The sequence below is a fragment of the Qipengyuania aurantiaca genome, assembly GCF_019711375.1.
In the GTDB taxonomy this organism is placed as follows: domain Bacteria; phylum Pseudomonadota; class Alphaproteobacteria; order Sphingomonadales; family Sphingomonadaceae; genus Qipengyuania; species Qipengyuania aurantiaca.
Genome location: NZ_CP081295.1, coordinates 1,348,970 through 1,461,476 on the forward strand (window position 1 = coordinate 1,348,970; position 112,507 = coordinate 1,461,476).

The 112,507-nt window shown below is 64.3% G+C and carries 107 protein-coding genes, 2 tRNA genes and 4 pseudogenes (1 of these 113 only partly in view); 67 read left to right on the forward strand and 46 right to left on the reverse strand.

The window, feature by feature from the left end; all coding sequences use genetic code 11:
• Nucleotides 1-166: 166 nt before the first annotated feature.
• Both K3148_RS06590 and K3148_RS06595 read left to right on the forward strand, forming a co-directional pair.
• Nucleotides 167-241: transfer RNA gene (locus K3148_RS06590), tRNA-Gly, on the forward strand.
• A gap of 118 nt (nt 242-359) precedes the next feature.
• The gene (locus K3148_RS06595) at nt 360-2,552 is read left to right on the forward strand and encodes a TonB-dependent receptor (RefSeq protein WP_221426503.1); all 2,193 of its coding nucleotides are present in this window, start codon (nt 360-362) and stop codon (nt 2,550-2,552) included.
• A 7-nt stretch (nt 2,553-2,559) separates the two neighbouring features.
• On the opposite strand, the gene K3148_RS06600 is transcribed toward K3148_RS06595, so the two are convergent.
• The 9 genes from K3148_RS06600 to K3148_RS06640 all read right to left on the reverse strand — a co-directional run bounded on the left by K3148_RS06600 (nt 2,560) and on the right by K3148_RS06640 (nt 10,456).
• Nucleotides 2,560-3,735, reverse strand: coding sequence for a saccharopine dehydrogenase family protein (locus tag K3148_RS06600; RefSeq protein ID WP_221426504.1), 1,176 nt, complete (start codon nt 3,733-3,735; stop codon nt 2,560-2,562).
• A gap of 82 nt (nt 3,736-3,817) precedes the next feature.
• Nucleotides 3,818-4,372: a dCTP deaminase gene (gene dcd, locus K3148_RS06605; RefSeq protein ID WP_006832597.1), complete on the reverse strand. Its 555-nt coding sequence runs from the start codon at nt 4,370-4,372 to the stop codon at nt 3,818-3,820.
• Between the two features lie 66 nt (nt 4,373-4,438).
• Nucleotides 4,439-5,065 (reverse strand): hypothetical protein, encoded by a 627-nt coding sequence (locus K3148_RS06610; RefSeq protein ID WP_221426505.1) that lies wholly within the window; start codon nt 5,063-5,065, stop codon nt 4,439-4,441.
• Between the two features lie 77 nt (nt 5,066-5,142).
• Nucleotides 5,143-5,940 (reverse strand): DUF1295 domain-containing protein, encoded by a 798-nt coding sequence (locus tag K3148_RS06615; protein WP_221426506.1) that lies wholly within the window; start codon nt 5,938-5,940, stop codon nt 5,143-5,145.
• Nucleotides 5,937-6,563 (reverse strand): lysophospholipid acyltransferase family protein, encoded by a 627-nt coding sequence (locus K3148_RS06620; RefSeq protein WP_221426507.1) that lies wholly within the window; start codon nt 6,561-6,563, stop codon nt 5,937-5,939. Before K3148_RS06620 ends, K3148_RS06615 begins: the two co-directional genes overlap by 4 nt.
• A gap of 58 nt (nt 6,564-6,621) precedes the next feature.
• A complete protein-coding gene (locus K3148_RS06625; RefSeq protein WP_221426508.1) occupies nt 6,622-7,290 on the reverse strand; it encodes a hypothetical protein in 669 nt (222 codons plus the stop codon).
• Nucleotides 7,291-7,366: 76 nt separating this feature from the next.
• Nucleotides 7,367-8,977: a carboxyl transferase domain-containing protein gene (locus tag K3148_RS06630; protein ID WP_221426509.1), complete on the reverse strand. Its 1,611-nt coding sequence runs from the start codon at nt 8,975-8,977 to the stop codon at nt 7,367-7,369.
• 10 nt (nt 8,978-8,987) lie between these two features.
• Nucleotides 8,988-9,293: an alkylphosphonate utilization protein gene (locus K3148_RS06635; protein WP_221426510.1), complete on the reverse strand. Its 306-nt coding sequence runs from the start codon at nt 9,291-9,293 to the stop codon at nt 8,988-8,990.
• On the reverse strand, nt 9,290-10,456 hold the full coding sequence (locus tag K3148_RS06640; protein WP_221426511.1) for an isovaleryl-CoA dehydrogenase: 1,167 nt from the start codon (nt 10,454-10,456) through the stop codon (nt 9,290-9,292). The genes K3148_RS06635 and K3148_RS06640 overlap by 4 nt, the downstream gene beginning before the upstream one ends.
• A 150-nt stretch (nt 10,457-10,606) precedes the next feature.
• Between K3148_RS06640 and K3148_RS06645 the strand changes: the two genes are divergently transcribed.
• From K3148_RS06645 to K3148_RS06660, 4 genes are all read left to right on the forward strand, one after another.
• A complete protein-coding gene (locus K3148_RS06645) occupies nt 10,607-12,136 on the forward strand; it encodes a sensor histidine kinase (RefSeq protein WP_247711663.1) in 1,530 nt (509 codons plus the stop codon).
• A gap of 87 nt (nt 12,137-12,223) precedes the next feature.
• Nucleotides 12,224-12,682, forward strand: coding sequence for a hypothetical protein (locus K3148_RS06650; RefSeq protein ID WP_221426512.1), 459 nt, complete (start codon nt 12,224-12,226; stop codon nt 12,680-12,682).
• The gene (locus K3148_RS06655) at nt 12,679-13,446 is read left to right on the forward strand and encodes an ATP-binding cassette domain-containing protein (protein ID WP_221426513.1); all 768 of its coding nucleotides are present in this window, start codon (nt 12,679-12,681) and stop codon (nt 13,444-13,446) included. The genes K3148_RS06650 and K3148_RS06655 overlap by 4 nt, the downstream gene beginning before the upstream one ends.
• Nucleotides 13,443-14,981, forward strand: coding sequence for an ABC transporter permease/substrate-binding protein (locus K3148_RS06660; protein ID WP_221426514.1), 1,539 nt, complete (start codon nt 13,443-13,445; stop codon nt 14,979-14,981). The genes K3148_RS06655 and K3148_RS06660 overlap by 4 nt, the downstream gene beginning before the upstream one ends.
• 1 nt (nt 14,982) lies before the next feature.
• Here K3148_RS06660 and K3148_RS06665 read toward each other — a convergent pair whose 3' ends face one another.
• From K3148_RS06665 to lgt, 3 genes are read right to left on the reverse strand one after another with little or no spacing between them, the layout of a single operon-like run.
• On the reverse strand, nt 14,983-15,396 hold the full coding sequence (locus K3148_RS06665) for a DUF2147 domain-containing protein (RefSeq protein WP_221426515.1): 414 nt from the start codon (nt 15,394-15,396) through the stop codon (nt 14,983-14,985).
• Nucleotides 15,397-15,456: 60 nt separating this feature from the next.
• Nucleotides 15,457-16,512, reverse strand: coding sequence for a class I SAM-dependent methyltransferase (locus tag K3148_RS06670; protein ID WP_221426516.1), 1,056 nt, complete (start codon nt 16,510-16,512; stop codon nt 15,457-15,459).
• Nucleotides 16,509-17,387, reverse strand: a complete 879-nt coding sequence (gene lgt / locus K3148_RS06675; protein WP_221426517.1) for a prolipoprotein diacylglyceryl transferase — start codon at nt 17,385-17,387, stop codon at nt 16,509-16,511. Before lgt ends, K3148_RS06670 begins: the two co-directional genes overlap by 4 nt.
• A gap of 171 nt (nt 17,388-17,558) precedes the next feature.
• Between lgt and K3148_RS06680 the strand changes: the two genes are divergently transcribed.
• From K3148_RS06680 to K3148_RS06690, 3 genes are all read left to right on the forward strand, one after another.
• Nucleotides 17,559-19,259 carry a class I adenylate-forming enzyme family protein gene (locus tag K3148_RS06680; protein WP_221426518.1) on the forward strand — a complete coding sequence of 567 codons (1,701 nt, stop codon included), beginning with the start codon at nt 17,559-17,561 and terminating at the stop codon, nt 19,257-19,259.
• Nucleotides 19,256-22,015, forward strand: coding sequence for a [protein-PII] uridylyltransferase (locus K3148_RS06685; RefSeq protein ID WP_221426519.1), 2,760 nt, complete (start codon nt 19,256-19,258; stop codon nt 22,013-22,015). The genes K3148_RS06680 and K3148_RS06685 overlap by 4 nt, the downstream gene beginning before the upstream one ends.
• A gap of 87 nt (nt 22,016-22,102) precedes the next feature.
• Nucleotides 22,103-24,829: a TonB-dependent receptor gene (locus K3148_RS06690; RefSeq protein ID WP_425594652.1), complete on the forward strand. Its 2,727-nt coding sequence runs from the start codon at nt 22,103-22,105 to the stop codon at nt 24,827-24,829.
• Nucleotides 24,830-24,916: 87 nt separating this feature from the next.
• On the opposite strand, the gene K3148_RS06695 is transcribed toward K3148_RS06690, so the two are convergent.
• Nucleotides 24,917-25,582 (reverse strand): YggS family pyridoxal phosphate-dependent enzyme, encoded by a 666-nt coding sequence (locus tag K3148_RS06695; protein WP_221426520.1) that lies wholly within the window; start codon nt 25,580-25,582, stop codon nt 24,917-24,919.
• Here K3148_RS06695 and K3148_RS06700 point away from each other — a divergent pair.
• The 5 genes from K3148_RS06700 (at nt 25,581) to K3148_RS06720 (ending at nt 33,121) form a co-directional block, all read left to right on the forward strand.
• Nucleotides 25,581-26,132, forward strand: coding sequence for a thiamine phosphate synthase (locus K3148_RS06700; protein WP_221426521.1), 552 nt, complete (start codon nt 25,581-25,583; stop codon nt 26,130-26,132). The genes K3148_RS06695 and K3148_RS06700 overlap by 2 nt on opposite strands.
• A gap of 56 nt (nt 26,133-26,188) precedes the next feature.
• A complete protein-coding gene (locus K3148_RS06705; protein ID WP_221426522.1) occupies nt 26,189-28,531 on the forward strand; it encodes an FtsK/SpoIIIE family DNA translocase in 2,343 nt (780 codons plus the stop codon).
• A 9-nt stretch (nt 28,532-28,540) separates the two neighbouring features.
• Complete coding sequence (locus tag K3148_RS06710) at nt 28,541-30,094, forward strand: TIGR00341 family protein (RefSeq protein ID WP_221426523.1); 1,554 nt, start codon at nt 28,541-28,543, stop codon at nt 30,092-30,094.
• A 79-nt stretch (nt 30,095-30,173) separates the two neighbouring features.
• Entirely contained in the window at nt 30,174-31,292 is a 1,119-nt protein-coding gene (ald, locus tag K3148_RS06715; protein WP_221426524.1) for an alanine dehydrogenase, read from the forward strand.
• 113 nt (nt 31,293-31,405) lie between these two features.
• Nucleotides 31,406-33,121: a sensor domain-containing diguanylate cyclase gene (locus K3148_RS06720; RefSeq protein ID WP_221426525.1), complete on the forward strand. Its 1,716-nt coding sequence runs from the start codon at nt 31,406-31,408 to the stop codon at nt 33,119-33,121.
• On the opposite strand, the gene K3148_RS06725 is transcribed toward K3148_RS06720, so the two are convergent.
• Entirely contained in the window at nt 33,118-33,513 is a 396-nt protein-coding gene (locus K3148_RS06725; RefSeq protein ID WP_221426526.1) for an acyl-CoA thioesterase, read from the reverse strand. The two genes, K3148_RS06720 and K3148_RS06725, sit on opposite strands and share 4 nt — an antisense overlap.
• Nucleotides 33,510-35,684: a S9 family peptidase gene (locus K3148_RS06730; RefSeq protein ID WP_221426527.1), complete on the reverse strand. Its 2,175-nt coding sequence runs from the start codon at nt 35,682-35,684 to the stop codon at nt 33,510-33,512. Before K3148_RS06730 ends, K3148_RS06725 begins: the two co-directional genes overlap by 4 nt.
• 121 nt (nt 35,685-35,805) lie before the next feature.
• On the opposite strand from K3148_RS06730, the gene K3148_RS06735 reads away from it, so the two are divergent.
• The 5 genes from K3148_RS06735 to K3148_RS06755 all read left to right on the forward strand — a co-directional run bounded on the left by K3148_RS06735 (nt 35,806) and on the right by K3148_RS06755 (nt 41,179).
• Entirely contained in the window at nt 35,806-37,611 is a 1,806-nt protein-coding gene (locus K3148_RS06735; RefSeq protein WP_221426528.1) for an aminopeptidase P family protein, read from the forward strand.
• A 73-nt stretch (nt 37,612-37,684) separates the two neighbouring features.
• Nucleotides 37,685-38,080: a VOC family protein gene (locus tag K3148_RS06740; protein WP_221426529.1), complete on the forward strand. Its 396-nt coding sequence runs from the start codon at nt 37,685-37,687 to the stop codon at nt 38,078-38,080.
• A gap of 193 nt (nt 38,081-38,273) precedes the next feature.
• Entirely contained in the window at nt 38,274-38,969 is a 696-nt protein-coding gene (locus K3148_RS06745) for an EF-hand domain-containing protein (protein ID WP_221426643.1), read from the forward strand.
• A gap of 45 nt (nt 38,970-39,014) precedes the next feature.
• Nucleotides 39,015-39,749, forward strand: coding sequence for a response regulator (locus K3148_RS06750; RefSeq protein ID WP_221426530.1), 735 nt, complete (start codon nt 39,015-39,017; stop codon nt 39,747-39,749).
• Nucleotides 39,746-41,179 carry a sensor histidine kinase gene (locus tag K3148_RS06755; protein ID WP_221426531.1) on the forward strand — a complete coding sequence of 478 codons (1,434 nt, stop codon included), beginning with the start codon at nt 39,746-39,748 and terminating at the stop codon, nt 41,177-41,179. Before K3148_RS06750 ends, K3148_RS06755 begins: the two co-directional genes overlap by 4 nt.
• Here the strand turns inward: K3148_RS06755 and K3148_RS06760 are convergent.
• Nucleotides 41,176-42,717: pseudogene (locus K3148_RS06760) on the reverse strand (helicase HerA-like domain-containing protein); the annotation flags it as partial. The gene K3148_RS06755 and the pseudogene K3148_RS06760 overlap by 4 nt on opposite strands.
• 104 nt (nt 42,718-42,821) lie before the next feature.
• Here K3148_RS06760 and pabB point away from each other — a divergent pair.
• The 8 genes from pabB (at nt 42,822) to K3148_RS06800 (ending at nt 49,490) form a co-directional block, all read left to right on the forward strand.
• Complete coding sequence (gene pabB, locus K3148_RS06765) at nt 42,822-44,630, forward strand: aminodeoxychorismate synthase component I (protein WP_221426533.1); 1,809 nt, start codon at nt 42,822-42,824, stop codon at nt 44,628-44,630.
• 113 nt (nt 44,631-44,743) lie between these two features.
• Nucleotides 44,744-45,400 (forward strand): RluA family pseudouridine synthase, encoded by a 657-nt coding sequence (locus tag K3148_RS06770; RefSeq protein ID WP_221426534.1) that lies wholly within the window; start codon nt 44,744-44,746, stop codon nt 45,398-45,400.
• On the forward strand, nt 45,393-45,797 hold the full coding sequence (gene arfB / locus K3148_RS06775) for an alternative ribosome rescue aminoacyl-tRNA hydrolase ArfB (protein WP_221426535.1): 405 nt from the start codon (nt 45,393-45,395) through the stop codon (nt 45,795-45,797). Before K3148_RS06770 ends, arfB begins: the two co-directional genes overlap by 8 nt.
• Before the next feature lie 145 nt (nt 45,798-45,942).
• Complete coding sequence (gene rpmG, locus K3148_RS06780; protein WP_006832561.1) at nt 45,943-46,110, forward strand: 50S ribosomal protein L33; 168 nt, start codon at nt 45,943-45,945, stop codon at nt 46,108-46,110.
• 100 nt (nt 46,111-46,210) lie between these two features.
• The gene (locus tag K3148_RS06785; RefSeq protein ID WP_221426536.1) at nt 46,211-46,873 is read left to right on the forward strand and encodes a LolA family protein; all 663 of its coding nucleotides are present in this window, start codon (nt 46,211-46,213) and stop codon (nt 46,871-46,873) included.
• A 264-nt stretch (nt 46,874-47,137) separates the two neighbouring features.
• Nucleotides 47,138-47,929 (forward strand): exodeoxyribonuclease III, encoded by a 792-nt coding sequence (gene xth / locus K3148_RS06790; protein WP_221426537.1) that lies wholly within the window; start codon nt 47,138-47,140, stop codon nt 47,927-47,929.
• A gap of 41 nt (nt 47,930-47,970) precedes the next feature.
• Entirely contained in the window at nt 47,971-48,993 is a 1,023-nt protein-coding gene (gene ribA, locus K3148_RS06795; protein ID WP_221426538.1) for a GTP cyclohydrolase II, read from the forward strand.
• Nucleotides 48,990-49,490: a GNAT family N-acetyltransferase gene (locus K3148_RS06800; protein ID WP_221426539.1), complete on the forward strand. Its 501-nt coding sequence runs from the start codon at nt 48,990-48,992 to the stop codon at nt 49,488-49,490. Before ribA ends, K3148_RS06800 begins: the two co-directional genes overlap by 4 nt.
• On the opposite strand, the gene asd is transcribed toward K3148_RS06800, so the two are convergent.
• The 4 genes and pseudogenes from asd to K3148_RS06820 all read right to left on the reverse strand — a co-directional run bounded on the left by asd (nt 49,469) and on the right by K3148_RS06820 (nt 51,793).
• Nucleotides 49,469-50,329, reverse strand: coding sequence for an archaetidylserine decarboxylase (gene asd, locus K3148_RS06805; protein ID WP_221426540.1), 861 nt, complete (start codon nt 50,327-50,329; stop codon nt 49,469-49,471). The genes K3148_RS06800 and asd overlap by 22 nt on opposite strands.
• Nucleotides 50,330-50,357: 28 nt before the next feature.
• A complete protein-coding gene (locus K3148_RS06810) occupies nt 50,358-50,621 on the reverse strand; it encodes a DksA/TraR family C4-type zinc finger protein (RefSeq protein WP_221426541.1) in 264 nt (87 codons plus the stop codon).
• A 61-nt stretch (nt 50,622-50,682) separates the two neighbouring features.
• Nucleotides 50,683-50,886 (reverse strand): annotated as a pseudogene (locus tag K3148_RS06815) (type II toxin-antitoxin system antitoxin); the annotation flags it as partial.
• Nucleotides 50,887-50,902: 16 nt separating this feature from the next.
• On the reverse strand, nt 50,903-51,793 hold the full coding sequence (locus K3148_RS06820) for an SPFH domain-containing protein (protein WP_221426543.1): 891 nt from the start codon (nt 51,791-51,793) through the stop codon (nt 50,903-50,905).
• A 157-nt stretch (nt 51,794-51,950) separates the two neighbouring features.
• On the opposite strand from K3148_RS06820, the gene K3148_RS06825 reads away from it, so the two are divergent.
• Both K3148_RS06825 and K3148_RS06830 read left to right on the forward strand, forming a co-directional pair.
• On the forward strand, nt 51,951-53,423 hold the full coding sequence (locus tag K3148_RS06825) for a VIT domain-containing protein (RefSeq protein WP_221426544.1): 1,473 nt from the start codon (nt 51,951-51,953) through the stop codon (nt 53,421-53,423).
• 54 nt (nt 53,424-53,477) lie between these two features.
• Nucleotides 53,478-54,839: a hypothetical protein gene (locus K3148_RS06830; protein WP_221426545.1), complete on the forward strand. Its 1,362-nt coding sequence runs from the start codon at nt 53,478-53,480 to the stop codon at nt 54,837-54,839.
• Nucleotides 54,840-54,857: 18 nt separating this feature from the next.
• Here the strand turns inward: K3148_RS06830 and recQ are convergent, their stop codons facing one another.
• The gene (recQ, locus tag K3148_RS06835; protein ID WP_221426546.1) at nt 54,858-56,633 is read right to left on the reverse strand and encodes a DNA helicase RecQ; all 1,776 of its coding nucleotides are present in this window, start codon (nt 56,631-56,633) and stop codon (nt 54,858-54,860) included.
• A gap of 117 nt (nt 56,634-56,750) precedes the next feature.
• Here recQ and K3148_RS06840 point away from each other — a divergent pair, with 117 nt between their 5' ends.
• From K3148_RS06840 to K3148_RS06860, 5 genes are all read left to right on the forward strand, one after another.
• Nucleotides 56,751-57,038, forward strand: a complete 288-nt coding sequence (locus K3148_RS06840) for a hypothetical protein (protein ID WP_221426547.1) — start codon at nt 56,751-56,753, stop codon at nt 57,036-57,038.
• A gap of 100 nt (nt 57,039-57,138) precedes the next feature.
• Nucleotides 57,139-57,351, forward strand: coding sequence for a hypothetical protein (locus K3148_RS06845; RefSeq protein ID WP_221426548.1), 213 nt, complete (start codon nt 57,139-57,141; stop codon nt 57,349-57,351).
• Nucleotides 57,352-57,368: 17 nt separating this feature from the next.
• The gene (locus tag K3148_RS06850) at nt 57,369-58,529 is read left to right on the forward strand and encodes an acyl-CoA dehydrogenase family protein (protein WP_221426644.1); all 1,161 of its coding nucleotides are present in this window, start codon (nt 57,369-57,371) and stop codon (nt 58,527-58,529) included.
• 3 nt (nt 58,530-58,532) lie between these two features.
• Nucleotides 58,533-59,756 (forward strand): CoA transferase, encoded by a 1,224-nt coding sequence (locus tag K3148_RS06855; protein ID WP_221426549.1) that lies wholly within the window; start codon nt 58,533-58,535, stop codon nt 59,754-59,756.
• 18 nt (nt 59,757-59,774) lie between these two features.
• Nucleotides 59,775-61,007 carry an acetyl-CoA C-acetyltransferase gene (locus tag K3148_RS06860; RefSeq protein WP_221426550.1) on the forward strand — a complete coding sequence of 411 codons (1,233 nt, stop codon included), beginning with the start codon at nt 59,775-59,777 and terminating at the stop codon, nt 61,005-61,007.
• On the opposite strand, the gene ppk2 is transcribed toward K3148_RS06860, so the two are convergent.
• Nucleotides 61,004-61,783, reverse strand: a complete 780-nt coding sequence (gene ppk2, locus K3148_RS06865) for a polyphosphate kinase 2 (protein ID WP_221426551.1) — start codon at nt 61,781-61,783, stop codon at nt 61,004-61,006. The two genes, K3148_RS06860 and ppk2, sit on opposite strands and share 4 nt — an antisense overlap.
• A gap of 43 nt (nt 61,784-61,826) precedes the next feature.
• On the opposite strand from ppk2, the gene phhA reads away from it, so the two are divergent.
• A complete protein-coding gene (gene phhA, locus K3148_RS06870; RefSeq protein WP_247711665.1) occupies nt 61,827-62,768 on the forward strand; it encodes a phenylalanine 4-monooxygenase in 942 nt (313 codons plus the stop codon).
• Nucleotides 62,769-62,832: 64 nt separating this feature from the next.
• Here the strand turns inward: phhA and K3148_RS06875 are convergent, their stop codons facing one another.
• The 5 genes from K3148_RS06875 to K3148_RS06895 form a co-directional block, all read right to left on the reverse strand.
• On the reverse strand, nt 62,833-63,081 hold the full coding sequence (locus K3148_RS06875) for a YckD family protein (protein WP_221426552.1): 249 nt from the start codon (nt 63,079-63,081) through the stop codon (nt 62,833-62,835).
• 76 nt (nt 63,082-63,157) lie between these two features.
• The gene (locus tag K3148_RS06880; RefSeq protein ID WP_221426553.1) at nt 63,158-63,412 is read right to left on the reverse strand and encodes a GlsB/YeaQ/YmgE family stress response membrane protein; all 255 of its coding nucleotides are present in this window, start codon (nt 63,410-63,412) and stop codon (nt 63,158-63,160) included.
• A gap of 92 nt (nt 63,413-63,504) precedes the next feature.
• A complete protein-coding gene (locus K3148_RS06885; RefSeq protein WP_221426554.1) occupies nt 63,505-64,299 on the reverse strand; it encodes an undecaprenyl-diphosphate phosphatase in 795 nt (264 codons plus the stop codon).
• 230 nt (nt 64,300-64,529) lie between these two features.
• Nucleotides 64,530-66,662, reverse strand: a complete 2,133-nt coding sequence (locus K3148_RS06890; protein WP_221424136.1) for a M13 family metallopeptidase — start codon at nt 66,660-66,662, stop codon at nt 64,530-64,532.
• A 131-nt stretch (nt 66,663-66,793) separates the two neighbouring features.
• Nucleotides 66,794-68,605 (reverse strand): ABC transporter transmembrane domain-containing protein, encoded by a 1,812-nt coding sequence (locus tag K3148_RS06895; RefSeq protein ID WP_221424137.1) that lies wholly within the window; start codon nt 68,603-68,605, stop codon nt 66,794-66,796.
• 190 nt (nt 68,606-68,795) lie between these two features.
• Here K3148_RS06895 and K3148_RS06900 point away from each other — a divergent pair, with 190 nt between their 5' ends.
• Nucleotides 68,796-70,016 carry a polyhydroxyalkanoate depolymerase gene (locus tag K3148_RS06900; RefSeq protein ID WP_221424138.1) on the forward strand — a complete coding sequence of 407 codons (1,221 nt, stop codon included), beginning with the start codon at nt 68,796-68,798 and terminating at the stop codon, nt 70,014-70,016.
• A gap of 6 nt (nt 70,017-70,022) precedes the next feature.
• Nucleotides 70,023-70,547 (forward strand): hypothetical protein, encoded by a 525-nt coding sequence (locus K3148_RS06905; RefSeq protein WP_221424139.1) that lies wholly within the window; start codon nt 70,023-70,025, stop codon nt 70,545-70,547.
• Nucleotides 70,548-70,633: 86 nt separating this feature from the next.
• On the opposite strand, the gene fghA is transcribed toward K3148_RS06905, so the two are convergent.
• From fghA to K3148_RS06925, 4 genes are read right to left on the reverse strand one after another with little or no spacing between them, the layout of a single operon-like run.
• The gene (gene fghA / locus K3148_RS06910) at nt 70,634-71,473 is read right to left on the reverse strand and encodes an S-formylglutathione hydrolase (RefSeq protein ID WP_221424140.1); all 840 of its coding nucleotides are present in this window, start codon (nt 71,471-71,473) and stop codon (nt 70,634-70,636) included.
• Nucleotides 71,470-71,979: a prolyl-tRNA synthetase associated domain-containing protein gene (locus K3148_RS06915; protein ID WP_221424141.1), complete on the reverse strand. Its 510-nt coding sequence runs from the start codon at nt 71,977-71,979 to the stop codon at nt 71,470-71,472. Before K3148_RS06915 ends, fghA begins: the two co-directional genes overlap by 4 nt.
• Nucleotides 71,980-71,982: 3 nt before the next feature.
• Nucleotides 71,983-72,363: a VOC family protein gene (locus K3148_RS06920; RefSeq protein ID WP_221424142.1), complete on the reverse strand. Its 381-nt coding sequence runs from the start codon at nt 72,361-72,363 to the stop codon at nt 71,983-71,985.
• A gap of 24 nt (nt 72,364-72,387) precedes the next feature.
• On the reverse strand, nt 72,388-73,497 hold the full coding sequence (locus K3148_RS06925) for an S-(hydroxymethyl)glutathione dehydrogenase/class III alcohol dehydrogenase (RefSeq protein ID WP_221424143.1): 1,110 nt from the start codon (nt 73,495-73,497) through the stop codon (nt 72,388-72,390).
• 95 nt (nt 73,498-73,592) lie between these two features.
• Between K3148_RS06925 and K3148_RS06930 the strand changes: the two genes are divergently transcribed.
• From K3148_RS06930 to K3148_RS06940, 3 genes are all read left to right on the forward strand, one after another.
• Nucleotides 73,593-73,961, forward strand: a complete 369-nt coding sequence (locus tag K3148_RS06930; RefSeq protein ID WP_221424144.1) for a hypothetical protein — start codon at nt 73,593-73,595, stop codon at nt 73,959-73,961.
• A gap of 73 nt (nt 73,962-74,034) precedes the next feature.
• Nucleotides 74,035-74,487: a hypothetical protein gene (locus K3148_RS06935; RefSeq protein ID WP_221424145.1), complete on the forward strand. Its 453-nt coding sequence runs from the start codon at nt 74,035-74,037 to the stop codon at nt 74,485-74,487.
• 79 nt (nt 74,488-74,566) lie between these two features.
• Nucleotides 74,567-75,238, forward strand: a complete 672-nt coding sequence (locus K3148_RS06940) for a glutathione S-transferase family protein (protein WP_221424146.1) — start codon at nt 74,567-74,569, stop codon at nt 75,236-75,238.
• A 19-nt stretch (nt 75,239-75,257) separates the two neighbouring features.
• Here the strand turns inward: K3148_RS06940 and K3148_RS06945 are convergent, their stop codons facing one another.
• Both K3148_RS06945 and mutM read right to left on the reverse strand, forming a co-directional pair.
• The gene (locus K3148_RS06945) at nt 75,258-75,680 is read right to left on the reverse strand and encodes an Imm8 family immunity protein (protein ID WP_221424147.1); all 423 of its coding nucleotides are present in this window, start codon (nt 75,678-75,680) and stop codon (nt 75,258-75,260) included.
• Between the two features lie 60 nt (nt 75,681-75,740).
• The gene (gene mutM / locus K3148_RS06950) at nt 75,741-76,556 is read right to left on the reverse strand and encodes a bifunctional DNA-formamidopyrimidine glycosylase/DNA-(apurinic or apyrimidinic site) lyase (RefSeq protein WP_221424148.1); all 816 of its coding nucleotides are present in this window, start codon (nt 76,554-76,556) and stop codon (nt 75,741-75,743) included.
• Between the two features lie 56 nt (nt 76,557-76,612).
• On the opposite strand from mutM, the gene K3148_RS06955 reads away from it, so the two are divergent.
• Nucleotides 76,613-77,344 (forward strand): class I SAM-dependent methyltransferase, encoded by a 732-nt coding sequence (locus K3148_RS06955; RefSeq protein WP_221424149.1) that lies wholly within the window; start codon nt 76,613-76,615, stop codon nt 77,342-77,344.
• A 3-nt stretch (nt 77,345-77,347) separates the two neighbouring features.
• On the forward strand, nt 77,348-78,904 hold the full coding sequence (gene ubiB / locus K3148_RS06960) for a 2-polyprenylphenol 6-hydroxylase (RefSeq protein ID WP_221424150.1): 1,557 nt from the start codon (nt 77,348-77,350) through the stop codon (nt 78,902-78,904).
• Here the strand turns inward: ubiB and K3148_RS06965 are convergent.
• Entirely contained in the window at nt 78,882-79,280 is a 399-nt protein-coding gene (locus tag K3148_RS06965) for a hypothetical protein (protein WP_221424151.1), read from the reverse strand. The two genes, ubiB and K3148_RS06965, sit on opposite strands and share 23 nt — an antisense overlap.
• A 143-nt stretch (nt 79,281-79,423) precedes the next feature.
• Here K3148_RS06965 and K3148_RS06970 point away from each other — a divergent pair, with 143 nt between their 5' ends.
• Nucleotides 79,424-81,214 carry a bifunctional phosphopantothenoylcysteine decarboxylase/phosphopantothenate synthase gene (locus K3148_RS06970; protein ID WP_345719518.1) on the forward strand — a complete coding sequence of 597 codons (1,791 nt, stop codon included), beginning with the start codon at nt 79,424-79,426 and terminating at the stop codon, nt 81,212-81,214.
• Nucleotides 81,207-81,677, forward strand: a complete 471-nt coding sequence (gene dut / locus K3148_RS06975; RefSeq protein ID WP_221424153.1) for a dUTP diphosphatase — start codon at nt 81,207-81,209, stop codon at nt 81,675-81,677. The genes K3148_RS06970 and dut overlap by 8 nt, the downstream gene beginning before the upstream one ends.
• Before the next feature lie 9 nt (nt 81,678-81,686).
• Here dut and K3148_RS06980 read toward each other — a convergent pair whose 3' ends face one another.
• Nucleotides 81,687-81,974 (reverse strand): hypothetical protein, encoded by a 288-nt coding sequence (locus K3148_RS06980; RefSeq protein ID WP_221424154.1) that lies wholly within the window; start codon nt 81,972-81,974, stop codon nt 81,687-81,689.
• Between the two features lie 124 nt (nt 81,975-82,098).
• Nucleotides 82,099-82,842, reverse strand: a complete 744-nt coding sequence (locus tag K3148_RS06985) for a DUF4136 domain-containing protein (RefSeq protein WP_247711506.1) — start codon at nt 82,840-82,842, stop codon at nt 82,099-82,101.
• Nucleotides 82,843-83,107: 265 nt separating this feature from the next.
• Here K3148_RS06985 and K3148_RS06990 point away from each other — a divergent pair, with 265 nt between their 5' ends.
• From K3148_RS06990 to K3148_RS07005, 4 genes are all read left to right on the forward strand, one after another.
• Entirely contained in the window at nt 83,108-83,851 is a 744-nt protein-coding gene (locus tag K3148_RS06990; RefSeq protein ID WP_221424155.1) for a YebC/PmpR family DNA-binding transcriptional regulator, read from the forward strand.
• Nucleotides 83,851-84,201, forward strand: a complete 351-nt coding sequence (locus K3148_RS06995; protein WP_221426647.1) for a DUF3147 family protein — start codon at nt 83,851-83,853, stop codon at nt 84,199-84,201. Before K3148_RS06990 ends, K3148_RS06995 begins: the two co-directional genes overlap by 1 nt.
• 10 nt (nt 84,202-84,211) lie before the next feature.
• Nucleotides 84,212-84,694: a crossover junction endodeoxyribonuclease RuvC gene (ruvC, locus tag K3148_RS07000; RefSeq protein WP_221424156.1), complete on the forward strand. Its 483-nt coding sequence runs from the start codon at nt 84,212-84,214 to the stop codon at nt 84,692-84,694.
• 119 nt (nt 84,695-84,813) lie between these two features.
• Complete coding sequence (locus K3148_RS07005; protein WP_221424157.1) at nt 84,814-85,161, forward strand: ArsC family reductase; 348 nt, start codon at nt 84,814-84,816, stop codon at nt 85,159-85,161.
• On the opposite strand, the gene K3148_RS07010 is transcribed toward K3148_RS07005, so the two are convergent.
• Nucleotides 85,155-85,322: a hypothetical protein gene (locus K3148_RS07010; protein WP_221424158.1), complete on the reverse strand. Its 168-nt coding sequence runs from the start codon at nt 85,320-85,322 to the stop codon at nt 85,155-85,157. The genes K3148_RS07005 and K3148_RS07010 overlap by 7 nt on opposite strands.
• Nucleotides 85,323-85,341: 19 nt before the next feature.
• Here K3148_RS07010 and K3148_RS07015 point away from each other — a divergent pair, with 19 nt between their 5' ends.
• A complete protein-coding gene (locus tag K3148_RS07015) occupies nt 85,342-86,376 on the forward strand; it encodes a glycerophosphodiester phosphodiesterase family protein (protein WP_221424159.1) in 1,035 nt (344 codons plus the stop codon).
• Here the strand turns inward: K3148_RS07015 and ubiG are convergent.
• Nucleotides 86,357-87,115: a bifunctional 2-polyprenyl-6-hydroxyphenol methylase/3-demethylubiquinol 3-O-methyltransferase UbiG gene (gene ubiG, locus K3148_RS07020; RefSeq protein WP_221424160.1), complete on the reverse strand. Its 759-nt coding sequence runs from the start codon at nt 87,113-87,115 to the stop codon at nt 86,357-86,359. The two genes, K3148_RS07015 and ubiG, sit on opposite strands and share 20 nt — an antisense overlap.
• A gap of 53 nt (nt 87,116-87,168) precedes the next feature.
• On the opposite strand from ubiG, the gene K3148_RS07025 reads away from it, so the two are divergent.
• Nucleotides 87,169-88,449: an aspartate kinase gene (locus K3148_RS07025; protein WP_425594626.1), complete on the forward strand. Its 1,281-nt coding sequence runs from the start codon at nt 87,169-87,171 to the stop codon at nt 88,447-88,449.
• Here K3148_RS07025 and K3148_RS07030 read toward each other — a convergent pair.
• Entirely contained in the window at nt 88,446-89,420 is a 975-nt protein-coding gene (locus tag K3148_RS07030) for a sensor domain-containing diguanylate cyclase (protein ID WP_221424161.1), read from the reverse strand. The two genes, K3148_RS07025 and K3148_RS07030, sit on opposite strands and share 4 nt — an antisense overlap.
• A 125-nt stretch (nt 89,421-89,545) precedes the next feature.
• Between K3148_RS07030 and purT the strand changes: the two genes are divergently transcribed.
• A complete protein-coding gene (gene purT, locus K3148_RS07035; protein WP_221424162.1) occupies nt 89,546-90,709 on the forward strand; it encodes a formate-dependent phosphoribosylglycinamide formyltransferase in 1,164 nt (387 codons plus the stop codon).
• On the opposite strand, the gene K3148_RS07040 is transcribed toward purT, so the two are convergent.
• Nucleotides 90,706-92,520: an SLC13 family permease gene (locus K3148_RS07040; protein ID WP_221424163.1), complete on the reverse strand. Its 1,815-nt coding sequence runs from the start codon at nt 92,518-92,520 to the stop codon at nt 90,706-90,708. The genes purT and K3148_RS07040 overlap by 4 nt on opposite strands.
• Before the next feature lie 64 nt (nt 92,521-92,584).
• On the opposite strand from K3148_RS07040, the pseudogene K3148_RS07045 reads away from it, so the two are divergent.
• The 3 genes and pseudogenes from K3148_RS07045 to purU form a co-directional block, all read left to right on the forward strand.
• Nucleotides 92,585-92,917 (forward strand): annotated as a pseudogene (locus K3148_RS07045) (2-nitropropane dioxygenase); the annotation flags it as partial.
• Between the two features lie 2 nt (nt 92,918-92,919).
• Entirely contained in the window at nt 92,920-93,246 is a 327-nt protein-coding gene (locus K3148_RS07050) for a hypothetical protein (RefSeq protein ID WP_221424164.1), read from the forward strand.
• 74 nt (nt 93,247-93,320) lie between these two features.
• Nucleotides 93,321-94,175 (forward strand): formyltetrahydrofolate deformylase, encoded by an 855-nt coding sequence (gene purU, locus K3148_RS07055; protein WP_221424165.1) that lies wholly within the window; start codon nt 93,321-93,323, stop codon nt 94,173-94,175.
• Here the strand turns inward: purU and K3148_RS07060 are convergent, their stop codons facing one another.
• Nucleotides 94,176-96,317, reverse strand: a complete 2,142-nt coding sequence (locus K3148_RS07060; protein WP_221424166.1) for a PQQ-dependent dehydrogenase, methanol/ethanol family — start codon at nt 96,315-96,317, stop codon at nt 94,176-94,178. It lies immediately after the preceding gene.
• A gap of 120 nt (nt 96,318-96,437) precedes the next feature.
• Here K3148_RS07060 and K3148_RS07065 point away from each other — a divergent pair, with 120 nt between their 5' ends.
• From K3148_RS07065 to K3148_RS07075, 3 genes are all read left to right on the forward strand, one after another.
• Nucleotides 96,438-97,304, forward strand: a complete 867-nt coding sequence (locus tag K3148_RS07065) for a dienelactone hydrolase family protein (protein WP_221424167.1) — start codon at nt 96,438-96,440, stop codon at nt 97,302-97,304.
• A gap of 82 nt (nt 97,305-97,386) precedes the next feature.
• Nucleotides 97,387-98,415: an SPFH domain-containing protein gene (locus K3148_RS07070; RefSeq protein ID WP_425594627.1), complete on the forward strand. Its 1,029-nt coding sequence runs from the start codon at nt 97,387-97,389 to the stop codon at nt 98,413-98,415.
• Nucleotides 98,415-98,858, forward strand: coding sequence for an NfeD family protein (locus K3148_RS07075; RefSeq protein WP_221424169.1), 444 nt, complete (start codon nt 98,415-98,417; stop codon nt 98,856-98,858). Before K3148_RS07070 ends, K3148_RS07075 begins: the two co-directional genes overlap by 1 nt.
• Before the next feature lie 13 nt (nt 98,859-98,871).
• On the opposite strand, the gene K3148_RS07080 is transcribed toward K3148_RS07075, so the two are convergent.
• Nucleotides 98,872-99,804 (reverse strand): complex I NDUFA9 subunit family protein, encoded by a 933-nt coding sequence (locus tag K3148_RS07080; RefSeq protein ID WP_345719519.1) that lies wholly within the window; start codon nt 99,802-99,804, stop codon nt 98,872-98,874.
• Between the two features lie 203 nt (nt 99,805-100,007).
• Between K3148_RS07080 and K3148_RS07085 the strand changes: the two genes are divergently transcribed.
• The 5 genes and pseudogenes from K3148_RS07085 to K3148_RS07100 all read left to right on the forward strand — a co-directional run bounded on the left by K3148_RS07085 (nt 100,008) and on the right by K3148_RS07100 (nt 104,384).
• Nucleotides 100,008-100,094 (forward strand) — tRNA-Leu (locus tag K3148_RS07085).
• A gap of 111 nt (nt 100,095-100,205) precedes the next feature.
• A pseudogene (locus tag K3148_RS14020) lies at nt 100,206-100,322 on the forward strand (DUF6538 domain-containing protein); the annotation flags it as partial.
• A gap of 204 nt (nt 100,323-100,526) precedes the next feature.
• Nucleotides 100,527-101,837: a site-specific integrase gene (locus K3148_RS07090; RefSeq protein ID WP_221424171.1), complete on the forward strand. Its 1,311-nt coding sequence runs from the start codon at nt 100,527-100,529 to the stop codon at nt 101,835-101,837.
• 550 nt (nt 101,838-102,387) lie between these two features.
• Nucleotides 102,388-102,984, forward strand: coding sequence for a hypothetical protein (locus K3148_RS07095; protein WP_221424172.1), 597 nt, complete (start codon nt 102,388-102,390; stop codon nt 102,982-102,984).
• Nucleotides 102,985-103,697: 713 nt separating this feature from the next.
• The gene (locus K3148_RS07100; RefSeq protein ID WP_221424173.1) at nt 103,698-104,384 is read left to right on the forward strand and encodes a recombinase family protein; all 687 of its coding nucleotides are present in this window, start codon (nt 103,698-103,700) and stop codon (nt 104,382-104,384) included.
• A gap of 60 nt (nt 104,385-104,444) precedes the next feature.
• Here the strand turns inward: K3148_RS07100 and K3148_RS07105 are convergent, their stop codons facing one another.
• Nucleotides 104,445-104,990 carry a hypothetical protein gene (locus tag K3148_RS07105; RefSeq protein ID WP_221424174.1) on the reverse strand — a complete coding sequence of 182 codons (546 nt, stop codon included), beginning with the start codon at nt 104,988-104,990 and terminating at the stop codon, nt 104,445-104,447.
• Between the two features lie 336 nt (nt 104,991-105,326).
• Between K3148_RS07105 and K3148_RS07110 the strand changes: the two genes are divergently transcribed.
• Nucleotides 105,327-106,550, forward strand: coding sequence for a tyrosine-type recombinase/integrase (locus K3148_RS07110; RefSeq protein ID WP_221424175.1), 1,224 nt, complete (start codon nt 105,327-105,329; stop codon nt 106,548-106,550).
• A gap of 136 nt (nt 106,551-106,686) precedes the next feature.
• Here K3148_RS07110 and K3148_RS14025 read toward each other — a convergent pair whose 3' ends face one another.
• The 3 genes from K3148_RS14025 to K3148_RS07120 all read right to left on the reverse strand — a co-directional run bounded on the left by K3148_RS14025 (nt 106,687) and on the right by K3148_RS07120 (nt 108,072).
• A complete protein-coding gene (locus tag K3148_RS14025) occupies nt 106,687-106,881 on the reverse strand; it encodes a DUF6961 family protein (protein ID WP_050601784.1) in 195 nt (64 codons plus the stop codon).
• Complete coding sequence (locus K3148_RS07115) at nt 106,872-107,423, reverse strand: thermonuclease family protein (protein WP_187335490.1); 552 nt, start codon at nt 107,421-107,423, stop codon at nt 106,872-106,874. The genes K3148_RS14025 and K3148_RS07115 overlap by 10 nt, the downstream gene beginning before the upstream one ends.
• Before the next feature lie 64 nt (nt 107,424-107,487).
• Complete coding sequence (locus tag K3148_RS07120) at nt 107,488-108,072, reverse strand: lytic transglycosylase domain-containing protein (protein ID WP_221424176.1); 585 nt, start codon at nt 108,070-108,072, stop codon at nt 107,488-107,490.
• Between the two features lie 138 nt (nt 108,073-108,210).
• Here K3148_RS07120 and K3148_RS07125 point away from each other — a divergent pair, with 138 nt between their 5' ends.
• The 4 genes from K3148_RS07125 to K3148_RS07140 form a co-directional block, all read left to right on the forward strand.
• Nucleotides 108,211-109,119: a DUF7146 domain-containing protein gene (locus K3148_RS07125; protein WP_282099538.1), complete on the forward strand. Its 909-nt coding sequence runs from the start codon at nt 108,211-108,213 to the stop codon at nt 109,117-109,119.
• Nucleotides 109,120-109,193: 74 nt separating this feature from the next.
• Entirely contained in the window at nt 109,194-111,167 is a 1,974-nt protein-coding gene (locus tag K3148_RS07130; protein ID WP_221424178.1) for a ParB/RepB/Spo0J family partition protein, read from the forward strand.
• A 300-nt stretch (nt 111,168-111,467) separates the two neighbouring features.
• On the forward strand, nt 111,468-112,373 hold the full coding sequence (locus K3148_RS07135; RefSeq protein ID WP_038283498.1) for an alpha/beta fold hydrolase: 906 nt from the start codon (nt 111,468-111,470) through the stop codon (nt 112,371-112,373).
• On the forward strand, nt 112,370-112,507 hold the 5' end (the start) of the coding sequence (locus K3148_RS07140) for a hotdog fold thioesterase (protein WP_083440145.1). 357 nt of this gene lie beyond the right edge of the window; 138 of the gene's 495 nt are visible here — the first part of the coding sequence; the start codon lies at nt 112,370-112,372; its stop codon lies beyond the right edge, outside the window. The genes K3148_RS07135 and K3148_RS07140 overlap by 4 nt, the downstream gene beginning before the upstream one ends.

The following is a 112,507-nucleotide window of genomic DNA, read 5'->3' on the forward strand; positions in this document are numbered from 1 at the left end:
TGTAACTCTCGGGCTTCCATGTGGGTTTCGCCCGACGAATGTGAAGGGGCCTAGGCGCGGAAACGCGGCGGGTCAAAAAAGTGCATTTTTTCGCTTGCGAGACTCAAAAGGCGTTGCTAGTTGCGCGCCTCCCCACCGGGCCACACGGTTCGGCGAGCGTCAGTGAGCGGGCGTAGCTCAGGGGTAGAGCACAACCTTGCCAAGGTTGGGGTCGGGCGTTCGAATCGCCTCGCCCGCTCCATTTCTCCCATATGAGAACGACAGATGCATGGTCCCAAGGGCCATGCCATTCGTCGTGCCTAACTGCTGTTTGTCGCGGCTGTGCTTGCAAAAGGGCGAAGAGCCCCTAATCAGGGGTTATGTTGTATCACTCTGCGGCCATCCGGCACACGCTCAAGGCATCCCTCTCCCTCCTCGCCCTTGCCCAAGCCGGCAGCGCCATCGCCCAGCAGGCCGATCCGGTCGAGCCGGGCGACACCATCGTGGTGGAAGAAACCGGCGAAGACGATCTCCACAACCGCCGCATCGACGCTAGCGGAACGATCATCGTAACCGCCGAGGGCCTGCGGCAGTTCGACCTGCTCGCCGGCACCAGCGTGATCGAGAGCGACACGCTCGACGCCAATATGGACGGCCAGCTGGGTGAGGTTCTGGCCAGCGTCCCCGGCGTGACTGCCAGCGGTTTCGCGCCCGGCGCGTCGCGCCCCGTCCTTCGCGGTTTCTCCGGCGAGCGCGTGAAGGTGCTGGTGGATGGCATCGGCGCGATCGACGTCTCCAACACCTCGGCCGACCACGCGGTATCGATCGACCCGCTGACCGCCGAAAGCATCGAGGTCCTGCGCGGTCCCGCCGTGCTGCTCTACGGCAGCCAGGCCATCGGTGGCGCGGTCAATGTGATCGACAAGCGCATCCCGCGCCGCGTGCCCAATGAGGATGTCCACGTCGATGCGCTGCTGCGCGCCGACACGGTGAGCGATTTGCGCGAAGGCGGGGCCAGCGTCGATGTGCCGGCGGGCGGGGGCTTCGTCTTCCATGTGGACGGCAGCTATCGCGACACCGACGACCTCGAAGTGCCGGGCTATCTCGTGGCTCCCGAATTGCGCGCAGAGCTGCTCGCCGAGGCCGAGGAGGAAGCGGCCGAGGGCCACGCCGAGGAAGCGGCCGAATTGCGCGAACTGGCGCTGGCCCAAGGCGTGCTCGCCAACAGCGGGACCGAGACCTGGACCGCCAACGCCGGCATGGCGTTCTTCCGCGGCGATTCGAGCCTCGGCGTGTCGGTTGGTGTCTACGACACCTTCTACGGTATCCCGATCCGCCCCGGCGCCGGCCATGCGCATGGCGAGGAAGAAGGCGGCGAGGTCGGCATCGAGGAGGAAGGCCCCGAGACAGTCAACATCGGACTGCGGCAATACCGCGCCGATATGCGCGGCGACGTCATGCTTGGCGACGGGTTCTTCGAGCGCTTGAAGCTGCGCGTCGGCTATTCCGATTACACCCACACCGAGTTCGAGGGGGTGGAAGTCGGCACCGTGTTCGATGTCCAGGGCATCGAGGCGCGCGCCGAACTGGTCCAGAACACCGCCCGCGTGCTTCGCGGTTCGCTGGGGCTGCAATATTACTTTCGCGATTTCTTCGCCGAAGGGGCGGAAGCCTATATCGCGCCGAACCGCACCGAGCAGATCGCCCTTTTCGCGCTCCAGGAATACGGCAATGGACCGGTCCAGGTCGAAGGCACACTACGATACGAAGACACGCGCGTCGATTCGGTCCCGCTCGGCCTCGAGCGCACTTTCGGCGCCTTCTCGGGCGCGCTCGGACTTGCCTATGATGTCACTCCCGCCATCCGCAGCGGCGTGAACCTGTCACGCGTTGCCCGCGCCCCGAGCGCGGAGGAGTTGTTTTCAGGCGGACCCCACATCGCGACCCAGGCTTTCGAGATCGGCGATGCCGACCTCTCGATCGAACGCGCCTGGGGGGCTGAAGCCTTCATTCGCGGTATCCGCCAACCGTTCGAATTCAGCCTTGCCGCCTATCGCAACTGGTTCGACAACTACATTTATCTCGATGAAACCGGCACGGAAGAGGATGGCCTGCCGGTGTTCGTCTATCTCCAGCAGGACGCGACCTATTCGGGCGTCGAAGGCGAGTTCGTCTGGCATTTCATCGACAGCGAAGGGCTCGACATGAGCGCCGACTTGCGCGGTGAATATGTGAAGGCGGAACTGGCTGACGGCACTCCGGTCCCGCGCATCCCGCCGCTGAGCCTGCTGGGCGCGCTGCAGGCTGAGACCACCAATGTCACGCTGCGCGGCGAAGTCGAATGGTTCGACGCCCAGCGCGATATCGCGCCTTTCGAGACCGAAACCGAGAGCTTCACCCTGGTCAACGCCACCGCGACGTGGCGTCCCTTGCGCGGCGAGACCTCGGTGACGCTCATCGCCAAAGCCGAGAACATCTTCGATGTTACCGGCCGCCGCCACGCGAGCTTCACGAAGGACTTCGTGCCGCTGCCGGGGCGCAATTTCAGTCTCGCGCTCCGGATGAGCTACTAAACGGGGCCTAGCTCTCGACTTCGAAGGTCAGGTGCGCATGGTCGCGCAGCCGCTCGACCAGCGCTTCGCCGAGGAAGGAGCCGGGCGTGCCCACGCCGCCTTCCGCATCGCTTTCGAGCAGCGCCATGCCGGTTTCGCCGATCATGCGGCTGGTCGATCCGTAACCGGGGTCGAACTTGCCCTTCACCGCGTATTTGATCTGTTTGCCGTCGGGCCATTCGCCGATGAAGAGCACGTCGTAAAAGCCGTTCTCGCGCTCTTCCTTGGTCGGACCTTCGCCCGGCTTGGGCGGTTTCGCGCCGAAGGGATTCTTCATCAGCTCGACCGCCGCGTTGGCTGCGGCCTTGCCCGCATCGCCGGGGCTGGTCAGCACCATCTCGTCATAGCGGAAGTCCTCGCCATAGGGGTGACCGCGCAGGAAATTGGTGCGGTGGACGTTCTTGGTGTTGATCGGCGCCATGACGAAGGGAGCGGCCCATTTGCCCACCTCGTCCTCGTAGCGCGGGACCATACCCGAAGGCTGGTCGGGCCCTTCGAAGCCGGGCGTGAGCGCGAAAGGATCGCGCAGCTGGGCGATGATTTTCGGGTTCTTCATCGCCGCCTTCATCGTCGCGCCCAGGCTGGCGGCGGTGCCGCCCGAGAAGGTGCCCTGCATCTTGCGCACGCGGCCCTTGACCCGAGGGGCGGGCGAGCCGTGGAGCGCCGTGGCCTCCTGCTGCAGCATCAGCACGCCGAGATCAAAGGGGATCGAATCGAAACCGGAAGAAAAGCAGATGCGCGCGCCGCTCGCTTTTGCGGCCTCGTGATGCTGTTCGATCTTCTCGGCCATCCACGCCGGTTCGCCGCACAGATCGGCATAATCGGTGCCGGTCTTCACGCAGGCTTCCACCAGCGCATCGCCATAGAGCTGGTAGGGCCCGACCGTGGTCAGCACGACCTTCGTGCGCTTGCACATGGCCTCGAGGCTGGCGGGATCCCCGGCATCGGCCACGATCATCGGCGTGGTCGAAGGCGCGCCGATTTCCTCGCGCACGGCGGCAAGCTTGTCCTCGCTCCGCCCGGCCATGGCCCATTTCGGACCATCGTCCCGGCTACCGTATTCGCGCACGAAATGCTCGGCGACGAGGCGGCCGGTGTAGCCGGTCGCGCCGTAGATGATAATGTCGAATTCTTTGTCGGCCATGCACGCTCTCCCAAGGGTGAGCGGGAGGTGTGCGCGCAAGGACGCCGAGAGTCAAAGACGCTGCGTCACCGCAGCCTCGTAATCAGAGGCGCGGCAGTGTGACCCCGCGTTGGCCCATGTATTTGCCCGCTCGGTCGGCATAACTCGTCTCGCAGCGTTCGTTGCCCTGCAGGAAGAGGAACTGGCACGCGCCTTCGTTGGCGTAGATCTTGGCCGGCAGCGGCGTAGTGTTCGAAAACTCCAGCGTCACATGGCCTTCCCAGCCCGGCTCCAGCGGGGTGACGTTCACGATGATTCCGCAGCGCGCGTAGGTGCTCTTGCCTAGGCAGATCACCAGCACATCTTCCGGCACACGGAAATATTCGACGGTGCGGGCGAGCGCGAAGCTGTTGGGCGGGATCACGCAGACATCGGTCTGGCGGTCGACGAAGCTAGTGGCGGCGAAATCCTTGGGGTCCACCACCGCGTTGTCGACATTGGTGAAGATCTTGAATTCGTCCGCCACGCGCGCGTCATAGCCGTAGGAGGAGAGGCCATAGCTGATGGTCCCGTCGCGCCGCTGGCTTTCGACGAAGGGTTCGATCATGCCGCGCTCTGTAGCTGCGGAGCGGATCCATTTGTCGGAGAGAATCGCCATGCCCCGCAGGATTGAACAAGCGGGCGCGCGCGGCAAGCGGGAGGGGCATTTAATCCCCTCTTCTCGTCACATGCCGTGGAACTGGCTGGTCCCCCGCGCGCCGCCATCGTTCGCATCTAGCCCGTCGAAGATCGCGTCGACGATATGCGCCAGCTTGTCTTCGGACAGGCGCTCCCCAATCATCGCGATCAGGTAGGGCTGGATGTAGCACAGCACCATTTGGTTGATGACCGAACGGGCGAAGTCCACGTCCATCCCGGCAAGGTGTCCGTCCGCCTGCGCTTCGGCGATCAGCTCGCACAGGTAATGGTCGCCAAGGTCGATATAGCTCTGGGCGTATTCGAAATAGCGTTCGCCCATCTCGACATAGAGGCGAAAGGTCGCAGGATCCTCTTCGAAATTGCGGCGCAGCAGCACGAAGCGGCGAGCGATGAATTCGTACATCTTGCGGCGCGGCGGAAGGCCACTCGCCATCACCTCGTCCATCACCGCGATCTTGGGCGCGAACCATTCAGCGGTAATTGCCTCGAGCAGATCGCTTTCCTCGGGAAACACGGCATCGAGCCTTGCGCGGGCGATCTTGAGTTCGGCCGCGAGCCGGGTCCGGGTGACTTCTTCTCCGGTCCGATCCATCAGCGCCATCGCCTCGCGGGCGAAGCGGCTGCGCATTTGCTCGATGTCCTTCTCGCTCACCCGTCCCGCTCCGTTCGCCGCTGGCTTTGTCCCATGTAGCCTATCGGGGGCATGGTTAAACCCCGGGGGGCGGAAATTCAGACGCTTTTCTTCGGTGGCAGCGGAATGAAGGCCGAGGTGCGCTGCTTGTAATCCTCATATCCGGGGCGTGTGTGCTTCATGCCCTTCTCGAGCAGCGCCGCACCCGACCATTTGACCAGCGTGAAGGTCAGGAAGATCGGCCCGGCGACGGTCCACAGCGCGACCTCCCAGCTGACGCTGGCGACCACCAGCCAGATCCCCCACCAGGCACAGGCATCGCCGAAATAATTGGGATGGCGGGTGTAGCGCCATAGGCCCTTGTCCATCACCTCGCCCTTGTTGGCGGGGTCGTTCTTGAATTGCGCCAACTGCCAGTCGCCGAGCCATTCGAAGGTGATGCCGAGGAGGTAGAGGGCGAGACCTGCCAGCGTCAACGCAGCGATCTCCTGCTTCGGGTCGCTCGCGAGGATCCCAGCCTGCGCGGGCGAGCTGACGAGAAATAGCAGCAAGGCCTGCCCGAGCCAGATCTTGGTCAGCGCGGCAAAAGCGAAGCGGCCGTTTTCTCGGTCCTTTCGGAGCATGCGTTCGTAGCGCTTGTCCTCGCCTTCCTCACGCCAGCGGCGCAGGAGGTAGATTCCCAGCCGCAGGCCCCATGCCGCAGTCATGGCGAGGATCAGATGGGCGAGCGCCCCGCGCCCGGATAGCTGGAGCCAGCTGGTGAAGGCCATGAGCGCCATGCCCACTCCCCAGAAGCTGTCGATGAAAGAGACATCGTCGATCCGGACCGAGATGCCCCAAAGCCCCAAGACCACCGCGAGCAGAATGCCTGCATTAACCAGCAGCGCCTCGATCATCCCTGTCCCCCCTCTGCAAGGAGCCTGTCAGCCTGCGCGTCCAAGACCCTGTAGCGCTCGTAATCCGGGCGTTTCGAAAGCAGGAAATCGGCAATCTTCTTGAGGTCGCGACCATAGTCCCCGCTCGGCCAGATCGGTTCGCTGAAGCCGAGCACGCGGCGCTTCCAGCTCACCCAGGCCACCACCACAGGCACCTCGGCCGCCTGAGCAATGTGGTAGAAACCGCTCTTCCATTCGCCGTTGGAGCTGCGCGTGCCTTCCGCCGCGATGACCAGCGTCAGTCGGTCGGCCTTGGCAAAGGCCTCGGCGACCTGTTCGACGTAATTTGCGCGCCTGGTCCGGTCGACCGGTACGCCGCCCATGTCGTACATGAAGTTCTTCATCCACCCCTTGAACAGCGTGTGCTTGCCCATGAAGCTCGGCTCGACGCCTTCTTCGGCCGTCGCGCCGGTGAAGAACACGAAGTCCCAGTTCGAGGTGTGCGGCGCGCCCGCGATCACGAATTTGTCGAGCCGCGGCAAGGGCGATTCGATGCGCCAGCCCTGCAGCTTGTAGATCCACCAGATGATACGCCGCACGATGCGGCTCAGCAGCGATGGCTTGCGGTTATCCGGTCTTGGCATTCTCTCTCCTCCCGCCCGGTTAGCACGTCCGGGCGGGAAAGCGAGGGGATTGGCGAGTTTAGACCCGGTCGCGTTCGTTCAGCGTGGGATCGGCCGCAGGGCGCACGGGAGCGCTTTCTGCGCGATCGTCGACACCGTCATGGTCGGCATCGACATGCGGGTCGACGCTGTCGGGAACGCCATCGCCATCCCGGTCGGCAACGTCGCTGGTCATTTCGCCAAACAGCGCTTCATAGTGGTTGATCGCGCGGCGCAGTTCCTCGGTGGTCGCCTCGCTCGATCGGTCGGCGATTTCGTGGCCGGTGAGGTAGTGCTTGGCGACATCGCCATGGTCAACGGTAAGGTCGGCGTGGCGCATCTCGAAATCGGCCATGGGGTAGCCGCGCGTGTTCATGATGTCGGTCAGCAAGCGGTCGGCCTTGGCGACGGCTTCGACGGGGCTATCGACGAACAGCGCCTTGGTGTCTTTCCAGTCTGCGGCGTAGCGGTCGTGCTCGGCGCGGGTCAGCGGACGGATGTCGAGCTTCTTCACCCGCTCCTCGCGCTCGATCAGGTCGGCTTCGGCATCGCGCCGGCCACCGCGCGCATCGACCGTGCGATCATATTCGTCGCCGAACTTGTCGCGCAATTCCTGCGTGCGTTTGCGCTGGACGAACAGCCAGGCGAGCAGCGCGCCGACAACGACGACAATGAGCACGATGGCGATGGTGACTTCTTGGCCTTCCACGGGAATTCTCCTCAGCCCGGTCCAACCCCCACGGTATGTTTCCGCAATGGTTGGAGGGGCTTGGAGGTTCCCCGGACTACATCCGGAACACGCCGAATTGCGGCTTTTCGGGTATCGGCGCTTCCAGCGTCGCGGCGAAGGCTAGGCCCAGCACGTCGCGGGTCTGGGCGGGGTCGATCACGCCGTCGTCCCACAGGCGGGCGGTGGCGTAATAGGGGTTGCCTTCGTCCTCGTATTTCTGGCGGATCGGGGCCTTGAATTCCTCGGCCTGTTCTTCGGTCCAGCTGTCGGCGTCGCGGTGGACGGTGGCGAGGACCGATGCGGCCTGCTCGCCGCCCATCACCGAGATGCGCGCGTTGGGCCAGGTGAAGAGGAAGCGCGGCGAATAGGCGCGGCCGCACATGCCGTAATTGCCGGCGCCGAAGCTGCCGCCGATGACCACGGTGACCTTGGGCACGGTGGCGGTGGCGACAGCGGTCACCAGTTTTGCGCCATGCTTGGCGATGCCCTCGGCCTCGTATTTCCCGCCGACCATGAAGCCCGAGATATTCTGGAGGAACAGCAGCGGGATGCGGCGCTGGCAGGCCAGCTCGATGAAATGCGCACCCTTCTGCGCGCTTTCGGAAAACAGCACACCGTTGTTGGCGAGGATGGCCACAGGCATGCCCCAGATATGCGCAAAGCCGCAAACGAGCGTGCTGCCGTAATGCTGCTTGAACTCGTGGAATTCGCTACCGTCGACGAGACGCGCGATGATTTCCTTCACGTCGTAGGGCGCGCGCACATCGTCGGGCACGATTGCGTAGAGGTCATCGGCGTCGAATTTCGGCGCGCGCGGTTCCTTCAGTTCGACGCCCTGCGCGGCGGCATAATTCCCACCAAGGTGGCTGACGATATCGCGCACGATGGTGAGCGCGTGCTCGTCGTTCTCGGCGAGGTGGTCGACCACGCCCGATTTCTTCGCGTGGAGATCACCTCCGCCCAAATCCTCGGCGCTGATTTCCTCACCCGTCGCGGCCTTTACCAGCGGCGGTCCGGCGAGGAAAATCGTGCCCTGGTTGCGCACGATGACCGTCTCGTCCGACATGGCGGGCACATAGGCCCCGCCTGCGGTGCAGCTGCCCATGACGCACGCGATTTGCGGGATGCCGAGCGCCGACATGTTCGCCTGGTTGAAGAAGATGCGCCCGAAATGGTCGCGGTCGGGGAAGACCTCGGCCTGATGCGGCAGGTTCGCCCCGCCGCTGTCGACGAGGTAGATGCATGGCAGCCGGTTCTCCTGCGCGATCTCCTGCGCGCGAAGATGCTTCTTCACCGTCATCGGATAATAAGTGCCGCCCTTCACCGTCGCGTCGTTGCACACGATCATCACCTGACGGCCCGAGACTCGGCCGATCCCGGCGATCATGCCAGCGCCGTTGATCTCGTCCTTGCCGTACATGCCATTGGCGGCAAGCTGGCCGATTTCGAGGAACGGGCTGCCCGGATCGAGCAACCGCTCCACCCGCTCGCGCGGCAAAAGCTTGCCCCGCCCGACATGGCGCTCACGGCTGCCTTCAGAGCCACCCAGAGCGGCAGCGGCGACGGTGGAGCGCAGGTCGGCAGCGAGCGATTTGTTGTGCTCGAAACGCGCCTTTGCGTCAGGCGCTTCACGGTCGAGTGTGGATGTGAGAACGGGTGCGGTCATAATGTCGGCCCTAGCGTTTCTTCACGAACTCGGCACGCAGGACCAGACCCTTGATGCCGGGGTATTTGCAATCGATTTCCTGGGCGTCGCCGGTAAGCCGGATCGATTTGATCAGCGTACCCTGCTTGAGCGTCTGCCCTGCGCCCTTGACCTCGAGGTCCTTGATCAGCGTCACCTGGTCGCCATCTTCGAGAAGGTTGCCGACCGCATCGCGAACTTCGACGCGTTCGGCAGCCGCCTGCTTCGCCGCCAGTTCGGAAGCGGGCATCCATTCGCCGCTTTCCTCGTCGTAGACGTAGTCTTCGTCGCTGCTCACCCGGCAGCCCCGATCAATTCGCGTCCGATCAGCATGCGGCGGATTTCGTTGGTGCCCGCGCCGATATCGAGCAGCTTGGCGTCGCGCATGTAGCGCTCAACCGGCCAGTCGAGCGTATAGCCAGCACCGCCCAGCGCCTGGACGCTCTCGGCGGCCACGCGGAAGGCATTCTCGCTCGCCAGCAGGATCGCGCCGGCTGCGTCGAAACGGGTGGTCTTGTTCGCATCGCAGCTTTTGGCGACGGCATAGGTGTAGGCGCGGGCCGATTGGAGGGCGACGTACATGTCGGCGACCTTGGCCTGCATCAGCTGGAAGCTGCCAATGGGCTTTCCGAATTGCTTGCGTTCGCGAAGGTAGGGAATGACCGTGTCGAGGCAAGCCTGCATCACGCCCAGCTGGAGGCCGGCGAGGACCACGCGCTCGTAGTCGAGGCCGCTCATCAATACGCCGACGCCGCCGTTTTCGGGGCCCATCACGTTTTCTTCGGGCACGAAGCAGTCGTCGAACACCAGCTCCGCCGTGGGCGAGCCGCGCATGCCGACCTTCTGGATCTTCTGGCCGATCGAGAAGCCGTCGAAATCCTTTTCGATCAGGAAGGTGGTGATGCCGCGGCTGGCAGCTTCGGGATTGGTCTTGGCGTAGACCACCAGCGTGTCGGCATAGGGCGCGTTGGTGATCCAGAATTTCGTGCCGTTGAGGACATAGCCGCCATCGACCTTGTCGGCCTTGGCCTTCATCGAGACAACGTCCGAGCCCGCTCCCGCTTCGCTCATCGCAAGGCTGCCGACGTGCTCGCCGCTGATAAGTTTCGGCAGGTATTTCGCTTTCTGATCGTCATTGCCCCAGCGTGCGATCTGGTTGACGCAGAGATTGGAATGCGCGCCGTAGGAGAGGCCCACGGAGGCGCTCGCGCGGCTGACTTCCTCGACCGCAATGACGTGTTCGAGATAGCCGAGGCCGAGGCCGCCATCCTCTTCCGCAACGGTAATGCCGTGGAGACCAAGCTCGCCCATCGGCTCCCACAGTTCGCGCGGAAACCAGTCCTCGCGATCGACCTTGTCGGCGAGCGGCTGGATCTGTTCGTCGGCGAAGCGGCCGACGCTTTCACGGATCATCTCGGCGCTTTCGCCAAGCTGGAAATCGAAATCGGGTGTAGCGCGCATGGTCTCTCCAAAGGCGTCGCGAAAATTCGTATGCGCGGTGGCCCGTAGCCGAGCCTTGCGCGCGGGGCAAACCTCATAAGGACAGCTTGCAAAAACGGAAGGTTAAACCCTTTGTTTTGCCGACCTTATCGCTTAAGGGGCAAAACCATCGTGCTGTACGAAAAAGAGAACATCCTCTGGCCCGAAGGTCGCGCTCCGGACCCTGCATATTGCAGCGAGGACGAACGCCTTTCCGTCCTTGCCGCCTACGGCACCGATGCGTTGTCCGACGACGACGAGCTTCAGCAAATCGCCGATTTCGCCGCGAAACTTTGCGATGTGCCCTACGCTTCGGTCACTGTGGTTGAGCGCACACGGCAGAATTTCCTAGCCGAACATGGACTGGACCGCGACGGCACTCCTCGCTCGGACAGTTTTTGCGCGCACGCCATGCTGCGTCCGGAGCCGATGGTCGTCGAAAACGCGACCAAGGATCCGCTTTTTGCCGACAATGGCCTTGTCACGGGCGAGATGGGGCTGCGCTTTTACGCCGGCGTGCCGTTGGTTTCGACCGAGGGTGCGCCTCTGGGGGCGCTCTGCGTTATCGATACGACGCCAAGGCCCGGCGGACTGAGCGATTTTCAGATGGAAGGCCTCAGGGTTCTCGCGCGCGCCGTCATGCGGCGAATGTCGCAGATGCGTCTGGGCCAGAGCGCGGTCGAGGCGGTTGAGCGGCGCGAAGCCGACTTGCGCGACATGATCGACAGCGTTCCCGGTATCGCCTGGATGGGTGATCCCAGCGGCAATTTCACCTATGTCAACGCCCGCTGGGGCGAAACGACCGGTCTTCCCGTGCCGACCCGCACCGAGGAATGGCGCGAGGCGATCCATCCCGAAGACTGGGACGCCTCCGTCGCCAAGTTTCGCGAATGCGTGGCGAAGGAAGAAACCTTCGAGGACGAGTGGCGTATCCGCATGGCCGATGGCTCCTATCGCTGGGTGCAGTCGCGCGCGGTACCGGTGGCGAGAGAAGGGAACGAAACGCGCTGGTTCGGCACGGTCATCGACATCGACACCATGCGCCGCCTGTCGGAATCGCGCGACCTTCTGGCGCGCGAACTCTCGCACCGGATCAAGAATATCTTCGCCGTCATTTCCGGCCTCATCGCGATCCGCTCGCGCGGGAAGGACGAGGTGAAGGACTTCGCGCGCGACCTGTCCGAAACGGTCCGCGCGCTGGGCACGGCGCATGATTACGTCCGGCCGCTGGGCGGGCGTCAGGGCGAGACGCTCTCCGGCCTGCTGTCCGACCTGCTCGCGCCCTATGAAAGCGCTGAGGCGGAGCGGCTCGTCGTCACCGGCCCCGGCGTGAAGATCGGCCAGCGTGCGGCCACGCCGCTGGCACTGGTCTATCACGAGCTCGCCACCAATTCGGCCAAATACGGCGCGCTATCCTGTCCCGAAGGACAGGTCCGCGTGACGGTGGAGGACGATTGCGAGGGCGAGGGCACGGTCTGCATCGTCTGGGAAGAGCGCGCGATCCCCTGCGGCTACACGCCGCCCGAAGAGAACGAGGGCTTTGGCTCGCGCCTGCTGCGCATGGCGGTCGAAGGGCAGCTCGGCGGGTCGATCGAACGCAGCTACAGCGAAACCGGACTGGAAGTCCGCATCGTCTTCCCGCGCAAGAATATCCTCGACTAGCCACACGACCCGTTGGCGCGAACCAAGGGTCGCCAAGCGCGCGCGGCCTGCTATGGATTCGGCAGCCCAAGAGAGAGGAAAGCTTCCATGCGCATGCATCCCGCCGTCATCGCCCTTGCTGTCGGGCTTGTTGCCTGCACGCCGCAGGAAGAAAACAGTGGCGGAAGCGCGGCAGAGGGCGACACAGCGACGGCAGAGGCCACGCCTACCTCCGCCCCTCCCCCCGATACGCTGGCCGAAACGGCCTGGCGTGCCCGCTCGAATGACGGCGCGCGCTATGTCACCTATCTCGACGGCGACGGCACCTATCGCGACCTGCGCAACGGCGATCCCTTCCAGGAAGGGAAGTGGAGCTATGCCGAAGGTCCGGAGGGCAAGCAGTTGTGTTTCGAACCGGAGGACGAGAATGGCGTCGAAACATGCTGGATGCCGGGCCGCACCAAGGACGGGTTGATGGCCGCCACGGGTCCCGGCGGGCGGCGGATCGAACTCGAGAAGGTTGCCTACGAACCGGCAGGCGATGCAGAGGGTGACGCGCCGGAGTGAGCACACACGAGGGACCTGCCGTACAGTTTCGCGATCTCGCCAAGAGCTATGGCGAGACGCGCGCGGTGGAACACGTTTCCCTTGAAATTCCCCGCGGGCAGTTTGTGGCGCTGGTTGGCGCGTCGGGGTCGGGCAAGTCGACGCTGCTGAAGACCGTCAACCGCTTGATCGATCCTAGCGCGGGCGAGGTGCTGTTCGAGGGCGAGGATGTCTCCGCGCAGCCGCTCCCCGCCCTTCGCCGCCGTATCGGCTACGTCTTCCAGTCGATCGGCCTTTTTCCGCATATGAGCGTGGCGGAAAATATCGCCATCGGTCCCCGGCTGGCGGGCGAATGCCTCGCGGGCTTGCGCATCGAGGAATTGCTGCGGCTGGTGGAACTCGAGCCGGATCTCGCTACGCGCATGCCCGACGCGCTTTCGGGCGGCCAGCGCCAGCGCGTCGGCGTGGCGCGCGCGCTTGCGGCGGACCCGCACCTTCTCCTGATGGACGAGCCCTTCGGTGCGCTCGACCCGGTAACGCGAGATGCCTTGGGCGAGCGCGTCCGGGCGCTGCATCAAGAGCTGGGCCTGACCACCGTGATGGTCACTCACGACATGGCCGAGGCGCTGCTGCTCGCCGACCGCGTGCTGGTCATGGACGCCGGCCGGATCGTGGCCGACGAAACGCCTGCCGCGCTGGTCGCGGGTAAGGGGGGCGAGGTCGCTCAAGCACTGGTCGCCGTGCCGCGTCACCAGGCAGAGCGGCTGGCGGAGCTTTCGCGATGAGCGGTTTGTGGGACGCGCTCTTGGGGCTTGGCGACCAGCTGGCCGCACATGTGCTGCTTTCGGCGGCGGCCATCGCGCTGGGCATCGCCGTCGCGCTGCCGCTGGCGGTTTGGGCGAGCCGCTCGGAAAAAGTCGCGCGAACTGCCCTTGCCTTCGCCAGCCTCGTGCAGACCATCCCGGCGCTCGCCCTCCTCGCGCTGTTCTTCCCGATCCTCTTGAGCCTGCGCGCGGTTTTCGGCGAGTGGCTGCCGACGCTTGGTTTCCTGCCCGCCCTGCTTGCGCTGGCGCTTTATGCGCTGCTGCCGATCTTAAGGAACGCGGTCACCGCGCAGGCCAATCTCGATCCCGGCGTGATCGAGGCGGCCAAAGGTGTCGGCATGAGCTTTCGACAGCGCCTGCTGCTGGTCGAAGCACCGCTTTCCGCACCCTACATAATGGCGGGCATCCGCACGGCCGCGGTCTGGACCATCGGGGCCGCCACCCTCGCCACCACCATCGGGCAGAAGAGCCTCGGCGATCCGATCTTCGCCGGGCTGCAGACGCAGAATTGGGTGCTGGTGCTGGCGGGCTGCATCGCCAGCGCCGGGCTCGCGCTGCTGGCCGACACCTTGCTCGGCACGATCGAGCGCGGGTTTCGCGAGCGAAAGCGCGGCCTTGTTGTCGGCGGGCTAATGGCAGTCGCGCTCGGCGTTGGCGCGGCCTTGTTCGCGCAATTCGGCGGGGGCGAGGACGAGGACCGCGTGGTCATTGGGGCGAAGGGGTTTTCCGAGCAATATATCCTTGCGCGGCTGATTGGGCAGCGGCTCGAGGCGGAAGGATTCGCGGTCGAATATCGCGACGGGCTGGGGTCGGCGGTGGCGCACAGCGCAGCGGCGAGCGGCGAGATCGATGTTTATGTCGATTACACGGGCACGATCTGGACCAACCAGATGAAGCGCGAGGACACTCTCCCGCGCGACGAGATGTACGCCGCGATCGAGCAGTGGGAAACCGAGAACACGGGGATCAAAATGCTCGGGCGGCTCGGCTTCGAAAACGCCTATGGCCTCGCCATGAGGCAGGAGGTCGCGACTTCCGGACAATTCGAAAGCATCGCCGATCTCGCGGCACGCGGGCAGGCGATGACCATCGGAGGCGATCCTGAATTCTTCGAGCGTCCCGAATGGATCGCGGTGCGCGATGCCTATGGCCTGCGCTTTGCCGAGAAACGCAATTTCTCGCCGACGTTCATGTACAACGCGCTGCAATCTGGGGAGGCCGATGTCATTGGCGCCTATACCTCCGACGGGCGGATCGAGGCGGATCGGCTGGTCATCCTGAAGGATCCGCGCGGGGCCTTTCCGAATTACGACGCTGTGTTGTTGCTAAGCCCTGAGGCCGGACGTGACGCGGCGCTGGTGGACGCGCTAACCCCGCTGGTCGCCGCAATCGACGTCGCCGCCATGCGCGAGGCGAATTATTCGGTCGACCGCGAGGAGGACAAGCTCTCCTTCGACGAAGCGGCGCGGCTCCTGGCCGAGCGCGCGGGACTTTAGCTCAGCGCGCGCGCTTCCACGTCTGCGTCTGGCAGAAGGGGCCGAGGCAGCCCTTTACTTGCAGCGTCGTGGCGTTCAGGCGGCGGATGATCGAGCGATAGGTCTTGCCGCTCTTGGGATCGTAGATCTGGCCGCGCCATTCATCCCCATCCTCCATGAACCCGGTCAGCACCGGCATGCCGAGCAGCTTGCGATTGCGCAGGCTGGCGTTGCGGTTGTTGACGTCGCGCTGGTCCACGCCCTGCGGCGGGGCGACGAGGAATTTGGTGATCCGTCCGCACAGGGACTTCCCGCAATCGCCAATCGTGATGACCGCATCGCGTTCCTCGGTCACCCAGCGCCCTTCGACCGGTTGCGCCGCCAGCAAGGGCGATGCAAGCAAGAGGGCGGCAAGGGCGAGGACGGGCTTCTTCATCTCGGTAGTCTCCGAAGGCGGGAGGCGCTTATGGCGTGTGTGGCGCGCGCCCGATGAACCTCAGCCGAAGCCCGCGCCGCGCGGGGCCTGCCGGGGCGTGATCGCCATGACTTTGAACAATTCGCCCATCTCGCCGGTTCCGGTGAGCCGCTTGTAGGCGCGCGCGATCTCGTCCGCATGGGCGGGGCTGCGCTCGCTCAGTGCCTTGGCGCGCAGGCCGAGACCCATGGCATCGAGCCATGCGCCTTGCGTCGCCGTCTCCACCGCCAGCCCCTCGCGCCGGGCGATTTGCGCAAGTTCGGCAAAGTCGACCAGCGCGGTCAGGTCCATTTCGCCCGGCGCGTCGAATACGCCGACCTTCTGATGGGCCTTCACCGCTTGCAGCGTCTCGCCCGTGCGGGGTTCGAGATAGCCATAGTCAATGAACAGCGCCGCGCCGCCCTGCCGGTCGATCCTGCGGGCAATATCCTCGATCACCGCAGCGGCACCGGGGCAGGTTTCGAGGACCGTGCCGACCTCTGCCGCGCGGCGGCCTTCGGGCACGGCGTCGTCCATCGGGTTGGGTCCGGCGGCAAAGACGAAGCGCTCGCCATCGAGGGCGACCATGCGTTCGCGCCAGCCGCGCTCCGTCATCACCAGCTGGCGGATCGGCAGCGCGTCGAGGAATTCGTTGGCGACTATATACAGCGGACGGTCGTCGGGGAGCGTGTCGATGCTCTCGTGAAACTGCGCTTCCGCGACTGCGCCGGCCTGCACTTCGCGCAGCGCGGCAGACCCTTCAACGAGGTGGATGGGTGGTCGCAATCCCTGGCTCGCCATCGCCCTCAGCGCATCGCGCGCCAGCGTGCCGCGACCGGGGCCAAGCTCGGCGTAGGCTGCGTCGGGCCGCCCCGAGCGGCTCCACAGATCGGCGATCCACAGGCCCACCATCTCGCCGAACATCTGGCTGATTTCGGGCGCGGTGGTGAAGTCCCCGCCCGCACCCAGCGGATCGCGGCTGGTGTAATAGCGCGCGTTGCTTTCGCCCATGTAGCGCGACACGGGCATCGGCCCGTGCCGCTCTATGAGCCGTCGGAAGCTGGCGGCGAGTTCGGTGGTCGACCCGCCCTTGCTCATGCCGCCAGAGGCTTCGACGGGGTCTTCTTGCCCCCGACAGGCGGCTTCATCAGCGCGTAGATCATCACCGCCACGCCCACCGCGATCATCGGCAGGCTCAGCCACTGACCTCGGCTGAGGCCGGTTTCCGCGACGACATAGGCAAGATGCGCGTCGGGTTCGCGGAAGAACTCGTTGACGAAGCGGCCCAGCCCCATGCCGACGGTAAAGATGCCGACGAGGAGGCCGGCACGGTAGCGCGCACGGGTCTTCCAGAAGAGCGCGATCAGCAGGACGCCGAGCAGCAGGCCTTCAAGTCCCGCCTGGTAGAGCTGGCTCGGGTGGCGTGCGAGATCGCCGCCGCCGGGGAAGACCATGGCCCAGGGCACATCCCCTTCGACCGGGCGACCGTAGAGTTCGCCGTTGATGAAGTTGGCGATGCGGCCCAGCATGTAGCCGATCGGCACGTTGACTGCGATGTAATCGCACACGCGCAGCCAGTTGAGGCCGCCGCGCCAGGCAACCCAGCTGATCGCCACCAGCACGCCGATTACCCCGCCATGGAAGCTCATGCCGCCGTTCCACAGCTGGAACAGCTCGACCCCGCCGAACAGTTCGGGCTGGTAGAAAGCGGCATAGCCGAGCCGGCCGCCGAGGATCACGCCGAGCGTGCAGTAGAAGAAAAGATCGTCCGCATGGCGCTGCGCCAGCGGGGCGCCGGGCGACTTGATCATCTTCGACAGGTGCCAATAGGCGAACAGGATGCCGAGCAGGTAGGCGAGCGAATAATAGCGCAGCTGGAAGCTGCCGATCTCGAACAGATAGGGGCGCAGGCCCAGCTCCGCCCACTGGATCGGTTCCGAAGCAGCCGCAGTGGCGGCCAGTAGTGACAGCAAGGTCTTATCCCCTTAGAGACATCTCGAAAGCCGCATCGGCGCGACCCGTTTCGGGGCGGCTTTTGGCATAGCAGGCCTTTTGGGGAAAGCCTGTCTCGCATCCTTCACCGGTATTTGCCGGGAGCTGCGGATTTGCCCGCGCACGCATTATGGAGAGGACCTGACACCACCATGCCGACCGAACTCGACAAGGACATCCAGCGTTTCACTGCCGCCGTCACGGCTCCCGGACAGATGTTCGAAACCGTCCCCACGACGCGCCGCGGCGTCGAAATGCCTTCCTTCAAGAACGCCCCGCCCAGCCTGGCGCATTATTTCGCCCACTTCTGCAACGATCCGGAAAAGAAGGACGCGGTTTTCCTGGTCGATGGCGATCTGCGCATGACCTTCGGCGAAGTCTACGCCGCGGCGACCTGCGTGGCGCATGGGCTGGTGACGAAGCACGGCCTCCAGAAGGGCGACCGCGTCGGCATCGCCGCGCGCAATTCGGTCAACTGGATCCTTGCCTATATGGGCACGCTGATGGCGGGTGGCTGCGCCACGCTGCTCAACGGCTGGTGGACCGGCGAGGAAATGGCCTACGGCATCGATTTGTGCGAATGCTCGCTGGTCCTGGCCGACCCGCAGCGCGCCAAGCGTTTCGAAGGGCAGGACATCAAGTCCAAGGTCGTCGTCTTCGACCACGGCGTGCCGTCGGAAGGTCTCGCCGAAATCTGGGAGCCGGGCGACACGGCGATGAAGATGCTCGGCGAAATCGGTCCGCAAGACCTCGCCACCATCCTTTACACCTCGGGTTCGACCGGCAATCCCAAGGGCGCCTATTCCGATCATTTGGGCGTGGTCTCGGGCACGATGAATTACGTTGCGCAGACCGCGATGATCCTGCAAATTTTGACCGCGCGCGGCGAAGCGCCGACCGTGCAGCCTAGCGCGCTGGTCGCCGTGCCGCTGTTCCACGTCACCGGCGAGGTGCCCCTGTTCCTCCAGAGCTTTGCGCTTGGCCGCAAGCTGGTGCTGATGCCCAAGTGGGACGCGCGGGAGGCGCTGCGCCTGCTCGACGAGGAAAAGATCACCTATTTCGTCGGCGTCCCGCTCATGAGCTACGAGATGGCGACGCACCCCGAACGCGACCAGTTCGACCTTTCGCAGTGCAAGAGCTTCGCCGCCGGCGGCGCGCCGCGTCCGCCCGAGCACGTCACCAAGATCAAGGAGGCTTTCCCCGATGGCTTCCCGCTCTTGGGCTACGGCCTGACCGAGACCAACGCGGTCGGCTGCGGCAATCTGAACGAAAACTACATCAACAAGCCCGGCTCCACCGGCATGCCGTCGAGGCCGCTGGTGGACATGGCCATCCTCGACGATGACGGTAACAAGTTGGCGCAGGGCGAAGTGGGCGAGGTCTGCATCCGTTCGGTCGCCAATTTCCTCGGCTATTGGAAGAACGAGGAAGCGACCGCGGCGGCCTATACCGACGATGCCTATTTCCGCACCGGCGACCTCGGCTATCTCGACGAGGACGAGTACCTCTTCATCGTCGACCGCAAGAAGGACATCATCATCCGCGGCGGCGAGAACATCTCCTGCATCGAAGTGGAGGAAGCCATCTACGCGCATCCCGCCGTCGCCGAATGCAGCGTGTTCGGCGTTCCCGACGAGCGGCTCGGCGAAATCCCGGCCGCGGTCTATTTCACGCATGAGGGCAAGGATCTTAGCCCCGAAGAGCTGACCGAGTTCCTGCGTGAACATATCGCCGCCTTCAAGGTGCCCGCGCACCTGTGGCGCGCCAGCGACCACCTGCCGCGCCTCGGCACGCAGAAGGTCGACAAGCGCAGCGTGAAGGCGACTTACGCAGAAAGCATCAAGGCCGCTTGACCGAACCCGTAATCCCCGACCAGCGCGCGATCTTCGACCGGCGCGAAATCGCCTCCCGGATCGAGGCGCTGGTCGAGGATCAGGGCGCACAATCGCGCCAAGGCGTCGTCGACTTGCTCAAGGCCGCGCTCGAAAGCGGGCGCGCCGAGATGGAGCGGCGGCTGGAGGCGCGACCCTCGGCCGGCCACGCGGTGGCGGGCGGCTATTCCTTCCTCGTCGACCAGCTGGTGCGGGTCATCCATGAATATGTGACGCATCACACCTACCCCAACGCCAACCGCAGCGCGGGCGAGCGGCTCGCCGTGATGGCGGTGGGCGGATACGGGCGCGCCGAGATGGCGCCGCATTCGGATGTCGACATCGCCTTCCTCGTCGGCGAACGCCGCAACGCCTGGTGCGAGCAGGTGGTCGAGGCGATGCTCTACCTGATGTGGGACTTGGGGCTGAAGGTCGGCCATTCCACCCGCACGCTGGACGAGGCGATCCGGCTGGCGAAGGACGATCTCACCATCCGCACCGCGCTCCTTGAAGGGCGGTATGTCTGGGGCGACCGCGATCTCTACGAGGAGGGCGAACGCCGCTACACGCTGGAGGTCGTGAAGGGGAACGAGCGCGCTTTCCTCATGCAGAAACTGGAAGAGCGGAACAATCGTCACAAGCGGATGGGCGACAGCCGTTATGTCGTCGAACCCAATGTGAAGGACGGCAAGGGGGGCCTGCGCGACCTGCAGACCCTCTACTGGATCGGCAAGTTCATCCACCGCGTTTCCAGCGCGTCGGAACTGGTCGGCGCGGGGCTGATGACCGAGGCCGAATACCGCAATTTCCGCCGCGCCGAACGCTTCCTCCTCGCCGTGCGCTGCCACATGCACATCATCACGGGGCGCGCCGAGGACCGGCTTACTTTCGATTTGCAGCGGCAGGTGGCCGAGCGGATGAACTTCGCCGAACGCCCGGGCCGACGCGCGGTCGAACGCTTCATGCAGTTCTATTTCCTCCAGGCGAAGCGGGTCGGCAGCCTGACCGGCGTCTTCCTCGCCCATATCGAGGACGATCTGGCGAAGAGTTCGGCGCGAAAGGGATTTTTCGCCGGCTGGCGGCCCAAGGCGCGCGATGTGAAGGGCTACCGGGTGTTCGGCGGGCGAATTGCCGCGCCTTCGGACGACTGGTTCGCCAAGGACCCGGTGCGCCTCGTCGAGATCTTCCAGATCGCCGAGAGCGAGGAACTGGAAATTCATCCCGAGACCATGCGACAGGCGGCGCGCGATGCGAAGCTGATCGATAGCGAAGTGCGCGAGGATGCTCGGGCAAACGCGCTCTTCCTCGACCTGCTGTGCGGTCGCAACGATCCCGAAATGGTGCTGCGCTGGATGAACGAGACGGGCGTCTTCGGCCGCTTCGTGCCCGATTTCGGCAAGGTCAACGCGCAGATGCAGTTCGACATGTACCACCATTATACGGTGGACGAGCACACGATCCGCGCCATCGGCCTGCTCAACAGGATCGAGAAGGGCGAGCTGAAGGGGGACCACCCGCGCGCGACAAGGCTGATCCACAAGGTGAATTCGCGCAGGGTCGCTTATGTCGCGGCGCTGCTTCACGACATCGCCAAGGGGCGCGGGGGCGACCATTCGGTGCTGGGGGCGGAGATCGCATACGAATTATGCCCGCGCTTCGGCCTAAGCGAAAGCGAGACGGAACTCGTCGCCTGGCTGGTGCTCAACCACCTGCTGATGAGCCACACCGCGCAGAAGCGCGATCTCACGGATCCAAAGACGATCGAGGATTACGTCGGACAGGTGCAGGGGCTCGAGCGCCTGCGCCACCTTGCCATCCTCACCGCGGTCGACATTCGCGCGGTCGGGCCAGGGACGTGGAACAGCTGGAAGGGCCAGCTGCTGGGCGAGCTGTACGATGTGTCCTCCGAGCGGCTGCGGCTTGGCCATATGCGCCATGGCCGCAAGGAAAAGGTCGCGGCCAAACGGGCTCAAGTTGCCGAACTTCTGGGAGAGAAGGCCGCGCTGGTGGAGGAACACGGCGCGAGCTTCGGCGATGCTTACTGGATCGCCGAGCCGGTCGACATCCTCGCGCTCAACCTTGCGCATTACGCCGCCGCGCGGGAGATGGGCCACGAGCTATCGGTCCATTGCGAATATTACGAAGCGCGCGGGGCGACGCTGGTCACGGTCATCGCCTCGGACCATCCCGGGCTCTTCTACCGCATAGCAGGCGGCATCCATCTGGCCGGCGGCAACATCATCGACGCGCGCATCCACACCTCGCGCACCGGCTGGGCGCTCGACAATTTCCTCGTGCAGGACCCGCATGGCGCGCCTTTCCGCGAAGAACAGCAGTTGGAGCGACTCAAGAAAAGTATCGCCGATGCGCTGGCCAACCGGATCGATCTCACCCCGAAGCTGGCCCAGCGGCCCTTGCCGCACAGCCGCTCAAAGGCCTTCGATGTCAGCCCGCGCGTGCTGTTCGACAACAAGGCGTCCAACCGCTTCACTGTGATCGAGGTCAACGCGCGCGATCGCCCGGCGCTGCTCAACCGCCTCGCACGGGTCCTGTTCGAAGACCGGCTGGTCGTCCATTCCGCCCACATCACCAATTACGGCGAGCGCGCGGTCGATACCTTCTACGTCACCGATCTTACGGGCGGGAAACTGGCCGGCGGGGAGCGGCAGGACCGCCTCGAAGCGCGACTCATGGACGCGGCAGGTGATGCAATGCAGGCACGCTTGGAAGACGCTTAGCATACGTTTGCAGGAAGATTGTTGCGTCACGACTGCAATTCCGGCATCGAATCGTTCGAGAGAGTTAATCAGAGGAGAGGGTTTCCCATGAGGAAAACTACGCTTTCGTTGCGCACGCTTGCCATTCTTGGCGCCGGTTTCACCATGCTTCCGCAAGCCGCCATGGCGCAGGAAGTCGCCGATGAAGGCGACATGATCGACAACGCCGATGTCGACGATACCACGCCGGTCATCGTCGTGACCGCGCAGGGTCGCGAGCAGAACCTCGCCGATGTGCCGGTCGCGATCTCGGCCGTGTCGTCGGAAACTCTCGAAAACTCCGGCACCAGCGACATTCGCGAACTGAACCAGGTCGCGCCTTCGCTGCTCGTCTCCTCCACCGGTAACGAAGCCAACGGCTCGGCCCGTATCCGCGGCATCGGTACGGTCGGCGACAACCCCGGCCTCGAAAGCTCGGTCGCGGTCTTCGTCGACGGCGTCTACCGCTCGCGTTCGGGTAACGCGCTGAGCGAGCTAGGCCCGCTCGACCGCATCGAAATCCTGCGCGGCCCGCAGGGCACGCTCGGCGGTCGCAACTCCTCGGCCGGCATGATCTCGATCTACACCGCCGAACCGGAATTCGATTTCGGCGGCTATGCCGACTTCACCTACGGCAATTACGATGCCATCCGTATCGAAGGCGGCGTCAACGCTCCGCTAGGCGAAACCCTGGCTGCCCGTATCGATGGCGTGTGGTTCCAGCGCGACGGTTTCTACAACGATGTCGTCAACGACACCGACGTCAACAACCGCGACCGCTACCTCGTCCGCGCGCAAGCCCTGTTCGAGCCGAGCGAGGACCTCAGCTTCCGCCTCGTCGGCGATTATTCGAAGAAGGACGAAGCCTGCTGCGCCGCGACCTTCGTGCAGCCCGAGGTCGCTCCGCTTGCGCGCGTGTCGCCCGGCTTCGATCCCTTCACGCGGCCGGTGGCAGGATCGCCCGCTCTTGCGAGCACCGGCAACCCGATCGTCAATGTGCTGCTCGGCCTCGGTCAGGATCCGCGCGCCTTCACCCAGTCCACCTATGATCGCGACATCTACGTCACCGAAGGCCGCAGCTATGCCGGCGAAACCGAGGACTATGGCGTCTCGGGCGAGTTGAACTGGAACCTCGGCGGGGCCAACCTGACCTCGATCACCGGCTACCGCGAATATTTCAACACGCAGGGCTCGGACACCGACTACACGCAGGTCGACATCCTCTACCGCGCGCCGGGCGACAACGCGGGCGCACGCGAGTTCAAGACCTTCACCCAGGAACTGCGCCTCAACGGCGAAGCTTTCGGTGACCGTCTCGACTGGCTCGTCGGCGCCTATTACGCCAACGAAAAGCTCGAAACGCGCGACAATTTGCGCTTCGGCGAGGATTACGGTCGTTTCGTAAACTGCCGTCTTGTCATCGCCGTCAACCCGGCGCTGCTCGCGCCCGGTGCAGACGACTGCCTTGGTCCGGCACGCGCCTTCCTCGATGGGACCGTGGGCGATCCGGCATTCGGTCCGGCGACCCCGCTCGTTCTCGCAGGCCTCGACAATCTCGCTCTCGTCAGCGACGTCGGCGGAACCGGTGACCAGTACAACCAGACGAGCGAAAACTTCGCCGTCTTCACGCACAATATCATCCACATCACCGACCGCCTCGATCTGACCCTTGGCCTTCGCTACACCAGCGAAACCAAGGATTTCGACGCGACCTTCTCGAACGACAACGACATCTGCCCGACCAACCGGGCGCTGGTGTCTCCCCTGCTGGCGACGCCGCTGGCGGGTCTTGCGGGCGGGATCATCGCGCTGTCCTGCCAGGGCAACTCGACCTCGGAGCTCGACGGAGTTTCGATCGCCGACAGCCGTGACGAGGACGAATTCACCGGGACGGCCATCCTCAGCTACAAGCCGGTCGACGACCTCATGGTCTATGCGTCCTACTCGCGCGGCTACAAGGCTGGCGGTTTCAACCTCGACCGCTCGGCGCTCGGCAATCCGGTCACCTTCAACGTGGCCAACATCGACCCGGCGACGCTGCAGTTCGACGAGGAAACAGTCGACGCCTACGAAATCGGGATGAAGTATTCGAACCGCCAGTGGAGCCTCGGCCTGACCGCGTTCCGCCAGGAGTTCAGCAATTTCCAGCTGAACACTTTCAACGGTTCGGTCTTCCTCGTGCAGAACATCAACGGTTGCGACACCGACCTGAACGGCGGTGACCGCGATGCGAGCGCCACCACCGGCGCATGCGATGCGGGCGATGTGACGCCGGGCGTGGTTTCGGAAGGCTTCGAGTTCGAAGCCTCGCTGAGCCCGACGCGCAACGTCAACATGACGCTGGGCATCACGCACGCCAATACGCGTTACGCGGACAATCTCGTGGGCAGCGACGAAGGCGCTCCGCTCGATCCGGCGCTCCGCCTGCTGCCGGGCGACAATCTGTCGAACGCGCCGGCCTGGGTTGGCACGACGTCCTTCACCTGGACGCCGGATATCGGCGGTTCGGGCATGAAGGGCCTGCTCTTCGTCAACGCCCGCATGACCGGCGACTACAACACCGGTTCGGACCTTCTCTACGGCAAGGAGCAGGACAGCTTCGTGGTCGTAAACGGGCGCATCGGCCTCACCAACATCGCGGACCGTTTCGCGATCGAGGGCTGGGTACAGAACGCGTTCGACACCGACTACACGCAGGTGGCCTTCAACACGCCGTTCATCGCGCCGCAGCAGACCTACTCGGCCTTCCTCGCCGAGCCGCGGACCTACGGCGTCACGGTGCGCGCCGAGTTCTGATCGCGCACATCACAACACAAAAGAAAAGGGGCGCCTGCGGGTGCCCCTTTTTTGTGTCATCGCTTCGCAGATCGAACGATTCGACGCTCAGCTGGGGCGTTCGCCGAACAGCGCCGTCCCCACGCGGACATGCGTCGCGCCAAGCATGATCGCGGTCTCATAGTCGCCGCTCATGCCCATGCTCCGGCCTTCCAGGCCATGGTCGCGGGCCAGCTTGTCGAGGAAAGCGAAGAAGGGCGCGGGTTCGATCTCGGCGGGCGGCAGGCACATGAGGCCGGCGAGCGGGATATCGGACTCGCGGGCCTGCGTGAGCAGCGCGGGCAGGTCGCTCACCGGGCAGCCACCCTTCTGCGGTTCGTCGCCGACATCGACTTGCACGAAACACGGAACGCGGCGGCCGGTCTTGTCGAAGGCCTTGGCGAGCGCCTTCACGAGGCTCGGACGGTCGAGCGAATGGATGACATCGAACAGCGCGGCGGCCTCCTCGGCCTTGTTCGATTGCAGCTGGCCAACGAGATGCAATTGCACCGCCGGGTGGGCTTCGCGCAGCGCCGGCCATTTTTCCGCTGCTTCCTGCACGCGGTTCTCGCCGAAATGGCGGTGGCCCTCGATGAGGAGGGGTTCGATCGTCGCGGCCGTGTGTCGTTTGCTCACGGCCACCAGAGTAATGTCGCCGGGCTCGCGCCGCGCACGCTTGCACGCCTGCGCGATAGAGCTGCGGACCTGTTCGAGCGGAGAGCCTGCCTTTTCCATGGCGGCGCGCTATAGCGCAAGCGTGACCAATCGCCAGACCCTTCCCTTGCTGTGGCTGCTCTCCGACGCGCGCAACGACGCGGGACTGGAGGTGGCGCTGCATGACCTGCCGCAGGGATCAGGCTTCGTCTTCCGGCACTACCACCTGCCCGAAGCCGCCCGGCGCGAACGGTTCGAGGCGCTGGCCGCCCGTGCGCGCAGCTGCGGCCACGTCGTGATCCTCTCCGGGCCGGGCGACTGGGGTGTGGATGGCCACTACGGCCGGCCGGCATGCTGGGGTGCAGGGCTGAAACTCGCAACCGCCCATAATGGCGACGAGATCGAAGCCGCGCTTGCTACCGGGGCAGACGGCATATTCCTCTCGCCTGTCTTCCCCACCCGTTCGCATCCGGGCGCAGCAACGCTCGGTGTCATGGGCTTTCGCGTCCTGGCGCAGCAATCGCCGGTCCCCGTGATCGCATTGGGCGGCATGACCCGAATGCGCGCGGAGGAACTCGACTGGCCGCGTTGGGGGGCGATCGACGGACTCGCTTCGCCGAACGGCGCTTGACCTCGGACTCCCCGAAGACTCATACTGACCTCCAGACGGAAGAAGGGAATTATCGAATGGCCACGCGCGCAGGCGCCAAACCCGATTGGCGGGCGGCTTTTCGCCGCTCGCTGCGGCGCGCGACGCATATGGCAGGGGCGGGCGCGCTCTTCGCCCTCCTGCTGTTCCTTGCGCTTGCTTTGGCCAGCTACACGCAGACCGATCCCAGCACCTCCACCGCAGCCTCCGGCAACACCATCGCCAACTGGATGGGCGCAAGCGGGGCCTGGGCGGCCGAGCGTGCCTATTTCGTGTTCGGCCTGCCCGCGCTGCTCCTCTTGCCGCTGCTCTGGATTTCCGCGCGCCGGCTGTGGACCGGTGTCGAGGATCCCGACGAAGAAGAGACGCCCGGCAAGTGGTGGAGTCCTTTCGCTCTCCTGATGCTCGCCATGCTGCTGCTGGGAACGGTCGTCTCCCTGTTGTTCGACGAGAACCCCGGCCCCTTCCCGGCTGGCGCGGGCGGTCTGGCAGGCCTGCTCGGCGCTGGCGGGATCGAGGCGGTCGCGACCCGCTTTGGCGGCGGCTTCTCCGGCTGGGTTCTCGCGGCATTCGGGCTCGTTGCGCTTGGCGGTGGGCTGGCGCTGGTGACCAAGGTCTTCGCGCTCGACTGGGCGCAATTCTTCACGCTTCCCGAAATCCTCAAGCGCCGCCCGCAGCTGTCCGATATCGACCTGCCGCTCGCGCCCAGGAAGCAGAAGCGCGCCAAGCGCCCCACGCTGGAAGACGACGACAACGAAGACGAGGACACGCCCGAGCGCCCTCAGCGTCGCTCGCCCGAGATCGCCGATCCGGTGGCGGCACCCGCTCGTTCGGCCCCGGCCAAGCCCAAGCAGCGCGACATGTTCGCCAATTTCCAGCTGCCCAGCACCGACCTGCTTGACGACCAACCCGAGCAGAAGGCGGCCAAGCTCGACAAGATCGCGCTCGAGCGCAACGCGCGCCTGCTCGAAAACGTGCTCGACGATTTCAACGTGAAGGGCGAGATTACCGCCGTTCGCGCAGGCCCCGTCGTCACCATGTACGAGCTGGAACCCGCGCCCGGCATCAAGGCCAGCCGCGTCGTCGGCCTTGCCGAAGATATCGCCCGCAACATGAGCGCCATCAGCGCGCGCGTTTCGCCCATTCCGGGCAAGACCGTGATCGGCATCGAATTGCCCAACGCCGACCGCCAGATGGTCAGCTACAAGGAACTGGCGACCTCCAGCGCCTTCGTCGACCATGGCGGCAGTCTGCCGATGATCTTGGGCAAGGACATTGCAGGCGAGCCGATCATTGCCGACCTTGCCGCCATGCCGCATTTGCTCGTTGCCGGCACGACCGGTTCGGGCAAGTCGGTTGGGCTCAACGCGATCCTCCTGTCGCTGCTCTACCGCTTCACGCCCGAAGAGTGCCGCCTGATCCTGATCGATCCCAAGGTCCTCGAGCTGAAGACCTACGACGACATCCCGCATCTCCTCAGCCCCGTGGTGACGGAACCGGCCAAGTCGGTCCGTGCGCTCAAATGGGCGGTCGAGGAGATGGAGAAGCGCTATCGCATGATGTCGAGCGTGAACTCGCGCAACATCGCGGGCTTCAACGAGAAGGTGAAAAAGGCGATCGAGAAGGGCAAGCCGCTTGGCCGCCGCGTGCAGACGGGTTTCGATCCCGAGACCGGGGAGGAATTGTACGAGGAAGAGCAGCTCGATTACGAACCGCTGCCTCTGATCGTCCTCATTGTTGACGAGCTGGCCGACCTGATGGTCACCGTCGGCAAGGAAATCGAGGTGCTGATCCAGCGCCTGTCGCAAAAGAGCCGCGCGGCGGGCATCCACCTCATCATGGCGACACAGCGGCCCTCGGTCGATGTCATCACCGGCGTCATCAAGGCCAACCTCCCCACCCGTATCAGCTTCAAGGTCACGAGCCGCATCGACAGCCGCACGATCCTGGGCGAACAGGGCGCCGAGCAGCTCTTGGGCAAGGGCGATATGCTCTACAAGCCCAACACCGGCGCCATGGTCCGCGTCCATGGTCCTTTCGTGGCCGACGAGGAAGTCGAGCGCGTGGCCGATCACTGGCGCGAACAGGGCAAGCCCGATTACGTCGACGCCGTGACCGAGGAACCCGAAGACGGCGGCTTCAATTTCGAGGACGAGTTCACCGCTTCCGACAATCCCGAAGAGCGCAAGTACCGCCAGGCCTGCCAGATCGTGATCGAGAACCAGAAGGCGTCCGGCAGCTGGCTCCAGCGCCAGATGGGTGTGGGCTACAACACCGCCGCCAAGTGGATCGAACGCATGGAAAGCGAAGGCCTTGTCGGCCCCGCCAACCACGTCGGCCGCCGCGAGATTTACCGCGACCAGGACGGAAACCCGATTTAAGGGGCGGGAATGACCGCGACGACGACTGCAGACCTTCCCGCCGACGAAGAGGCCGAACGCGCCGCGCGTTGGGTTTTCTCACCCGTCGGCCGAGCTATCGCGCCCTTCCGCCGCTACTGGCGCGACCATGTGCGCGCCGGGGTCGATCACAAGGAAGTCGTCGCCAAGATTGCGACCGAGTGTCCGACGACGCCGCGCTACATGCTGATGACGATGATGTCGGCAGGCATCGCAATCCTCGGCCTGCTGCTCTCGTCGCCGGCAGTTGTTATCGGGGCCATGCTCCTCTCGCCGCTGATGAGCCCGATTCTCGGCGTCGGATTCGCGCTCGCCACCGGCAAGCAGAAATGGCTCAAGATCAGCGCCAAGTCGCTTGCGCTGGGCAGCGTGGCCGCGGTGCTCTTCTCCGCGCTGATCGTGCTGGTTTCGCCCTTGCAGACGGTGACCGAGGAAATCGCAGCCCGCACGCGGCCGAACCTGTTCGACCTGATGGTCGCGCTCTTCTCCTCCATCGCCGGCTCCTACGCCATGATCCGTGGGCGCGAAGGGAGCATCGTCGGCGTGGCCATCGCGACCGCCTTGATGCCGCCGCTCGCCGTGGTCGGTTTCGGCCTTGCCACGCTCAACTGGACGGTCTTTTTCGGCGCCTTCGGCCTCTTCTTCACCAACTTCCTGACCATCGCGCTGACCGCCACGATCATGGCGCGCCTCTATGGTTTCCGCACCACGCTCTCGAGCCGTCAGGGCTGGTTCCAGAACGTGGGTATCTTCTTCATCTTCACCGCGCTGGCGATCCCGCTCGGCCTCTCGCTGCGCCAGATCGCGTGGGAAACGAATTCGCAGCGGATCGTCAAGAACGCCATCCAGTCCGAATTCGGCGAGCGAGCGCGGATAAGCGAGCAGGCGATCGACTGGGACAGCGAACCGCTGGCCATCACAGCGACCGTCTTTACGCCGGATTTCGACACCAGCGCCAACGCCGACATTACGGCCGATCTGAAGGAAAGGCTGGGCCGCGACGTCACCGTACGGGTGGAACAGTTCCGCGTCGGCGCCAATCCCGGCGCAGCCGAGCAGGCCGAGCTTGCCCGCGCCCGCGCCGCCGAACAGGCCGCGGCGACCGAGCGGCAGATCGCCGCCATGGTCTCGCGCATGGTCATGGCTGCCGGGGTCGAACGCGGCGAAGTCCTGCTCGATCGCGACACGCGCCGCGTCAGCGCCACCGCGCGCCCGCTGCCGGGCCTGTCGCTCGAAGGCTATCGCGAGCTTGAAAGGCGTGTGGGGGGCGATACGCCCGGCTGGACCGTCAACCTGCGTCCGCCTGCGCAACCGCTTCCCGCCATCTCCTTGGGCGAAGACGGGCCCGACGAAGCCGGCGCCGCTGCCGAGGTCACCACGACATGGGCGGCCCGGCGAATCGGCTTGCCGCTTGTCCTGCGCGGACCCGAAGAGCAGACGGCAGCGCTCGCAACGCGCCTCCGCGCTGCGGGGATCGAGATTGCGCAAGTCGAGAGCGTCGATCAGGACCGGATTGCGATCGGCTGGGCCAGCTTGCCGCAATAAGCTTGCGCAGCCCCCTGCAGCGCTTGCGAGGCGAAAGTTTCACTTGTAACGGCCTTCCGCAGAGAAGGAGTTACGCATCATGCGCATCGGTTGTCCCAAGGAAATCAAGAACCACGAATATCGCGTCGGCCTCACGCCGGAAAGCGCGAAGGAACTGATCAGCCAGGGCAACGAAGTCTGGATCGAAACGCAGGCCGGATGCGGCATCGATGCGACCGACGACCAGTATGTCGCAGCCGGCGCGAAGATCGTCGATACGCCGGACGAGATCTTCGCCGAGTGCGAGATGGTGGTGAAGGTCAAGGAACCGCAGGAAGTCGAGCGCAAGAAGCTGCGCGAAGGCCAGATCCTCTACACCTACCTGCACCTTGCGCCCGATGCGCCGCAGACGAAGGATCTCGTCGAGAGCGGCGTGACGGCCATCGCTTATGAGACCGTCACCGGCCCGCGCGGCCAGTTGCCGCTTCTGAAGCCCATGAGCCAGGTGGCGGGCCGCATGAGCGTGCAGGCCGGCGCGACTGCGCTTGAAAAGGCGCATGGCGGTCGCGGCGTCCTGCTCGGCGGCGTGCCGGGCGTGATGCCGGGTAAGGTCGTGGTGATCGGCGGCGGTGTCGTCGGCTTCAACGCGGCGCAGATGGCCGCAGGACTTGGCGCGGACGTCACCATCCTCGACCGTGATCCCGAAGTGCTGGAAAAGGTCGGCACGCATTTCGAGAGCCGCGCCTCCACGCGGTTCTCGAACCAGGCGAACCTCTATGACGCCGTGTGCGGCGCAGACCTTGTGATCGGCGCGGTTCTGATCCCGGGCGCGGCGGCGCCCAAGCTCGTCACGCGCGAAATGCTCAAGGACATGCAGAAGGGCGCCGTGCTCGTCGATGTCGCAATCGACCAGGGCGGCTGCTTCGAGACCTCGCGTCCGACCACCCATGCCGAACCCACCTATGTGGTCGACGACATCGTGCATTACTGTGTCGCCAACATGCCGGGCGCTGTGGCGCGCACCAGCACTTATGCGCTTAACAACGTGACCCTGCCGCACGCTTTGCGCATCGCGCGCATGGGCTGGAAGGACGCGCTGGCCGCCGATCCGCACCTCGCTGAGGGCCTCAACGTCCACAAGGGCGAGATCACGTACGAAGCGGTGGCGCGCGAACTGGGTTATGATTATCGCCCGGTGGCGGATGTGCTGGGCGGCTGAACGCCCGACTTCCCGGCGTCGTAAAGTTTAACGCGCCTTTTACGTTTGCTGCGCTATAGACGCGCGCGATGGGATGGGACCGTTTCACCCGGCCACTGCATGCCTGCCGGTATGTGGCGGCTTTGTTCGTGCTTTGCGCGAGCTTTCTTGTCGTCCCGTTTCAGGCTGTTGCCCAGAACACTTTCGCGCCGGGTTCCGTCTGCCACGCCTCGGTATCCAAGGCTGTCGATTACGATGCCGCGCTTGCAAAGTCGGGCGCATGGACGTGCGAAGGCGAGACCTTCGAATGGGAGGCCGAACGGCACATCATCCGGCATGACCTGACCGGCGCACGCGCTGACAGCGATGCGCCGAAATTTGCCGAGTTCGACCGGCAGCAGTTCGAAACCCTCACCGTGATAGTGGAAAACGAGGCGGGCCATCGCGTTCGGCGCAGCTTCGCCTTCGACGAGATCAATTTCGGCGCCTCGAGCCTCAAGGCAATGGTCGCCCTTCCCGATCCGGGCGGTACGCTCACCTCGGTCGTCATGATCCACGAAGGCGGCTGGTTTCCCGAAGTCTTCGTCAACGCGAAGCTGGTCGAGAAACCCACCCTTCCGGTGATAGCAGGATGGATCCACATCATGGCGGCGCTGCTGTGCGGCCTCCTGCTTGCGCCGGTAATCTTCGACCTCGTCTTCTTCCGGGCCCTGCGAGAATCCTTTCCGCTCTACCACGCGCTGTTCTGCCTGATGGCGGTGGTGCAGACGGCGGCGGTTTCCGGCCTGCTGCCGATGGTGTGGCCCATGTCCTTCGACACCGAGATGACGGTTACCTACCTCAGCCTGGACGTGATGGTCGCGGCTACTTTCCTGTTCGCCTACCACTTCATCGAGGACGGTCGGCTTCCGCGTCGCTATCGCCGTTGGCTGCTCGTCATGCCGATCGCCGTCATCGCGAACGGCGTCGCCACGGTCTTTGCGATCGAATTCTTCGGCGAATGGGTCGACCACTTTTACTTCGGCGTGCTCGTCGGCGTGTTTGCGGCCTATTTCTACCTGCTGGTTCTGGCGCGCCGTCAGGGGAGCCGGATGGCGCCCTATCTCGGTTTCGGGATCGCGCCGCTGTTCCTCGTCGTGCTGGTGCAGGCGGTGGGCGTGTATTTCGTACCGGGCCTTTACAATTTCGACGAGACCTGGCCGCAGAACCTTGCCCTCCTGTTCGAGGTGGTGGCGACCGCGCTCGCCGTGGCCGATCGCTTCATGAGCATCCGGCGCGAGCGCGACCGCGCCGTAACGGCGGCCCGCGACCTCGAGACCCTGAGCGAGCTCGACGATCTCACTGGCCTGCGCAACCGCCGCGCGCTGGAGGTGCATTATCCCGAGCTTGTCGAGCAGGGTTTCCACGCAATGGCCGTCGTCGACCTCGACCACTTCAAATTGATCAACGACATTCATGGCCATCCTGTAGGCGACCGCGTGATCCGCAGCGCCGCCTGGGCGCTGAGCCCCGGCGACGACAGCGACCTGGCCGCTTTCCGTATTGGCGGGGAAGAATTCATCCTGCTCCTGCGCGGCGAAGATGTTGCCGACCACGCCGAACAGCGCCGCAAGGCCGTGACCGCGCGGATCATGGCCGAAGTCGACGAGCTTCACCGGCCTGTGACGGCGAGTATGGGCTTCGTCGATTTCGGAGACCTGGAGGAAGGCGAGCGGATCGACTTCCCGACGCTCTACGCACGCGCGGACCAGCTGCTCTATGCAGCGAAATGCGCCGGGCGGAACCAGGCCCATTTCGGCAAGCTCGACGACCCGGTCGGCAAACCCGGCAACGTCCGCGCCGCCGCTTAGGCGCGAAACGGCGCGAGCACGTCCTCGCGCACGCGGACCAGCCGCTGGCTTTCCCGGTCGAGCATGGCCCACGTCGTGGCCGCCGAGACGATGACCTTGCCCGCCGCGTTACGGAAATCGACCCGCCGGATCGAGGTGGCGCCGCGCGGCTCCCCTTCTATCCATGTTTCGCCGGTGACCGTCTCGCCCTCGGAGACATTGCCGCGATAATCGATCTCGTGGCGGGTCACGACCCAGAAGAACCGCTCGGCATCCTCGGGTCGTGCCGTATCTGCCCAATGCGCGGTGGCAAGGTCCTGGATCCAGCGGACCCAAACCGTGTTGTTGACGTGCCCGAGCTCGTCGATGTGCTCGTGCTTGGCAGTGAAGTCTTGCGTAAAGCTTGCGCTCACTCGGTCAGGCCCATCTGCCACAGGATGAAGGCGTATTCCTCGGCGACTTCGTATATCGAGGCGAAACGGCCCGACTTGCCGCCGTGGCCTGCGCCCATATTGGTCTTGAGCAGCAGTTCGTGATCGTCGGTCTTCAGCTCGCGCAGCTTGGCGACCCATTTTGCGGGCTCCCAATAGGTAACGCGGGGATCGTTGAGGCCGGCGGTTACCAGCATCGGCGGATAGTCCTGCGCCACCACCTGATCGTAGGGGCTGTAGGAGAGGATGTAGGCGAAGGCCTGCTTGCTCTCGATCGGGTTGCCCCATTCCGGCCATTCGCCCGGCGTGAGCGGCAAATCCTTGTCGAGCATGGTGTTGAGCACGTCGACGAAGGGCACATGCGCCACCACCGCCCCCCAAAGCTCGGGGTTAGTGTTGAGCACGACGCCCATCAGCTCTCCGCCGGCAGACCCGCCGCTGGCGCTGATCTTGCCCTGCGTGGTGTAGCCCTTGGCGATCAGGCCCTTCGCGACATCGACGAAATCGTTGAAGGTGTTAGTCCGCTCGTTCAATTTGCCCTGCAGGTACCAGTTGCGGCCCAGATCGTCGCCGCCGCGAATATGCGCGATGGCGAAGGCGAAGCCGCGATCGACGAGGCTGAGGCGCGTGGTCGAGAAATTGGGCGGATAGGCGAAGCCGTAAGCGCCATAGGCGTAGAGATGGAGTGGACCGCCCGCCGCGCGGTCCTTGCGGCTAACAATGGAGACCGGGACCATGGTCCCGTCGCGCGCGGCGATCTCGATGCGCTCGACCGTGTAGAGATTCGCGTCGTAGCCGCTCGGGATCTCCTGCTGCTTGAGCAGTTCCAGTTCGCCGGTCGCGACATGGTAGTCGTAAACCGAATCCGGCGTGACCATGCTTTCATAGGCGAGACGCAGCTTCTGCGTGTCGTATTCGGGATTGTTCGCAAGGCCGGTCGAAAAGCTCGCCTCGGTGAAGGCAACGGGCTTCACGAGATTGGGGTCGGCGTAGCTGCGCAGTTGGATCTGGTCCAATCCGCGCAGGCGGCCTTCGGTGACGTAGAAATCCTTGAACAGCTCGAAGTCGGAGAGATAGAATTCGTCCGATCCGGCGATCAGCGTGGTCCATTCGCCGGGCTTGTCGAGGCTCGCCGTGGCGAGACGGAAGTTCACGTGATCGTCGTTGGTGTGGATGTAGAGCGTGCCGTCGCGCAGATCGACATCGTATTCGCGGCCCGTCTGGCGGGGAGCGACGAGGATCTGCTCGCCGGTCGGATCGTCGGCGCGCACGAGGCGCACTTCGCTCGTCTCGCTGTCGCCGACGGCGATGACCAGCCAGTCTTCTTGCGCCGAGAGGCCGGCGCCGACGCGGAAGCCGTCGTTCTCGGTCTCGCGATAGAGTTCGACATCCTCCGACACACTCGTGCCGAGGACGTGCAGCGTCGCATCGTGGACGCGCCATTGCTCGTTGGCGAGGCCGTAGACCACCGCCTTGTCGTCCATCACCCAGGTGAGGCCGGTCAGCGTGCCGGGAATCTCGTCGGGCAGCATCTCGCCCGTTTCGAGATCCTTGAACCGCGCGGTGAAACGCTCCGAGCCGTTGGTATCGCTCGAAAAAGCGAGATAGCGCCCGTTCTTCGACACGGAGAACGCGCCGAGACGAAAGTATTCATGCCCTTCGGCCAGCGCGTTTTCGTCGAGGATCAGCTGGGCCTCGCCGCCTGCGACCGGGCGGCGGTAGTATTTGCGGTATTCCTGCCCTTCGGAAAATTCGGACCAGTAGAGCCAGTCGCCATCCTTTTGCGGGACGGTGGAATCGTCCTGCTTCACCCGCGCCTTCATTTCTTCGTAGAGCTCGTCGACCAGCGCCTGCTGCGGCTCCATGCGCGCTTCGAACCAGGCGTTCTCGGCTTTCAGGTGTTCGAGCACGTCCTCGTCGTCGATGGTCGGATAGCTCTGGTCCTTCATCCAGTGATAGGGATCGGCAATCGTTATTCCGTGGTGCGAATAGGAATGGTCGCGCTTCTCGGCGATCGGCGGCGAGGTCGGTGCAGTCACGGATGTCCCTTCGGTTTTCTGGGCATGGGATGGCGCGCCAAGCGCCAGCGATGCGGCAGATAGGCATGCGGCCAGTCGAATGAAAGTCACGGGCGATCCCTTCTTGGGCGGCACAAAGCTGGAAAGAGCGGCCGCAAGCTCCTATTGAGGAGGGGTGATTATGCGGGACCCGGCGTCCCGGCAAGCGCCGCATCGCCCAAATGCCGAGCGGCCCCGATGAAAGGATTTTCCGCCCATGCTGATGCAAACCCATGAAGCCCGTCTCGACGCCCTGCGCACCGAACTCGAAAAGCGCGGGCTCGACGGCTTCGTCATCCCCATTTCCGACGAGCATATGAGCGAATATGTCGGCTCCTATGCCCAGCGGCTCCACTGGCTGACCGGCTTCGGCGGCAGCGCGGGCAGCGCCGCGGTGCTGAAGGACAAGGCGGCGATGTTCACCGATGGCCGCTACACCGTGCAAGTGCGCGAGCAGGTCGACGGCAAGCTGTTCGATTACGAGGACGTGCCCGCGACCTCGCCCGCGAAATGGCTGGCCGAGCACGCGGGGAAGGGCGCGAAAATAGGCTATGACGCCTGGCTCCATGGCGTCGAATGGGCGGAAGAGGCGACCAAGCTTTTCGCCAAGAAGGGCATTGAGCTGGTGCCGGTCGACGGCAATCCCATCGATGCGGTCTGGGCCGACCGCCCCGAGCCTTCCAAGGCCGTCGCCGTGCCCCATGACGACAAGTTCGCCGGTCGCTCCAGCGCCGACAAGCGCGCCGAGATTGCCGACTGGCTGAAGCAGGAAGGCTATGACGCCACCGTCATCACCGCCCTCGATTCGGTGGCGTGGGTGCTGAACATGCGCGGCAAGGACGTCGACAACACGCCTGTCGCGCTCTCCTACGTGCTCGCCCATGCGGATGGGACCGCGGAGCTCTTCATCGCGCCGGAAAAGGTCACGCCCGAACTCACCCAGCATTTCGGCAACGCCGTGCGTGTGCGCGACCGTGCCGAGTTCGAACCGGCGCTGGCGGATCTCAAGGGCAAGACCATCGCGGTCGATCCCAAGCACGCGGTGGCGGGCATCTTTCACGCACTCGAGCAGGGTGGGGCGACGGTTGTGCGCGATGCCGATCCGGCGGTCCTGCCCAAGGCGATCAAGAACCCGGCCGAACAGCAGGGGCATCGCGATGCGCAGGCGCGCGACGGCGCAGCCATGGTCAAATACCTCCGCTGGATCGAGGAGAACGCTCCTTCCGGCACGATCGACGAACTGACTGCAGCGGCCAAACTGCGCGAATTCCGCGGCCTCAGCCCGGACATGAAGGACTCCAGCTTCGACACCATCAGCGCGGCTGCGCACCATGCGGCCCTGCCGCATTACAAGGTGGACGAGGACAGCAATATCCCGATCCCTCCCTCCAGCATCTATCTGTGCGACAGCGGCGGTCAGTATCCCGACGGCACGACCGACATAACGCGCACCGTATGGGTCGGCCCGGGCGAGCCGACGGCCGAGATGATCGACCGCAACACGCGCGTCCTGAAGGGCCATATCGAGCTCGACCTCGCGCGCTTCCCTGACAAGACCAGCGGCGGCGCGCTCGACGCGCTGGCACGCATGCACCTGTGGCAGGCGGGCGTCGACTATGGTCACGGCACCGGCCACGGCGTCGGCAGCTATCTCTCGGTCCACGAAGGCCCGCAGCGCATCTCCAAGCCCGGCGGCGCCTTCCCCGGCACCGAAACTCCGCTGCAGGAAGGCATGATCCTTTCGAACGAGCCGGGCTATTACAAGCCGGGCGAATTCGGCATCCGGATCGAGAACCTCGTGCTGGTGGTCGATGCCAAGATAGAGGGGAGCGAGGGCAAATACCTCACCTTCGAAACGCTCACCCACGTCCCGCTCGACCGCAGGCTGGTGGACAAGGACCTCCTCACCGCTCGCGAGATCGAGTGGTGGAACAGCTATCACGCGAAGACGCGCGAAATCCTCGCACCGCAGCTCGAAGGCGAGGACCTCGCTTGGCTGACACGCGAATGCGCACCGCTCTGAAGCTGGTTGTAGGATACCGCATGTTCCCGTAATGTTCCGCCGGCGCGAGTCGTTCAGTGAAGGAGCAAGGCAGATGATCGGATACGTTACGGTAGGCACCAACGACCTCGAGCGGGCAGCGAAGTTCTATGACGCGATCGCGGCCGAACTCGGGGTCGGGCGGATGATGGAATTCGAGACCTTCATCGCTTGGGGCGACATGGGCGGCGCGCCCGGCATTGCGGCGACCAAGCCCTTCAATGGCGAGACCGCGACGGTGGGCAACGGCACCATGGTCGCTTTCGAGGCAAAGGACCGCGAACAGGTGCAAAAGCTCCACGAAATCGCGCTCGCGCATGGCGGCAGCGACGAAGGCGAGCCCGGCCCCCGCGGCGAGCCGGACGCGAACGGCATGGTCTTCTACGCCGCCTATTTCCGCGATCCCGATGGCAACAAGCTCAACGCCTTCCTGATGGACAAGGTCGGCTAGGCCGGAGCGCTTGCGCGCGGATGAACGGCGCGCGTGACTCGCGACACTCCGTTACAATTCTCTGTGATCGCGGCATAAAGCTGCGACATTGGATCGGTAGAACCGGTTTCATGAGCTGCGGCGGGATGATCCTGTTTTCCCCCTCCCTCCCGACGGACCGTCGCAGCTCTCCAGACACTTTGGAGACACCGAGATGAAAAAGACCGTTCTTACCCTTTCCGCCGCCGCACTTGCGCTGACGGGCAGTGTTGCCCTCGCGCACAATCATGGCGGCAAGCCTTCGCCCGACGCCGATGGCGACGGCGTGATCACCGCGGCGGAAATGACCGCCCACGCCGCCGAAATGTTCACGAAGATGGACGCCAATGGCGATGGTGTGGTCAACGCCGAAGACCGCGCTGCGCGTCACATGGCGATGTTTGCCAAGGCCGATACGGATGGCGACGGCGAAGTCACGCAGGCCGAGATGAAGGCAATGCACGAAGCGCGCATGGAACGCCGTGAAGAACGCCGCGAGGCTCGCGGCGAAAAGCGCGAGGCCCGCATGGCAGAGCGTTTCGCTAGCGCCGATACCGACAATTCCGGCGGGCTCAGCCAGGACGAGATGCAGGCCATGCACGAAGCGCGCGGCGAGCGCGGTCACCGCGGCCATGAAGGTCGCCGCGGCGGCAAGCGCGGGCATCGCGGCGGTGGCATGCACATGCTCCGCTACGCCGATGCGAATGGCGACAAGGCCGTGACCCGCGCCGAGTTCGACGCCGCGATTGCCCAGCAGTTCGCCAAGACCGACACCAATGGCGACGGTACGGTGACCACGGAAGAAATGGAGGCCCGCCACAAGGTAATGCGCGCCGAAATGCGTGCGCAGCGTGAAGCGCGCGGCCAGTAAGCCGCTTGCGGTTTGCGACCCGGCAACGGTAGGCGCGGCGAGGCAATGAACGACACCGCGCCCACCACACTCCTCCTCGTCGATGACGAGCCGAGCCTGCGCGAACCCCTGGCCGAGTATCTCACCGGCCAGGGGTTCGTCGTGCGCGAGGCCGAGAGCGCGGCGGCTGCGCGCAGCCTGCTCGGCTCCGAAACGCCCGATCTCGTCCTGCTCGATATCATGATGCCGGGCGAGGACGGGCTCTCGCTGTGCCGTCACCTCGTCGAAGCGCGGCACTTGCCCGTCATCCTGCTCACTGCGAAGGGCGAGGCAATGGATCGCATCATCGGGCTGGAGATCGGCGCCGATGATTATGTCACCAAGCCCTTCGAACCGCGCGAACTGGTCGCGCGCATCCGCTCGGTCCTGCGCCGGGCCGACCGCGCGGCCGAAGCGCTAGCCGAGGACATGGCCTATCGTTTCGAGGGCTGGACGCTCGATCCGCTCAAACGCCGCCTGACCGATCCCGAGGGTGCCTTGGTGCCGATCTCGACCGCCGAATTCCGCATGCTGCGCGCCTTTTGCGATCATCCGCGGCAGGTGCTCGACCGGGACCGGTTGCTCGACATGGTGCAGGGCCGCGAGGCGCAATTGTTCGACCGCGCGGTCGACAACCAGGTCAGCCGCCTGCGCCGCAAGATCGAGGCCGACAGCCGTGACCCGCACTTCATCCAGACCGTGCGCGGCGGGGGCTACCGTTTCGGGGCCGATGTGACGCGCGTGCCCACGGACGAAGGATGAGGCGCTTCATCCCCAAGAGCCTGCTCGGACAGGTCACTCTGGCCATCGCGCTGACGCTCTTCCTCGTGCAGGGCGTCAACGGCTACCTCGGCTGGCGGATCGAGAAGCAGCGCGTCGAAACGGCGCTCGTCAACACGCTCAGCCTGCGCCTCGTTGCGTCCCAGCGACTGCGCGAGGCAGGGCCGCTCACCGTGGAATTGCAGCCCGGCCCGCGGCCCGCCCTCGACGAGTCGCGGCGGGAATCGAGACGGGGTCCGCGGCGCGGCGGACGCCGCTTCGCCGGGACCGACTTCACCCGCGCCGACATTTTCGCGACGCTTGCTGGTGACCGGCCACTGCCAGAACTCGAGCAGCGCCTCGCCGAAACGCTTCGCGACAACGGTCGTGAATTCGAGGACATCAGGCTCGTCGAGCGTGCGGTCGCTGACGATCCCGTGGCCCAGCGATTCCTCGAGCGGCTCGCCCGGCGGCGTGGTCTCACCGAGCGCGACCTGCCGCGCACGATCGCGATTGCCGGTGTCCGACAAGATGACGGTTGGGACGTGGTGCGCGCGCCGGTCTACCGCCCGCACGAGCATTTCGGACCCGTATTCCCTCTGGCGCGCGCAGCCTTGCTGACGCTGCTCCTTTCCTTCGTGCTGTGGCTGGTCCTGCGCCGCATCACCGGCCCGCTCGCCAAGCTTACCCGCCAGACCGAGGAATTCGCGCGCAATCCGGGCAAGGGCCGCCCCATGGACGAGGCCGGCCCCGAGGATGTGCGGCGGCTCATCGCGGCGCATAACGCGATGGAAGCGCGGATTGGTGCGATGCTGGATGAAAAGGACGTCATGCTCGGCGCGATCGGGCACGACCTCAAGACCCCGCTGGCCGCACTGCGCGTACGGGTCGAGGGCGTAATCGACGAAGTGGCCCGCGCGCGAATGGTCGACAGTATCGAGGACATTACGCAGACGCTCGACGAGATCCTCGCGCTCGCCCGCGTGGGCAAATCCGACGCGCCGCCCGAGCGCACCGATCTTGCCGCCCTGGCCGCCGGGGTGGTCGAGGAATTCGAGGACACCGGCGAGAGCGTTGCGCTGGAGGCCGCGCGGGTAGTGGCGCCGGTCCACCTGACCTGGCTCAAGCGGGGTTTGCGCAACCTCGTCTCCAACGCGCTGCGCTATGGCGGCGATGCGCGGGTGGTCGTCACGACGGAGGGGTGGGAAGCCGTGCTGCGCGTCGAGGACAACGGCCCAGGCATTCCCGAAGACCGCATCGCCGACATGATGGAGCCCTTCACCCGCGGCGAGGCGAGCCGCAACCGCGCCACAGGCGGGGCGGGACTCGGCCTCACGCTCGCCCGCGCGGTGGCCGAACAGCACGGCGGAAGGCTCGTCCTCGCCAACCGCCCCGAAGGTGGTCTCGTCGCGGAACTGCGTCTGCCGCTCTAGCGCATCAACCCGCCGACGATATTGCGCACGAAGGCGTTGAGGCCGGTGCGGACCGGATCGGCGCGCGATTTCTTGCCCAGCACGGCAGCCACCGCGACCGAACTGAGCGACCCGGCGGCCGCCGTCGCCGCGGCCTTGCCCGCCTTGGTCCACATACTTGTCGTCTTGCGCTCGCGCTTACGCACTTCCTCGCGGCCCTTTGCCTCCACCTCGGCTGCGGTGGCGGCGGCATCGGCGGTCTTGGCGGCGAGCACTTCCTCCGCGCTCTCGCGGTCGACGGTGTCGTCATACTTGCCGTCGAGATCGCTCACCGAATTGATGATCTTGCGCTCCTTCTCGGTCACCGGGCCGAGGCGCGAATGTGGCGGCTTGATCAGCGTGCGCTGCACCACGCCGGGCGCGCCATCCTCGTCGAGCGTGGAGACCAGCGCCTCGCCGACCTTGAGCTGGGTGATCGCCTCTTCGACATCGAGATCGGGATTGATGCGAAAGGTCTCCGCCGCTGCGCGAATCGCCCGCTGGTCGCGCGGGGTGAAGGCGCGCAGCGCGTGCTGAACACGGTTGCCCAGCTGTCCGGCGATCTTTTCGGGAATGTCGATCGGATTCTGCGTCACGAAGAAAACGCCCACACCCTTGGAGCGGATCAGGCGCACGACCTGCTCGACCTTGTCCTCCAGCGCCTCGGGCGCGTCGTCGAAGAGGAGGTGTGCCTCGTCGAAGAAGAACACCAGCTTCGGCTTTTCCGGATCGCCCACCTCGGGCAGCGTTTCGAACAGTTCGGCGAGCAGCCAGAGCAGGAAGGTGGCGTAAAGCTTGGGGCTGCGCATCAGCTTGTCGGCGGCGAGCACGTTGATGATGCCGCGGCCTTGTTCGTCCACGCTAAGAAAATCGTCGATCTCCAGCGCCGGCTCGCCGAAGAACATGTCTGCGCCCTGGCTCTCGAAACTCAGCAACTGGCGCTGGATCGCGCCGACGCTGGCCTTCGAAACATTGCCGTATTTGCCCGAGAGGTCCTTGGCGTTCTCATAGGCGAAGGTCAGCATGGCCTGCAGGTCGCCGAGGTCGAGCAGCAGCAGGTTGTTCTCGTCCGCATAACGGAAGACGATGTTGAGCACGCCTTCCTGCGTTTCGTTGAGGTCCAGCAACCTCGCGAGGAGCAGCGGGCCCATTTCAGAAATCGTCGTGCGGATCGGGAAGCCTTTTTCGCCGTAAAGGTCCCAGAAGACGGCGGCGTTATCGGAATAGGCATAGTCGTCCATGCCCAATTCCTTTGCGCGCCCCTCCAGCTTGTCGGCGTGCTTGAACTGCGGTGATCCGGCCATGGAAATGCCGGCAAGATCGCCCTTCACGTCGGCGACGAACACGGGGACGCCATTCGCGGAAAAGCTCTCCGCGAGGCCCTGCAATGTGACCGTCTTGCCGGTGCCGGTCGCGCCTGCGATCAGCCCGTGGCGATTGGCCTGGTCCAGCCGCAGGTGCTGGTTCTCGCCATCCGCTCCCAGCCCGAGGAAGATTGTGCTCATGCCTTGCCCGTCCCGTGTCTTTCGTGTGTCGTATTCGAGCCGCGATGTGACCTGTCACGCAGGTTAAGGTCAAGCAATCGCTCGACTTGAGCCGCAAGGACTGTAAATGCTTGGGTTCAATGGCGGGCACACCTCCCTTCGTTTTGCTGGACGATGCGCGCAGCAGCGGCGCGGCCGATGCGCTGCTCTATGAAAATCCGCAGCAGGTCTTTGTCGCCCACCGGCCCGAGGATGTGCGCAGCGTGCTGGCAGAGGCCGAGGCGGCGAGGGCGCAAGGCGGCGAGCTTGCCGGCTATATCGCTTACGAAGCAGGCCTTGCGCTGGAGGACCGGCTTGCTTTGCTTGCCGATGCGAAGACGGGTGGGGCGGGGCCGCTGGTCTGGCTCGGCCTGTTCGCCGCGCCGGAGCGGATTGCCGCCGACGCCATGCCCGCTTGGCTATCCGCACGGGCACAAGGGCCCGGCAGCGTCGGCCCGCTCGAACCGCAGCTTTCGCCGGGCGGCTACGAGCAGGCGTTCGAGCGCCTGCAGGAAGCGATCCGCGCGGGCGATATCTACCAGGCGAATTTGACCTTCCCGCTGGCGGGCAATTTCACCGGCGACCCGCTGGGTCTCTACGCGGCGCTGCGACCGGCGGCGCAGGCGGGCTATGGCGGGGTGATCTTCGACGGCTCGCACTGGCTCTTGAGCCTTTCGCCCGAACTGTTCGTGTCGCTGAAAGGAAGCGAGGCCAAGGCCAAGCCGATGAAGGGCACGCGCCCGCGCGCTGCCGATGAAGTCCAGGATAAGGCTCTGGCCGAAGAACTGGCCGGATCGGTCAAGGACAAGGCCGAGAACCTCATGATCGTCGACCTCATGCGCAACGATCTGGCCCGCGTGGCCGAGGCGGGCAGCGTGCGCGTGGACGAACCCTTCGCGATCGAAAGCTATCCCACCGTCCACCAGATGGTGAGCGTGGTGCGCGCGCAGCTGCGCGAAGGGATGGGGGCGACCGACCTTGTGCGCGCGCTGTTCCCCTGCGGGTCGATCACCGGCGCGCCCAAGATCCGCGCGATGGAGCTGATCGACGAGGTCGAGCGCGAGCCGCGTGGTCCCTACTGCGGGGCCATCGGGCGGATCGGCACGGATGGCGATGCAGCCTTCAATGTTGCGATCCGCACGCTGCGCCTGACCGAGATCGAGAACGCGCGCGGCAAGGCCGTGCTGGGCGTGGGCGGAGCAATCGTTGCCGACAGCGAGCCGCGCACCGAATGGCGCGAGGCGCTGCTGAAAGGCTCCTTCGCCAACAAAAGCTCGCCCGAGAACCGCGCGGCGCAATTCGACCTTATCGAGACGATGCGCTTCACGCCCGAGGAGGGCATCCCGCTGCTCGAAAGCCATCTGGCGCGGATGAAGCAAAGCGCCGCCGAATTGGGCTTCAGCTTCGACCGCCACGAGGCGCGCAACCAGATGCACGCCTGCTGCTTCGTGCTCGAAGGCCCCAGCCGCGTGCGCCTGCTCGCCAGCCGCAGCGGCGCGGTGGCACTGGAAGCGGGTCCGATGCCCGAGGCCTGGGGCGAGCCGGCGCAATGCATCGTCCTCCCGCTCCCCGTCGATCCGGGCGACTGGCGCCTGCGCCACAAGACCAGCGACCGCGGCTTTTACGAGGACGGCCAGCGCGTCGCCCACCGTGCCGGGGCGCAAGAGGCGCTGTTCGTGCGCGAGGACGGCCTCCTTACCGAAGGCTGCGTGACCAGTATCTTTGTTGAGCGCGATGGCCTATTGCTCACGCCGCCCGCCACGCTCGGCCTTTTGCCCGGCGTGTATCGCCAGTCGCTCCTCGACGAGGGCAAGGCGCGCGAGGCCGAACTCAACATTGCCGATCTCGAGGACGGTTTCTTCCTCGGAAACGCGCTGCGCGGCCTGATGAAGGCGAAGCTTGCAAAATAGAAAAATAGAGTTCCGTTCGTGCTGAGCTTGTCGAAGCACCGTACTTCCCTATAGCGCTGGTCATGAAAAAGAAGGACGGCCCTTCGACAAGCTCAGGGCGAACGGATTTCAGAATGCAGCCTCTATCAATCATCTTCGAAGACGGCGAAGCGCTCGTCATCGACAAGCCCGCCGGCCTTTCGGTCGATCGCCCCAAGCGTGGCGGCCCCTGCCTCGAAGACCATTTCGAACAGCTGAAACTGGGTTTCCAGCGCCCGCCCGCCGCCGTGCACCGGCTCGACACCGACACCAGCGGCTGCCTGCTGCTGGCGCGCAACCCCAAGGCGCTCAAACGCTTCGCCAAGGCTTTCGAGGACCGGTTGGTCGAGAAGCGCTATCTCGGCGTGCTTGCGGGCATTCCCGAAGGCGAGGAAGGCACGATCGAACTGTCGCTCTCCAAGATCAGCAGCGCGGGGAAAGGCTGGCGGATGATCGCTGCGAAGAAGGGCAAGCCCTCCGTCACCCACTGGCGCAAGCTGATGGATCATGACGGCAAGGCGCTGCTCGAATTCCGGCCCGAAACCGGCCGTACGCACCAGATTCGCATCCATTGCGAGGCTGGCCTCGGCCTCCCGCTGCTGGGTGACCCAGTCTACGGTGCCGGCAAAGGAGCGCCGCGCACTATGCTTCACGCCGCAGGGTTGATGGTCCCGCGCGAGACCAAGCCCGCGATCGAGGCCGCCGCGCCACTGCCGCGCGATTTTGCCGCCCTCGGGTTTTCGGATGGGTAGAATTGCCGACCGGGCGCTGGAGATAGCCGAGGAAAAATTCATCGCCTCCTCCGGCCCGGGCGGGCAGAACGTCAACAAGGTCGCCACTGCCGTGCAGCTGCGCGTCGACGTGTTCCAGCTCGGCATGCCCCCCGATGCCTTCGAACGGCTGAAGGAGATCGCGGGGAGCAAGTTCACCAAGGCGGGCGAGATCGTGCTTACCGCCAACGAATACCGCACGCAGGAACAGAATCGCGAAGCGGCGCGCGAACGGCTGGTCGCGCTGCTGGGCGAGGCGCTGACACCGCCGAAGAAACGCAAGAAGAGCCGGGTCAATCGCGTGGGCAAGGTGAAGCGCCTGAAGGCCAAGAAAGCGCGCGGCGAGGTGAAGGCGACCCGCGGCAAGGTCGATTGGTAGCTTTGCGGCGCTCCTCGCGCTTGACTTTTCCCCGTGAATCACCCAATGGGCGCGCCACACGGCGGTGCAGCTCGCGCCGCCCTTATTATTTCGGCCACGCCCGCCAATGGGTCCGGCCCATCAGAAAGATCTTTAGGAACACGCCATGGCGAAGCCCGCAACCGTCAAGATCAAGCTCGTCTCGACCGCCGACACGGGCTTCTACTACGTGACGAAGAAGAATCCGCGCAACCACACCGAAAAGTTCGTCTTCAAGAAGTACGACCCGGTGGCGCGCAAGCACGTCGAATTCAAGGAAGCCAAGATCAAGTGATCTGGCGGGGCGCCGGCTCGCTCCGGCGCACACCAAGCTGAACGGCGGGAACGCCTTTAGTTCAGTGACAGTTCAATGCTCCGACTATACATCACGGAGCATGAACACCTTGTCTCTCTTCAAGAATCGACCCGTTGCCTCGGCCCTCGCGCTTGCGCTGGCCGTGGGCGTCCCTGCGTCCTTCTACGCAGCCCCTGCCCCCGTCGAAGCGGCCACCGGCGATCTCGACCAGGCGGTCGAGGCCCTGCGTGGCATTTCGACCATGCGCGCCAATTTCGTCCAGACCGATCGTAACGGCCAGGCCGTCTCGGGCGTCATGACCCTGAAGCGTCCTGGAAAGATCCGTTTCGAATACGAAAAGGGCGTGCCGCTCCTCGTCGTCTCGAACGGCAAGTCGATGTATATGATCGACTACGAGGTGAACCAGGTCCAGCGCTGGCCGATCAAGAATTCGCCGCTCGGCGCGCTGCTCGACCCGAGTCGCGACGTCAAAAAATACGGCAAACTCATCCCGACCAGCCATTCTGACGTGGTCAGCATCGAGGTGCGCGATCCCAAGCGTCCGGAATTCGGCGTGATCACGCTGATTTTCGCCCGCGATGCCTCGGCTCCGGGCGGGCTCAGGCTGACCCACTGGGTGGCGCTCGATTCGCAGAATCACCGCACCACCGTGCGCCTTTCGAACAACCGTTATGGCGTGTCGGTGGCTGACAGCGCGTTCACCTTCCGTGACCCGCGTCGTTCGTCTCGTCGCCCGGGATAAACGGCTCGGCGACGAAGCGTTTCGCGATTGCGATTCGCCGAGGCCGAATGTTCATTGAGCAGCAATTTAAACGGGCGTAAAAATAAAGGCATCGAAGCGGTGGGCGGCAATTTCCCCCCTGTTGATTGCTCCGCCCTATAAGCCGCTTCGTCCAAGCGTGACGAACGCTCACAAGGAACCCTCGAGCCAATGCCCCCGGCTCGAGGGTTTTTTGTTGTGGGTTGCGGGTGGACCCTCGCGTCCGCGCGCCCTATCTCCCGCGCCATGGTTTCTGTCGCTACCTGGAATATCAATTCCGTTCGCCTTCGCATGCCCATCGTCGAGCGTTTCCTGAAGGAGATGGCGCCCGACGTGCTCTGCCTGCAGGAGATCAAGTGCCAGGAGCACCAGTTCCCCTACGAGGCGTTCAAGGCGCTCGGCTACGAGCATATCGCGGTGCATGGCCAGAAGGGCTACCACGGCGTCGCCACGGTCAGCCGCGTGCCGATCCGCGAGTTTTCGCGCCATGACTGGCAGGACAATGGCGAGGCGCGCCATGTGGGCGTGGAACTTCCCGAGCATGACGGCATGATCGTCGAGAATGTCTATGTACCTGCAGGCGGCGACGAGCCGAACCGCGAGGTGAACCCCAAGTTCGGCCAGAAACTCGACTTTCTCGAACGCATGACCCGCTGGGCCGACAAGGTCGACCGTCCAACGCTCATCGTCGGCGATTTCAACATCGCACCGCTCGAAAGCGACGTGTGGAACCACAAGCAACTGCTCAAGGTCGTCAGCCACACGCCGATCGAGGTCGAGAGCCTGCAGCGCTTCATGGACGCGCATGGCTGGTCCGATATCGGGCGCGAGCACATCAAGGCGCCCGAACGCTACTACAGCTGGTGGAGTTACCGCGCGAAGGACTGGAAAGCGAACGATCGCGGCCGCCGTCTCGACCATATGTGGGCAAGTCCCGAACTGGCGAAGCAGGCAAGCCGGCACTCGGTCCACGAATACGCCCGCGACTGGGAAAAGCCCTCCGACCACGTGCCGCTGGTGACGGAGTTCGACATCTGAGCGAGCCCGCGCCCTCTCCATCGCGCCGGGCGGCGCTTGCGGTGGACGCGCTGCGCCACGGCTGGCCGCTGGCGATCGAGGGCGCGCCTTTGTTGCAGCCGGTCGAGACCGCGTTCTCCGATGTTTCGGGCGAAGCGATGCTGCTATCGACCACCCGCGCCGCCACGCTGAAACTCGCCAACCAGCGCGAAGCCGCCGTGCCGCGCACGCCCGTGCTGATGCGCGGGGCCGAAACGTTCGACCTGCCCGCCGCGCTGGCGGTGGCCGACCCCGCGCTCGATCTGCAAAGCCCAATGAAGGGGCCGTTCAAGGCGCTGCCGCTTGAATGGGAGGAACAGGCGCGCGCCGCGCTGGAACTCGCACGGATTGCCGGCATTCTCCCGGCCTTTCTCGTCGATCCGCAAGGCGCTGGCGAGGCCGCGTATCTCGCCGCGAGCGATGTTGATGCTTTCACCGACCCGCAGCGCCTGCGCATCGCTTCGCGCGCGAAGCTGCCCGTCGCCGCCGCCGAGGGCGCGCGCATCGTCGCCTTCCGCAGCCCGGACGACACGCGCGAGCACATCGCGCTGGTGATCGGCGAGCAGCGCGCCGATGTCGCCCCGCTGGTGCGGCTCCATTCCGAGTGCCTCACCGGCGACATCCTCGGCAGCCTCAAATGCGATTGCGGCCCGCAGCTCGACGCGGCGCTGCACGCCATGAGCGACGAAGCGGACAAGGGCGGGTGGGGCGTCCTCCTTTATATGCGGCAGGAAGGGCGCGGCATCGGCCTCGTCAACAAGTTGCGCGCCTATCGCTTGCAGGATCAGGGTTTCGACACGGTCGATGCGAACACGCGGCTCGGCCTGCCCGACGAGGCGCGCGATTTTCCCACCGCCGCGCGCATGCTCGCCCTTTTGGGCGTGAAGAAGATCCGCCTGATGACCAACAACCCGGCCAAGGTCGACGCGCTTGTGGCCGAGGGCGTCGACGTATCCGAACGCGTGCCCCACTCGCTGCCCGACAACCCGCACAACGCCCGCTATCTCGCCACCAAGCGCGACCGGGCGGGGCACATCCTTCCATGAGCGCGCTGACCATCCGCCCGGAAAGCCCGGCCGACCACGCGCAGATCGCGGTCGTCACCGAAGCCGCCTTTGCCGAAGTCGAGCACAGCGACGGGAGCGAAGTCGCCATTGTCGAACGCCTGCGCGCTGAGGGTGATCTGGCGCTCTCGCTGGTGGCCGAGGACGGCGAGCGGATCGTGGGCCACGTCGCGGTCTCGCCGGTAAAGATTTCGGACGGGACGACGGGCTGGTTTGGCCTCGGTCCGATCAGCGTGCTGCCGTCCTGCCAGCGCGAAGGGGTGGGGCTGCGCCTCATGCAGCGCGCCATCGCCGATACGCGCAGTCAGGGCGCGCGCGGCATCGTGCTGCTGGGCGAACCGGCCTATTACACGCGCTTCGGCTTCGAGCACGACCCGAAGCTCGCCTATCCCGGCCCGCCAGCGGAGTATTTCCAGAGGTTGGTGCTGGACGGCGATCCGCCCAGCGGGACCGTGACCTACGCGCCTGCCTTCACCTGAAGCCGCTTGCCGATCGCCTGTCCCATGCGGACGGCATCGCCGGCCTTGAGGCTTGCATCCCATTTGACCCTGCCGGGTTCGAACAGCAGCACCACGGTCGAGCCGAGGATGAAACGGCCCATCTCGTCGCCCGCCTTGAAGGCGTGGTTGTCCGCAGAGAACTCCTCGCGCACCAGCCTGGGGTTGTGCGTTTCGACGAGGCCGTTCCACACGGTCTCGATCCCCGCCACGATCATCGCGCCGACCATGATGCTCGCGAAGAGGCCATCGGGTCCGTCGAAGAGGCAGGACAATCGCTCGTTGCGGGCGAAGAGGCCGTCGACATTCTCCGCCGTGACCTGATTCACCGAGAACAGCTCGCCCGGCACATAGGTCGTGCTGCGCAGCGATCCGGCGGCAGGCATATGGACGCGGTGATAGTCGCGCGGGGAGAGGTAGATGGTGGCAAAACTGCCGCCCTCGAACCGCTCCGCCGCCTCCGCATCGCCGCCGAGCAGCTGGGTGGCGGTGAAATGCCGACCCTTGGCCTGGAAAATGCGGTCGTCCTCGATAAGGCCGATCTGGCTGACCGCGCCATCGGCGGGGCTGAGGATATGCGTGGCGCTATCCGCCAGCGGGCGCATTCCGGGCTTCAGTTCGCGGGTGAAGAAATCGTTGAAACTTTTGAACTCCTCCGCCCCGCGCGCGGCCTCGCTCATGTCCACGTCATAGGCCGCGATAAAGCGCCGGATGAGCGTGTTCTTGATGAAGGGCACTTCGGAGGAGGCGATCTTGCCCGCCCCGCGCGAGACGGCGTGGTGGGGCAGGGCGTGCTGGAGCCAGATGAAGGGTGAACTCATGGGAGAGGGCCTTGGACCGAGCCGCGCCTCAGCGCAACTGGCTGTCCTTGCTGCCGCGGCGGTTGATGCCCGATTGGCGCGTGGCGGCGTCTCGGCCCGACTGGCACTGGACGCAGGTCCGCACGCCGGGGAGCGCCTCGCGCCGGCGCTCCGGGATATCTTCGCCACATTCGTCGCAATATTTCGCGCTCTCGCCCCTGGGCATCCGCGCCCGCGCGGCGCTCACCGCGTCGCTGACCGTATCGTCGATCTGGTCCTGAACGGCGCCGTCGCGCGCCCAACCGCCTGCCATGTCATGCTCCTTCCTTCCCCGAACGGGCAAGGGGCGGGCAGCGTTCCTGCGGGAGGCCGGACTAGTCGGAGCTCGGCGGGCGGCCGCGGCGCGGCGCGGGGGTGTGCTTCACCGCGATCCCGCGCGCCTTCAATGCCTCGCGCAGGAGCATCTCGATCTGGGCGTTGGCGCTGCGCAACTCGTCCGCAGCCACGCGCTCGACCGCGGCGTGGACGGCCGGGTCGAGACGCAAGGCGAAGGCTTTCTTCTGCGGCATGGGAGTATCCCGCGCGGGCTCCGGCTCAGTAGAGCGATCCGGCGTTCACCACCGGATGCGCGTCCTTTTCGCCGCACAGCACGACCATCAGGTTGGAGACCATGGCGGCGCGGCGTTCGTCGTCCATCTCGACGATACCGTCCTGCGACAGCTTGGTCAGCGCGTCCTCGACCATGCCGACGGCGCCCAGCACGATCTTGGCGCGCGCCGCGATGATGGCATCGGCCTGCTGGCGCTTGAGCATGGCACTGGCGATTTCGCTCGCATAGGCAAGGTGGGTGAGACCGGCCTCGTCGACCACGACACCGGCCGCCTTCAGGCGGTCGTTGAGTTCCTCGAGCAGCTCGCGATTGACCACGTCGGCGCTGCCGCGGAGTGTCACTTCCTCGCCTTCGAAATCGTCATAGGGATGGCGCGAACCCACCGTCCGCAAGCCCGCCTCGATCTGGATGTTCACGAACTCCTTGTAATCGTCGACGTCGAAGCTCGCCTGCGCCGTGTCGCGCACGCGCCAGACCACGTTGCAGGCGATCTCTATCGGGTTGCCGCGCAGGTCGTTGATCTTCACGCGGTCGGAATGGATATTGTGCGCGCGGGCGCTGATCTTGTTCTTGCCCATCCACGGCCAGACCCAGCGCAGGCCCTCGGTACGCTCCGACCCGCGATATTCGCCGAACAGCGTGATCACCGCGGCCTGGTTCGGCTGGATCATGAAGAAACCGGAGGCGAGGATCAGCACGCCGATAAGCGACACCACGAGCATTCCGACGAAGCCGAGTTTCATCGCCTTGGTCGCGCCATCGCCGGGCGCCATACCGGGGAGGATGAAGGCGAGCGCCGCCACCACGATCACGAGGACAAGCAGCATGACATAGCCGCTGTAGCTGGTCGCCGCGCTTTCGCGGCTTGTCTTCATTCCGGTCAGCTCAACAGACATTGATCGATCCCCTGTAATATAATTATGATATCATACCTATATCGCAGGGCGCTACCGTCAAGCGGACTCGGCTGCGGCTTGTCGGGTCGTGGGTCCGGCCCTAGGTTCAAGTGCTTGATTGAAAAAGGTGTTGCGCATGGGAAATCGGATGTACTGGCTGGCAGGAGTGGCACTTTTGGCCGCGCAACCGGCCCTGTCGCAGCAGCAGGCCAATCCGCAGATCACGGCCTATCAGGGCGGCGTTGATGCGGGCGAAGAGGCCGACACCAGCCGAATCCGGATCACCGCGATGGACATGGCGGTGCGCCTTGCAGGGCCGACGGCGCAGGTCACGCTCGAAATGGAGCTGGCGACCGACAACCGGCAGGACGACGAAGCGCGCCTGTCGCTGCTCCTGCCCGAAGGTGCGGTGGTGACGGGCTACGCGCTGTCGGTCGACGGACGGATGATCCCCGGCTCGCTGCTCGAACAGACGCGGGCGCGCGAAGTCTATGAGGACGAGGTGCGCGGGCGGATCGATCCCGGTCTCGCCGAAGTTACCGGAAACCGGTTCGACACGCGCATTTACCCCCTCACCAAGGGCAAGCCGCGGCGCATCCGCCTCAGCTTCGTAACCGCGCTCGATCCCGATCGCGGACTCCACCTGCCACTGCTCGCCACGCAGGACGTCGGGCTGGCGACCGTGCGGATCGAGGCGGCCGGCTATGCGCAGCCGCCCGAGGCACGGTTCGACGGCGACAGCTTGCGCTTCGAGCGGCAGGGCGACGGCTACACGGCGCGCATCGAACGGCAGGGCTTCCGCCTCGACGAGGGGTTCTACATCGCCGCCGGACGCCATGCCGGTGCGGTGCTGGCCGTGCACGAGACGGGCGAGGCGTTTCTCGCGTTGACGCTGGACGACTTGCCCGAGGGAAGAGCGATCCAGCCGGAAGGGCGCTTGCGAATTTACTGGGACCGCTCGCTCTCGCGCCGCGACGATTTGCTCGAACAGGAAATCGCGATGATCGAAGCGCTGGTCGAGCGGACCCGCCCCTCTGCCATCGATATCGTCAGCTTCGCCTCGGACGAGCCGGTCGTCAACTCGCTCACCGACACACGCGCGCTGCGCGGGGTGCTTGAGGCGCAGACCTATCGCGGCGCGACCTCCCTTGCCGGTCTGACCGATCTCGAACTGGAGCAAGCGAGCCAGTGCCTCTTGTTCACCGATGGTGAGGCCACGGTCGATTTCGCGACCGCATTTACGCCCGACTGCCCGACCGCGCTGGTATCTTCGTCGCGCAGCGCAGACAGCGCGCGGCTCGATGCGCTTGCCGCAGCGTCTGGCGGAGAGGTGGTTCGGCTGACGGCTGAGAATGCGGACCAGCTGGCCGCGCGGCTATCGCAGGGGATGGCTTCGGTCACGGCCCTGCGCGACGACGAGGGCGAAGAGGTATCTTTCCGCCAGCTCGCTGCCTCCGCCGGGGAACTGGCGCTGGTCGCTCCTGCCGGAGCTTCAGCGTTCTGGGATGTGACCTATCGCAGCGGCGACGGAGCAAGCGCCACGCGCCGCATCGGCCGGCCACGCGGTGATGCCATTGCCTCGGACGGTCCGGGCGCGCTGTGGGCATAGCAACAGGTCGCCGCCCTCGCCATGCGGCCCGAATTGCACGAGCAGAAGCTCGCCATGGCACGCCGTTACAAGGTCGCGGGTTCGGGGCTGGCCTTTCTCGTACTGGAAAGCCCCGAGCAATATATCGAGGCCGAGATCGCTGCGCCGGATGCGTTCGGGGCCGAGTGGCAGGCCGAGTATCGCCAGCAGCTCGACGCGCATGTCGAGGACCAGAAGCAGCGCGAGGCTGGTCATCGCAACGAGGTTCGCGAGCGGTGGGAAGATCGCGTGGACTGGTGGACTACGGAATTCTTCGCACGCGAGACGCCTCCGCCAGCCAGGCCTCAGGATGCCGCTGATGAGGCGCAAGGAGGGGTGATCATCGTCACCGGAGCGCGCAGACAAAGCGACAGCTCCTTCGACACGCCGGCCGCCGTGACGGTGGAAGCGGCCGAGGAGATGCCTGCCGAGCGGCAGAGCAGGCTCACTATGGCGGGCGAGCTGTCCGACCAGCCCTATTTCACCCTGCTCGACCAAGCGCAGGACCCGCTTGCCGAACTGGACCGGCTGGAAGCGGAGTATGGCGCGCTCCCCGCTTTCTATCTCGATGCGGCCGAGTGTTTCCGCCTGAAAGGCGACACGCACACCGCGGCGGCGCTGAGCCTGTCGGCGCTCGACACGCCCGATGCCAATGACGAGACGGCGCAGATCGTCGCTTTCCGGCTCGAACGCGATGGGCAGTACGACCGCGCCATTGCGCTGCTCGAGCGTTACGCGGCCCGCGCGCCACATCGCCCGCAGCCCAAGCGCCAGCTGGCGCTGGCCTTGGCGGCGCGCGGGCAGGCGACTGCGGGGGAGGCCGGTCTGGCCGATCTCGAACGTGCCTTCGCCCTGCTCACCGAAGTGGCTCTCAAGCCTTTCGAAGGCGCCTATGACGGGATCGAGGTCATTGCCCTGATGGAGGCCAACGCGCTCATCCCGCTGATCGAGGAGCGCGGTGGCAGCTGGGTTCTCGACGAAGATCTGGTGGCGCTGCTCGACACCGACATGCGCGTGGTGATCGAATGGACCGCGCCCGACGCCGATATCGACCTGTGGGTGGACGAGCCCAATGGCGAGCGGGTGATGTACAGCTACCGGCTGAGCAGCGGCGGCGGGACGATCTCGAACGACATAACGCAAGGCTTCGGGCCGGAGGAATATCTCGACCGGGTGGCACAGGAAGGCACGTACGAAGTGCGCGCGAACGGCTTCCGGGCGGACCGCATCAATCCCAACGGCGCGGGCCATGTGCTGGTGCGGCTGTGGCGCGGCTTCGCGAGGCGTTCGGCCGAGGCGGCGCTGGTCGATGTCGACGTGACGTTCCAGCGCGGGCCGGATCGCAACCAGAGCGGCAACACGCGGCCTGTCGCCATGATCGAGTTCGGCAAGGAGTAGGGCCTCCGGGTCCGGGCCTCAGTTCTCCGCGATGCAGCGCAGGAAGCGTTTCCCATAGGCTTCGAGCTTCTTGCCGCCGACCCCACCGACGCGGCCCATCGCTTCCATGCTGGCAGGGCGGGTCTCGGCCATTTCGCGCAGGGTGCTGTCATGGAAGATGACATAGGGCGGGACCTGCGCCTCGCTGGCGAGGTCTCGGCGCAGTTCGCGCAAGGCTTCGAACAGCGGATCGCCGACGGGGTTGGCCTCGTCGCTGCCGCGCCGGCCCCGACGCTGGCGTTTGGGCGGGACGACGATGGCGACCTCGCGTTCGCCTTTGAGGATTTCGCGCGCGCTACCGCCCAATGCCAGCCCGCCGTGCTCGGTCGGCACGAGATCGCCGCGTGCCTGCAGCGCCCGGCCGAGCGGCTGGAGCAGGCGCGCCTCCTCGCCCTCGACGATGCCGTAGACGCTCAGCCGGTCATGGCCGCGCTGGCGCACGCGGTCGTCCTCGGTGCCGGTGAGGACCTTCTGCAAGTGGCCCATGCCGAAGCTCTGGCCGGTGCGATAGACAGCCGAAAGGAGCTTGCGCGCCAGTTCGGTGACTTCGGTGACAGCGGGCGCGTCGAGGCAATTGTCGCAATTGCCGCAGGTTTCCGGCGGGTCCTCGCCGAAATGGCGCAGCAGCACGGCGCGGCGGCATTGCGGCGTTTCGACCAAACCGGCCAGCGCATCCAGCCGGGCGCGCTCGGCGCTGCGGCGGTCCTCGTCCACTTCGGCCAGCCGCGACCGGGCCGTGGCGAAATCGCCCGCGCCCCAGTACATCGTGGCGGCGGAAGGATCGCCGTCCCGGCCTGCGCGGCCCGTCTCCTGGTAATAAGCCTCGATCGACTTGGGCACGCCGACATGGGCGACGAAGCGCACATCGGGCTTGTCGATGCCCATGCCGAAAGCCACCGTTGCCACGATCACCATGTCCTCGCTCGCGACGAAGGCGGCCTGGTTGGCGGCGCGCGTCTCGGGGTCGAGACCGGCGTGATAGGGCAGCACTTTCCGACCCGTCTCGCGCGCCAGCTTATCGGCGAGGTCCTCCACTTTGCGGCGGGTCTGGGCGTAAACGATGCCGGGCCCCGGGCGCTCCGCCATGAGGTTCGCAATCTGGCGCACCGGGTTGTCGCGGTGGCGGATGGCGTAGCGGATGTTGGGCCGGTCGAAGCCCGCCAGCACCAGCCCGTCCTCCGGAATGCCCAGCTGCGCGAGCACATCGCCCCTCGTCTGCCGGTCCGCTGTCGCGGTCAGCGCGAGGCGTGGGACCTCGGGAAAGGCGTCCATCAGCGGGCGCAGCATCCGGTAGTCGGGCCGGAAATCGTGGCCCCATTCCGACACGCAATGCGCTTCGTCCACGGCGAACAGCGCAATCGGCGAGGAGGCGAGGAAATCGCGGAAAGCCGGCTGGCTCGCGCGTTCCGGCGCGACGTAAAGCAGGTCGAGTTCGCCCGCACGATAGGCGTCCTGCGTCTCGCGCCAGTCGGCATCGGCGCTGGTCAGGGTGGCGGCGCGAATGCCGTTTGCCCGCGCGCTCCTGAGCTGGTCGTGCATCAGCGCGATCAGCGGACTGATGACGATGCAGCATCCTTGCAACATGGTGGCCGGAAGCTGGTAGGTCAGCGACTTGCCCGCCCCCGTCGGCATCACGGCAAGGCTCGAATGCCCCGCCAGCGTGCGCTCGATCACCTTGGCCTGCCGCCCGCGGAAATCGTCGAAGCCGAAGGTGGCGCGCAGGGCCTCGCGGGCGTGATCCAGACTGGCGACCATTCGCCCCTGTTGCCACACGGCGCGCTGCGCGCAACCGCTGGCTTCGCATTTTCCCTTGGCGAAGTGGCGAACAAGCGATTAACCACCCCGCCACAAAGTTTTTTCAAGGAGACATCCATGAAGTTCCGTATCGCTGCCGTTGCAGCCACCAGCCTTGCCCTTGCCGCCTGCGGCAGCGCGGACGACGCTTCGACCGAAGCCGAAGCCGAGACCGTCGAAGTCGCCGCCGACGAAGCGATGACCCCGATCGAGGAAGAGCCGGTCGCCGATCCGGCCGCCTCTCTCGAACCGGCCGAAACCGCGCCTAGCGCTGCCGAAGCCGCCTCGGTCGAGGAGGCCGGCGACAGCGCCGCCGCCACCGCCGAAGCGGCGATGGACGCGATGGGCGAAGATCCGGCCGAATAAGCGGATCCGAAATAAGGGGGGCGGGCGGGAGTTAAGGGCTCCGCCCGCCCTTTTCCGTAGCGGCTTTGTCGCAAACCTTTCTGGGAGATAGCATCGCGCCATGAAGCGACTCGTCCTGCTGCCCGCGCTGGCCCCGGCTTTTGTCCTCGCCGCCTGCAATTCCTCGACCGAAGGCGCCGATCCCGGTGCCGTGACGCAGGAAGAAGCCGAAGCGCTGGAGGACGCCGCCTCCATGCTCGACGAGCAGCGCCTGCCCGAGGAAACATCCGCGCCCGAAACAGAGCCGACACCGCAAGGGGGAGAGACCGAGTGAGCACGCCCAATCCCGGAATGGACCAGGACACTTTCGACCAGTTCCTCGACCAGCTCGAACGCTACGTCCGCGAACGGCTGATCCCGGCCGAAAAGCAGGTGATCGAGGAGGACAAGGTCCCCGATGACATCCTTGCCGAGATGAAGGACATGGGGCTTTTCGGCCTGACCGTTCCCGAAGAATACGGCGGCGCGGGGCTCAACATCACGCAATATGCCAAGGTCGTGCAGACCATGGCCTATGCCGCGCCCGCCTATCGTTCGATCTTCTCGATCAATGTCGGCATGTTCAATTCCGCGATCAAGAACGGCGGGACCGAGGCGCAGAAGGCCGAGTGGTGGCCGCGCATCGCAGGCGGCGAGATCGCCTGCTTCGGCCTCACCGAGCCGGGCAGCGGAAGCGACAGCGCGGCCATGCAGACCTTCGCGAAGCCCGATCCGGACGGGAACGGCTGGATCCTCAACGGCACCAAGCGCTACATCACCAACGCGCCGCATGCCGACGTCGCCCTGATCATGGCGCGCACCGAAAAGGATGCGCTGCCCAAGAACGCGCATGTCAGCGCCTTCATCGTGCCGATGGATACGCCGGGTGTATCGACCGGAAGCCCGGACAAGAAGATGGGCCAGTCGGGCAGCCATATCTCCGACGTCATGCTCGACGATGTGCATGTGCCGGGCGAGGCGCTGCTCGGCGGCGAGACGGGGCAGGGCTTCCGCTTTGCGATGATGAGCCTCGACAACGGCCGTATTTCGGTCGGCGCGGCGAGCGCGGGCTATGCGCGGCGCGCACTCGACAGCGCGATCAAATATGCGAACGAGCGGCAGGCCTTCGGCGAACCGATCGCCAATTTCCAGCTGATCCAGCAGATGCTCGCCGAAAGCTGGACCGAGATTTACGCCGCCGAGGCGATGATGGCCGATGTCACCGCCCGCGTCGATCGCGGCGAGGACACGGTGAAGCACGCCGCCGCCTTCAAGGTGTTTGCATCCGAAATGTGCGGCCGCGTGGTCGACCGCGTGGTGCAGATCTATGGCGGCGCGGGCTATCTGGCCGAATATGATGCTGAGCGCTTCTTCCGCGATGCGCGCATCTACCGCATCTACGAAGGCACGACGCAGATCCTGCAATTGCAGATCGCCAAGCGGATGCTGCGCGAATACGCGGCGGGTGTCTGAGGGGTGTACACGCTCCTCGAAGACCTGAGCATCATCGAAGCTTCCAGCTTCGTCGCTTCGCCCACGGCCGGGCTTTATTGCGCGCAGATGGGCGCGGAGGTGATCCGCGTCGATCACAAGGAAGGCGGTCTCGATTACGACCGCTACATGCTGACCAAGGAAGGGCGTTCGCTCAGCTGGGAGAACCTCAACCGGGCGAAGAAATCGGTCGCGCTGGATTTGCGCAGCGGCGAGGGGCGCGAGCTGCTGGTGGAATTGTCGGCCAGGACCGGCAACCTCATCACGAATCTGCCGGAAAAGAGTTTCCTTTCGCATCAGGCGGTGGCGGCAAACTGCCCCGACCTCGTCAGCATGCGCATCATGGGCTGGCATGACGGGCGGCAGGCGATGGACTTCACGGTCAACGCGGCGAGCGGCTATCCACTCATGTGCGGTCCGGAGGATTGGGACGAGGCGACCGCGCCGCCGGTCAACCAGGTCCTGCCCGCATGGGATTTCATCACCGGCGCCTATTGCGCCTTCGCGCTCATCGCTGCGATCCGCCATCGCGACCACACGGGCGAGGGCAGCGAACTGCGCGTGCCGCTGGGCGATGTCGCCATCGGTACGGTCGCCAACAGCGGAGCGATGGCCGAAATGCTCTATCGCGGCGGGGACAGGGAGCGGCTGGGCAACGCGATCTGGGGCGCGTTCGGACGCGATTTTCGGACCAAGGACGGGGTGCGCTTCATGGTGGCTGCCCTGACCGCTAAGCAGTGGAAAGGCCTCGTCGACGCTTTCGGTGTGGAGCAGGCCATTGCGAAGCTCGAGGCTGAAACCGGAGTGCTGTTTGCCGATGGCGACGACCCGCGTTTCAAGCATCGCCACGCGCTTTTCGCCATCTTCCAGAACGTGGCGTCGAGCCACGACTGGGAGGCGCTCGAGACGCGGATGGCGGAGGAAGGCTGCACCTTCGAACGCTATCGCACCATGCACGAGGCGGCGAACGATCCGGTGCTGGTAGCAGAAAACCCGCTGTTTACGCGCACGAGCGCTAACCCCTCCGGCTTCGAATATCCGGCCACGCGCAGCTTCGCCAATATTCCGGGACGCGAGGCCGGTGGTCCGGCCCCTGCACCTTATCTCGGGCAGCATACGGAGGAAGTGCTCTCGGAGCGCCTCGGCCTTTCATCGGGCGCAATTGGCACACTCGTTGACCGCGATATCGCCCGCCTTTCCGACGCTTGATTTCTTAGGGACTGATCCATGACCGAATTACGCCGCGTCGCCATCTGCAAGCCGCTCCGCACACCAGTCGGCAAATTCCTCGGAAGCCTCGCTCCTTTGGAGGCGGGTGAGCTCGGGGCGGTCATCATCAAGGCGCTGGTCGAGCGTTCGGGCGTGGACCCGATGCGCGTCGACGATGTCGTCTTCAGCCAGGGCTATGGCAGCGGCGAGGCTCCCGCCATCGGGCGCTGGAGCTGGCTCGCCGCAGGCTATCCCATCGAAGTGCCAGGCTTCCAGCTCGACCGGCGTTGCGGCTCGGGCCTGCAGGCGGTCGCCACGGCGGCGATGATGGTGCAAACCGGCGTCGCCGACTGCGTGCTGGCGGGCGGCGTCGAGAGCATGTCCAATGTCGAGCATTACACCACCAAGGCCCGCCACGGCGCGCGGCTGGGCGACATGGTCCTGTGGGATCGCCTCACGCGCGGGCGCCTGATGAGCCAGCCCATCGAGCGTTTCGGCGTGATCACCGGCATGATCGAGACGGCCGAGAACCTCGCCAAGGATTACGACATCAGCCGCGAGGCCTCGGACGAATTCGCCGTCCGTTCGCACCAGAACGCGGCGCAGGCCTGGGCCGAGGGCAAGTTCGACGAGCAGCTCGTGCCGGTCGAAATTCCCCAACGCCGGGGGGATCCAGTGGTGTTCGCCAAGGACGAGGGCTTCCGCGAGGATGCGAGCATGGAAGTGCTTTCCGCCCTTCGCGCAATCGACCTGAAGCGCGATCCGGACGCCATCGTCACCGCCGGCAACGCCAGCCAGCAGAACGATGCGGCCGCCGCCTGCCTTGTGGTGGCGGAAGACAAGGTCGAGGAACTGGGCCTCGAACCGATCCTGTGGTTCCATTCGTGGAGCGCGGCGGGCTGCGACCCGAGCCGCATGGGCATCGGTCCGGTGCCGGCGGTCGAGCGCCTGTTCGCCAAGAACGGCCTTGGCTGGGACGACATCGGCCTCATTGAATTGAATGAAGCCTTCGCACCTCAGGCGCTCGCCGTGATGAAGGGCTGGGGGTTCGCCGAACGCGACAGCCGCCGCGAGATCGTCAACGTCAACGGCTCGGGCATCTCGCTCGGTCATCCCATCGGGGCGACCGGCATCCGCATCCTTGCCGACATGGCGCACGAGATGCAGCGGCGCGAGGTGCGCTATGGCCTTGAAACCATGTGCATCGGCGGCGGACAGGGCATGGCCGCCGTGTTCGAACGCGCGGCCTAGTCTGCCGGGTAATCCGCAATCGGCTCGAGCACGCCGTAAGTCTCGGCCAGCGGTTCATGGTCGAGCTCGGGAAAATCGAGCTCGGGCGCGTCGCATTGCGTATCGGGCAGCCGGTCCAGCAAATCGCGCACCAATGTCAGCCGCCCCCGCTTCTGGTCGTTGAAGTCGACCAGCGTCCACGGTGCCCATTCGGTGTGTGTGCGCGCCAGCATCTCTTCGCGCGCCTTGGTGTAGGCGTCGTATTTGTCGCGCGCGGCGAGATCGATAGGGGAGAGCTTCCAGCGCTTCAGAGGATCCTCCAGCCGCTCGCGCAGCCGCTCTTCCTGTTTCTCTTGATCCGCGCCGAGCCAGTATTTGAACAGCAGGATACCATCGTCCACCAGCATCTTCTCGAAGGTCGGGACCTGTTCGAGGAACTGCTCGACCTGGCTCTCGCTGGCGAAGCCCATCACATTCTCCACGCCAGCGCGGTTGTACCAGCTGCGGTCGAACAGCACGATCTCGCCCGTCGTGGGCAGATGCGGGACGTAGCGCTGGAAATACCACTGGCCTTGCTCGTCTTCGGTCGGCTTGCCCAGCGCGACGACATGGCATTGGCGCGGGTTGAGCTTTTCGGAGACCGCCCGGATCGCGCCGCCCTTGCCCGCCGTGTCGCGCCCCTCGAAGATCACCACGATCCGCTGGCCCGTCACCCGCGCCCAGCGCGCCATCGCCACCAGCTCCTCGCGCATGGGTTCGAGGACGGCTTCGTATTCCTTGCGTTTCACCTGGTGCATCTCCCCATTTGTAAGCGCCGGACAAAGCGCCTAAATAGCCGGCATGGCTACTCTTGCAGACCCCGCCCACGACTTTACCCTCTTGCCCGAAATGCCGGCGGATGTCTTCACCGCCCCGCTGAAAAAGCCAAGCCACGTCGGCGACGACTGGCTGGAGCCCAAGCAGACCGTCTACGACAGCGAAGACGACGCGATCTGGGACGATCTGTTCAAGCGCCAGATGGAAATGCTGCCCGGCCGCGCGGCGACCGCGTTCATGGAAGGCACCGAAAAGCTCGACCTGGGGCGCGGCGGTGTGCCGGAATTCGGCAAGCTGTCCGAGGAGTTGGACAAGCTGACCGGCTGGAGCGTGGTGCCCGTGCCCATGCTGATCCCCGATCACGTGTTCTTCTGGCACCTCGCTAACCGCCGCTTCCCGGCGGGCAATTTCATTCGCACGCGCGAAACCTTCGACTACATTCAGGAACCCGACGTGTTCCACGATGTCTTCGGCCACGTGCCGATGCTGACCGACCCGGTCTATGCCGATTACATGCAGGAATACGGCAAGGCCGGCTGGAAGGCGATGCGCTACAACCGCCTGAAGGCGCTGGGCTCGCTCTATTGGTACACGGTCGAATTCGGCCTGATCGAGGAAAAGCCGGGCGATATCCGCGCCTATGGGGCGGGCATCCTCTCCGGGCCGACCGAGGTGGTCTATTCGGTCGAGGCGGAAAGCCCCAACCGGATCATGCTCAACGTCGACCGCGTGATGCGCACCGATTACGTGATCAGCGACCTGCAGCCGACCTATTTCGTCATTCCCAGCTTCGAGGATCTCTACCGCCAGACGGTGGAGCGCGATTTCGACAAGCTCTACAAGAGCCTCGGCCCCGGCTTCACCTATGCCAATACGGCGGTGATCGACGTCGATTACGTCGTCAATCGCGGCACGCTGGAATACACGCTGCGCGGCGGACGCGGATCGGGCGCCAAACCGGTCTGACGCACGAAAAACGGCCCCGGATCGCTCCGGGGCCGCCTTTGGTTCTAGCTGTGAAGCGCCGGACTTAGCCGTCGATTTCGTCAGCCTGTTCTTCCATCGTTTCTTCCATGGCGTCGGTTTCGTCGTCCATGGCGTCAGCCTGCTCGTCGGTGATTTCACCCGAGGCTTCCATGTCGTTGACCATCGCGTCGCGGTCATCTTCCATCTGCTCGATATTGTCTTCCGCTTCGTTCTCGGCGGCGCTGTCGCACGCTGCGAGACCCAAGCTCATGGCTGCTGCCGATGCGACGAGCGTAGCTTTGGTGAATTTCATTATTACTTCCCCTTGGTTGCGGGAATCCGGGCTCCTAGACCCGATCCCTGATATGAATGGATAATGCGTGGCGAAATTAAGGCAAGGCCTTCTGGCGCACGACATTATAGAGGGCGATCAACGCGATACCGCCGAGCATTGCCCAAAGCAGCGTGCTTCCGCGGATGGCGCCGAGGAAAACACCGCCCGAAGTGGCCATCCCTACGCCGAGCGAGCCGACGATACCGGCCACGACATTGCGCAGAATTCCGCGCCCTTCCTCGATTTGCAGGGCGATTGTCGCCAGCCAGCCGAGCAGCGCGCCGGTAACAATCAGAATAATCAGGCCCATTTGCAAATCCTTGCGTGTCGCATGTGCAGACCCAATTCGTTTGTGGGCGGAAGGTTCCGCAAATGCGACGAACCGCCGAACGCGGTTTCGCGTCAGAGGAGGGTCAGCAGCGCCACGCCGAGGATGACGCGGTATATCACGAAGACCAGCATCGACGCCTTCTTGAGGAAGTTCATCAGGAACATCATCGTGGCGAGCGCGGTGAAGAAGGTGAGGATGCCGGACACCAGCGCATCCTGCTGCATCTGCGCGGTGGCTTCGGAAAGGTCGAAGGCGGCGAGCAGCCCGGCCCCGAACACTGCCGGGATCGCCAGCAGGAAGGAGAAGCGCGCCGATTCCACACGGCCATAGCCGAGCGCGCGCGCGGCCGTCATCGTCGCGCCCGAACGGCTGGTGCCCGGGATCAGCGCCATGGCCTGCGCGATGCCGACGAGGATCGCGTCCTTGAGGCTCATGTCCTCATAAGCCTTGGTCTGCTTGCCGAACTTGTCGGCGAGCCCCAGCAGGATGCCGAAAACGATCAGGTTGATCGCGACGAGGTCGGTCGAGCGGAAGCCCTCGAGATAGCCGCCCAGCTTGATGAACAGGCCGGCGAGCACGGCGGGGATGGTGCCGATGGCGATGAACCAGAACAGGCGACGCTGCTCGTCGTCCTTGCCGAGGCCCACGCTGGCAAAACCGCCGCGCGCAAGGCCCATCACGTCCTTCCTGAAATAGAGGATGATCGCCAGCAGCGAGCCGACATGGACGGCCACGTCGATCAGGGGTCCCTGATCGGGAAAGTCGGTAAGCTTGGGAATCAGAATGAGGTGGCCAGACGAGGAAATCGGAAGGAATTCCGTAATGCCCTGGACGATCGCGATGAGGAGTTCTTGCAGGAAGGTCATGGGGCGGGGGGATTGTCACAAGGCTGCCCCAAGTCAAACCATTTGTTTCGCAATCCGCGACCGGACCGATCCCGGTCCGGCAAGCGCGACTGCGCGCCCGCAGCGGGTGCAGCTTGCTGCACATCGAGCGAGGACGAACCCGCGGACGCGGGTTCGCAATCAGAAGCCGCAAACAAAAACCCCGCCGACCTGGGGCCGGCGGGGTTCTCTTCTCTCTCGTGGAGATCGTGTTACCAGATGGTGATGCGCTCTTCGGGCGGCAGGTAGAGGTCGTCGTCCGGCGTAACGCCGAACGCGTCGTACCAGGCGTCCATGTTGCGCACGATGCCGTTCACGCGGAATTCTTCCGGGCTGTGCGGATCGGTGGTCAGGCGCTGGCGAGCGGCCGCCTCGCGCTGCTGCGAACGCCACACCTGTGCCCAGGCAAGGAAGAAGCGCTGGTCGCCGGTCAGGCCATCGATCACCGTGTCTTCCTTGCCGTTCAGCGAGAGCTTGTAGGCGCGGTAGGCAAGGCTGAGGCCGCCGAGGTCACCGATATTCTCGCCCAGCGTCAGGCGGCCATTGACGCAGGTCTCGCCGTTATCGAGCGGGCAGTAGCTATTGTACTGTTCGACCAGCGCATCGCCCAGCTTGTCGAATGCCTTGCGGTCGGCATCGGTCCACCAGTTGCGCAGTGCGCCCGTGCCGTCCGACTTCGAACCTTGGTCGTCGAACCCGTGGCCCATTTCATGGCCGATGACACCGCCGATACCGCCATAGTTCACGGCCGGGTCGGCGCTGATGCCGAAGAAGGGCTGCTGCAGGATCGCAGCGGGGAAGACGATCTCGTTCTTGGTCGGATTGTAGTAGGCGTTGACCGTCTGCGGCAGCATGTACCACTCGGTGCGGTCGATCGGACCGCCGAGCTTGGACAGCATGTCCGCCCAGCTCCATTCGGCCGCCGCCATGCGGTTGGCGATCGGCGCACCCGCAGTGATCGCGAGGCCTTCGTATGTCTCGAGATTGTCGCGGTAGCCGATCTTGGGATCGAAGGCGTCGAGCTTGGCGACGGCCTGCTCCTTCGTCGCTTCGCCCATCCAGTCGAGTTCGTCGATCGATTGCGCCATTGCCTTGCGCAAGTTCGCGACCAGTTCGTCCATCGCGGCCTTGTTCTCGGGCGGGAAGTATTCGGCGACATAGGACTTGCCGAGAAGTTCGCCGAGCAGGCCCTCGGTCTCGCCGATCGCCCGTTTCCAGCGCGGGCGCTGTTCGGGCGTGCCGTTGAGCGTGGTGCCGTAGAAGGCGAACTGGGCGTCGTCGAAACGCTTGGGAAGGACCGCGGCGTTGGAGGACAGGAAGCCCTTGGCGGTCCACGCCTGCAACACGTCCATCGGCGTGTCGAGGATCAGTTGCATTGCGACGGGCATGCCGCCGCCGATCTTGGCCAAAGTGTCGGCATCGAGGCCGAGTTCCTCGGCGCGTTCGGGGCTGGGCGGCAGGTCGGTGACGATGAAGCGGTCGATATCCTTGAAGCCGCTGGCGGTCAGCATGGCTGCAAGCGGGAAGCCGCCGGCCTTCGCGTTCAGCTCTTCGGGCGTCAGCGCGTTGTAGGTGAGATCGTCGTTGCGGCGCGTTGCGCGGTCCCAGGCGACCTTACGAGCCAGCGAATCTTCGAAATCGTAAACTTGCTGCGCCATGCCGGAGGCATCGGCATAGCCCGCCTCGCCAAGCAGGAAGGCGAGGTAGTCGCGATACTTCGACTGGATGTCCTTACCCTTCTCGCTTTCGTCGAGGTAGTAGTCGCGATCGGGCAGACCGAGGCCGCCCGATCCGGCGTGCACCGAATAGCGGGTCGGCTCCTTCGCATCCACTTCGACATAGGCGAAGAGTGGCGAAGAATAGCCCGGGCTGCCCCAGATTTCCGCCAGCGCGGCGAGCGTATCGGCGTCCTGGATCGCGGTGAGATAGGGCTGCGCGGGCGCAAGGCCGGCGGCTTCGATCGCGGCTGTGTCGAGGTAGGCGGTATAGGCTTCGACGATGCGTTTCTCGTCCGCGCTCAGCGTGGCCGGATCCTTGGAGGTCAGCTGGTCGACCAGCGCCTTCACGTCCGCGGTCGATTTCTCGCGCAGCAGGTTGAAAGCGCCGAAACGGCTGAATTCGGCCGGGAGCGGATTGGCGTCGAGCCATTTCTGGTTGGCGTAAGCGAAAAAGTCGTCACCCGGATCGACGTCGGTCGAAAGTGTGGCGGGATCGAAACCCCATTCGCCGAAGCTCATGGTCGGTGTCGGCACTTCCTCGGTGCTGGCGGTGTCTTCGGCCATGGCGGGCGCGCTCAGCGCGAGGGCCAGCGCCGATGCGCCAAGGGCAAGAATTCTGGATTTCATGTGGTAACTCTCCGGTCAGTCCCGGTCTCGCGCGCTCCCCATGGCGCGCAAACGACCTCGGCATCCTGACTAGCACCATCGGCGGCGTGGAGTCGCCGTTTGTCGAAGCGCTTGACGGCTTGGTCGATGGATCAGGCGGGCGCGTGGCCGAATTGCAGCTGGGCGAGGCGCGCGTAGAGGCCTCCGTTACCCGCCAGCTGGTCGTGCGTGCCCTGTTCGAGCAGCTGGCCATCCTCCATCACCACGATCCGGTCCGCCGCGCGCACGGTAGCGAGGCGGTGGGCGATGACCAGCGTGGTGCGGTTTTCCATCAGCCGGTCGAGCGCGTCCTGCACGAGGCGTTCGCTTTCGGCGTCGAGCGCGCTGGTCGCTTCGTCGAGCAGCAGGATCGGGGCGTCGCGCAGCAGGGCACGGGCAATCGCCACGCGCTGGCGCTGGCCGCCCGATAGCTGGGTGCCGTTTTCGCCGAGGTAGGTGTCGAGACCCTGCGGCAAATTTTCGAGGAATTCGGCGGCGTTGGCGGCGCGGGCGGCGGCCCAGATCTCCTCCTCGCTCGCGTCCCAATTGCCGTAGCGCAGATTGTCGCGCGCGCTGGCAGAGAAGAGCACGCCTTCCTGCGGCACAAAGGCAATCCGCTTGCGCACCTCGGCCGGATCGGCCTTGGTCAGCGGAATGCCGTCGAGGCGGATCGTGCCCGCCTGCGGGTCGTAGAACCGCTCGGACAGCTGGAAGATCGTGGACTTGCCCGCGCCCGAGGGGCCGACAATGGCCACCGTCTCGCCCGGTTCGACCTCGAGAGTGAAGTCGGTCAGGGCAGGGACTTCGGTCCGGGTCGGATAGCGGAAGGTCACATTGCGGAAGGATAGGCTGCCGCGCGGCGGGCTGGGCAGGTCTTGTGGCTTTGCCGGTGCCGCGATGTCGGGCTTTTCATCCAGCAATTCGGACAGGCGGCTGGCTGCGCCCGCGGCGCGCAGCAGGTCGCCATAGACCTCGGTCAGCGCGCCGAACGCGCCGGCCACCAGCGCGGCGGCGAAGACGAAGGAGATGATCGTGCCATAGGTAATGCTGCCCTCGCTGGCGGCTTCCGCGCCGCGCCACACGAGAACGGTGATCCCGCCAAAGACGAACAGGATGATGCAGGCGGTGAGCGCGGCGCGCAGCACGATGCGGCGCTTGGCGACGCTGAAGGTGCGCTCGACCGTATCGCCGAAGCGGGCCTCTTCGCGGCCCTCCTGGTTGAAGCCCTGCACGATTTTCATCGCCGACAGCACTTCGGTCACGCTCGCCCCGATGTCGGCGACGCGGTCCTGGCTGGTGCGGCTGACTGTGCGCAGGCGCCTCCCGAACAGCGTGATCGGAATGACGATCGCCGGGATGATAAGCAGCATGCCCATGGTCAGGCCGGGGATGAGGTAGAACAGGTAGGCGGTCCCGCCGATGGCGACGAGGAGGTTGCGCAGGGCGACCGAAACGGTGGTGCCGACGGTCGTCTCGATGATCGCCGTGTCCGAGGTCATACGGCTGGAGATTTCCTTGGGGCTGTTGATCTCGAAGAAGCCGGGCGCAAGCCGCAGCAGGTTCGCCTGCACGCGCTTGCGCACATCGGCGACCACGCGTTCGCCCAGCCAGCTGACGAAGTAGAACCGCATCGCCGTGCCCAGCGCCAGCACGGTCACGATCATCAGCAGGATCCGGAACCAGAAGGCGAGCTGAGATCCGTCGCCGCCCATGCCTTCATCAACGGCGTAGCGCAGGAAATAGGGGATCGAGAGCGTCGACATCGCGGTGATGACCAATGCAACGACGGCAAGCCCCACATGGCCGGGATATTTGCGCAATTCGTCGAACACCATGCGCAGCGGCCTGAGGCTGCGCTTTTCGCGCTCGCCCTTGCGGCGGAAGATGCCCCGCTTCGGTTTGGGAATACTGCCCGTCTCGTCCATTACCGCTCACCTAGTGCGGCGCGAGACCAAAATCCACCGGGCAAAATCCACAGGCTAGGGACCTTACCGGCACTTTTACCCCGTTTGTGCATTGCACAATGAGGTTTGGCACGGCACACTCGCTCTCTTTTCAACACGAGCACAGCCCGTAGCCAGAAACACAACAGGCGGGTCGCAGGGGACGCTTCGAATGCTGTATCACGCCTACGAATTGCAACGCAGCTGGCTGTCGAGCGCCAGCACCTGGGCCTCGATCGGGGCGGAAATGCTGTCCAATCCGGCGCTGCCGTTCGGTTATATGGGCATGGGCCCGGTGGCCGCCAGCGCGCTCGACGTGTTTGCCCACGCCACGGCGACCTATGGCAAGCCCGCCTGGGGGATCGAGACGGTCGAGGCGGGCGGCACACGCCATCCGGTGGTCGAGGCGACCGTGGTCAACCGGCCCTTCGGCGACCTCAAGCGCTTCCGCCGCGAGGGTCTGCTCGAAGATGCGCCGCGCCTCCTGATCGTGGCGCCGATGAGCGGCCACTACGCCACGCTCCTGCGCGGCACGGTCGAGCGAATGCTCGAGAAGTACACCGTCTACGTCACCGACTGGGCCGACGCGCGCAACGTGCCGCTGCACGAGGGCCATTTCGACCTCGACGACTACATGGATTACGTCATCGCGTTTCTCGAGCATATTGGGCCCGGAGCGAACGTCATGGCGGTGTGCCAGCCCAGCGTGCCGGTCTTCGCCGCGACCGCGATCATGAACCGCGACAGCCACGAATGCGCGCCGAAAACGCTGACCATGATGGGCGGCCCGATCGACACGCGCTGCTCGCCCACCAGCGTCAACGATCTCGCCATGGACCGCCCGATCGAGTGGTTCCGCCAGAACGTCATCGCCACCGTGCCGATGCAGTATCGCGGCGCCGGGCGGCGGGTCTATCCCGGTTTCATGCAGCTTGCCGGCTTCATGAGCATGAACCTCGGCAACCACATCATGAGCCATTACGAGATGTTCAAACACCTCACCGTGGGCGACGAGGCGAGCGCACAGGCGACCAAGGATTTTTACGACGAATACCGCAGCGTCTGCGACATGACCGCCGAATTCTACCTGCAGACGATACAGGAAGTCTTCCAGGACCACGCGATCCCCAACGGCACCTTCATGCATCGCGGCAAGCGTATCGATCTGGGCGACATCACCGAGACGGCGCTGCTCGCCATCGAAGGTGAGCGCGACGATATCTCAGGGCTGGGCCAGACCCGCGCCGCGCTGGAGCTGACGCCGAACCTCGATGCGTCGAAGAAGCGCTACTACATGGCCGAGGGCGCCGGGCATTACGGCATCTTCAACGGCAGCAAATGGCGCGGTAAGATTGCGCCGGTGGTGGAGGAATTCATCGCCGCGCATGGGTGAGGGGTGATGTCGAAAACGGACTATACTTCGATTGGGGCAGCCCATCGGAATGAAGCAGAAAAGAATTTTAAGCGAGCCGTCGCCACCGGGGCTGCTTTGTTGTTAGCCCATTCGCTAGATATCCAGCCAGCAGAAATGGATGCGGCGGGGTTAAAACTAAAAATTGAAGATGCAGCGATACTATATGGAGCGATCGCCATGGTGTTTGTTCACTATGCGTCGCAAGCGTTGCGCCATGCGGAAACGGCTACAGCGCTATTTCCTCTTCGAATCGACGCCATGAAGATTCGAAATACCTTGAAAATTTATAAGAAGGTATATCTCAGTGAAAAACGAAATAGAGGTAAGCCTGTAAACTACAAGAATATCAAATCGAGCGCGCGATGGGGGCTAAACTTTTCAGCATTCCTGCTGCTCCCGTATTATATAGGGGTAACCGTTATCACGGTGGTTTCGATCCCCTTCTCCATTTTCGATATTTACAAAATGCTTAAGGTGCTCGGACCTCAATTTCTCGAAATTTTCATTTAGGAATCTCAAAGCCTCTGCGCCTGTCCGCATAGGTTTCAATACATGAATGTCGAGATTGGGTGAGTTGGTATGTCTAACAGATAATGCTACCCCAACCGCTCCCCGTGCCAGGCAACATGCTCGGCCATGAAGGTCGAGATGAAGTAGTAAGAGTGGTCATAACCCTCCTGCATCCGGATTTCGGCGGGGATGCCGGCCTTGGCGCAGGCCATGGAGAGGAGGCCGGTCTTGAGTTGCTCCTCGAGGAAATTGTCCGCCGTGCCCTGGTCGACAAGCAGGTGGTCCACCCGCGCGCCGTTTTCGATCAGCGCGACCGCGTCGTATTCGTCCCACGCCTCGCGGTCCTCTCCCAGATAGCGTGACAGTGCTTTCTCGCCCCAGGGCACTTTGCTCGGCGCGACGATGGGGGCGAAGGCGCTGACCGAGCGGAAGCGGTCCGGATTGCGCAGGGCGATGGTCAGCGCGCCGTGGCCGCCCATCGAATGGCCGGTGATGCCTTGGCGCGCCATGTCGGCGGGGAAATTCGCTTCGATGAGCGCGGGAAGTTCGTCCTCGATATAGCTGCGCATGCGGTAGTGCTGCGCCCACGGTTCCTGCATCGCATCGACATAAAAGCCTGCGCCCTTGCCGAAGTCGTATTCGTCATCGGCATCCGGCACGGTCTCGCCGCGCGGGGAGGTGTCGGGCGCGACGAAAATCACGCCATGTTCGGCGCATGCCCGCCGGTATTCGCCCTTCTCGGTGACATTGGCGTGCGTGCAGGTGAGGCCCGACAGATACCACAGCACCGGCAGCTTCGCGCCCGCATCGTGCGGCGGGACATAGACCGAGAAGGTCATCTCCGTCCCCGTCGCCTCCGAGTGGTGCGAAAGGACGAACTGGTCGCCTCCGAAGGCCTTGTTCTGCGAGAGATAATCGAGCGTCATCTGGTATCCTGTGCGGGTATGTCTGCGATCCGCGGCGCATGACCCCAATGTGCGATCAGCCGCAAGCAGTCCGCGCCGGACAGGCCGATGGTCGCGGTGTTGCGAAGCGGGTGGACGTTGATCCACTCCGCTTCGGCGAGGCTCCGGTCCAAAACCACCGTTATGCTCCCCGGCTCGGCGTGGATTGCGCCCAGCGGAGTCACCGATCCGGGAGTGAGGCCAAGCAGGCGTTCCATGTCATCGGGCTTGCCGAAGCTCACCCTCTTGCACCCGATGGCCGCAGGCAGGGCCTTGAGGTCGACGCGCATTTCGGCCGGCACCGTGACAAGCCAGAAGGCGCCGCCAGCGTCCTTGAGGAAAAGGTTCTTGGTGTGCTCGCCGGGGATCGCCTCCTTCACCCCGCGGCTTTCCTCCACGGTGAAAACGGCCTCGTGCTTATGATGTTCGAAGGGGATCGCGAGGGCCTCCAGGTCCGCCCGCAATCCCTCTTCGCCGCGTCTCGTCAAGGCTCAGCCCGGACGGTGCATCGCGCAGACCTTGTTACCGGCCGGATCGCGCAGATAGGCGAGGTAAAGCTTCATGCCGGCGCCTTCGCGCAGGCCCGGCGGGTCTTCGATGGGCGTGCCGCCATTGGCCGCTCCGGCTTCGTGCCAGGCGTCGGCCATTTCCTCGCTCGAAGCGGCAAAGCCGATGGTCGAGCCGTTGCCGCAGCTCGCCGGCTGCCCGTCGATCGGCTTGGTGATGAGGAAGATGCCGCCGTTGTGCATATAGATCACGCGGCCCTTGGGATCGATCTGCCCCTCGCGCCCGCCCAGTGCCTTGAAGCAGGCGTCGTAGAACTTCTTCGAGGCCTCGATATCGTCGGCCCCCAGCATGACATGGCTGAACATGTGTCTCTCTCCTTGATGTGAAACTTAGTCGAACACCACGACCGAGCGGATGCTTTCGCCCGCGTGCATTAGGTCGAAGCCCTTGTTGATCTCTTCGAGCTTGAGCACGTGGGTGATCATCGGGTCGATCTGGATCTTGCCATCCATGTACCAGTCGACGATTTTGGGGACGTCGGTGCGGCCCTTGGCGCCGCCGAAGGCCGTGCCGCGCCAGTTGCGGCCGGTTACCAGCTGGAAGGGGCGCGTTTCGATGGTCTTGCCCGCTTCCGCCACGCCGATGATGATCGAGGTGCCCCAGCCCTTGTGGCAGCATTCCAGGGCTTGGCGCATCACATCGGTGTTGCCGGTGCAGTCGAAGCTGTAATCGGCCCCGCCGTCGAGCATTTCGACAATGGTGGCGACCACGTCCTTCTCGTCCTTGGGATTGATGAAGTCGGTCATGCCGAAATGTTCGGCATAGCTCCTCTTGTCCGGATTGATGTCGACGCCGACGATGCGGTCCGCGCCCGCCATGCGCGCGCCCTGGATCACGTTGAGGCCGATGCCGCCAAGGCCGAAGATTACGACATTGTCGCCCGGTTTCACTTGCGCCGTGTTCACCACTGCGCCGACGCCCGTGGTGACGCCGCAGCCGATGTAGCAGCTGGTGTGAAACGGGGCGTCCTCGCGGATTTTCGCGACCGCGATTTCCGGCAGGACGGTGAAGTTCGAAAAGGTGGAGCAGCCCATGTAGTGGTAGATCGGCTTGCCCTGGTAGCTGAACCGCGTGGTCCCGTCGGGCATCAGCCCCTTTCCCTGCGTTTCGCGGATCGCGCTGCACAGGTTGGTCTTGCCCGAGAGGCACATTTTGCACTGGCGGCATTCGGGCGTGTAGAGCGGGATGACATGGTCACCCGGCTTGACGCTGGTCACGCCCTTGCCCACCTCGCGCACAATCCCTGCACCTTCATGGCCCAGAACGCTGGGGAACAGCCCCTCGCTGTCAAGTCCGTCGAGCGTATAGGCGTCGGTGTGGCAGATGCCGGTCGCCTTGATCTCGACCAGCACTTCGCCCTCTTTCGGGCCTTCGAGATCGAGTTCCACGATCTCCAGCGGTTTCTTGGCTTCGAAGGCGACGGCGGCTCTGGTTTTCATTTGAAACGATTCTCCTCTTCGCGCTTGGCGTAGGGAAGGCGAGGGGCGCGGGCAAGTTGCTTGCGGTTCAGGCAGGCTCGGCTAGGACGAGCGCCATGTTCACACGCTTCCTCGCTCCGCTCGCTCTCGTGGCCGTAACCCCTGCCGTGATGGCGCAGGAAGCGGCACCCGCCCCGCAGCTCACCGTCGAACAGTCGGCCACGCTGCGCTGCGCGGCGGCCTTTGCGATCGTAAGCCACGGGCAGGACAACGGGAACGAGGCGGCGCTCGCATATCCGGCGCTGGGCGAACGCGGGCGCGAATTCTTCGTGCGGGCGGGCGCGCGCCTGATGGACGAGCTGGGCCTAGACCGGGAAGGCATTCAGGCGCTGGTTACGGCCGAAGCGCAGCGCCTGTGGGAAGAGGACGCGATTTCCGACGTCATGCCCGCCTGCCTGCTGCTGCTCGACGCATCGGGCGTCTGAGCGCCCGTTCAGCCCTGTTTCAGCGGCGCCCCGGTATTGCGGACAGATAGCCGAAACCATTCGGGGTAAGACCATGCGTAGATTCCTTCTCACCGCCTTTGCCGGAGCCGCCGTGCTCGCGCCCGCTCCCTTGCTGGCGCAGGACGCCGAAAGCGATGCGCCCCTTGCGCTGGAGGACCAGGACGCGCCGTTCTCCGGCATGGCCGAGCGGATGCAGGACCCGGAACAGCAGCGCCAGATGGCGCTCATGCTGCGCACGATGAGCGAGGTGCTGCTCGATATGCCGCTCGCCCCGCTGATGGAGTCCATGCGCGAAATGACGGGTGAGGACACGCCAGAGGTCGATCCCGACACCACGCTGCGTTCGATGTCGCCGCAGGCAGAGCGTATCCCCGAGGAAATCGAGAAGAACCTGCCGCGCGCGCTCGACGCGATGGGCTCCATGGCCGAAGCGATGGAGAAGATGATGCCCGCGCTCCAGCAGATGGCGGAGCGGATGAAGGACCTCGACGTCCCCGCCAATTGATATCGCGCGTAAAAATCTGACACGGCGCAGCGCCCCCGTGTGGATTTTGCCGCGCGGGTGAGGCATGGGGTGCTGACCTATGTGGCAGCTCCACCAATTCCCTTTGTGTCCCTTCAGCCGGAAACTGCGCCTTCTCCTCGGCGAGAAGTCGGTGGCCTACGAGCTGGTGCGCGAGAACCCGTGGGACGGGCGCGACGCCTTCTGGCAATTGAACCCGGCGGGCAAGACGCCGGTGCTGCACGATCCCGCGCGCCGCGTGACTTTGTGCGACAGCCAGGCGATCTGCGAATTCATGGAAGAGACGGTGGAGCGTAACCCGATGATCTCGGGCAACGCCATGCAGCGCGCGGAAATCCGCCGCCTCGTCGCGCTGTTCGACGAGAATTTCTACGCCGACGTGACCGAGCCTGCGCTGCACGAGAAGATGAAGAAGCGGATCATCACCAGGCAGCCGCCCGACGGGCAGGTGCTGCGCCAGATGGGCCGGATGCTGCACGGCCACCTCGACTATATCGACTGGCTGGTCGACACGCGGCAATGGCTCGCAGGGCCGCAACTGAGCCTCGCCGACCTCACCTGCGCGGCGCATCTCTCGGTGGTCGATTACCTCGGCGCGGTCGACTGGCGCGGGCACGAGCAGGCGCAGGGCTGGTACATGGTCATGAAAAGCCGCCCCAGCTTCCGCCCGCTGCTGAGCGAGAAGATGGACGGCCTGCCCCCGCCGCGGGAATATGCTTCGCTGGATTTGTGAGAATCTTAGCGGCCCTTAATCAGTGCCTGTAATCTTCAAACTCCCACCTTGCCCAATTGTTAATTTTTCCGGCAATTTCATTCCAGTCTTTGCCAGTGGCATGGCGTAGTCGCTTGCGCACAAACTCTTCGATTTGCTCGGCGTTGAACCGCCTAGTGATTATGAGATTCTGGCCACTAAAGACCGGATAGCTTTCGGTTTCGTTCTCCAGAAATTCAGGTGAGCAGACGTCAAATTCAAACGCATCTGCTCCGTTTTCGCCGCGAACACCGATCTCGGCTCTAAGCGTATGACAAAAGCATCCCCCAATTGGCTGGAGTTCTTCAAGCAACTCGCCGCTGTTGCCGAACAGTGTCTTCAGCTCCGCATGTTTTGCGTCGGATTCTGAATGTGGTCCAGCGCTGGTTTCTTCGCTCTCCGTCTGGAATATCCGTCGGAACAATCCCAATCTCCATTTACATTGGCGCTAAATAAATAGCAGCGACGCCACAAGGCACAAAGCCTACCTCTGACAAACCGGACAAAACCACGTGCTTCTGCCGCCCTGCACGATCCGGCGGATCGTGCCGCCGTCCTCGTGGTGGCAGGGCTCGCCCTCGCGGCCGTAGACGTGGAAGCGGGTTGCGAAATAGCCTAGCTCGCCGTCGGGCTGGGCGAAATCGCGCAAGGTGCTGCCGCCGTCGCGGATGGAGCGCTCCAGCACGTCCTTGATCGCGGGGACGAGGCGGCGCAGCTGCGGCATGGTCACCTTGCCGCCCGCCTTTCGCGGGTGGATACCCGCGTGCCACAGCGCCTCGCAGACATAGATATTGCCGAGACCCGCTACGATGGTCTGGTCGAGCAGCAGCAGCTTGATCGCTTGTTTGCGGCCGCGCGTCGCCTCGCGCAGGTGTTCGGGGGTGAGACCGTCGCCCAGCGGCTCCGGCCCCAGCGCGGCGAAGGGTTTCCATGTCACCAGCTCGCCGCTCGTCATCAAATCGACCGAGCCGAAGCGGCGCGGGTCGTTCAAGGCGAAGCGGTGGCCCGCAGTCTCGATCACGAGATGGTCGTGCTTCTCGTCTTCCGCCGGATCGATCCGCCAGCGCCCGCTCATGCCGAGGTGGAACACCAACGCATGGTCGCGGCTGGTGTGGATGAGGCCGTATTTCGCCCGGCGCGAGAGATGTGTGACGCTCGCGCCAGTCAACGCCTGCACCAGATCGGGCGGGAAGGGGCGGCGCATGTCGGGACGGTTGACGGTCACCCGCGTGATCGTCTCGCCTTCGAGGAAGCGCGCAAGGCCGCGCACCGTTGTTTCGACTTCGGGAAGCTCTGGCATGAAAACCCCTCTAACACCCTTTGCGCCCCGCTCAATTCCCCCTAAGGCCCATTGCCATGAGTGACACCGTTTCCTTCGGCTACGAAGACATCGATGCGAGCGAAAAGACCGGCCGCGTGGGCGAGATCTTTTCCAGCGTTGCCGCCAAGTACGACATCATGAACGACGCGATGAGCGGCGGGATGCACCGGCTGTGGAAGGACCGCTTCGTGCGCCGCGTAAAGCCGCAGCCCGGCGAGCAGATCCTCGACATGGCGGGCGGCACGGGCGACATCGCCTTTCGCATGGCGGAGAAGGGCGCGAGCGTCACCGTGTCCGACATCAATCAGGACATGCTCGACGTCGGCATTGAACGCGCGATGGAGCGCGGTATCGATGGCCTCGTGTGGTCCCGCCAGAACGCCGAGGAACTGGCTTTCAGCAGCCGCACTTTCGATGCCTACACCATCGTTTTCGGCATCCGCAACGTGACCTTCATCGACAAGGCCCTCAAGGAGGCGTACCGCGTGCTGAAGTTCGGCGGGCGCTTCTACTGCATGGAGTTCAGCCAAACCGACTGGCCCGGCTTCAAGGAAGTCTACGACCTCTATTCGCACCAGCTCATGCCCAAGATCGGCAAGGCCATCGCCAATGACGAGGAAAGCTATCGCTACCTCGCCGAATCGATCCGCCGCTTCCCAAGGCCGCCCGAATTCGAGGCGATGATCCGCAAGGCGGGTTTCGAGAACACGCGGGTCGAGAAGATCCTCGGCGGCGCGGTCAACATCCATTCGGGGTGGAAAGTCTAGAGCGTGGCACGCCCCGCAACGCATATCTGGCGGCTCCTGAAATGGGGCCGCACGCTGGCGAAGCATGGCGCGCTGCGCGGGATCGAGCGCGATCCCAACACGCCGCCCCCGGTCAAGCGGCTGGCGCGTATCGCCCGCTTCGGCACGGTGCAGCCGAAGGAGCCGGACTATGCCGGTGCCTTCCGCGACATCGGCCCCGCCGCGATCAAGCTCGGCCAGACGCTGGCGACGCGGCCCGATCTCGTGGGCGAAGACGCGGCGCGCAATCTCCTCAAGCTGCAGGACGACCTGCCGCCGGTCGGCTTCGAACAGATCAAGCAGAGCATCGAGGCGAGCTTCGAGCAGCCGCTCGAAAGCCTTTATGCCGAATTCGACCCCGTGCCGGTGGGCGCGGCCTCCATCGCGCAGGTCCACCGCGCGGTGACGACCGAGGGCCGGCAGGTCGCGGTCAAGGTCCTGCGCCCCGGTGTGCGCGAGCAGTTCGCGCGCGATATCGACACCTATGAATGGGCCGCCGCCCATGTCGAGGCGATGGGCGGCGAGGCCGCGCGCCTGCGCCCGCGGCTCGTGATCGCGAACTTCAAGCGCTGGACCAACCGTGAACTCGACCTGCGCCGCGAAGCCGCGAGCGCTTCCGAACTGGCCGAGCACATGGTCGGCACCGAGAAATACGAGATCCCCAGCATCGACTGGGACCGCACCAATGGCCGGGTGATGACCGTCGACTGGATCGACGGGATCAAGATCAGCAACACCGAGGCGCTGATCGCCGCGGGCCACGATATGGACGAGCTGGCAAGCCGCCTCGTCCTCGCCTTCCTCAAGCAAGCCATCGCCGCCGGCTTCTTCCACGCCGACATGCATCAGGGGAACCTGTTCGTGAAACCGGACGGGACCATTGCCGCGATCGATTTCGGCATCATGGGCCGGATCGACCGCCGCGCGCGCATGTGGCTGGCGGAAATCCTCTACGGCCTGACGACGGGCAATTACCGCCGCGTCGCCGAAATCCATTTCGAGGCGCAATACGTGCCGAGCTATCACAATGTCGACGAGTTCGCGACGGCGCTGCGCGCGGTGGGCGAACCGATGCGCGGCAAGCCGGTGAGTGAGCTCAGCGTCGGCCAGATGCTCGACGGGCTTTTCGCCATCACCCGCGATTTCGACATGCAGACCCAGCCGCATCTGCTGCTCCTGCAAAAGACCATGGTGATGGTCGAAGGCATCGCCACCCAGCTCAATCCCAAGATCAATATGTGGGACGTCTCTGCGCCCTATGTGCGCAGCTGGATCCGCGACGAACTGGGCCCGGAAGCCGCGATTGCCGACCGCATCCGGACCGATACCGAAACGCTGCTGCGCATTCCCGACCTCGTCCGCCGGATCGAGGACCGCTTCCCGCCCAAGGGCGGCGCGCCCGAACCGCCGCCGCTACCCGAGGTGGAGCTGATTATCGGCCCGAACGCCCGGAAAAACCGCCCATGGCTGCGCTATCTAGCCGTCTTCGGAGCGGGCGGTCTCGCCGCTTGGGCCGCGCTTACGCAGGGTCTGCTGGGGTAGCCCGTCCTGGGAAGGTCTTGATTGCCGCGAGGATGACGAGGACATGCAGCGCCTCGACTGTCATCGGCTGCCACCAGCCCTCGTAATCGCCCACCACAATCAGGTTCACCAACCTGCCGGTAAAGGCGATCGCGAACAGGGCCAGCGCCGGCCAAAGAACATCGCCGCGTCGTTTCCAAGCGGCCCAGCCCATGCAGAAGGCGGCCAGCCAGAAGAAGGCGGTAAAATCGCCGCGCATCGCCGAAAGGCCCATGGGCGTGGGCGACTGCAGGCCGAAATCGCTGCCTGCCGTCACCGGGTCGACGAAGAAGCTGATGCCCAGAAGCAGGTCCAGCAGCGCCCCCAAGGCCAGCAGGACCACCAGAATGAAATGCATCGCAAAAACCCCCTTGTTACCGTTTTCTCAACCATAGGCTGCCATGGCTACCCGTCAATTGCGCGCGAATGGGTTCGACCGAACCGAATCATCCGCGCTGGAAATGACGGACGGGGGGCGCTAGCAAGCGCATCGATGACGCAATGGGAATTCACCAGCCGGTCCGCGCAGCAGGCGCTGCGCACAGTGGAAACGACGGAGACGCCTTCGTGAGCGGGCCGAAGATCCTGCTCGTGATCGGGGGCGGTATCGCCGCCTACAAGAGCTGCGAGCTCGTGCGCCTGATCAAGAAGGCGGGCGGCGACGTGACCTGCGTGCTGACCGAAGGCGGGCAGCAGTTCGTCACGCCGATGGCGCTGGCCGCGCTTTCGGAGAACAAGGTCTACACCTCGCTTTTCGATCTCAAGGACGAGGTCGAGATGGGCCATATCCAGCTCTCGCGGCAGGCCGACCTCGTGGTCGTGTGCCCCGCGACGGCGGATATCCTCGCCAAGATGGCCGCCGGGATTGCCGACGATCTCGCCACCACGCTGATCCTCGCGACCGACAAGCCGGTCGTCACCGTGCCCGCCATGAACGTGCGCATGTGGGAGCATTCGGCCACCCAGCGCAACGCCGACTGGCTGCGCCAGGCCGGTGTCACCGTGATGGACCCCGACGAAGGCGCGATGGCGTGCGGCGAATTCGGCCCCGGCCGCCTGCCCGAACCTGCCGCCATCCTGCAGAAGATTGCCGAGACTCTCGATCTCGATATTGACCTTCCCGAACTGGCTGCGCCCGCGCCGCAGCTCGCCCCGCCGGTCGCCAAGAAGGCCGCCGACGAGGATGTGCAGGTGCTCGAGGAAGAGGATCTCGAAGACGAGGACGGCGAGGAAGAGGATCTTTCCTCCGGTTCCGGCCTCGGCAGCCTGCTGAACGCGATCATCCCGCGCTCCACGGCCAAGCGGAGCCAGGAAGAAATCGAAGAGGATTTCGACGAATCCGACTTCGACGACGCCGAAATCGACTTTGACGAGGACGCTGGCGACGACGGCACGTTCGAAGTCGACATGAACAGCCCGCTGCTCGCCAAGAAGGGCGGCGCGGCGGCCGCTCCGCCGACCGATGCCGAAGCGATCAACGACCAGGTCGGCAAGAAAGACACGCGCGCCAAGGCGCAGCCGCTGCCCGAAGAGGTGGAAGCTCTCGAGCCGGAACAGGCGTTCGCCGCCGACCCGCTGCACGGGCAGGCGATCTTCGACGAAAATCCCGAACACCGCCCGCTTTACGGCAAGCACGTGCTCGTCACCGCAGGGCCGACGCGCGAGCCGATCGACCCGGTGCGCTACATTGCCAACCGTTCGAGCGGGAAGCAGGGCTTCGCGATTGCCGCCATGGCCGCCGCCGCCGGTGCCCGCGTCACGCTGATCTCCGGTCCGGTCCATTTGCCGACGCCGGTCGGTGTCGATCGTATCGATGTCGAAACCGCCGAGGACATGGCCGAGGAAGTGCGCAACGCGCTGCCCGCCGATGCCGCCTTCATGGTCGCCGCCGTGGCCGACTGGAAGAGCCGCCATGTCGCCGCCGAGAAGATGAAGAAGCGTGGCTCCGCCCCGCCGGCCCTCATCCTCGCCGAGAACCCCGATATCCTTGCCGCCGTGGCGGCCGGGCGCAAGCGTCCGCACCTCCTCATCGGCTTTGCCGCCGAGACCGAGAACGTGGTCGAGAACGCCAAGTCCAAGCGCAAGCGCAAGGGCGCCGACTGGATCATCGCGAACAACGTCGCCGGTGCCGAAGGCGAGAGCGTGATGGGCGGGGACCTCAACCAGGTCCATATCGTCACCTCGGGCGGAGTCGAAAGCCTCGCCGAAATGCCCAAGGAAGAGGTCGCCCGCGAGCTCGTCCGCCGCGCCGCCGAAGCGCTCGCCGAACCGGAGGAAGACCCGCGTGGCTAGTGCAGCGTCGCCTGTCGGGGTTCAGATCAAGCGCCTGCCGCATGGCCACGGGCTCGACCTGCCTGCCTATGCGACGCAAGGTGCGGCCGGAATGGATGTCCTTTCCGCCGAAAGCGTGACCTTGAAGCCGGGCCAGCGCCATGCTGTTGCCACCGGCCTCGCCATGGCCATCCCGCATGGCTACGAAATCCAGGTCCGCCCGCGCTCGGGCCTTGCATTGAAGCACGGCATCACCGTGCCCAACACGCCGGGCACGATCGACAGCGACTATCGCGGCGAATTGAAAATCATCCTGATCAACCACAGCGCCGACGATTTCGCCATCGCCCGCGGCGACCGCATAGCGCAGTTGGTGCTGGCGCCGGTTACGCAGGCGGCCTTCGAAGAAGTCGACGAACTCGACGAAACGACCCGCGGCGAGGGCGGCTTCGGTTCCACCGGCGGCCACGCGGAATTGGCCTGAGCGGCGTCTCTAATCGAACAGCCCCACGGCGAGTTCGGCCCAGACCAGCAGGAACATTCCGACCATCGCCGCGATGGCGAGGGCGCGTAGCTTGAATGTGAGCGCGGCGCGCAAGGCCAGCTCGATCCCGAGGCCGACCATTCCGAGCAGCGCGGCCATCAGCGCGAAATCGCCCGGTCCCCAAGCCACCTCGGCGCTCAGGTTCATCGCGATGGCGGGCAGCAGCAGGACGAGCGCCGCAAGGGCCCAATAGATGGCCCGCACACGGTTGGCAGCGGGGGCGGCTTGGACTGTCATGGCGCTATCTCCTTAAAATCAAACCTTAGATACCACGCGCGCCGGACATGAAAAAGGGCGGCCCGATCCATGGCCGCCCTTCTCGGTAACTCCCGTCCGGGGGAGCGATCTTAGTGGTCCGCGATCAGTCGATCCGGCGCACCGTGTTCTCGTCTTCCGGCTTGACCGAGATGCGCACCGTCTCGCCCGAATTGCCCGGGAAATCGGTGAACATGGCTTCGACCAGGTTCGGCACGAGATACTGCAGGCGGTTGGAGCGCGAGAGCGCCTGCGCCTTGCCCTCGAACAGCCGCTCGCCGGTGGCCGCGCGGTCGATCTTCATCTCGATGCCGCTGGTGAATACGGTGTAGCTGCGCACTTCGGGGCCGCCGAACCACGGGTCGTAGAAGCCGTAGCCCCATGCGCTCGAACGGTAGCGGGTGCGCACCAGTCGCCCATCGCGCGTGCGGTAGAAGGCCGGGCGATAGAAGGGCGAACGGTGGTAGCCGAAATTGCCGTAATAGCCGCGCCAGGGCGAATAGAACGGGTCGTGGAAGCCGGTGGTGCGAACACGCTCGCGGCCGTTGTCGACACCGTAGTCGAAGCGGACCAGCAGCGTCGCATCGTCGGCCGACGGGGCCTGGACATAGCCGAGGCGGGCCATCTGCTGCTCGACATGGTCGGCGTATTGCGAGAATTCGAGACCGCCGGCGAGGCTCGGGTCTTCGGCGACGACGTAGAAGCTCTCGCCCTCGGGCGCAGGCAGCTGCGTCTGGTAGCGCGATACATCCGCGTTGAACGGCGTGGCGCAGGCAGCGAGGCCTGCCAGGATCATCGGAACGGAGGCCAGCTTGAGAGTGCGCCCCCAACCCTTGGTACGGGTAGTCATAGCTCGGGTCCTTTCACATCGTGCAACCGGCGCCGCATGGCTTGCGGAAACACTGTTACACGATAATTCGAGTTTTGTCGCCGCGTGCCATTTCCCCAGGGCATTCTGCCAGCGAATGATCATGGGTTTACAGCTTTGGCCATGAACCCGCTTTGAATGCACGGATTCACATATGATGCACCGCCGCCAAGGCTTGTGCGGGCAGGGGCGAAGCGGCTAAGGGCAGCGGCAATCCATTCCAACTGACAAGCGGCAAGCGAGACCCATGGCAGGCCATTCCAAGTTCAAGAACATCATGCACCGCAAGGGTGCGCAGGATAAGAAGCGCTCCAACCTCTTTTCCAAACTGAGCCGCGAGATTACCGTGGCGGCGAAGATGGGCATGCCCGATCCGGACATGAACCCGCGCCTGCGCCTGGCCGTCAACGCGGCGAAGAGCCAGTCGATGCCCAAGGACAACATCCAGCGCGCGATCGACAAGGCCTCGGCCACCGACGGCGAAAATTACGAGGAAGTGCGCTACGAAGGCTATGGCCCCGGCGGCAGCGCGATCATCGTCGAAGCGCTGACCGACAACCGCAACCGCACCGCGACCTCGATCCGTACGGCCTTCAGCAAGAACGGCGGCAACCTCGGAACCGAAGGCAGCGTGCAGCACGGCTTCGAGCGTCTCGGCCTGATCGAATATCCGGCCAGCGCAGGCGATGAGGACAAGGTCCTCGAAGCCGCGATGGAAGCGGGCGCGGAAGATATCGAGAGCAGCGAGGACGGCCACACGATCTGGACCGCGGCCGACGATCTTCACCAGGTCGCGGGCGATCTCGAAAAATCGCTGGGCGAGGCGGAGAACGTCAAGCTCGCGTGGAAGCCCAACCTCACCGTGGAAATGGACGAGAAGGGCGCCGGCACGCTGATCAAGCTGATCGACGCGCTGGAAGACGATGACGACGTCCAGACCGTCTGGGGCAATTACGAAATTTCCGACGATGTGATGGAGAAGCTGGGCTGATCTGGTCCTTCGCCGCGAAGGCACTGCCGGCCGGTGTCATGATCGCGGCGATTGCCGAGGTCGGGCGGCGGATGCCGGCGGCGGCTGCGTTGATCGCATCGCTGCCGCTGGTCTCGATCCTCGGCATGATTTTCCTGTGGCACGCCCGGCCCGATATCGAGAACATGGCGCACCATTCGCAGGCGACCTTCTGGTTCGTCCTGCCGAGCCTGCCCATGTTCCTGCTGATCCCGGTGCTCCTGCGCATAGGCGTGAGCTTCTGGCTTTCCCTGGCGGCGGGCTGCGTCCTCACCGTGCTCCTCTATCTCGGCATGGTGCATTTCGGGCCGCGGTTCGGCCTGCGCCTGTGACAGCGCTCGCGTGATCATCCTCGGCCTCGACCCGTCACTCAGCTGCACCGGCTGGGGCGTGATCCGTGCGGAAGGCTCGCGCATTGCGCATATCGCCAACGGGCAGGTGCCGACCGATCCCAAGGCGCCGATGGCGCGCCGCCTGTCGCATTTGCAGACCGCTTTGGAAGCGGTGATCGCCGAATACCGGCCAAATCGTGCGGCGGCGGAAGAAGTCTTCGTCAACAAGAACCCGCAATCGACCCTCAAGCTGGCGCAGGCGCGCGGCGCGGTACTGGCGGCGTGCGGGGGCGCGGGGCTCGAAGTATCCGAACACGCCGCGCGACTGGTGAAGAAGGCGGTCGTGGGCACGGGCGGCGCGGACAAGAGCCAGGTGCAGGCCATGCTCAATGTGCTGCTGCCGGGCGTGAAAATTGCAGGCGCGGATGCCGCCGACGCGCTCGCCGTGGCGATTGCCTCGGCGCACCTGTCCTACACGCCGGCCTCGCGCTAGGTCCGGGGCATGAACACGCTCGAACCCGCCTTTACCCCCGTATCCGCGCGATTTTTCGCAACCGGTGCTCTTTTGCGCAGGACCGTGCTCCATGCGCTCCATCCTGTAGGAGAGGGTCTGTGACCATCCAGTTCTATGGCATTCCCAATTGCGACACCGTCAAGAAGGCGCGTCGCTGGCTTGACGCACAGGGGATCGACTACGCTTTCCACGACTACAAGAAGGAAGGCGCCGATGCCGGGCGGCTGGCGCAATGGTGCGATGCCGTGGGGTGGGGGGCGCTGCTCAACAAGCGCGGGACCACGTTCCGCAAGCTGCCCGATGCCGACAAGGAGGGCATCGATCGCGAAAAAGCGATCGCGCTGATGGTGGAGCACCCCAGCATGATCAAGCGCCCGGTGGTCGAACACGCGGGCGGCCTGCTGGTGGGGTTCGGAGAAGCGGAGTGGAGCGCGGCGCTTCAGTAACCGCTCTGGTCGCCCCAGCCCTTGTGGTCCCTGACCGTGATGTGGCGGGCGTTCTCGTTCGAAGCGCTGTTGATCTGTCGCTTGAGTGAGCTGAAGTCATGGCCTGCGCCGTAGATTACGCCTACGACGACGAGCGAGCCGAGGAGGAGTTTCTTGATCATAACCCGCCCGATTCTAGCCATGCTGGTTACGATTCGCCTGCTGTTCGTGGTTGGCGTGCTGTTTACCGGCGTCGCGGCGCAGGCCGAGGGCATGCTCGTCATCGCCCATCGCGGCGCGAGCGGAGAGCGGCCCGAGCATACACTGGCCGCCTATGAGCGCGCGATCGATCAGGGCGCGGACTATATCGAGCCCGACCTCGTGGTCACGAAAGACCTCGTGTTGGTGGCGCGGCACGAGAACGAGCTTTCCGATACGACCGATGTCGCGGGGCGCGAAGAGTTCGCCGACCGCCGGCGGTCCAAGGCCATCGACGGGCGGCTGACGAACGGCTGGTTCGCGGAGGACTTCACCCTCGCCGAACTGCGGACCCTGCGCGCGACGGAGCGCCTGCCCGGCTTGCGCCCGGCCAACGCGCGCTTCGACGGGCTCTACGCCATCCCGACCTTTGCCGAGATCGTGCGACTGGTGCGCGCCAAGCAGGCGGAGACGGGCCGGACCATCGGCCTTTACCCCGAACTCAAGCATCCGACGTTCCTGCTGCAGGATGCGGGCATCGACAGCGTCGACCTGCTCGTCACCGCGCTGCGCGAGGCGGATCTCGATGACGCGGAAGACACGATCTTCGTGCAGAGCTTCGAGGTCGCTCCGCTCAAGCGGCTCGACCGGCTGGTCGATGTACGGCTGGTCCTGCTCGCCAAGCCCGGAGACGGTCCGGCGGACGAGCCGGGGCTGCGCTATGAGGACATGCTGACGCCGAGCGGCCTTGCCGAAGTGGCAGGCTATGCGGATGCGATTGGGGCGGACTTGCGCTTGCTGCTGGCGGCAGACGGCAGCTCGACCGGTGTGATCGAGGCGGCGAAGGCGGCTGGGTTGCAGGTCCATGGCTGGACCTTGCGTAAGGAGAACGCCTACCTGCCGCCCGCCTTTCGCAAGGGAGATGGGGAAGCGGCGCCCGGCAATCTGGCGGCGCTCGTGCTGGTGGCACAGGCTGCGGGGCTGGACGGTGTCTTCACCGACGATCCGGCAATTGCGGTCAGCGCGCTCGCGCAGTGACGATGTAGTTGAGTGAGAGGTCGTCCGAGAGGTGCAGCCCCTTCATCGGCGAGAAGGCGATGCCCTTCGGCTCTCCCATGGACAGCCCCGCTGCCTCGAGCAGTTCGCCCAGTTCCTCGGGGGTGATGAAATCGTCCCAATGGTGCGTGCCCCTGGGGATCAGCCCGAAGCCCTCGGCCGCCCCGATCATCAGCGCACGGCTGCGGACGGTGCGGTTGGGGGTGGAGAGGACCATCAGGCCGCCGGGAGCAAGCCGCGCGGCCAGTTCATTCGCGAAGGCCTGCTTGTCGGCGACGTGCTCGATCACCTCCATCGCGGTGACGAGGTCGAATGTGCCGATGTCTTGCGCGGCCAGTTCGCCCGCCATGTAACGGATGTCGAGGCCCGACCTTTCCGCATGGATCGCGGCGGCGGCGGTGTTTTCCGGCGCGGCGTCGACGCCGGTCACATCGGCGCCGAGACGCGCCAGCGGTTCGCACAGCAGCCCCGCGCCGCAGCCGACGTCGAGAGCGGTCTTGCCCGCGAGCGGCTTTGCATCGCGCACATCGCCCGCCCAATGCAGGTCGATGGCGTCGCGCAGGAAGGAAAGGCGCACCGGGTTGAGCTTGTGCAACATGGCGCTGGAGCCCTTCGGGTCCCACCAGTCCGCCGCCAGCTTGCCGAAATGCGCGGCCTCGTCCGGCCGGATCGTTTGGCCGGTATAAGTATTGCTTTGACGGCTCGTGGTTGCATCGCTCATTGCGCGTGGCTAGCAGCCTAGCCTCAGGCATTCCAGCACGGAGACTACCCCGCTTGGCCCGTATCGTGATGAAATTCGGCGGCACCTCCATGGCGGGGACGGAACGCATTCGCCGCGTCGCCAATATCGTGCGCAAGCAGGCGGCGGGCGGCAACGAAGTCGCGGTCGTCGTCAGCGCCATGGCGGGCGAGACCGACCGGCTGGTCAATTTCTGCCGCGAAGCGAACGCGCTTTACGATCCCGCCGAATATGATGTGGTGGTGGCAAGCGGCGAGCAGGTCACTTCGGGCCTCCTTGCGCTGACCCTGCAATCGCTGGGCGCGAAAGCGCGCAGCTGGCTCGGCTGGCAACTCCCGGTCCGCACCATCGAAGCGCACGCCAAGGCGCGCATTGCGGATATCGACGGCGATGAGCTTACCGCCTCGATGGAAGCGGGAGAGATTGCGGTCATCCCCGGCTTCCAGGGCCTGTCCGACGACGGGCGTATCACGACACTGGGACGCGGAGGATCGGACACCTCGGCGGTAGCCGTGGCGGCCGCGGTGGGCGCAGACCGCTGCGACATCTACACCGATGTCGACGGGGTCTACACGACCGACCCGCGCATCGTCGCCAAGGCGCGCAAGCTGAAGGCCGTGACCTACGAGGAAATGCTCGAACTGGCGAGCGTAGGGGCCAAGGTGCTGCAGACCCGCAGCGTGGGCCTTGCGATGAAGGAGGGCGTGCGCGTGCAGGTCCTCTCCAGTTTCGTGGGCGACGATGCTGTCCCCGCAGACGAGCTTCCGGGCACGATGATCGTGTCGGAAGAAGAAATGAACGAATTGGTGGAGAAGGGCCTCGTGGAACGCCAGCACGTAACCGGCATCGCGCATGACAAGAACGAAGCGAAGGTGATCCTGACCCGCGTGCCCGACAAGCCGGGCGCGGTGGCGCATATCTTCGAACCGCTCGCCAAGGCTAGCATCAATGTCGACATGATCATCCAGAACGTCGGCCGCGACAAGGGCGAGACCGACGTGACCTTCACCGTCCCGCAGGCCGACCTCGCCCGCGCGCAGGCGCTGCTTGAGGACAAGCGCGACGATATCGGCTACAACCGCCTCATCACCGACAGCAAGATCGCCAAGATCAGCGTTGTCGGCGTCGGCATGAAGAGCCATGCGGGCGTCGCCGCGACCATGTTCCAGGCGCTGGCCGATCGGGGGATCAATATTCAGGCCATCACTACGTCCGAAATCAAGGTCAGCGTCATGATCGACGAAGACGAGACCGAACTCGCGGTCCGCGTGCTCCACACGGCCTATGGCCTCGATGCCGCTGACGAGGCGGCCTAGTCCTCGGCCATGACCGCGCAATTTCGGCCGGCGTCTTTTGCGCGATAGAGCAACTGGTCGCAGCGCGAGAGCCAGACGTCCGGATAGGCCATCTCGGCTGCGTGTTGCGCCACGCCGAAACTGGCGGTGACCTTGAGTCCCGGATCGCCGATCGACGCAGCCTTGATCGCTTTGCGCAGCCGCTCGACGATGCCGAAGGCGTCCTGTGCCGATGTCTCCGTCATGAGGATCGCGAACTCCTCGCCTCCTACCCGCGCCAGAAGATCGCCTTCGCGCAGCCCCTCCTGGCAAAGGCTGGACACGATGCGCAGGACCTGGTCCCCGGCGGGGTGGCCGTAGGTATCGTTGATCCGCTTGAAGTGGTCGATGTCGAACAGGCACAGCGTGGAAGGCCTGCCGCTGCGCCCGACGCGCGCGATTTCCTTCTCCAGCGCTGCGAGGAATGACCGCCGTGCCATGGTGCCGGTCAGAAAATCGGTCTGCGCCATCCGCCGCATTTCGAGCCAGTCGACAACCAGCAGCGCAAACTCGCTGAGTATGTCGATTTGCTCGGGCGTGAATTCGCGCGGAGAGTGGTCCATCGCGCACAGCGCCCCAAGCGCGTAACCGTCTTCGTTGAGCAACGGTATTCCAAGGTAAGCCTGGATCGGGTTGGTATCGGTGACACACGGCAGGTGGGCGAAACGCGCATCGGCGGCCAGATCCGGCACGACCAGCGGATCGCTGTTCCGGATGGTATGATCGCAGACCGAAACGCTCCGCTCGGTTTCCGCTAGCGAGAGCCCGCGCCGCGCCTTGAACCACTGGCGGTCGCGGTCGACAAAGGTCACGGTGGCCATGGGCACGCCGATCAGCTTCTGGACCAGGCGGACGATCCGCTCGAATGGCTGTTCGGGCGCCGTGTCGAGCACGTCGTATTCGTGAAGGGCGGCCAGCCGCGCGTCCTCGTCGCGGATCGGTTCAGTGGTCATTTTCGAGCGATTCCGAAGGGGTAACAAGGCGATTTACCACAATTGGCATGCTGCGACATGCGGAAAGCGGTTGGCATGCCACGTCCTGTCTGCAATCGCTTTTCGCAGATATTTCAGGAGGCGAAATGGCGTTCACAGCAAAAATCCTGCTGCTGGGTTCGGGTGAACTGGGGCGCGAATTCGTGATCTCGGCCAAGCGGCTTGGGGCCTATGTCGTGGCCTGCGATAGCTATGACGACGCGCCGGCGATGCAGTTGGCGGATACGCGCGAAGTTTTCTCCATGCTCGATGGCGAGCGGCTGCGCGAAGCGGTCGAGGCGCACCGGCCCGATTACATCGTCCCCGAGATCGAGGCGATCCGCACCTCCGTCCTTGCCGAGCTGGAAGAGGAAGGCCTCACCGTCGTCCCCTCGGCACGCGCGGCGCAGCTGACTATGAACCGCGACGCGATCCGCGACCTTGCGGCGAACGAGCTGGGGCTGGTGACGTCGAAATACCGCTACGCCAAGAACCTCGACGAAGTGCGCGCGGCGGCCGAGCACACGGGCTTTCCCTGCGTCATCAAGCCGGTCATGTCCTCCAGCGGCAAGGGCCAGAGCACGGTGCGCGAGGAAGCGAAACTGGAAGAGGCGTGGGACTATGCCTGCGCCAACATGCGCGGCGACCGGCAGCGCGTCATCGTCGAGCAGTTCGTCGATTTCGATTACGAGATCACGCTGCTGACCGTGCGCCACGCAGGCGGCGTGACCTTCTGTCCGCCCATCGGCCACCGGCAGGAACGCGGTGATTACCAGGAAAGCTGGCAGCCGACCGCGATGACCGACGCGGCTATCGCCAAGGCGCAGGACATGGCGCGCAAAGTTGTCGACGATCTCGGCGGCTACGGCCTCTTCGGCGTGGAGTTTTTCGTGAAGGGCGAAGAGGTCATCTTCTCCGAACTTTCGCCGCGACCGCACGATACCGGCATGGTGACGCTGGTCAGCCAGAACCTGACCGAGTTCGACCTCCACGCGCGCGCAGTGCTGGGCCTGCCCGTGCCTTTCGAACTGCGCGCACGTCCCTCAGCCAGCGCGGTCATCCTGGCTGAGCGGGACAGCGCGGAGCTGTCCTACGAAGGACTCGCCGATGCGCTGGGCGGACCGGGCACGGATCTGCGCATCTTCGCCAAGCCCACGAGCCGTCCCTATCGCCGCATGGGCGTGGCGCTGGCAACGGCGGGCGACACCGACGAAGCGCGCCGCAAGGCCCGCGACGCGGCGCACAAGGTCCGGATCGTTTACGGAGACTAGCCGAAGAAATTGTCGATCGCGACGCAGGTCGCAAGACCCACCACGATGTTCATCGGCAGGCCGATTTTCAGGAAGTCCGCGAAACGGTAATTGGCCGAGCCATAGACCAGCGTGTTGGTCTGGTAGCCGATGGGCGTCGCGAAACTGGCGCTCGCCCCGAACATCACCGCCACCACCATCTCGCGCGGGTCGGCGCCGGTCACTTGCGCCAGCCCGATGGCGATGGGCGTGAGGATTACAGCGACCGCGTTATTGGTCACGCTTTCGGTCAGCACGCTGGCCAGCGCGTAGACAGCCAAAAGCATTAGCAGCGGGGAAGCGTTGGCGAACGCGGGCTGTGCCCAGTCGACCAGCAGTTCGACCGTGCCGGCGTTATCGAGCCCGACACCGAAGGCCAGCATGCCGAAGATCAGCACCAATGTGTTGCCGTCGATGGCGCTCCACGCTTCTTCCGGCTCGAGACAGCGGGTCAGCAGGACGAAGCCTGCGCCGAGCAGCGCCAGCGCCTGGATCGGGAGGTTGAAGACAGCTGCGAGAACCACCACGCCCACCAGCGTGCCGATAGCCACAGGTGCCCGGCGGCGGCGGAAGGCTTTGGTCGGTGCCTGGCTGACCGTGCCCAGACCGGCGTTGGAATTGAGCGCCTGCGCCGCGTCGGTTCCGGCCGCGATCAGCAACCGGTCGCCTGCGCGGACCCGGACCTCGGCAAGCTCCGGCCCCGCGATATGGCGGGGGCGGGAGAGGCCGAGCACGCGCACTTTCAGCTTGGACAGCATGGGTATTTCCGCAAGCCGCCGTCCGATCACGGGATGCGAGGAGGAGACGACAGCCTCCACCAGCGCAAGGTCGCGCGGCCTGCCAGGGCCTGCCGTCTCGACGCCGCCGCCGACCCCGGTGAGGCCGGTGCGAAAGTCGAAGGCCTCGGCCAACGAAGCGAGCTCGGCGGGGCTGGCGCTGACCACCAATTGATCGCCGGCGGCCAGCTTATGCTTGCTGATATCGTTGCGCGCGATGCCTCCGCCGCGTTTGACGCCCACAATGCGCACACCCGGCCTGCGGGCCAGCGCGATATTGCCGATTGCCTGGCCTACCAAGGGGCTCGTCTGCATCACGACGAGGTGGGAGAGGTAGACATCGCTCTCGGTCTCATCTTCGTCGAGCGCGCGGGGAGGGCGATCGGGCAGCAATCGCGGGCCAAGGAGGACTAGGTAGAGGAGGCCGGCCGCTGCGGCCGCAAGTCCTACTCCGGTGATCTCGAACATCCCGAAAGGTGCGAGGCCCTTTTCCTGCGCCACGCCGTCCACCAGCAGGTTGGTCGAGGTGCCGATCAGCGTCAGCGTGCCGCCGAGGATTGTGAGGTAGGACAACGGAATCAGAAGTTTCGTCGCCGCAATGCCGAGCGCCTTGGACAGGCGCTTCACGATCGGAATCATCACCAGCACCACCGGCGTGTTGTTCATGAAGGCTGAGGCCGCCATCGTGCCGATCCCGATTTCGGCCACTGCGAGCCGGGGTTTGCGCCGGGTGCGCCGGATGATCCAGCCCGAAATTTCCTCGAGCGTGCCGGTCCGCAAAAGCGCGCCCGACAGCACGAACATGGCGGCGATGGTGATCGGTGCGCTGTTGGAAAAGACGCCGAGCAGTTCGTCGGTCGAAAGGAAGCCGAGGAGGTACATGGCAAGTCCGCCCACCGCGGCGAGGACCACCGGGGGCAGACGTTCGAGCATGAAGCCGACGAACAGTATGACGAGGAGCGCCAACCCGATATGCGGGTTATAGGCGGCAAGCGAATCGGGCAGCAGAGCTGGCATTTCCCGCCGACAGCTATCTGAAATCGCTGGCTTGCATAGCGAATTCGCGCGTCGCGCGCGTCCGGCTCGGCATGCGATTGCCAACGTGCAGGTCGATCCGTGGCTGCCCGTAACCCCGGTCCGAATGCCCAAGAACAACGGCACCGAGGAATTTACCCGGAAACAGATCGAGGTTGTGGGCGTTCTGGACCGCAAGGAAATCGTGTTGGAAGAAGCACTGCTCCAGATCGAACATTATTGGGCTGGTGCCCTGCGCCGCGCCGTGATCGATGGCGATGACGAGAATGGCAGCCTGATGGCCGGCCAGTTGGTCGGCATGCTCAAGGTGGAAGAGCCGGTGGCGGACATCATGGAAAAGCTGATGACCCCGAGCGAGGAAGCGCTTACGCGCCGCTAGGCATGGCGATCCACCGGCTCGATCTCGATGTCGCGATCTATCGCGACCGCGTCCAGGTGACGCACGCAGCAACCGAGACCTTCGTCGACCAGCGCGCCGAATACCCGTTCTCGACCGCGCGTTCGGTGGTCGGCCACGCGCGGTACCTTGAAGACACGATGGTCCGTGCGATCCGCCAGATCATCAAGGAAGGCGGCTTTTCGCTCCGCGACCCCATTGCACGGGTCGTGCGCTGCGACGGGCCGCTTGCCGAGGACGAGCGCGTGATTGTCGAATACGCCCTGCGCGAGACCGGGATGAAGGAAGTCCTTTTCGAACTCGACGAGTGAAAAACGCCCGCTTTGTTGCGCCCTAGAAGCCGTGCGCTTGCATCGGGCCGTTACCTTGGCGCATCACAGCTTCCATGGCCGAACCGCTCGTCCTGACCCTCTCCTGCCCCGACCAGCCGGGGATCACGGCCAACGTGACCGGCCTACTGTTCAAGGCGGGTGGCAACATTCTCGAAGCGCAGCAATTCAACGACCGCACGAGCGACCGCTTCTTCATGCGGGTCGAATTCGATCCGGGCGAAGCACCGGTCGAGGGGATCTATCGCGCGTTCTCGCAATTGGCGAAAACCTTCGACATGCAGGGGAAGATCGCCCAGCGCGACCGGCCGCGCAAGGTGCTGATCATGGTGTCGAAGTTCGACCATTGCCTTGCCGACCTCATTTACCGCTGGCGGATCGGGGAAATGCCGATGGAGCCGGTCGCCGTGGTCTCCAACCATCCGCGCGAGGCTATTACCCACACGCTGCTGGCAGACCTGCCCTTCCATCACCTGCCCGTGACGCGAGAGACCAAGCCGGAGCAGGAGGCGAAGGTGCGCGAACTGGTCGAGGAGACGGGTGCCGAACTCGTGGTCCTCGCCCGTTACATGCAGATCCTGTCGGACGAGCAGGCCGAGTTTCTCGCCGGGCGGTGCATCAATATCCATCACTCCTTCCTGCCCGGCTTCAAGGGCGCCAAGCCCTATCACCAGGCCTACGAGCGCGGGGTGAAGATGATCGGCGCGAGCGCGCATTACGTGACCGCCGATCTCGACGAAGGGCCGATCATCCACCAGGCGGTGGAGCCGATCAGCCATGCGGACAGCCCGGAAGAACTCGTCCGCAAGGGACGCGAGATCGAGAGCCGCGTGCTGGCCGAAGCCGTGCGCCTTCACCTCGAAGAGCGCGTTCTCCTCAACGGCCAGCGCACGGTCGTCTTCCGCAGCTGATCAGCGCTGCGAGAGCCGCGTCTTGGCACGCTCCGTCTCCATTGCCTTGTCCTCGTTGGCGCGCTTGATGACATAGGCGCGGATGGCTTCGATTTCTTCTTCGGAAAGCGATTGCGAGAAACCCGCCATGCCGTTGTCCTTCAGCGCGCCGCCATGAACGATCTGGAGCCATGCGCTCGGGTTTTCGAGCGCGCCCGAGCGGCGCAGGTCGGGCAGCTCGGTCGATCCGACCGCGCCTGGGGCATGGCAGACTGCGCAGTATCGCGCGTATTTCTGCCGCCCGAGTTCGACGGTGGCCGCGCTGGCACGCAGCGGCGGCGGGTCGAGCGGGGCGAGGTCGAAATCGGGCTCGGCCGGCAGCCCCGCCGTGCCGCCCAGCTTGAAGACGAGCAGGCGGCTGATGTTGCGCACCGGGCGCATATTGTCGATCAGCTCGCCGTCGACCGAAAGCGCGAAGGCGCCGCCCCATCCGGCCAGAACGGCGATATATTGCTCGCCTTTGACCGTGTAGGTGACGGGCGGGGCGACGATGCCGGTCTGGGCGGGGAAGCTCCAGAGCTTGCTGCCGTTAGCCGCGTCATAGGCGCTGAACTCGCTGCCCGAATTGCCTTGGAAAACGAGGCCGCCTCCGGTGGCCAGCAGGCCGCCGTTCCACGGCCCGGGGTGTTCGATTTCCCAGCGCGGCTCTTGCGCCACGGGGTCCCATGCGACGAGCTTGCCCTTGATCGTGCCCTGCACCTCGCGGCGGATGCCGAGATCGGGCGGCAGGTCGCCTGCGCCAAGGTCGAAGCCGACGTTGAAGCCGCGCGCCCGGTCGGGCTTCCAGTTCGCTTCGGGCGCATAGAGCATCGCCGCTTCGAAAGCCGGGATGTAGACGAGGTTTTCGCCCGGATGGTACGCCATCGGGTGCCAGTTATGGCCGCCCAGCGGGCCGGGCATGACGATCGCGGGCTGGCCGGTGATGTCGATCCGCGTCTCGGGATTCATCTGCGGCCTGCCGTCCTCGCTCATGCCGGTCGACCAGTTGAGCGGGATGTAGGGCTCGGCGGAAAGGAACTCGCCCGTCGCGCGGTCGAGCACATAGAAATAGCCGTTCTTGGGTGCCTGCATCAGCACCTGTCGTGTCCGCCCGTCGATCTCCATGTCGGCGAGGATGATGTGCTGCGTGGCGGTGTAGTCCCAGGTCTCGCCCGGCGTGGTCTGGTAGTGCCAGACATACTCGCCCGTGTCGGGGCGGATCGCGACGATGCTGGAGAGGTAGAGGTTGTCGCCTTCGCCTTTGCCATCGGCTCCCGGGCTGCGATAAGCGCGGTTCCATGGCGACCCATTGCCAACGCCGAAGTAAAGCAGGTCGAGTTCGGGATCGTAGGCCATCGAATCCCAGACCGTACCGCCGCCGCCGATACCGCTTTCGGACGTCAGGACATCGCCGCTCCACGTGCCGGCAGCCGCCTTGAGGTATTCGGGCGCGTCTTCGCCCTCGTCACCCGGCACGGTGTAGAAGCGCCAGAGCTCGTCGCCGCTGGCCGCGTCATAGGCGGCGATATAGCCGCGCACGCCGAATTCGGCCCCGCCGTTGCCGATCAGAACCTTGCCGTCGATCACGCGCGGCGCGCCGGTTATGGTGTAGCTTTTCGACTGGTCGACGGTGACTTTTTCCCATTCGACCGCGCCCGTCTCCCGGTCGAGCGCGACCAGGCGTCCGTCGAGCGTGCCGAGGAAGAGCGTGTCGCCCCACGCGGCAAGGCCGCGGTTCACCACGTCGCAGCAGGCTTTCACCCCCGTTTCGCCGGGGACCTCAGGGTCGTAGCTCCACAGCGCTTCGCCCGTCGCCGCGTCGAAGGCGAAGACCTTGCTCCAGGCGCTGGTGACATAGAGCTTGCCGTCCATCACCAGCGGCGTGGCCTCCTGCCCGCGCGCTGTGTCCATGTCGGCAAACCATGTGAGGCCAAGGCCGGACACGGTCTCGCGGTTCAACTGGTCGAGCGGGGAATAGCGCTGTTCGGAATAGGTTCGCCCATGACTGATCCAGTTGGCGCTGTCCTGGTCGGCGTTGACCAGCCGCATGGCGTCGATGCCGCCTTCGGGATCCTCGCCGGCAGTCCCGCAAGCACTCAGCATCAGCGCGGCTGCTAGCGCCATTCCACGAACACCCATCGTACTCTCCCCAATCGCGCCCGATGAAACCTATCCTGCCTCCCGAACGTATGCTTGTCCATGGGGCCGCTTGTGGCTGCCGCGCGCGAATTGGGGAGAGACGACATGTGCAATCAGGAACAGCTGGCCCGCTGGGCGAATGGCGAACTCAGCCGCCGTGCCTTCGGCGCAAGCGCGCTGGCAGGCACGGTTGCTGCCTGTGCCCCAAACCAGGCAACTGCCGATGCGTCGGCAAGCGCCGCGGCGAGCATGAGCGCGGTCAATTTCGTGACGGGCGCCGGAACCCTCGACGGCGAATTCTATACAGCAGGCGATGGTCCGAAGCCCGGCGTAATATTCTGGCCCGACATCGCCGGAATTCGCCCGGCCAAGCGGCAAATGGCGCAGCGGCTGGCGGAGGCGGGCTATGCGGTGCTTCTCGCGAATCCCTATTATCGCGATGTGTCCGGACAGCAATTCGAGGATTTCGCGACCTTCGCGGCTTCGGGCGGGTTCCAGACGGTCCGTCCCTGGCGCAGCAAGTTCGACGCCGAGACCATCGCACTCGACAACAAGGCCGCTGCGGACTGGCTGATGGAGCAGGCCGAGGTCGACAGCGATCGTGGGATCGGCGTTCAGGGATACTGCATGACCGGCAGCTTCGCCGTTATCGCACCTTCGGCGGACGATCACATCCATGCCGGTGCCAGCTTCCACGGCGGGGGGCTCGTCACCGAAAAGGAAAAGAGCCCGCACCGCCTGCTTCGCGAAGACGCGCATTACCTCATCGCCATCTCGCAGGACGATGATGCCGAAGCTCCGGACGACAAGGCGGCCTTGCGCAACGCGAGCGAAGCGGCAGGCACCACGGCCGAGATCGACGTCTATCCTGCCGATCACGGCTTCTGTGTTCTCGACAGTCCCAGCTACGACCGCGAGCAGGCCGAACGTGCCTGGACGCGTTTGCTGGCACTCTACAAAGACGCGCTGTGATCCTGCCGGTTTTACTTTCCCCTTAACCCTTGTCGCGCTAGCATCTGGCCAACGGGATTGTTTTCGGGGGTTAGCAATGGATATGCTTGGGTTTCTGGTAGCCATCGTCGGTCTGGCGGTGCTGTTTCTCGCCATGGGCGTGCGCGTCGTCAAACAGGGCTACGTCTATACGATCGAGCGTCTGGGCAAATTTACGCTGGCCGCCGAGCCGGGCCTCCACGTCATTATCCCCTTCATCGACCGTGTCGGGCAAAAGGTGAACATGATGGAGCAGGTGCTCGACATTCCGGGCCAGGAAATCATCACCGCCGACAACGCGATGGTGGGGACAGACGCCGTAGTGTTCTTCCAGGTGCTCGATGCGGGCAAGGCCGCTTACGAGGTCTCCAACCTCTACAACGCGATCATGGCGCTCACCACGACCAATCTGCGTACCGTCATGGGTTCGATGGACCTCGACGAAACGCTGTCGAAGCGTGACGAGATCAACGCGCGGCTGCTCTCGGTCGTCGACCACGCGACCTCGCCTTGGGGCGTGAAGATCACCCGTGTCGAGATCAAGGACATCCGTCCGCCGATGGATATTTCGGAAGCCATGGCGCGCCAGATGAAGGCCGAACGCTTGAAGCGCGCGGAAATCCTCGAAGCCGAGGGCGACCGGGCATCGAAGATCCTGCGCGCCGAGGGTGAAAAGCAGTCGGCGATCCTCGAAGCGGAAGGCCGCAAGGAATCCGCCTTCCGCGACGCTGAAGCACGCGAGCGCGAGGCCGAGGCCGAAGCAAAGGCAACGCAGGTCGTCAGCGACGCGATTGCCGACAGCGGCAGCCAGGCGCTTAACTACTTCGTGGCGCAGGAATACACCAAGGCGGTGGGCAAGTTTGCCACCAGCCCCAACGCCAAGACCATCCTCTTCCCGGTCGAGGCAACGCAGCTTATCGGCTCGCTCGGCGGGATCGGTGAACTGGTCAAGGATATCGCCGGCGATGGCCCGGGTGGCGGAACGCCTCCGCGCAGCCCGCAGCCTCCGCGCTCGCCCAGCCCCGCGCCGCGCCCGCAACCGCGCAGCGCCACGCCCAGCGTGCCGCGTAGCGGCGGCATGGGAGGCCAGTGATGGAGTGGTGGAACTCGCTCGACCCCTTCTGGGTGTGGCTGGCACTCGGCCTGTTCCTGGCCGGTGCTGAAATCCTCGTGCCCGGCTTCTTCCTGATGTGGCTGGCCGGCGCAGCCTTGCTGACCAGCGCGGTCGCCTTCCTCCTGCCGGGGGCGGTCCCGCTTCAGGTGACCGTCTTTGCCGTGCTGTCGATCGTCATGGTCTTCGTCGGCCGCAATTATTTCCAGCGTCATCCGATCGAGGAAGTCGACCCCAAGATGAACCGGCGCGGCATGCGGCTTGCAGGCGAGATCGCCACCGTCGTCGTCCCTATCGGTGACGGAGTGGGCAAGGTGAAACACGGCGACAGCGAATGGCTAGCCAAGGGCTGCGAAGCGGGCGTGGGCGACCGCGTAAGGATCAGCGGCAGCGATGGCGCCGTGCTGATCGTCGAGACGCTCTGAAACGAAGCGGCGTTCAGGCGCTCAGGCGCGGCTCGAAACGGCCGTGCTTGCGGAAGCGCGTCATCCACTTGTCGAGGAACAGGCCGAGCGGTTTGGGCTCGATCCCGAACTTCTCGAAGCCGGGATAGTCGCCGCTCGCGACATTGCCCTGCTTCAGGAGGTCCCACTGGTCGCTCCCCATCGGCGTGCCGGGGAGCGCGGCGAAGGTCGCCGACACGCCATCGGGCATCGGCAGGAAGGTGCGTTTGCGATGCTGAGCATCGGCGATGCGCCGGTTGATCTCCATCATGGAAAGCTTTTCCGGACCCGCCAGCTCATAAGTCTTGCCGCCATGCTTGCCGGGGTTCTCCACGCTCTGCGCGATCGCTTCGGCGACATCGTCGACGTAGACGAGCTGCAGCTCGGCCTCGGGACCGAACACGGGCAGGATCGGCAGCTTGGAAATCAGCTCGCCGAACATGTTGAGGAAATTGTCGTCCTTGCCGAAGATGATCGAGGGGCGGATGATGGTCGCCTTCTTGAACGCCTCGGTCACCCTGCGCTCGCCCATGTGCTTGGCGCTGGCGTATTCGTTCGACCAGTCTTCCTCCGGTTCGGCGGCGATGGCGCTGACATGGACGAAGCTCATTGCGCCGGTGTTCTTCGCAGCCTCGGCCATCCAGCCGGGCGCCTCGCCCATAAGCTTTGCCAGATTGCCGTCGAAACTGCCGACCAGATTCACCACCGCATCGGCGCCTTCGATGCATTGCTCGACGCTGCGGCGGTCGGTCGCGTCCATGCGCGCGAATTGCAGCTGGCCGAGATTGGCGAGCGGCTTCAGCTTGAAGGCCGCCTGCGGGTTGCGACCGCAGATCCGGAGGCGCGCCCCGCGCGACAGCAGAGCCTGCGCGACATAGTTGCCGAGGAACCCGGTGCCACCCATCAGGGCTACCATCTTGCCGTTCAATGCGCCGCTTTTTGCCATCTGGATCGTCTCGATAATCGAAGGGAGGAATCGTCGGGTGCGCCCCTAGCCACAACCGGCCAGCGCCCGCAAGCGTTCCGCGCATAAGAAGCATGCGAATAGCGTTGACAAGCCCCGCACCCCTTCGCTAGTGGCCCGCGCCTACCATGAGTGCGGACTCGTATGATCCGCAGCTTCGTAAGTGTGCCCAGATGGCGGAATTGGTAGACGCACCGTCTTCAGGTGGCGGCGCTCGCAAGGGCGTGGAGGTTCGAGTCCTCTTCTGGGCACCATCACCCTCTAAGGGTCTGTAAATCGGCAGAAATAGGGGCTTTTGGCTATCCGTGACACGAAAAACTGTCACAGAATTGGGCCAAGAAGCCGTGAGCCAAACTCAGCACCTAATGCAGCGCGGAGCGCACTGGTATTACAACCGAGCGTGGCCGCTCCACCTTCAAGAACAGCTTGGGGCGTCCCCCTTTCGCAAATCCCTGAGGACCGAAAGCAAGTCCGAAGCCATCCGCGCTAAGGTAGGGGCGGAAAGGGAGTTTTGGGCGAGGGTGGATGCGGCGGAAGCTGAGCTAGCCAATCGCAAGGCTGAGGCCCCCACCGAAGCTCAGGCTCAATCACTCGCAGTGGAGTTCTTCCGCAGGCAAACGACAGACCTTGAGGACTCCATAAGGGACGCCCAGCGAAACCCTCAGACCCTTGAAGAGCAACGGCATGTGGCCGCTGAGATGTTGGCACAATATCGCCGGGAGCTTACTGAGGAAGGCGGAGGGCAGAGAGCCGCTCAGATTGCCTTCAAGCTTGCCAAAGAGGCGGGCTTTAAGGGGGCGGGAGGAGGCCTTGCGCGGCTTGTTCAGCGTGCCCGGATTGCCAGCACTGAGGTATGGCAACGGCGGCTGGTCTCTGATTATGGGGCAAGGCCGGGAGACCCCCTCTTTGAGGCTGCTCTAGACGCCCCGCAGAAGCCCTCTGAGGGGCATTTTGAGGATGCTCAGGGGCTTACTCTATCGGACCTGATTTCGGCCTACAGAGCGGCGAAATGGGCGGAGTTAAAAAGGTCCACGCAAAACACGTATTCGCGTGTCTTCGACACTTTCCTCGCGTTGCTTGGCGATCACACTAAGTTGGCGGCAATCGACCGCCAGAAAGCCCGCGAGTTCTTCGAAGCCGTGAAGGCCATCCCCAAAGGATACGGCAAGGGCAAAAGGTGGGAAGGCGTGACGCTGCCAGCCGCTATAGAAATGGCGAAGCGGGAAGGGCTGCCTACGCTCAGTCCCAAGACGATCAACAGTAACTACATGGGCGCGGTTGCGGCGCTGTTCCGCTGGGCGGAGAGGGAAGACCTTGTGGCGAAAAGCCCCTTTCAGAGCCTCCGCGTGAAAGACCCGGTGGCGGCAAAGGATAAGCGGGACCCGTTCACCTTAGCGCAGCTTGCTACTCTCTTCGCCGGGGAGCCGTGGGCCTCTGGCGACACAAGCCCCTCAGGCCATCCGAGCCGCTACTGGCTGCCTCTGATTGCCTTGTTTCAAGGGATGCGACGCGGAGAGATTGCTCAGCTACAAACCGCCGCCTTTCGCATGGAAGACGGGGTCCACGTCATGGATGTTCGTGGAAGCCTCAAAAATGCGAACGCCTACCGCACCTTGCCGGTCCATCCTGAGCTAGTCCGTCTCGGTCTTTTGAGCCACGTGAAGGCTCGCAAAGAACTCGGCATGGAGCGCCTGTTTGACAGTGGCCAAGACGCGGCTGACAAATGGGGAGATAAGGCCGGGGATTGGTTTGGGCGGCTGGTCAAAGCGCATCGCTTTGAGGGCAAGGGTCTAGGCCTCCACGCGCTCCGCCACTCTTTCGAGGACGCGCTGCGCCGTGCGGGCCTTCACGGGACCCCAATCGGTGCCGCATTGGCCGGACGAAAGGGCGGGGACCCGGTCGCGGGGGCGTATGGCAAGGGCTTCGCCGCTCGTCAGCTTGCAGAGGCGATTGCCAAAGTTTCCTATCCGGGGGTCGCGGTTGGGACGGAAGCCTAGAACGCCTCAGATTGCCTCAGAATTGATGATATAACATCTTAGCTAGGTGGGTAGCCGGCGATGTCATCTTTAGACTCCTAGGCCCCTTTGCGGCCCGCTCAAGGCATATCGCGGGCCTGAGCGTGGGCCGCTACTGCCCGGAAGGACCTGAATGGCGCATGGTTCGGCGTGCGCTGGAAGACCGCCCAAAATGGAGTATCTAGAGGAGTGTCGCTGAAAGTAACCTCTAACCCGCACAATTGCTGGGGTTTTGAGGGGGTCGGGAATTAAACCCCCACTCAGGGGAGAACGGAAGCGTTTTCTCTAAGGGTATCTTTAAGGGTCCTTAATGTCCCTCGCAATGTCTTAAGTAGAGTATATCTCTATGGGACTATAACTTAACGATAGCCCGCGCGTGAAACGCAACGCATCCGCGCCGTCTCTCCCCAATCCAAACCCATCCACGTCCGGCGCTTCAATGCTCGCCAGATGCTTGCCGTCCCCGGTCCCGCGTTCTGCTGGGGGCGGCGCTTTCCCCTATCCAGAACGCTAATCGAAGTGAGAACGCTAAATGAACCAAGACGACATCGTCCTAGACGACATCCCCGGAATGCCGAGCGATGAAGACCTCCGCTCCGAAATCAGCAAGACCGGAAGCCCCCGCTATTGGAACCCTTTTGGGGACGCCGAAACCAACATGACGGACCTATCCTCCCTCGCGCCGGAGGCCGCAAAAAGGGTGATGACTGCACGTCTAGCGGCTGGGCCTGGGCCTCATGGCAACAAATATCAGTGGGCGGTCTTTGAGCGCCACCGCAAGGCCGAGGAATTAGTCCGCGAATATGAGCGGCTGGATGGAGGCCTCAATGAGGTTGGCGGCTACGATCCCGGCACGGGCGCAGAAATCCCGGCCATCCAATCGCCAGAGCGCCGACGCGCTATGAACTTGCGAATGCAGGAGATCACCGGCGAACTTGCACGCATCAAGGGCGAGCCGGGAGAGCGGAAACTTGAGGAGGCCCTCAAGGAAGCCATCAAGGCCCGCAAGGTCGCCTATCGTCGCCAGTATGTGCAGACGGAGGCCAAGCGCCGCGCAGCGCAGTCCGCTCTCGATGCAGAAATCGACAAGGCGGCGGAGGGCTACCGCAGCGCCCGAGGGTCTCAGTGAGCCGCCGCCTCGCCAACAAGGCCCGCCACGTCCGACGAAAGCGGAGCCGAATGGGCTATCATCCCACGGGGGTTGAGTTGGAGGGCGCACCGCCCTCCCCAGACCCTTGGAGCGGCGTCCCTGAGAGCCGCCGAAAGGTTGTCAGCGAGACCCTGCGTGGAGGCGTGATCCGCAAGACCTATGTGGACACTGCCGCGGACGTGAAGGCCGTCCCTCCCAAGCCGACACCCTCAAAGCCCGATCTGGTCCCTGCCGAGCCTTCTAAGCCCGCAGAGACCCGCAAAGGGCCTGCCAGTGAAAGCCGCTTCGCCAACTACTCAATGCCCGGACACGAAAAGCCGGATTGATTTGGCGCACATTTTCGAAGCCCCCTAAATACGTAACACTCGGCGGCGTTCCCCCCATGGGGGTCCCTTCCAATCTTCTGCGGGAAGAGTGAATTGCGCATGACGCCGCCAATGGGGGCACGCTTCGAGGTTCCGCTTATGACGATAGGCGGGGGCCTTAGCGTGCCCCTTGACAGGGTGTTCCATATTGCCTAATGTCCGTTAGGTTAATTGGAACAGGGGGTCATCGACCATGCAGAACACTTCAAATGTCATCTATGCCAGCAACCGCTTCACGGCCAATCGCTCCAAGCCGAGCGCGCCGCCAGAATTGTACCGGGCCGCTGTAATTGCCGACAGGGTGAACAAATTGATTGGAGCGTGCCCATGAAGGCCATCGCCTACTATCGCGTCTCTACGGCCTCTCAGGCTCGCTCAGGGCTAGGTCTAGAGGCACAGGAGAGGGCCGTAGCGGACCTATGCAGTTCGCGCGGCCTAACCCTAATCGACAGCTTCACGGAATGCGAGAGCGGGGGGAAGGCCGACAGGCCCAAACTTCAAGAGGCTTTACGTCGCGCCAAGCTAACGGGAGCGACCCTAGTTGTCGCCAAGCTGGACCGCCTCTCTAGGTCCGTCGCGTTCCTGTCTGCGCTGCAAGAGAGCGGCGCTCAGTTCATTGCTGCGGACATGCCGGAGGCTAACGAGTTCACGGTTCACATCCTTGCCGCCCTCGCGCAGCGGGAGCGCGTCATCATATCGGAGCGCACGAAGGCCGCATTGGAGGCCGCAAAGGCCCGTGGAGTGAAGCTAGGGAACCCTAACGGGGCCGCTCCGCTCCGTAGGGCAGGGAAGGGTAACAGTGCTGCCGTGGAGGCCCGTCAAGAGGCCGTAGACGGACGATGTGAGGAACTGGCCAGCGAACTAGCGGCGATACCGGATTGGCGCTCACTGAGCCTTAGAGGCCTCGCTAGCGAACTCAACGAGAGGCACGTAGCGGCCCCGCGTGGAGGGGAGTGGCATCCATCGGGCGTGAGGCGGCTCTTGAGGCGGCTGGAGGCTCTAGACCTCGCCTAGTTTGTTTTCTTTGCGTTTGCCTTGTGGCCTGCTTTTTTCGCCTTGAATAGCGTCCCGCGATTAAACGGAAAGGCTGCGAGCTTCTTCTATGAGATCAGACAAGTAGGCGAACGCCAAGCTGGCTACGGTCAGCGGAGATGTGCCTTCGATCCGGTTCCCTAAATGTGTGGAGGGGGGAGCATATACGACTCCTCGGTCCTTCACCGGGATAAGGTGGATTGAAGGGTTTCTGATGTCGAACCTAGGAGGTTCGCCACCAACGTGTTTCACCGTGAAATTCGTGTTGGGTCCACCAATCCTGCCATTGAAAACATAAGAGCCTTTCCCTGCCACAGCAATGGAGCCGGGCGCTCGCTTCACTATCTCAGCAATACTATGTTCGTCTGAATTTCTAGCATGGTGGATATACGCTAAGAGTTCGTCCTTTTTTCTCTCCGTAGCTTTTCGACCATACCATGCCTCGCTTTTGCCAGTCGTTTTGCTTCCCTGATGAAGCTTGGAGTAAATTGTCGAGGCCGCAGAGACAAAGTCGGACCATGCATCCTCAGCCTCCTCAAGCGCTTTGCTTGCCTCCAAATTCGTCAGAGCCTTTTCGGCCTTCTCCAACCTTCTCTGGGCTTGTTCAATCGCTTTGGCGTCCACTAGCATCCTCTCGGCAGCACTTCATACTAGAATGTGTCACAGAAACCTGTCACAGAGTCGGGCAAGCGGATAGCCAGAAGCCCTTGTTTTCCGCCGCTTTCGAGCCCTGAGAGGCCAATCCTCTTCTGGGCACCATTTGTTCTTCTCACGTTCTCCCAAATAATCTATAAAACCCGCAGAAATCCTAGGGATTTGGCCCTTGGATCGTTCCGGATCGTCCCGCCTGTTCTCGGGGGTTCCAGACACTTTTGTGGGCCTTTTGAGGCCGTTTCGCAAAGGCCCAGATGAAAAGGCCCCCACATGCCTCTGACAGATACTCGCCTCCGCGCTCTCAAGCCCAAGGATAAGCCGTACAAGGTAACCGACGAGCGCGGCCTATATGTTGAGGTCACGCCGACCGGCGGCAAACTTTGGCGATTCCGATACCGGATCGGCGGCGCGCAAAAGAAGCTCTGCATCGGCAGCTATCCTGACATCAGTCTCAAGCAAGCGCGAGACGAAGCCTACGAGGCACGACGAGCTGTTGCTTCAGGGGGCGACCCGGCCTTTGAGAAGCGGAAGCGGAAAATCCGCGCCGAGTTCCTTTCTGCACAGACGTTCGAGGCCGTCGCACGTGAGTATATTGAACAGATGATGGTCAAGAATGGCCGTGCCGATGGCACGATCGTCAAGGCCAATTATTTCCTCGACAAGCTTGCGCCTGCCATCGGGAACCGACCCATCAACGAGATCGAGCCGTTCGAAGTCCTGGCTCCCCTCAAACGGCTGGAAGCCACCGGTAAGCACGAGACTGCGAAGAAATGCCGCTCGTTCGCAGGCCGCGTGTTTCGCTACGGTGTTGCTACCACCCGCTGCAAATCCGATCCGACCAGTATGCTGAAGGGCGCTCTCGTAACGCCGAGAGCCACGCATTATGCAGCAATCCTCGAGCCCACCGAGCTTGGCGGGCTGCTGCGCGCAATCGACGACTTCACTGGCTACATGGTGACGAAGTTAGCTTTGCAGATAGCGCCGCATGTGTTCGTACGCCCCGGCGAACTCCGGCACGCCGAATGGCATGAGATCGACCTCGTCGATGGGGTCTGGAAGATCCCTGCCGGTAAAATGAAGGCGCGCCGATCGCATGCCGTCCCGCTTTCCAAGCAAGTTAGAGGCTATCTTACTGATCTGGCCGAGATGCTCGGCCGCGAAGGATATGTCTTCCCATCTGCGCGCAGCTCCAGGCGTCCCATGAGTGAAAATACGCTCAATGCCGCATTCCGTCGCATGGGATACTCGAAGGAAGAAGTCACCGCGCATGGACTCCGGGCGACAGCATCGACATTCCTCAACGAGTCGGGCCTTTGGAATCCCGATGCGATCGAGCGTGCCCTGGCACATGGCGACAGCAATGTTGTGCGTGGCATCTACCATCGCGGCAAACATTGGGAAGAGCGCGTGCGCATGGCTCAATGGTGGAGCGACTACCTCGATGAGCTCCGGACAGGAGGAAAGGTCATCATGGGAAAGTTTGCGAATGGTTGATCGGAAGAACGAATTTCTTCTCAGCCAGTGCAGGATTGAAGGCTCAGGACCAACCCTATCAGGGACACTGACGCGAGCAAGGCGAACTCAATTCTGATGCCCCAGACCTTAAGCCACTTCCGCATCGTGCCGAGCCTCAGTTCGTAGAGCTTTGGCAGCTAAGCTGATCGAAGCGCTCAGCAACAGTCTTCCACGTTGCTATGCCTGCCTCGTCCCCTTCGTTGGATAGCCGCTGGATTTGCTGCGCGATATACGCGATTCCCTCTTCGCCATGGTTCTTTTCGACCCAGAGCGCGACGGCCCACAATTCCTGATCCCGGTTCAGCACCATGGTTCACGTCTCCCGGTCCAGGTTCGCGCCAGGCCTTCGCTGACCAGCTGATCGCCAAGCGAGCGGCCGCCGCGCGTTACAACCCGCAATTTACGACCGTACTGATCCTCGTCTCTGCTACCGATGGTCCTCAGTTCAAAGGGCCCGCCATTCAGCAATTCGACAAGGCGGTGCGTCGCGCGCATGCCGAGCTGGTATTCATAGTCGCAACGAGGCTCGCTGATCTCGGGAGTGTCGATGTCGGCAATCCGAATCTTCACGCCATCAAGCCAGAAAGTATCTCCATCCACGACGCATGTGCGCCGGATCGATCCGCAGATGTCGAATTGTGGGGAGCTTGCTTGCTGGAATAAAGCCTGAGGCTGCTGATCGTCGTTAGCAAGGCTGGCATCATGGACTGGCCAGTTGAGTGCCAGCATCCCTCCAGCAAATACGATCGCGAATGCTCCCAAACCCAACGCGATCTCCTTTCTCAGCTTCCGGCGCTTCTGTGCCTTCAACGCCTTGCGAAAGTCGAACGGCTCACCGGGGGTCTCATTCACTGGCGTTGTCCGTCTTCATTCCGGCACATGATTTCAGACAATAGCCGGAAATCAGGTAGTTTCGTCAATTGTACGTACCAATTGCTTGCCAACGTCCCAACACAGACCGGACATATTGCGGCGTTTCACCATTGTTGGGAATGCCGCGTGATCGGGAGACGGCACCTGGGCCAGCATTGTAAGCAGCCAAGGCCAGGTGGACCGCGTCGAACCGGTCCAACATGTCGCGAAGGTACCTGGCGCCACCGTCGATCGATGCAAGAGGGTCATGACGGTTCCGGACGCCCAGTTCTCGCGCCGTGGCTGGCATAAGCTGAGCAAGCCCGGCAGCACCGGCTGGACTCACAGCCATCGGATTGAAGCGGGACTCAGCCCAGATGAGAGCACGAAGCAGATTGGTCGGAAGCCCGTAACGGCGCTCGGCCTCGGCTATTGCCGCCATATACAAGCCTTCCCGGTAGGATACGTTTGCTGGCTCGGCCTGGTAGATTGCAGGAAGATATTCCCTTGCCGGCTGCTGGTCCGTCTTCGGCGGAACGATCGCGTGCTCGAACAAGGTGAAATCCTGGGCGCGAACTTGCTGTGAGGAGGTCGCGATCATACCCAGACAGGCGACCGCTAGCGCGGTCAGACAATTGAGGCAGTTCATCTCGACTTGTGCTCCATTGATTCGAATCGAAAGAGAACATAAAAAGAACATATGCGTGTAGGAAAGCCGCGAATGACTGCCTTTGGGAGAGGAGAGGAGCGCTGATGAGGGGGCCACTTTGCATGCTGAGGAGCTCGCATGTCCCTGTCTGTCCAAACTCATCCCAACCGGTCGCTTGCCGAGACCGCCCGTCGCATTTGCGAATCGCGAGGGGGCAAATGGTCCGGCACAAAGGGCATGGCCTGTTGCCCCGCGCATGATGACCGCACGCCGTCACTCGGTGTGTCGCTCGGCCGACAGGCCATCCTCTTCCACTGTTTCGCGGGATGCGATCAGCAGAGCGTGCTGGCTGCTTTGGCGCGTGAAGGTTTCGAGGCACCGGCGCTTTTTTCAGCTTCTGCGATCACGAACGAACCCGTACCGACCAGCACCCGCAAACCCTCGGCGGCAGCGCTGAGGATCTGGCGCGATGCACAGCCACTGCGTGCCAGTCCGGCAAAGGCTTATCTGGAGAGCCGCGGCATCCTCGCCGCATCTCCGGCTCTTCGCTTCCATCCACGAACGCCGCTTGGTCCGAAGGGATGCACCCGCTTTTTGCCGGCCATGATTGCGGCGGTCAGCCTCGACGAGGGGCCGATCGCCGTCCATCGCACGTTCCTTTCGGGCAATGCCAAGGCCGATTTCGACAAACCGAAGCGCGCGCTCGGCGCGCTCGGCGAAGCTGCTGTCCGCCTGTTCGCTCCGGCCTCCGGCAAGCTCGGACTTGCCGAGGGTATCGAGAGCGCGATTTCGGCCTACGCTCTTACTGGTATTCCCGTCTGGGCGACCCTGGGCAATGAGCGCTTCGGTCTCGTGAGCGTGCCCGAGGGCGTGACGGAGCTTCATCTCTTCGTCGATCATGATGCTGGCGGCAAGCTGGCTGCGTCGCGTGGCCTAGCCGCTTATGCCCGCGATGGGCGGACGATCCACGTTCGCAAACCATCCTCACGCGACACCGACTGGAACGATGAACTCCAGGCATGGCTGCTCCGTAGAGCAAGGTCCTGAGAGTGAAGGGAGCCCTTTGGGCTTGTGGGCCTTGTGATCCTCACCTGCGCCTTCATTCCATCAGGAGAACACCCATGATCCAGTCGATTCCCTTGAAGAAGCTCGTCCCGAGCCCGCGCAACGTTCGCAAGTCTAGCGACGTGCTGGCCGACCTCCAGCTGCGGGCAGACATTGCTGCGCGCGGCCTGCTGCAGAACCTTGTCGTTCGTAAGGCCAAGCGCGGCAAGTTCGAAGTCGAGGCCGGCGGTCGCCGTCTCGCCGCGCTGCAGGCGCTGGCCGAAGAGGGCACCTTGCCCGAAAACCATGAGGTCACCTGTCTCGTCATCGAAGGCGAGGAAAGCGAAGTGCGCGAAGCCAGCCTGGCCGAGAACTTCCAGCGACTCGCGATGAACCCGGCCGACGAGGCACAGGCGTTCGCCTCCATCATCGAGGCTGGGGCTACCCCTGAAGACGTGGCGCGCCGCTTTGGCCTCACTGTCCGTTTCGTCGAAGGGCGCCTGCGCCTCGCAAGCCTCGCGCCTTGCGTTTTCGAAGCGCTCGCCGAAGGCACGATCACGCTCGATATGGCCAAGGCCTACGGCGCGATTTCCGACGTAGAGCGTCAGGCACATGTCTATGCCGAACTGCAGGACGCTTGGTACCAGATCACGCCCGACACGATCCGCCGCATGGTGCTTGATGCGACGGTGCGCGGTTCCGATCCACGAGCTGTTTTGGTCGGTCGCGACGCCTATCTCGCCGCAGGCGGCCGGATCGAGCGCGAACTCTTCGATGATGATGCCAGCGAGAGCTGGATCGATGTCGTGCTGCTCGAGGAGCTCGCGCACAAGGCCATGGAGGAAGCGGCCGTCAAGACGGCTCAGGAACACGGCCTTGCCTGGGTGCGACCGACGCTTGGCAATTATGTCAGCCATGACCTCGTCGAAGGTCTAAGTCGCTTGCCCAGCGAGCCTGCCCCAATGACCGAACACGAGGCGCAGGAACTCGGTGAACTCGAAGCCGACTACGACCGCGTCGCCGCCGTGCTCGAAGACGAAGACAGCGACGAGGACGAGGTCGCGAAGGCCGAGAAGGAACTTGTGGTAATCGACCGCGCCATGCGCGCCCTTAACGATCGGCCACCGGTGCTGGCCGACGAACTGAAACCCGAGGCCGGTGCCTTCCTCGTCCTCTCGCGCAATGGTGAGCCGACATTGGTCCCGCAGTTTTATACCAAGACCGAAGTCATCGCTGACGAAGGTGTGGTCGAGGCAGTCGAAGAATGCGGAGCGGTGAAACCCAAGGGCAGCTCGCTATCGCAGCGCCTGCTCGACGAGCTTGCAGTGCAACGCCGCGACATCCTCGCGATCCATCTCGCCAACGATCCGGCACTGGCGCTCGACTTCATGGTCTTCACGCTAGCCGATGCCGATGGGCATGACTGGCGCGCCAGAAAGGCATCGACGCTTGTCGGCTCCGTCGCGTCTGGACCGGTTGCCGGTTCCGAGGCCAAGGATGCACCGGCGAGTGCTGCTCTGGCCGAGTTCGCTGGCTCGCTCGATGAAAGCTGGCGCTCGGGCGAAAGCGACGTCGAGCGGTTTGCCAAGTTCCGGGCGCTTTCCGACGAGGCGCGCTCGGCATGGCTTGGTCATGTCGTTTCGCGCACTCTGGTTGCCAGCCTTGCCTGTGAAGGCGAACGTTCGGTACCGCTGCACGAGACACTCGGCTCGCTCCTCGAAATTGAGACCGCGCATTGGTGGCGTCCCACAGCTGCTAACTACTTCGACCGCGTGACCAAGGCTCGCACGCTCGAGGCGCTCGATGCTGCGGGTGGTCCGGAGCTGGTCAGCCGATACGCTGCTTCGAAGAAGGCTGAGCTTGCGAGCGCAGCCGAGCGCATCTTCTCAGGCAACTTCATCGGCGAGGCCGAGGTCAAGGAGCGGGCGCAAGCCTGGGTTCCTGCGATCATGCTGTTCACTGCTGCTCAGGAGGTCGCGCCGATTGATGTCGAAGTCGACGAGGCAGTCAGCGACGACGCGACAGACGAAATTGCCGAGCAGGCTGCCTGACCCTCCTGACAGGTCGAGGTCGCTCGGTGGGCGGTCCGTCCCAATTGGGACGGACCGCCTTTTTCATGTCAGAATTTGGGCCGGAAGCGGAAAGGCAGCTTTTATATCTTTGAGCGGATTAAGCGGACAGCGACTGCTGACCGAATCGCAAGCCGGTGCATTAGAGAATGGTCTGGAGAAACCCCTCTTGGCATAGACTTTTGCCGTCGTTGAAACGCCCCTGCAGGACAGCCAACACGGAGCCGAGAGCCACAAACTAAATCGGTTTACTATTTAGCGCGCCTTTCCTACCATCCGGAGATGGCGAGAGAAACCTTTACGATTGAGGGCGCAGGCGCGATTTCTCTTACAGCCGAGGCTGAGGGGGATGCCTACGCTAAACCCGTCCTTCTTGCGCACGGCGGCGGGCAGACACGGCGCGCGTGGAGAAGGGTGGTCAGCGAGCTGGCTCAAGCCGGCTTTCGCGCAATCGCCTTCGACATGCGCGGTCACGGAGACAGCGATTGGTCGCCATGCGGAGCTTATGAAATGCGCGACTTCGCGGCGGATCTGGTCGCTGCAGCGTCGCGCCTGGACCAGAAGCCAGCGCTGGTCGGCGCTTCACTGGGCGGGCTCGCTGGACTGATTGCCGCAGGGGAGCTTGCTCCAGGTAGCTTTGCTTCACTCACATTGGTCGACATTGCCCCGCGCATGGAGCCCAGCGGTGTGATGCGCGTGGTTGGTTTCATGGAAGAGCATGTCGATAGCGGCTTCGCCTCACCAGAGGAGGCGGCCGACGTGATCGCTCGCTACATGCCGCATCGTCCCAAGCGGGGCGCGAGCGATGGTCTGAAAAACTATCTGCGGCAGAAGTCGGATGGGCGCTTCTATTGGCACTGGGACCCAGTGTTTATCCGTAATATAATGGCGGCCAGACAAGGCGACCCAGACAACCAGGAACGTCAATCGGCAATGCTGAGCCAAGCTGCGGCGAAACTCACGCTTCCGCTTCACCTCATCCGAGGCGCCTCTAGCGATCTTGTTTCCGAAGAGGCCGTTTTGCATCTGCGGCAACTCGCCCCCCATGCAGAATACACGGACATCGCCGATGCCACGCATATGGTCGTGGGCGATGCGAACGACGCCTTTTCCGCCGCTATCGTCGATTTCCTAGGGCGCCATCACTCATCCGATACGACTCACCCACATGGGACGAGGGAGCTATGATCGATCGAGAGCGCTTGCAGGAAATGCTGCATATCGCGCCGTTTCACCGATGGCTTGGGCTGGAGATTGCGACATGCTCCGACCAAGGAATCGCGATCACCATGCCATGGCGCGAAGAGATCGTGTCGAACCCT

Bases quoted from the DNA above. Each gene is read 5' to 3' on its own strand.
- K3148_RS06595 (WP_221426503.1), top strand. From the start codon at position 360: ATGTTGTATCACTCTGCGGCCATCCGGCACACGCTCAAGGCATCCCTC.
- K3148_RS06600 (WP_221426504.1), bottom strand. From the start codon at position 3,735: ATGGCCGACAAAGAATTCGACATTATCATCTACGGCGCGACCGGCTAC.
- dcd (WP_006832597.1), bottom strand. From the start codon at position 4,372: ATGGCGATTCTCTCCGACAAATGGATCCGCTCCGCAGCTACAGAGCGC.
- K3148_RS06615 (WP_221426506.1), bottom strand. From the start codon at position 5,940: ATGATCGAGGCGCTGCTGGTTAATGCAGGCATTCTGCTCGCGGTGGTC.
- K3148_RS06620 (WP_221426507.1), bottom strand. From the start codon at position 6,563: ATGCCAAGACCGGATAACCGCAAGCCATCGCTGCTGAGCCGCATCGTG.
- K3148_RS06630 (WP_221426509.1), bottom strand. From the start codon at position 8,977: ATGACCGCACCCGTTCTCACATCCACACTCGACCGTGAAGCGCCTGAC.
- K3148_RS06640 (WP_221426511.1), bottom strand. From the start codon at position 10,456: ATGCGCGCTACACCCGATTTCGATTTCCAGCTTGGCGAAAGCGCCGAG.
- K3148_RS06650 (WP_221426512.1), top strand. From the start codon at position 12,224: ATGCGCATGCATCCCGCCGTCATCGCCCTTGCTGTCGGGCTTGTTGCC.
- K3148_RS06660 (WP_221426514.1), top strand. From the start codon at position 13,443: ATGAGCGGTTTGTGGGACGCGCTCTTGGGGCTTGGCGACCAGCTGGCC.
- K3148_RS06665 (WP_221426515.1), bottom strand. From the start codon at position 15,396: ATGAAGAAGCCCGTCCTCGCCCTTGCCGCCCTCTTGCTTGCATCGCCC.
- K3148_RS06670 (WP_221426516.1), bottom strand. From the start codon at position 16,512: ATGAGCAAGGGCGGGTCGACCACCGAACTCGCCGCCAGCTTCCGACGG.
- K3148_RS06680 (WP_221426518.1), top strand. From the start codon at position 17,559: ATGCCGACCGAACTCGACAAGGACATCCAGCGTTTCACTGCCGCCGTC.
- K3148_RS06690 (WP_425594652.1), top strand. From the start codon at position 22,103: ATGAGGAAAACTACGCTTTCGTTGCGCACGCTTGCCATTCTTGGCGCC.
- K3148_RS06700 (WP_221426521.1), top strand. From the start codon at position 25,581: ATGGCGGCGCGCTATAGCGCAAGCGTGACCAATCGCCAGACCCTTCCC.
- K3148_RS06695 (WP_221426520.1), bottom strand. From the start codon at position 25,582: ATGGAAAAGGCAGGCTCTCCGCTCGAACAGGTCCGCAGCTCTATCGCG.
- K3148_RS06705 (WP_221426522.1), top strand. From the start codon at position 26,189: ATGGCCACGCGCGCAGGCGCCAAACCCGATTGGCGGGCGGCTTTTCGC.
- K3148_RS06710 (WP_221426523.1), top strand. From the start codon at position 28,541: ATGACCGCGACGACGACTGCAGACCTTCCCGCCGACGAAGAGGCCGAA.
- ald (WP_221426524.1), top strand. From the start codon at position 30,174: ATGCGCATCGGTTGTCCCAAGGAAATCAAGAACCACGAATATCGCGTC.
- K3148_RS06735 (WP_221426528.1), top strand. From the start codon at position 35,806: ATGCTGATGCAAACCCATGAAGCCCGTCTCGACGCCCTGCGCACCGAA.
- K3148_RS06740 (WP_221426529.1), top strand. From the start codon at position 37,685: ATGATCGGATACGTTACGGTAGGCACCAACGACCTCGAGCGGGCAGCG.
- K3148_RS06745 (WP_221426643.1), top strand. From the start codon at position 38,274: ATGAAAAAGACCGTTCTTACCCTTTCCGCCGCCGCACTTGCGCTGACG.
- K3148_RS06750 (WP_221426530.1), top strand. From the start codon at position 39,015: ATGAACGACACCGCGCCCACCACACTCCTCCTCGTCGATGACGAGCCG.
- K3148_RS06755 (WP_221426531.1), top strand. From the start codon at position 39,746: ATGAGGCGCTTCATCCCCAAGAGCCTGCTCGGACAGGTCACTCTGGCC.
- pabB (WP_221426533.1), top strand. From the start codon at position 42,822: ATGGCGGGCACACCTCCCTTCGTTTTGCTGGACGATGCGCGCAGCAGC.
- K3148_RS06770 (WP_221426534.1), top strand. From the start codon at position 44,744: ATGCAGCCTCTATCAATCATCTTCGAAGACGGCGAAGCGCTCGTCATC.
- arfB (WP_221426535.1), top strand. From the start codon at position 45,393: ATGGGTAGAATTGCCGACCGGGCGCTGGAGATAGCCGAGGAAAAATTC.
- rpmG (WP_006832561.1), top strand. From the start codon at position 45,943: ATGGCGAAGCCCGCAACCGTCAAGATCAAGCTCGTCTCGACCGCCGAC.
- K3148_RS06785 (WP_221426536.1), top strand. From the start codon at position 46,211: ATGAACACCTTGTCTCTCTTCAAGAATCGACCCGTTGCCTCGGCCCTC.
- xth (WP_221426537.1), top strand. From the start codon at position 47,138: ATGGTTTCTGTCGCTACCTGGAATATCAATTCCGTTCGCCTTCGCATG.
- K3148_RS06800 (WP_221426539.1), top strand. From the start codon at position 48,990: ATGAGCGCGCTGACCATCCGCCCGGAAAGCCCGGCCGACCACGCGCAG.
- asd (WP_221426540.1), bottom strand. From the start codon at position 50,329: ATGAGTTCACCCTTCATCTGGCTCCAGCACGCCCTGCCCCACCACGCC.
- K3148_RS06810 (WP_221426541.1), bottom strand. From the start codon at position 50,621: ATGGCAGGCGGTTGGGCGCGCGACGGCGCCGTTCAGGACCAGATCGAC.
- K3148_RS06820 (WP_221426543.1), bottom strand. From the start codon at position 51,793: ATGAAGACAAGCCGCGAAAGCGCGGCGACCAGCTACAGCGGCTATGTC.
- K3148_RS06825 (WP_221426544.1), top strand. From the start codon at position 51,951: ATGGGAAATCGGATGTACTGGCTGGCAGGAGTGGCACTTTTGGCCGCG.
- K3148_RS06830 (WP_221426545.1), top strand. From the start codon at position 53,478: ATGGCACGCCGTTACAAGGTCGCGGGTTCGGGGCTGGCCTTTCTCGTA.
- recQ (WP_221426546.1), bottom strand. From the start codon at position 56,633: ATGGTCGCCAGTCTGGATCACGCCCGCGAGGCCCTGCGCGCCACCTTC.
- K3148_RS06840 (WP_221426547.1), top strand. From the start codon at position 56,751: ATGAAGTTCCGTATCGCTGCCGTTGCAGCCACCAGCCTTGCCCTTGCC.
- K3148_RS06845 (WP_221426548.1), top strand. From the start codon at position 57,139: ATGAAGCGACTCGTCCTGCTGCCCGCGCTGGCCCCGGCTTTTGTCCTC.
- K3148_RS06850 (WP_221426644.1), top strand. From the start codon at position 57,369: ATGGACCAGGACACTTTCGACCAGTTCCTCGACCAGCTCGAACGCTAC.
- K3148_RS06860 (WP_221426550.1), top strand. From the start codon at position 59,775: ATGACCGAATTACGCCGCGTCGCCATCTGCAAGCCGCTCCGCACACCA.
- ppk2 (WP_221426551.1), bottom strand. From the start codon at position 61,783: ATGCACCAGGTGAAACGCAAGGAATACGAAGCCGTCCTCGAACCCATG.
- phhA (WP_247711665.1), top strand. From the start codon at position 61,827: ATGGCTACTCTTGCAGACCCCGCCCACGACTTTACCCTCTTGCCCGAA.
- K3148_RS06875 (WP_221426552.1), bottom strand. From the start codon at position 63,081: ATGAAATTCACCAAAGCTACGCTCGTCGCATCGGCAGCAGCCATGAGC.
- K3148_RS06880 (WP_221426553.1), bottom strand. From the start codon at position 63,412: ATGGGCCTGATTATTCTGATTGTTACCGGCGCGCTGCTCGGCTGGCTG.
- K3148_RS06885 (WP_221426554.1), bottom strand. From the start codon at position 64,299: ATGACCTTCCTGCAAGAACTCCTCATCGCGATCGTCCAGGGCATTACG.
- K3148_RS06890 (WP_221424136.1), bottom strand. From the start codon at position 66,662: ATGAAATCCAGAATTCTTGCCCTTGGCGCATCGGCGCTGGCCCTCGCG.
- K3148_RS06895 (WP_221424137.1), bottom strand. From the start codon at position 68,605: ATGGACGAGACGGGCAGTATTCCCAAACCGAAGCGGGGCATCTTCCGC.
- K3148_RS06900 (WP_221424138.1), top strand. From the start codon at position 68,796: ATGCTGTATCACGCCTACGAATTGCAACGCAGCTGGCTGTCGAGCGCC.
- K3148_RS06905 (WP_221424139.1), top strand. From the start codon at position 70,023: ATGTCGAAAACGGACTATACTTCGATTGGGGCAGCCCATCGGAATGAA.
- fghA (WP_221424140.1), bottom strand. From the start codon at position 71,473: ATGACGCTCGATTATCTCTCGCAGAACAAGGCCTTCGGAGGCGACCAG.
- K3148_RS06920 (WP_221424142.1), bottom strand. From the start codon at position 72,363: ATGTTCAGCCATGTCATGCTGGGGGCCGACGATATCGAGGCCTCGAAG.
- K3148_RS06925 (WP_221424143.1), bottom strand. From the start codon at position 73,497: ATGAAAACCAGAGCCGCCGTCGCCTTCGAAGCCAAGAAACCGCTGGAG.
- K3148_RS06930 (WP_221424144.1), top strand. From the start codon at position 73,593: ATGTTCACACGCTTCCTCGCTCCGCTCGCTCTCGTGGCCGTAACCCCT.
- K3148_RS06935 (WP_221424145.1), top strand. From the start codon at position 74,035: ATGCGTAGATTCCTTCTCACCGCCTTTGCCGGAGCCGCCGTGCTCGCG.
- K3148_RS06940 (WP_221424146.1), top strand. From the start codon at position 74,567: ATGTGGCAGCTCCACCAATTCCCTTTGTGTCCCTTCAGCCGGAAACTG.
- mutM (WP_221424148.1), bottom strand. From the start codon at position 76,556: ATGCCAGAGCTTCCCGAAGTCGAAACAACGGTGCGCGGCCTTGCGCGC.
- K3148_RS06955 (WP_221424149.1), top strand. From the start codon at position 76,613: ATGAGTGACACCGTTTCCTTCGGCTACGAAGACATCGATGCGAGCGAA.
- K3148_RS06965 (WP_221424151.1), bottom strand. From the start codon at position 79,280: ATGCATTTCATTCTGGTGGTCCTGCTGGCCTTGGGGGCGCTGCTGGAC.
- K3148_RS06970 (WP_345719518.1), top strand. From the start codon at position 79,424: ATGGGAATTCACCAGCCGGTCCGCGCAGCAGGCGCTGCGCACAGTGGA.
- K3148_RS06980 (WP_221424154.1), bottom strand. From the start codon at position 81,974: ATGACAGTCCAAGCCGCCCCCGCTGCCAACCGTGTGCGGGCCATCTAT.
- K3148_RS06985 (WP_247711506.1), bottom strand. From the start codon at position 82,842: ATGACTACCCGTACCAAGGGTTGGGGGCGCACTCTCAAGCTGGCCTCC.
- K3148_RS06990 (WP_221424155.1), top strand. From the start codon at position 83,108: ATGGCAGGCCATTCCAAGTTCAAGAACATCATGCACCGCAAGGGTGCG.
- K3148_RS07010 (WP_221424158.1), bottom strand. From the start codon at position 85,322: ATGATCAAGAAACTCCTCCTCGGCTCGCTCGTCGTCGTAGGCGTAATC.
- K3148_RS07015 (WP_221424159.1), top strand. From the start codon at position 85,342: ATGCTGGTTACGATTCGCCTGCTGTTCGTGGTTGGCGTGCTGTTTACC.
- ubiG (WP_221424160.1), bottom strand. From the start codon at position 87,115: ATGAGCGATGCAACCACGAGCCGTCAAAGCAATACTTATACCGGCCAA.
- K3148_RS07030 (WP_221424161.1), bottom strand. From the start codon at position 89,420: ATGACCACTGAACCGATCCGCGACGAGGACGCGCGGCTGGCCGCCCTT.
- purT (WP_221424162.1), top strand. From the start codon at position 89,546: ATGGCGTTCACAGCAAAAATCCTGCTGCTGGGTTCGGGTGAACTGGGG.
- K3148_RS07040 (WP_221424163.1), bottom strand. From the start codon at position 92,520: ATGCCAGCTCTGCTGCCCGATTCGCTTGCCGCCTATAACCCGCATATC.
- K3148_RS07050 (WP_221424164.1), top strand. From the start codon at position 92,920: ATGGCGATCCACCGGCTCGATCTCGATGTCGCGATCTATCGCGACCGC.
- purU (WP_221424165.1), top strand. From the start codon at position 93,321: ATGGCCGAACCGCTCGTCCTGACCCTCTCCTGCCCCGACCAGCCGGGG.
- K3148_RS07060 (WP_221424166.1), bottom strand. From the start codon at position 96,317: ATGGCGCTAGCAGCCGCGCTGATGCTGAGTGCTTGCGGGACTGCCGGC.
- K3148_RS07065 (WP_221424167.1), top strand. From the start codon at position 96,438: ATGTGCAATCAGGAACAGCTGGCCCGCTGGGCGAATGGCGAACTCAGC.
- K3148_RS07070 (WP_425594627.1), top strand. From the start codon at position 97,387: ATGCTTGGGTTTCTGGTAGCCATCGTCGGTCTGGCGGTGCTGTTTCTC.
- K3148_RS07075 (WP_221424169.1), top strand. From the start codon at position 98,415: ATGGAGTGGTGGAACTCGCTCGACCCCTTCTGGGTGTGGCTGGCACTC.
- K3148_RS07095 (WP_221424172.1), top strand. From the start codon at position 102,388: ATGAACCAAGACGACATCGTCCTAGACGACATCCCCGGAATGCCGAGC.
- K3148_RS07100 (WP_221424173.1), top strand. From the start codon at position 103,698: ATGAAGGCCATCGCCTACTATCGCGTCTCTACGGCCTCTCAGGCTCGC.
- K3148_RS07110 (WP_221424175.1), top strand. From the start codon at position 105,327: ATGCCTCTGACAGATACTCGCCTCCGCGCTCTCAAGCCCAAGGATAAG.
- K3148_RS14025 (WP_050601784.1), bottom strand. From the start codon at position 106,881: ATGGTGCTGAACCGGGATCAGGAATTGTGGGCCGTCGCGCTCTGGGTC.
- K3148_RS07120 (WP_221424176.1), bottom strand. From the start codon at position 108,072: ATGAACTGCCTCAATTGTCTGACCGCGCTAGCGGTCGCCTGTCTGGGT.
- K3148_RS07125 (WP_282099538.1), top strand. From the start codon at position 108,211: ATGTCCCTGTCTGTCCAAACTCATCCCAACCGGTCGCTTGCCGAGACC.
- K3148_RS07130 (WP_221424178.1), top strand. From the start codon at position 109,194: ATGATCCAGTCGATTCCCTTGAAGAAGCTCGTCCCGAGCCCGCGCAAC.
- K3148_RS07135 (WP_038283498.1), top strand. From the start codon at position 111,468: ATGGCGAGAGAAACCTTTACGATTGAGGGCGCAGGCGCGATTTCTCTT.